Annotated in this window: 105 protein-coding genes, 1 tRNA gene, 1 pseudogene and 1 riboswitch (2 of these 108 cut by a window edge); of the genes and pseudogenes, 58 read left to right on the plus strand and 49 right to left on the minus strand. The window is 73.4% G+C overall.

Features of this window, described 5'->3' with window-relative positions; translation table 11 throughout:
* From OG309_RS30940 to OG309_RS30955, 4 genes are all read right to left on the minus strand, one after another.
* Positions 1-1,469, minus strand: the 5' portion of a protein-coding gene (locus OG309_RS30940; RefSeq protein WP_329425865.1) for an ABC transporter permease subunit. 1,210 nt of this gene lie to the left of the window's left edge; the window shows 1,469 of its 2,679 coding nt (coding positions 1-1,469); its start codon is at positions 1,467-1,469; its stop codon lies beyond the left edge, outside the window.
* 12 nt (positions 1,470-1,481) lie between these two features.
* Complete coding sequence (locus OG309_RS30945) at positions 1,482-2,750, minus strand: ABC transporter substrate-binding protein (protein ID WP_329425867.1); 1,269 nt, start codon at positions 2,748-2,750, stop codon at positions 1,482-1,484.
* Between the two features lie 147 nt (positions 2,751-2,897).
* Positions 2,898-4,727 (minus strand): AMP-dependent synthetase/ligase, encoded by a 1,830-nt coding sequence (locus tag OG309_RS30950; RefSeq protein WP_329425869.1) that lies wholly within the window; start codon positions 4,725-4,727, stop codon positions 2,898-2,900.
* Positions 4,728-5,202: 475 nt separating this feature from the next.
* Positions 5,203-6,069: a LysR substrate-binding domain-containing protein gene (locus tag OG309_RS30955; protein ID WP_329428635.1), complete on the minus strand. Its 867-nt coding sequence runs from the start codon at positions 6,067-6,069 to the stop codon at positions 5,203-5,205.
* A 114-nt stretch (positions 6,070-6,183) separates the two neighbouring features.
* Between OG309_RS30955 and OG309_RS30960 the strand changes: the two genes are divergently transcribed.
* Genes OG309_RS30960 through OG309_RS30975 form a run of 4 tightly spaced genes read left to right on the plus strand, consistent with a single transcriptional unit; the run spans position 6,184 to position 9,658 of the window.
* Positions 6,184-7,257 carry a bile acid:sodium symporter family protein gene (locus OG309_RS30960; RefSeq protein ID WP_329425871.1) on the plus strand — a complete coding sequence of 358 codons (1,074 nt, stop codon included), beginning with the start codon at positions 6,184-6,186 and terminating at the stop codon, positions 7,255-7,257.
* Positions 7,258-7,282: 25 nt separating this feature from the next.
* On the plus strand, positions 7,283-7,804 hold the full coding sequence (locus OG309_RS30965; protein WP_329425873.1) for an isochorismatase family protein: 522 nt from the start codon (positions 7,283-7,285) through the stop codon (positions 7,802-7,804).
* Positions 7,801-8,184: a (2Fe-2S) ferredoxin domain-containing protein gene (locus OG309_RS30970; RefSeq protein WP_329425876.1), complete on the plus strand. Its 384-nt coding sequence runs from the start codon at positions 7,801-7,803 to the stop codon at positions 8,182-8,184. Before OG309_RS30965 ends, OG309_RS30970 begins: the two co-directional genes overlap by 4 nt.
* Positions 8,185-8,233: 49 nt before the next feature.
* Positions 8,234-9,658 (plus strand): FAD-dependent oxidoreductase, encoded by a 1,425-nt coding sequence (locus tag OG309_RS30975; protein ID WP_329425878.1) that lies wholly within the window; start codon positions 8,234-8,236, stop codon positions 9,656-9,658.
* On the opposite strand, the gene OG309_RS30980 is transcribed toward OG309_RS30975, so the two are convergent.
* Both OG309_RS30980 and fdhD read right to left on the minus strand, forming a co-directional pair.
* A complete protein-coding gene (locus OG309_RS30980; protein WP_329428637.1) occupies positions 9,580-10,323 on the minus strand; it encodes a dienelactone hydrolase family protein in 744 nt (247 codons plus the stop codon). The two genes, OG309_RS30975 and OG309_RS30980, sit on opposite strands and share 79 nt — an antisense overlap.
* A gap of 156 nt (positions 10,324-10,479) precedes the next feature.
* Complete coding sequence (gene fdhD, locus OG309_RS30985) at positions 10,480-11,319, minus strand: formate dehydrogenase accessory sulfurtransferase FdhD (RefSeq protein WP_329425879.1); 840 nt, start codon at positions 11,317-11,319, stop codon at positions 10,480-10,482.
* A 182-nt stretch (positions 11,320-11,501) separates the two neighbouring features.
* Between fdhD and OG309_RS30990 the strand changes: the two genes are divergently transcribed.
* The 3 genes from OG309_RS30990 (at position 11,502) to OG309_RS31000 (ending at position 13,979) form a co-directional block, all read left to right on the plus strand.
* Positions 11,502-12,446 carry a beta-ketoacyl-ACP synthase III gene (locus OG309_RS30990; protein ID WP_329425881.1) on the plus strand — a complete coding sequence of 315 codons (945 nt, stop codon included), beginning with the start codon at positions 11,502-11,504 and terminating at the stop codon, positions 12,444-12,446.
* Positions 12,447-12,625: 179 nt separating this feature from the next.
* Entirely contained in the window at positions 12,626-13,219 is a 594-nt protein-coding gene (locus OG309_RS30995; RefSeq protein WP_329425883.1) for a hypothetical protein, read from the plus strand.
* 106 nt (positions 13,220-13,325) lie between these two features.
* Entirely contained in the window at positions 13,326-13,979 is a 654-nt protein-coding gene (locus tag OG309_RS31000) for a class F sortase (RefSeq protein ID WP_329425884.1), read from the plus strand.
* Between the two features lie 179 nt (positions 13,980-14,158).
* Here OG309_RS31000 and OG309_RS31005 read toward each other — a convergent pair whose 3' ends face one another.
* Positions 14,159-15,478 (minus strand): DUF2254 domain-containing protein, encoded by a 1,320-nt coding sequence (locus tag OG309_RS31005; protein ID WP_329425885.1) that lies wholly within the window; start codon positions 15,476-15,478, stop codon positions 14,159-14,161.
* Between the two features lie 491 nt (positions 15,479-15,969).
* Between OG309_RS31005 and OG309_RS31010 the strand changes: the two genes are divergently transcribed.
* Positions 15,970-16,057: transfer RNA gene (locus OG309_RS31010), tRNA-Leu, on the plus strand.
* Between the two features lie 71 nt (positions 16,058-16,128).
* Here the strand turns inward: OG309_RS31010 and OG309_RS31015 are convergent.
* The 3 genes from OG309_RS31015 to OG309_RS31025 are packed head-to-tail and all read right to left on the minus strand — an operon-like array spanning position 16,129 to position 17,747.
* The gene (locus OG309_RS31015) at positions 16,129-16,845 is read right to left on the minus strand and encodes a class I SAM-dependent DNA methyltransferase (protein ID WP_329425886.1); all 717 of its coding nucleotides are present in this window, start codon (positions 16,843-16,845) and stop codon (positions 16,129-16,131) included.
* A gap of 39 nt (positions 16,846-16,884) precedes the next feature.
* The gene (locus OG309_RS31020) at positions 16,885-17,325 is read right to left on the minus strand and encodes a hypothetical protein (protein ID WP_443067603.1); all 441 of its coding nucleotides are present in this window, start codon (positions 17,323-17,325) and stop codon (positions 16,885-16,887) included.
* Positions 17,319-17,747: an ATP-binding protein gene (locus tag OG309_RS31025; protein ID WP_329425887.1), complete on the minus strand. Its 429-nt coding sequence runs from the start codon at positions 17,745-17,747 to the stop codon at positions 17,319-17,321. Before OG309_RS31025 ends, OG309_RS31020 begins: the two co-directional genes overlap by 7 nt.
* A 254-nt stretch (positions 17,748-18,001) precedes the next feature.
* On the opposite strand from OG309_RS31025, the gene OG309_RS31030 reads away from it, so the two are divergent.
* From OG309_RS31030 to OG309_RS31040, 3 genes are all read left to right on the plus strand, one after another.
* Positions 18,002-18,865 carry a helix-turn-helix domain-containing protein gene (locus OG309_RS31030; RefSeq protein ID WP_329425889.1) on the plus strand — a complete coding sequence of 288 codons (864 nt, stop codon included), beginning with the start codon at positions 18,002-18,004 and terminating at the stop codon, positions 18,863-18,865.
* Positions 18,866-19,102: a DUF397 domain-containing protein gene (locus OG309_RS31035; RefSeq protein ID WP_015037566.1), complete on the plus strand. Its 237-nt coding sequence runs from the start codon at positions 18,866-18,868 to the stop codon at positions 19,100-19,102.
* 76 nt (positions 19,103-19,178) lie between these two features.
* Positions 19,179-19,997: an SAM-dependent methyltransferase gene (locus tag OG309_RS31040; protein ID WP_329425891.1), complete on the plus strand. Its 819-nt coding sequence runs from the start codon at positions 19,179-19,181 to the stop codon at positions 19,995-19,997.
* A gap of 126 nt (positions 19,998-20,123) precedes the next feature.
* Here the strand turns inward: OG309_RS31040 and OG309_RS31045 are convergent, their stop codons facing one another.
* From OG309_RS31045 to OG309_RS31055, 3 genes are all read right to left on the minus strand, one after another.
* Positions 20,124-22,034 carry a M64 family metallopeptidase gene (locus OG309_RS31045; protein WP_329425893.1) on the minus strand — a complete coding sequence of 637 codons (1,911 nt, stop codon included), beginning with the start codon at positions 22,032-22,034 and terminating at the stop codon, positions 20,124-20,126.
* 58 nt (positions 22,035-22,092) lie between these two features.
* Positions 22,093-23,436, minus strand: a complete 1,344-nt coding sequence (locus OG309_RS31050; protein ID WP_329425895.1) for a 6-phospho-beta-glucosidase — start codon at positions 23,434-23,436, stop codon at positions 22,093-22,095.
* A gap of 112 nt (positions 23,437-23,548) precedes the next feature.
* Complete coding sequence (locus OG309_RS31055) at positions 23,549-25,333, minus strand: hydroxysqualene dehydroxylase (protein WP_329425897.1); 1,785 nt, start codon at positions 25,331-25,333, stop codon at positions 23,549-23,551.
* A 138-nt stretch (positions 25,334-25,471) separates the two neighbouring features.
* Between OG309_RS31055 and OG309_RS31060 the strand changes: the two genes are divergently transcribed.
* A complete protein-coding gene (locus OG309_RS31060; RefSeq protein WP_329425899.1) occupies positions 25,472-25,921 on the plus strand; it encodes a YchJ family protein in 450 nt (149 codons plus the stop codon).
* A gap of 33 nt (positions 25,922-25,954) precedes the next feature.
* Here the strand turns inward: OG309_RS31060 and OG309_RS31065 are convergent, their stop codons facing one another.
* From OG309_RS31065 to OG309_RS31075, 3 genes are all read right to left on the minus strand, one after another.
* Positions 25,955-28,048: an MDR family MFS transporter gene (locus OG309_RS31065; protein WP_329425901.1), complete on the minus strand. Its 2,094-nt coding sequence runs from the start codon at positions 28,046-28,048 to the stop codon at positions 25,955-25,957.
* Positions 28,049-28,188: 140 nt separating this feature from the next.
* Positions 28,189-28,443, minus strand: coding sequence for a hypothetical protein (locus OG309_RS31070; RefSeq protein ID WP_329428641.1), 255 nt, complete (start codon positions 28,441-28,443; stop codon positions 28,189-28,191).
* A gap of 260 nt (positions 28,444-28,703) precedes the next feature.
* Positions 28,704-29,762 carry an ATP-dependent DNA ligase gene (locus tag OG309_RS31075; protein WP_329425903.1) on the minus strand — a complete coding sequence of 353 codons (1,059 nt, stop codon included), beginning with the start codon at positions 29,760-29,762 and terminating at the stop codon, positions 28,704-28,706.
* Between the two features lie 86 nt (positions 29,763-29,848).
* Between OG309_RS31075 and ligD the strand changes: the two genes are divergently transcribed.
* Both ligD and OG309_RS31085 read left to right on the plus strand, forming a co-directional pair.
* On the plus strand, positions 29,849-30,871 hold the full coding sequence (gene ligD, locus OG309_RS31080; RefSeq protein WP_329425904.1) for a non-homologous end-joining DNA ligase: 1,023 nt from the start codon (positions 29,849-29,851) through the stop codon (positions 30,869-30,871).
* A gap of 137 nt (positions 30,872-31,008) precedes the next feature.
* Positions 31,009-31,905: an alpha/beta fold hydrolase gene (locus OG309_RS31085; protein ID WP_329425906.1), complete on the plus strand. Its 897-nt coding sequence runs from the start codon at positions 31,009-31,011 to the stop codon at positions 31,903-31,905.
* Positions 31,906-31,917: 12 nt separating this feature from the next.
* Here the strand turns inward: OG309_RS31085 and OG309_RS31090 are convergent, their stop codons facing one another.
* A complete protein-coding gene (locus tag OG309_RS31090) occupies positions 31,918-32,574 on the minus strand; it encodes a TetR/AcrR family transcriptional regulator (protein WP_329425908.1) in 657 nt (218 codons plus the stop codon).
* Between the two features lie 63 nt (positions 32,575-32,637).
* Complete coding sequence (locus tag OG309_RS31095; protein ID WP_329425910.1) at positions 32,638-33,375, minus strand: IclR family transcriptional regulator; 738 nt, start codon at positions 33,373-33,375, stop codon at positions 32,638-32,640.
* A gap of 279 nt (positions 33,376-33,654) precedes the next feature.
* Here OG309_RS31095 and OG309_RS31100 point away from each other — a divergent pair, with 279 nt between their 5' ends.
* Entirely contained in the window at positions 33,655-33,921 is a 267-nt protein-coding gene (locus tag OG309_RS31100; RefSeq protein WP_329425912.1) for a WhiB family transcriptional regulator, read from the plus strand.
* A 28-nt stretch (positions 33,922-33,949) separates the two neighbouring features.
* On the opposite strand, the gene OG309_RS31105 is transcribed toward OG309_RS31100, so the two are convergent.
* From OG309_RS31105 to OG309_RS31115, 3 genes are all read right to left on the minus strand, one after another.
* Positions 33,950-34,924: an acyl-ACP desaturase gene (locus OG309_RS31105; RefSeq protein WP_329425913.1), complete on the minus strand. Its 975-nt coding sequence runs from the start codon at positions 34,922-34,924 to the stop codon at positions 33,950-33,952.
* 206 nt (positions 34,925-35,130) lie between these two features.
* Positions 35,131-35,349: a hypothetical protein gene (locus OG309_RS31110; protein ID WP_329425915.1), complete on the minus strand. Its 219-nt coding sequence runs from the start codon at positions 35,347-35,349 to the stop codon at positions 35,131-35,133.
* 13 nt (positions 35,350-35,362) lie between these two features.
* Entirely contained in the window at positions 35,363-36,214 is an 852-nt protein-coding gene (locus OG309_RS31115) for a helix-turn-helix domain-containing protein (protein WP_329425917.1), read from the minus strand.
* Between the two features lie 197 nt (positions 36,215-36,411).
* Between OG309_RS31115 and OG309_RS31120 the strand changes: the two genes are divergently transcribed.
* Entirely contained in the window at positions 36,412-36,873 is a 462-nt protein-coding gene (locus tag OG309_RS31120) for an ATP-binding protein (protein ID WP_329425919.1), read from the plus strand.
* Here the strand turns inward: OG309_RS31120 and OG309_RS31125 are convergent.
* The 3 genes from OG309_RS31125 to OG309_RS31135 form a co-directional block, all read right to left on the minus strand.
* Entirely contained in the window at positions 36,859-38,502 is a 1,644-nt protein-coding gene (locus OG309_RS31125; RefSeq protein WP_329425921.1) for an ABC-F family ATP-binding cassette domain-containing protein, read from the minus strand. The two genes, OG309_RS31120 and OG309_RS31125, sit on opposite strands and share 15 nt — an antisense overlap.
* Before the next feature lie 255 nt (positions 38,503-38,757).
* Positions 38,758-39,174 carry an SsgA family sporulation/cell division regulator gene (locus OG309_RS31130; RefSeq protein ID WP_329425923.1) on the minus strand — a complete coding sequence of 139 codons (417 nt, stop codon included), beginning with the start codon at positions 39,172-39,174 and terminating at the stop codon, positions 38,758-38,760.
* A gap of 138 nt (positions 39,175-39,312) precedes the next feature.
* Entirely contained in the window at positions 39,313-39,774 is a 462-nt protein-coding gene (locus tag OG309_RS31135) for a (4Fe-4S)-binding protein (RefSeq protein ID WP_329425924.1), read from the minus strand.
* A gap of 74 nt (positions 39,775-39,848) precedes the next feature.
* On the opposite strand from OG309_RS31135, the gene OG309_RS31140 reads away from it, so the two are divergent.
* Positions 39,849-40,925, plus strand: coding sequence for a WD40/YVTN/BNR-like repeat-containing protein (locus OG309_RS31140; RefSeq protein ID WP_329425926.1), 1,077 nt, complete (start codon positions 39,849-39,851; stop codon positions 40,923-40,925).
* On the opposite strand, the gene OG309_RS31145 is transcribed toward OG309_RS31140, so the two are convergent.
* Positions 40,922-41,221 carry a YciI family protein gene (locus OG309_RS31145; RefSeq protein WP_329425928.1) on the minus strand — a complete coding sequence of 100 codons (300 nt, stop codon included), beginning with the start codon at positions 41,219-41,221 and terminating at the stop codon, positions 40,922-40,924. The genes OG309_RS31140 and OG309_RS31145 overlap by 4 nt on opposite strands.
* 53 nt (positions 41,222-41,274) lie before the next feature.
* Between OG309_RS31145 and OG309_RS31150 the strand changes: the two genes are divergently transcribed.
* Together OG309_RS31150 and OG309_RS31155 are read left to right on the plus strand one after the other, a co-directional pair.
* Complete coding sequence (locus tag OG309_RS31150; RefSeq protein WP_329425929.1) at positions 41,275-41,970, plus strand: endonuclease V; 696 nt, start codon at positions 41,275-41,277, stop codon at positions 41,968-41,970.
* A gap of 82 nt (positions 41,971-42,052) precedes the next feature.
* On the plus strand, positions 42,053-42,442 hold the full coding sequence (locus OG309_RS31155; RefSeq protein WP_329425931.1) for a VOC family protein: 390 nt from the start codon (positions 42,053-42,055) through the stop codon (positions 42,440-42,442).
* Between the two features lie 12 nt (positions 42,443-42,454).
* On the opposite strand, the gene OG309_RS31160 is transcribed toward OG309_RS31155, so the two are convergent.
* Positions 42,455-43,642 (minus strand): saccharopine dehydrogenase family protein, encoded by a 1,188-nt coding sequence (locus tag OG309_RS31160; protein WP_329425933.1) that lies wholly within the window; start codon positions 43,640-43,642, stop codon positions 42,455-42,457.
* A 187-nt stretch (positions 43,643-43,829) separates the two neighbouring features.
* Between OG309_RS31160 and OG309_RS31165 the strand changes: the two genes are divergently transcribed.
* Genes OG309_RS31165 through OG309_RS31180 form a run of 4 tightly spaced genes read left to right on the plus strand, consistent with a single transcriptional unit; the run spans position 43,830 to position 49,607 of the window.
* The gene (locus tag OG309_RS31165) at positions 43,830-45,002 is read left to right on the plus strand and encodes a CaiB/BaiF CoA transferase family protein (protein ID WP_329425934.1); all 1,173 of its coding nucleotides are present in this window, start codon (positions 43,830-43,832) and stop codon (positions 45,000-45,002) included.
* Positions 44,999-46,150: an acyl-CoA dehydrogenase family protein gene (locus tag OG309_RS31170; protein WP_329425936.1), complete on the plus strand. Its 1,152-nt coding sequence runs from the start codon at positions 44,999-45,001 to the stop codon at positions 46,148-46,150. The genes OG309_RS31165 and OG309_RS31170 overlap by 4 nt, the downstream gene beginning before the upstream one ends.
* 22 nt (positions 46,151-46,172) lie before the next feature.
* Complete coding sequence (locus OG309_RS31175; RefSeq protein WP_329425939.1) at positions 46,173-47,387, plus strand: acetyl-CoA C-acetyltransferase; 1,215 nt, start codon at positions 46,173-46,175, stop codon at positions 47,385-47,387.
* Positions 47,388-47,426: 39 nt separating this feature from the next.
* Positions 47,427-49,607 carry a 3-hydroxyacyl-CoA dehydrogenase NAD-binding domain-containing protein gene (locus OG309_RS31180; protein ID WP_329425940.1) on the plus strand — a complete coding sequence of 727 codons (2,181 nt, stop codon included), beginning with the start codon at positions 47,427-47,429 and terminating at the stop codon, positions 49,605-49,607.
* Here the strand turns inward: OG309_RS31180 and OG309_RS31185 are convergent.
* Positions 49,588-50,337 (minus strand): MerR family transcriptional regulator, encoded by a 750-nt coding sequence (locus tag OG309_RS31185; RefSeq protein WP_329425942.1) that lies wholly within the window; start codon positions 50,335-50,337, stop codon positions 49,588-49,590. The genes OG309_RS31180 and OG309_RS31185 overlap by 20 nt on opposite strands.
* Positions 50,338-50,609: 272 nt before the next feature.
* Between OG309_RS31185 and OG309_RS31190 the strand changes: the two genes are divergently transcribed.
* Together OG309_RS31190 and OG309_RS31195 are read left to right on the plus strand one after the other, a co-directional pair.
* Positions 50,610-51,323 carry a DUF4232 domain-containing protein gene (locus OG309_RS31190; protein ID WP_329425944.1) on the plus strand — a complete coding sequence of 238 codons (714 nt, stop codon included), beginning with the start codon at positions 50,610-50,612 and terminating at the stop codon, positions 51,321-51,323.
* A 104-nt stretch (positions 51,324-51,427) separates the two neighbouring features.
* Positions 51,428-51,868, plus strand: coding sequence for a hypothetical protein (locus tag OG309_RS31195; protein WP_329425945.1), 441 nt, complete (start codon positions 51,428-51,430; stop codon positions 51,866-51,868).
* A 78-nt stretch (positions 51,869-51,946) separates the two neighbouring features.
* Here the strand turns inward: OG309_RS31195 and sph are convergent, their stop codons facing one another.
* A complete protein-coding gene (gene sph, locus OG309_RS31200) occupies positions 51,947-52,942 on the minus strand; it encodes a sphingomyelin phosphodiesterase (RefSeq protein WP_329425947.1) in 996 nt (331 codons plus the stop codon).
* A 173-nt stretch (positions 52,943-53,115) separates the two neighbouring features.
* Between sph and OG309_RS31205 the strand changes: the two genes are divergently transcribed.
* Both OG309_RS31205 and OG309_RS31210 read left to right on the plus strand, forming a co-directional pair.
* On the plus strand, positions 53,116-53,604 hold the full coding sequence (locus tag OG309_RS31205) for a F0F1 ATP synthase subunit B family protein (protein ID WP_329425949.1): 489 nt from the start codon (positions 53,116-53,118) through the stop codon (positions 53,602-53,604).
* Positions 53,605-53,746: 142 nt separating this feature from the next.
* Positions 53,747-54,652: an oxygenase MpaB family protein gene (locus tag OG309_RS31210; RefSeq protein ID WP_329425951.1), complete on the plus strand. Its 906-nt coding sequence runs from the start codon at positions 53,747-53,749 to the stop codon at positions 54,650-54,652.
* Here OG309_RS31210 and OG309_RS31215 read toward each other — a convergent pair.
* The 6 genes from OG309_RS31215 to OG309_RS31240 form a co-directional block, all read right to left on the minus strand.
* Entirely contained in the window at positions 54,621-55,991 is a 1,371-nt protein-coding gene (locus tag OG309_RS31215; RefSeq protein ID WP_329425953.1) for a GH1 family beta-glucosidase, read from the minus strand. The two genes, OG309_RS31210 and OG309_RS31215, sit on opposite strands and share 32 nt — an antisense overlap.
* A 53-nt stretch (positions 55,992-56,044) precedes the next feature.
* The gene (locus tag OG309_RS31220) at positions 56,045-56,968 is read right to left on the minus strand and encodes a carbohydrate ABC transporter permease (RefSeq protein WP_443067646.1); all 924 of its coding nucleotides are present in this window, start codon (positions 56,966-56,968) and stop codon (positions 56,045-56,047) included.
* Complete coding sequence (locus OG309_RS31225) at positions 56,869-57,783, minus strand: carbohydrate ABC transporter permease (protein WP_329425957.1); 915 nt, start codon at positions 57,781-57,783, stop codon at positions 56,869-56,871. The genes OG309_RS31220 and OG309_RS31225 overlap by 100 nt, the downstream gene beginning before the upstream one ends.
* A gap of 114 nt (positions 57,784-57,897) precedes the next feature.
* Complete coding sequence (locus tag OG309_RS31230; protein ID WP_329425958.1) at positions 57,898-59,190, minus strand: extracellular solute-binding protein; 1,293 nt, start codon at positions 59,188-59,190, stop codon at positions 57,898-57,900.
* A gap of 183 nt (positions 59,191-59,373) precedes the next feature.
* Positions 59,374-60,399, minus strand: a complete 1,026-nt coding sequence (locus OG309_RS31235) for a LacI family DNA-binding transcriptional regulator (RefSeq protein ID WP_329425959.1) — start codon at positions 60,397-60,399, stop codon at positions 59,374-59,376.
* A 192-nt stretch (positions 60,400-60,591) separates the two neighbouring features.
* Complete coding sequence (locus tag OG309_RS31240; protein ID WP_329425961.1) at positions 60,592-62,151, minus strand: M1 family metallopeptidase; 1,560 nt, start codon at positions 62,149-62,151, stop codon at positions 60,592-60,594.
* A 202-nt stretch (positions 62,152-62,353) separates the two neighbouring features.
* Here OG309_RS31240 and OG309_RS31245 point away from each other — a divergent pair, with 202 nt between their 5' ends.
* The 3 genes from OG309_RS31245 (at position 62,354) to OG309_RS31255 (ending at position 66,070) form a co-directional block, all read left to right on the plus strand.
* Positions 62,354-64,366, plus strand: coding sequence for a Xaa-Pro dipeptidyl-peptidase (locus OG309_RS31245; RefSeq protein WP_329425962.1), 2,013 nt, complete (start codon positions 62,354-62,356; stop codon positions 64,364-64,366).
* Positions 64,363-65,667, plus strand: a complete 1,305-nt coding sequence (locus OG309_RS31250; protein WP_329425964.1) for a M14 family metallopeptidase — start codon at positions 64,363-64,365, stop codon at positions 65,665-65,667. The genes OG309_RS31245 and OG309_RS31250 overlap by 4 nt, the downstream gene beginning before the upstream one ends.
* 94 nt (positions 65,668-65,761) lie before the next feature.
* Positions 65,762-66,070: a hypothetical protein gene (locus OG309_RS31255; protein WP_329425965.1), complete on the plus strand. Its 309-nt coding sequence runs from the start codon at positions 65,762-65,764 to the stop codon at positions 66,068-66,070.
* A gap of 92 nt (positions 66,071-66,162) precedes the next feature.
* On the opposite strand, the gene OG309_RS31260 is transcribed toward OG309_RS31255, so the two are convergent.
* A complete protein-coding gene (locus OG309_RS31260; protein ID WP_329425966.1) occupies positions 66,163-67,176 on the minus strand; it encodes an FAD-dependent oxidoreductase in 1,014 nt (337 codons plus the stop codon).
* Between the two features lie 109 nt (positions 67,177-67,285).
* Between OG309_RS31260 and OG309_RS31265 the strand changes: the two genes are divergently transcribed.
* The 3 genes from OG309_RS31265 to OG309_RS31275 are packed head-to-tail and all read left to right on the plus strand — an operon-like array spanning position 67,286 to position 69,866.
* Entirely contained in the window at positions 67,286-68,923 is a 1,638-nt protein-coding gene (locus tag OG309_RS31265) for an ABC-F family ATP-binding cassette domain-containing protein (protein ID WP_329425968.1), read from the plus strand.
* Positions 68,923-69,462: a 2-phosphosulfolactate phosphatase gene (locus OG309_RS31270; protein ID WP_329425970.1), complete on the plus strand. Its 540-nt coding sequence runs from the start codon at positions 68,923-68,925 to the stop codon at positions 69,460-69,462. Before OG309_RS31265 ends, OG309_RS31270 begins: the two co-directional genes overlap by 1 nt.
* On the plus strand, positions 69,459-69,866 hold the full coding sequence (locus OG309_RS31275) for a hypothetical protein (RefSeq protein ID WP_329425971.1): 408 nt from the start codon (positions 69,459-69,461) through the stop codon (positions 69,864-69,866). Before OG309_RS31270 ends, OG309_RS31275 begins: the two co-directional genes overlap by 4 nt.
* A 66-nt stretch (positions 69,867-69,932) precedes the next feature.
* Here OG309_RS31275 and OG309_RS31280 read toward each other — a convergent pair whose 3' ends face one another.
* Positions 69,933-72,338: a Tex family protein gene (locus OG309_RS31280; protein ID WP_329425972.1), complete on the minus strand. Its 2,406-nt coding sequence runs from the start codon at positions 72,336-72,338 to the stop codon at positions 69,933-69,935.
* A gap of 127 nt (positions 72,339-72,465) precedes the next feature.
* Complete coding sequence (locus OG309_RS31285) at positions 72,466-73,329, minus strand: SCO6745 family protein (RefSeq protein ID WP_329425973.1); 864 nt, start codon at positions 73,327-73,329, stop codon at positions 72,466-72,468.
* A gap of 231 nt (positions 73,330-73,560) precedes the next feature.
* On the opposite strand from OG309_RS31285, the gene OG309_RS31290 reads away from it, so the two are divergent.
* Together OG309_RS31290 and OG309_RS31295 are read left to right on the plus strand one after the other, a co-directional pair.
* Complete coding sequence (locus OG309_RS31290; protein WP_329425974.1) at positions 73,561-74,565, plus strand: GlxA family transcriptional regulator; 1,005 nt, start codon at positions 73,561-73,563, stop codon at positions 74,563-74,565.
* Positions 74,566-74,644: 79 nt separating this feature from the next.
* On the plus strand, positions 74,645-75,286 hold the full coding sequence (locus OG309_RS31295; protein ID WP_329425975.1) for a DJ-1/PfpI family protein: 642 nt from the start codon (positions 74,645-74,647) through the stop codon (positions 75,284-75,286).
* A gap of 12 nt (positions 75,287-75,298) precedes the next feature.
* Here the strand turns inward: OG309_RS31295 and OG309_RS31300 are convergent, their stop codons facing one another.
* On the minus strand, positions 75,299-76,042 hold the full coding sequence (locus tag OG309_RS31300; protein WP_329425977.1) for an enoyl-CoA hydratase/isomerase family protein: 744 nt from the start codon (positions 76,040-76,042) through the stop codon (positions 75,299-75,301).
* 221 nt (positions 76,043-76,263) lie between these two features.
* Here OG309_RS31300 and OG309_RS31305 point away from each other — a divergent pair.
* Positions 76,264-76,707, plus strand: a pseudogene (locus OG309_RS31305) (ATP-binding protein); the annotation flags it as partial.
* Positions 76,708-76,840: 133 nt separating this feature from the next.
* Here the strand turns inward: OG309_RS31305 and idi are convergent.
* The 3 genes from idi to OG309_RS31320 all read right to left on the minus strand — a co-directional run bounded on the left by idi (position 76,841) and on the right by OG309_RS31320 (position 79,991).
* Positions 76,841-77,449 carry an isopentenyl-diphosphate Delta-isomerase gene (gene idi, locus OG309_RS31310; protein ID WP_329425979.1) on the minus strand — a complete coding sequence of 203 codons (609 nt, stop codon included), beginning with the start codon at positions 77,447-77,449 and terminating at the stop codon, positions 76,841-76,843.
* 142 nt (positions 77,450-77,591) lie between these two features.
* Positions 77,592-78,878 (minus strand): bifunctional class I SAM-dependent methyltransferase/N-acetyltransferase, encoded by a 1,287-nt coding sequence (locus OG309_RS31315; RefSeq protein ID WP_329425980.1) that lies wholly within the window; start codon positions 78,876-78,878, stop codon positions 77,592-77,594.
* A 171-nt stretch (positions 78,879-79,049) separates the two neighbouring features.
* Positions 79,050-79,991, minus strand: coding sequence for a cation diffusion facilitator family transporter (locus OG309_RS31320; protein WP_329425983.1), 942 nt, complete (start codon positions 79,989-79,991; stop codon positions 79,050-79,052).
* Between the two features lie 439 nt (positions 79,992-80,430).
* Here OG309_RS31320 and OG309_RS31325 point away from each other — a divergent pair, with 439 nt between their 5' ends.
* The 18 genes from OG309_RS31325 (at position 80,431) to OG309_RS31410 (ending at position 99,208) form a co-directional block, all read left to right on the plus strand.
* Complete coding sequence (locus tag OG309_RS31325; protein ID WP_329428642.1) at positions 80,431-82,284, plus strand: DUF5941 domain-containing protein; 1,854 nt, start codon at positions 80,431-80,433, stop codon at positions 82,282-82,284.
* Positions 82,281-83,030: a phosphocholine cytidylyltransferase family protein gene (locus OG309_RS31330; protein ID WP_329425984.1), complete on the plus strand. Its 750-nt coding sequence runs from the start codon at positions 82,281-82,283 to the stop codon at positions 83,028-83,030. Before OG309_RS31325 ends, OG309_RS31330 begins: the two co-directional genes overlap by 4 nt.
* A complete protein-coding gene (locus OG309_RS31335; RefSeq protein ID WP_329425986.1) occupies positions 83,018-84,079 on the plus strand; it encodes an iron-containing alcohol dehydrogenase family protein in 1,062 nt (353 codons plus the stop codon). Before OG309_RS31330 ends, OG309_RS31335 begins: the two co-directional genes overlap by 13 nt.
* Positions 84,057-84,836, plus strand: a complete 780-nt coding sequence (locus OG309_RS31340; protein WP_329425987.1) for a CDP-alcohol phosphatidyltransferase family protein — start codon at positions 84,057-84,059, stop codon at positions 84,834-84,836. Before OG309_RS31335 ends, OG309_RS31340 begins: the two co-directional genes overlap by 23 nt.
* Before the next feature lie 11 nt (positions 84,837-84,847).
* Positions 84,848-85,732 (plus strand): glycosyltransferase family 2 protein, encoded by an 885-nt coding sequence (locus OG309_RS31345; RefSeq protein ID WP_329425990.1) that lies wholly within the window; start codon positions 84,848-84,850, stop codon positions 85,730-85,732.
* Positions 85,733-85,783: 51 nt separating this feature from the next.
* Positions 85,784-86,713, plus strand: a complete 930-nt coding sequence (locus OG309_RS31350; RefSeq protein ID WP_329425992.1) for an ABC transporter permease — start codon at positions 85,784-85,786, stop codon at positions 86,711-86,713.
* Positions 86,706-87,491: an ABC transporter ATP-binding protein gene (locus OG309_RS31355; RefSeq protein ID WP_329425994.1), complete on the plus strand. Its 786-nt coding sequence runs from the start codon at positions 86,706-86,708 to the stop codon at positions 87,489-87,491. The genes OG309_RS31350 and OG309_RS31355 overlap by 8 nt, the downstream gene beginning before the upstream one ends.
* 129 nt (positions 87,492-87,620) lie before the next feature.
* On the plus strand, positions 87,621-88,265 hold the full coding sequence (locus OG309_RS31360; protein WP_329425996.1) for a TetR/AcrR family transcriptional regulator: 645 nt from the start codon (positions 87,621-87,623) through the stop codon (positions 88,263-88,265).
* Positions 88,266-88,577: 312 nt separating this feature from the next.
* Positions 88,578-89,498, plus strand: a complete 921-nt coding sequence (hpnC, locus tag OG309_RS31365; RefSeq protein ID WP_329425998.1) for a squalene synthase HpnC — start codon at positions 88,578-88,580, stop codon at positions 89,496-89,498.
* Positions 89,495-90,445: a presqualene diphosphate synthase HpnD gene (gene hpnD / locus OG309_RS31370; protein WP_329425999.1), complete on the plus strand. Its 951-nt coding sequence runs from the start codon at positions 89,495-89,497 to the stop codon at positions 90,443-90,445. Before hpnC ends, hpnD begins: the two co-directional genes overlap by 4 nt.
* Positions 90,446-90,527: 82 nt before the next feature.
* Entirely contained in the window at positions 90,528-91,952 is a 1,425-nt protein-coding gene (hpnE, locus tag OG309_RS31375) for a hydroxysqualene dehydroxylase HpnE (protein ID WP_329426001.1), read from the plus strand.
* Between the two features lie 38 nt (positions 91,953-91,990).
* Complete coding sequence (locus tag OG309_RS31380; protein WP_402544757.1) at positions 91,991-93,049, plus strand: polyprenyl synthetase family protein; 1,059 nt, start codon at positions 91,991-91,993, stop codon at positions 93,047-93,049.
* 128 nt (positions 93,050-93,177) lie between these two features.
* Positions 93,178-95,172: a squalene--hopene cyclase gene (gene shc / locus OG309_RS31385; RefSeq protein ID WP_329426005.1), complete on the plus strand. Its 1,995-nt coding sequence runs from the start codon at positions 93,178-93,180 to the stop codon at positions 95,170-95,172.
* Positions 95,172-95,873 (plus strand): phosphorylase family protein, encoded by a 702-nt coding sequence (locus OG309_RS31390; protein WP_329426007.1) that lies wholly within the window; start codon positions 95,172-95,174, stop codon positions 95,871-95,873. Before shc ends, OG309_RS31390 begins: the two co-directional genes overlap by 1 nt.
* Before the next feature lie 7 nt (positions 95,874-95,880).
* Positions 95,881-96,903: an adenosyl-hopene transferase HpnH gene (gene hpnH / locus OG309_RS31395; protein WP_329426009.1), complete on the plus strand. Its 1,023-nt coding sequence runs from the start codon at positions 95,881-95,883 to the stop codon at positions 96,901-96,903.
* A gap of 7 nt (positions 96,904-96,910) precedes the next feature.
* Positions 96,911-98,296, plus strand: coding sequence for an aspartate aminotransferase family protein (locus tag OG309_RS31400; RefSeq protein ID WP_329426011.1), 1,386 nt, complete (start codon positions 96,911-96,913; stop codon positions 98,294-98,296).
* 86 nt (positions 98,297-98,382) lie between these two features.
* Positions 98,383-99,021 carry a helix-turn-helix domain-containing protein gene (locus OG309_RS31405; RefSeq protein WP_329426012.1) on the plus strand — a complete coding sequence of 213 codons (639 nt, stop codon included), beginning with the start codon at positions 98,383-98,385 and terminating at the stop codon, positions 99,019-99,021.
* 34 nt (positions 99,022-99,055) lie between these two features.
* Positions 99,056-99,208, plus strand: coding sequence for a DUF6126 family protein (locus OG309_RS31410; protein WP_329426014.1), 153 nt, complete (start codon positions 99,056-99,058; stop codon positions 99,206-99,208).
* 12 nt (positions 99,209-99,220) lie between these two features.
* Here the strand turns inward: OG309_RS31410 and OG309_RS31415 are convergent, their stop codons facing one another.
* The gene (locus OG309_RS31415) at positions 99,221-100,018 is read right to left on the minus strand and encodes a tyrosine-protein phosphatase (RefSeq protein ID WP_329426016.1); all 798 of its coding nucleotides are present in this window, start codon (positions 100,016-100,018) and stop codon (positions 99,221-99,223) included.
* Between the two features lie 373 nt (positions 100,019-100,391).
* Positions 100,392-100,546, plus strand: a riboswitch (cyclic di-AMP (ydaO/yuaA leader).
* 4 nt (positions 100,547-100,550) lie between these two features.
* Here OG309_RS31415 and OG309_RS31420 point away from each other — a divergent pair.
* Both OG309_RS31420 and OG309_RS31425 read left to right on the plus strand, forming a co-directional pair.
* The gene (locus tag OG309_RS31420; RefSeq protein WP_329426017.1) at positions 100,551-101,549 is read left to right on the plus strand and encodes a M23 family metallopeptidase; all 999 of its coding nucleotides are present in this window, start codon (positions 100,551-100,553) and stop codon (positions 101,547-101,549) included.
* 171 nt (positions 101,550-101,720) lie between these two features.
* Positions 101,721-102,515 carry an SGNH/GDSL hydrolase family protein gene (locus OG309_RS31425; protein ID WP_329426019.1) on the plus strand — a complete coding sequence of 265 codons (795 nt, stop codon included), beginning with the start codon at positions 101,721-101,723 and terminating at the stop codon, positions 102,513-102,515.
* Here the strand turns inward: OG309_RS31425 and OG309_RS31430 are convergent.
* From OG309_RS31430 to OG309_RS31450, 5 genes are read right to left on the minus strand one after another with little or no spacing between them, the layout of a single operon-like run.
* On the minus strand, positions 102,502-103,368 hold the full coding sequence (locus tag OG309_RS31430; protein WP_329426021.1) for an STM4011 family radical SAM protein: 867 nt from the start codon (positions 103,366-103,368) through the stop codon (positions 102,502-102,504). The two genes, OG309_RS31425 and OG309_RS31430, sit on opposite strands and share 14 nt — an antisense overlap.
* A gap of 11 nt (positions 103,369-103,379) precedes the next feature.
* A complete protein-coding gene (locus tag OG309_RS31435) occupies positions 103,380-104,723 on the minus strand; it encodes an STM4012 family radical SAM protein (protein WP_329426023.1) in 1,344 nt (447 codons plus the stop codon).
* Positions 104,720-105,547: an STM4013/SEN3800 family hydrolase gene (locus OG309_RS31440; protein ID WP_329428644.1), complete on the minus strand. Its 828-nt coding sequence runs from the start codon at positions 105,545-105,547 to the stop codon at positions 104,720-104,722. The genes OG309_RS31435 and OG309_RS31440 overlap by 4 nt, the downstream gene beginning before the upstream one ends.
* 17 nt (positions 105,548-105,564) lie before the next feature.
* A complete protein-coding gene (locus OG309_RS31445) occupies positions 105,565-106,692 on the minus strand; it encodes an STM4014 family protein (protein ID WP_329426025.1) in 1,128 nt (375 codons plus the stop codon).
* Positions 106,689-107,648 (minus strand): STM4015 family protein, encoded by a 960-nt coding sequence (locus OG309_RS31450; RefSeq protein WP_329426027.1) that lies wholly within the window; start codon positions 107,646-107,648, stop codon positions 106,689-106,691. The genes OG309_RS31445 and OG309_RS31450 overlap by 4 nt, the downstream gene beginning before the upstream one ends.
* 308 nt (positions 107,649-107,956) lie before the next feature.
* Between OG309_RS31450 and OG309_RS31455 the strand changes: the two genes are divergently transcribed.
* The gene (locus OG309_RS31455) at positions 107,957-108,745 is read left to right on the plus strand and encodes an SIMPL domain-containing protein (RefSeq protein ID WP_329426028.1); all 789 of its coding nucleotides are present in this window, start codon (positions 107,957-107,959) and stop codon (positions 108,743-108,745) included.
* Here OG309_RS31455 and OG309_RS31460 read toward each other — a convergent pair.
* Both OG309_RS31460 and OG309_RS31465 read right to left on the minus strand, forming a co-directional pair.
* Positions 108,730-109,434 (minus strand): TetR/AcrR family transcriptional regulator, encoded by a 705-nt coding sequence (locus tag OG309_RS31460; RefSeq protein WP_329426029.1) that lies wholly within the window; start codon positions 109,432-109,434, stop codon positions 108,730-108,732. The genes OG309_RS31455 and OG309_RS31460 overlap by 16 nt on opposite strands.
* Before the next feature lie 3 nt (positions 109,435-109,437).
* Positions 109,438-110,616 (minus strand): glutamate dehydrogenase, encoded by a 1,179-nt coding sequence (locus OG309_RS31465; protein ID WP_329426031.1) that lies wholly within the window; start codon positions 110,614-110,616, stop codon positions 109,438-109,440.
* A 119-nt stretch (positions 110,617-110,735) separates the two neighbouring features.
* Between OG309_RS31465 and OG309_RS31470 the strand changes: the two genes are divergently transcribed.
* Positions 110,736-111,768, plus strand: partial view of an MBL fold metallo-hydrolase gene (locus tag OG309_RS31470; RefSeq protein ID WP_329426032.1) — the 5' portion only. It continues 254 nt past the right edge of the window; the window shows 1,033 of its 1,287 coding nt (coding positions 1-1,033); the start codon lies at positions 110,736-110,738; the stop codon falls past the right edge of the window.

Here is a 111,768-nt window from a genome sequence, read left to right on the forward strand (position 1 = left end):
AGCAGGACGAGGACGACGCCCATCGCCCGGTCGTCGGAGAGGTCGAGCGGCCCGAGGACCGGGCGCGGGATCTCCCAGCCGGTGTCGCCGTTGCGCAGCCACCCGAACTGGAAGAGGACCTGGTCCGCGAGGAAGGCCAGGGCGAGCGTCGCCAGTGCCAGCGAACGCCCGCCGAGGCGCAGCGCGGGCAGCGCCACGACCGCGCCGAGCAGCGCGGCCACCGCCGTGCCCGCGAGCGCCGCCGCCGCGAACGGCCAGCCGCGGCTCATCAGCAGCCCGGCCACGAGCGCCGCGCTCGTCACGAACGTGGCCTGGGCCAGCGACACCATCGCGCCCAGCCCGGTCACCACCGCGAAGGAGAGGAGGACCAGTCCGATGGCGAGGCCCTGGGCGAGGACGCCGCTCCAGAACGGGGTGGTGACGGTGTAGAAGGCCCCGCACAGCAGCGCCCCGGCCAGCGCCCACGGGCCCCAGCGGCGCAGCGGCCCCAGGCCCGCGAGCCGGTCGTCGGGCGGCGGGTCCGCGGCGGCCGTGCCCGCGGCCCGCTCCCGCCGGGCCAGCAGCACCAGGCCGGCGAACAGGATCAGGAACGGCACCGCCGTGCGGAAGCCGGTCAGGCCCTCGGCGAAACTCGCGTACCCGGCGACGAGGTTCTGCACCACGCCCAGCGCGAGCCCGCCCGCGAACGCGAGCGGCACGGAGGCGAAGCGGCCGAGGACCGCGGCGGTCGCCGACACGAAGAGGAAGAGGGTGTAGTCGTGCGCGGAGAGCCCGAGCAGCGGCGTGGCGAGCACCCCGGCGAGCCCGGCGAGCGCGGACGACAGCATCCAGGCGACGGAGGACAGCCGGTCGGCGTCCACGCCGCGCAGCTCCGCGAGGGACCGGTTGTCGACGGCGGCCCGCAGCCGCAGCCCGAGCCGGGTGTGCCGCAGCAGCACCCACAGGCCGGCCGCCACGGCCGCCGTCACCACCCAGGTGATCAGCTGGTCGGAGTCGACGCCGACCCCGTCGATGCCGAGGGCTTCGAACGGCTGCCAGGAGACGGCCGGGCTCGGCCCGACGCCCGGCAGCCCGAACTGGTTCTCGGCGGGCCTGACGGGGGCCCCGGCCCGTTCCAGGAGCTCCACCGCCCACAGCCCGGCGGCCGGGAGCGCCACCAGCAGGCCGATCGTCGCCGTGATCTGCGCGGTCTCGCCGACGCGGGCCAGCTTCCGGAACATCAGCCGGTCCAGCGCCCAGCCGAGGCCGGGCGCCACGCCGAGGACGAGCAGCAGGGCGGTCGGCACGGCGGGCCAGCCCAAGCCGGAGTGGAGTTCGTAGAAGGCGAGGGCGCACAGGTACGCCGTCGCGCCGTGCGCGAAGTTGAACAGGCCGGAGGCGGTGGAGGAGAGCACGAGCCCGGTCGCGAGCAGCGCGTACAGCGCCCCGGAGACCAGACCGCTCAGCACGAAGCCCAGGAGGTCGCCCACGTGACCGCGCCCCTACCCGAAGGGGATCGGCGGGTAGCAGCGGAAGGGCACGGCCACCTCGTAGCGCCCGTTCGTCAGCCGGACGAGCGCGCCGCAGCCGAAGCTCTCCTTCTGGCCCTTGGGCTCGGCCCGGTCCCCGACGAGGGTGCCGGTGTCGGAGAAGCCGGCCGCCGCCTTCTGGAAGGACTCGACGCTGAGGTCCTTGCCGGCCTTGGCGGCGATGGAGAGGAAGAGGTCGGCGCTCATGTACCCGGTGAGCATGTGCATGCTGAGCGGCACGTTCTTGCCGCCCGCCGCCTTCCTGATGTCCGCCTTGAACCGGCTCATCGCCGGGCTGTCGGACTCGAAGGGCTGGAACTGCAGCAGCACCACGACCCCGTCGAGGGCCTGCCGGGTGGCGTCCTTGGCGAGCAGTCCGGGGTCGTAGTCGGTCGGGTCGGAGAGCACGCCCTTGTACCCGGCCCGCTTGAGCGCGGTGAACAGACCGATGTTGTACGGGGTCTGCATGACCGACACCACGGCGTCGGGGGCCCGGCCGCCGGGCCCGGAGCGCAGGATCTCCTTGGTGTACGCGGACCAGTCGCTCGGCAGGGAGGTGGCGGGTACGGAGGCCTTGGCGTAGGCGAGTCCGAAGCCGGCGGCCCGGAAGCCCTGGGTGAAGGTGCGGATGCCGAAGCGGCCGGCGTCGCTGTCGCCGGCGATCAGCGCGACCGAGCGGCCCTTCGCGCCGCCGAGGACGGTGGCGAGCCCTTCGGGCCAGGTCTGGTTGAGGGTGCCGCCGGGGGTGGGGACGAGGCAGCCGTTGAAGCCGTACATGTGCTTCGGGCCGCAGAAGGAGGGAAGGGTGCCCCAGCCGACGGTGGGCACGGCCCGGGAGTCGAGGAAGTCGGCGCCCGCGAAGGTCACCGAGCTCATCGGCGCGACCGCGAAGACCTGCTCCTGCTGGACCAGTCTGCGGGCCGCGGCGAGGTTGCGCGCGGGGTCCTGGCCGTCGTCCTCGGCGCCCAGGTACTCGATCCGGCGCCCGTTGACGCCGCCCTCGGCGTTGGCCCGGGCGTAGCGGGCCCGTGCGCCGAGGTCGGTGTCCTTCTTGGAGTAGCCGCTGGCGCTGGTCATGGAGACGATGCCGCCGACCTTGACCGAGTCGGCGGTCACTCCGCGTACCGTCCCCTTCGCGTCCGTGGGCTTCGTCGGATCGCCGTTGGTGGAGGCGGAGTTGCAGGCGGTGGCGAGGAGCAGGGCCGCCGCCGCGGTGGCGAGGGTGCGGATCGTTCTGGACACGGTCGGTCATCCCTCCGTCGGGTGACCGCATTCTGTGAGTGACCTGATGAACCGTCAATAACTGATGCAACGTCAATTGATGATGTGTCAGCGGGGTTTGGCGGAGGCTTCTCCGGTCCTTCGGACCCTTCTCCGGCCCCGCCCGGGTCAGCCGTAGAGCGCGTCGACCTCCACCGCGTACGCCTTCTCGATCGCCTTCCGCTTCAGCTTCAGGGACGGGGTCAGCAGCCCGTGCTCCTCGCTGAACGGGTGGGCCAGGATGCGGAAGGTGCGGATCGACTCCGCCTGCGACACCGCGATGTTCGCCGTCACCACCGCCCGCCGTATCTCCGCCTCCAGGACCGGGTCGCGCACCAGCTCGGCGGCCGGCAGCGGCGCCCGGTTCTGCATCGAGAGCCAGTGGTCCACGGCCTCCTGGTCCAGCGTCACCAGCGCGGCGACATAGGGCCGGTCGTTGCCGACGACGATGCACTGGGCCACCAGCGGATGGTTGCGCACCCGCTCCTCCAGGCCGGCCGGGGCGACGCTCTTGCCGCCCGAGGTCACCAGGATCTCCTTCTTCCGCCCGGTGATCGTCAGATAGCCGTCCTCGTCGAGCGCGCCCAGATCCCCGGTGGCCAGCCAGCCGTCGTTCAGCACGGCGGCCGTCGACCTGGGGTCGTTGAGGTAGCCGGAGAACACCTGCCCGCCGTGCAGCCACACCTCGCCGTCCTCCGCGATGTGCACCGTCGTCCCCGGCACCGGCTGCCCCACGGTCCCGTACTTGGTGCGCTCCGGCGGGTTCGCCGTCGCCGCCGCCGACGACTCCGTCAGGCCGTACCCCTCGAAGACCGTCACCCCGGCACCCTCGAAGAACAGACCCAGCTGCCGGTCCATGCCCGAGCCGCCCGACATCGCGTGCCGCACCCGGCCGCCGAGCGCGTCGCGGACCTTCCCGTACACCGTCTTCTCGAAGAACTGGTGCTGCATCCGCAGCGCCGCCGACGGACCGGGGCCGATGCCGAAGGCCTTGTGCTCCAGCGCCTCCGCGTAGCGGACCGCCACCTCCACGGCCTTGTCGAACGGGCCCCTCCTGCCCTCCTTCTCGGCCCGGCGCCGGGCCGCGTGGAAGATCTTCTCGAAGACGTACGGCACGGCCAGCACGAACGTGGGCCGGAACGCGGCCAGGTCCGGAAGCAGCTCGGCGGCCGCCATCACCGGCTGGTGGCCCACCTTCACCGCGCCCCGGATCGCCGCCACCTCCACCATCCGCCCGAAGACGTGCGCGAGCGGGAGGAAGAGCAGCGTGGACGCGGCGTCCCCCGGGCGGGAGCGGAACACCGGCTCCCAGCGCCCGATCAGCATGTCCGTCTCGAACATGAAGTTGGCGTGGGTGATCACGCACCCCTTGGGGCGGCCCGTCGTCCCCGAGGTGTAGATGACCGTCGCCACCGACTCGGGCGTCACCGCCCGACGGTGCCGGTGCACCACGTCCTCGTCGATCTCGACGCCCGCCTCGACCAGCTCGGCGACCGCGCCGCGGCCCGCGTCGAGCTGCCACAGGCGCTGCAGCCGGGGCAGCCGGTCGATCACCGAGCCGATCGTCATCGCGTGGTCCTCGTGCTCCACCACGCACGCGGTGACCTCGGCGTCGTGCAGCATCCAGAAGACCTGCTCGGCGGAGGACGTCGGATAGACCGGCACGGGCTGCGCGCCCAGCGTCCACAGCGCGAAGTCGAACAGCGTCCACTCGTACCGGGTCCGCGACATGATCGCGACGCGGTCGCCGAACCGCACCCCGTGCGCGATGAGCCCCTTCGCCAGGGCCAGCACCTCGTCGCGGAACGCGGCGGCGGTCACATCGCGCCACACGCCCTCGGCGTCCTTGCGGCCGAGGGCGACCCTGTCCGGATCCCGCTCGGCATGGTCGAACACGGCGTCCGCCAGACCGCCGACCTGAGGCGCCGCCTCGACGGGCGGCACGGTGAACTCGCGCACTGACCTGCTCCTCGCCCACTCGATGTCGCCATCCGTACGGCGCCGGTGACGGTACCCCACGGCGCTCACGGGCGGGAGGGCCTTCACCAAGCCGCGACATTGACCGTATCCACAGGTCAGGCCCGGGAAACCGGGCAAGTGGAAGGAGCGGGGGGCTCGTTGCGTGACCGCTGGTAAGCCGTGCGGTCGGGAATCTCCACGGAATCTGTACCGAGCGCTCACCGGGACAGGGGACCCGGAGGGCGCGCGGGAAGCGCAAGAAGGATGTCGGCCGTTCTGGGCGGGGGTGGATCGGGGTGGATCGGGGTGGATCGGCGGTGGACCGGGGTGGATCGGCGGTGGACCGGGGGCGCCTCGGGGGAGCGGGGGAGTCGGATGCCTCGGGCCGTCGGGCCGTCGGGCCGTCGGGGGAGTCGGATGGCTCGGGGGCCGGGTGGCTCGGGGGAGCCGCCGGGGCTTCGCCCCGCCCGGCGCCTCACCGCGGCCGGTGCAGCCGGTCCCCGCCCGCCAGGATCGCCGTGGCGAGCGCGTCCGCCGCGTCCTGGGTCGCCCCGCCCCGCCGCCCCTTGCGCAGCACGAAGTCGACCGCGCCGAGCTCCGGCAGCCCCGCCCGCGCCGGGACCTCCACCAGGCCCGGCGGGACCAGGCCGCGGGTGTGCGCCATCACCCCGAGGCCGGCGCGGGCCGCCGCCACGTTCGCGCTCAGGCTCGTACTGGTGCACGCGATCCGCCAGGGCCGCCCCTGCTCCCGCAGCGCCTCCAGGGCGCGGGCCCGGGTGATCCCGGGCGGCGGGAAGACGATCAGCGGCACCGGGCGCTCCGGATCGAGCCGCAGCCGCGGCGAACCGATCCACACGAGCACGTCCTGCCAGACCAGCTCGCCGCCGGTCTCGTCGCCCCGCCGCTTGGCGAGGATCAGGTCGAGCCGCCCGGCCTCCAGCCGGGACTGGAGCGTGCCGGAGAGCTCCACCGTGAGCTCCAGGTCGACCTCGGGGTGCTCGCGGCGGAAGGCCTCCAGGATCTCCGGCAGGCGGGTCGTCACGAAGTCCTCCGAGGCCCCGAAGCGCAGTCGCCCGCGCAGCCGGGTCCCGGTGAAGAAGGCCGCCGCCCGCTCGTGCGCCTCCAGGATCGCGCGCGCGAAACCGAGCATGGCCTCGCCGTCCTCGGTCAGCTCCACGCCGTGCGTGTCCCGGACGAAGAGGGGGCGGCCGGTCGCCTCCTCCAGGCGGCGCACGTGCTGGCTCACGGTCGACTGCCGCAGACCGAGCCGCCGGGCGGCCTGGGTGAAGCTCAGGGTCTGCGCGACCGCGAGGAAGGTGCGCAGCTGCGTCGGCTCGTACACGGTCGCGGTCACCGCCGACCGTACCGCGCGAGCGGTCGGCTATCACGTTTCGTGATGACAGTCAGTGTGCTGTACGGGATTCCCGATCGAGGGCGGGTCCCCCAGGATGGACGCATGAGTTCCCGCCCGCCCCGCAGGCCCCTGCTGCCGTCCTGGCTGCCGGTCGACCCGTACATACTGGCCCTGCTCGGCACGGTCGGCCTGGCCGCGCTGCTGCCCGCCTCCGGGACGGCCGCGACGGTGGCGGAAGGCGCCTCGAAGGCGGCCGTCGCGCTGCTGTTCTTCCTCTACGGGGCACGCCTCTCGACCCGCGAGGCGCTGGAGGGGCTGAAGCACTGGCGGCTCCACGTCACCGTCCTGGCCTGCACGTTCCTCCTCTTCCCGGTGCTCGGGCTCGCCGCGCGCGCTCTGGTGCCGACGGTGCTCACCCCCTCCCTGTACAGCGGCCTGCTCTTCCTGTGCCTGGTGCCGTCCACCATCCAGTCCTCGATCGCCTTCACGTCGATGGCGCGCGGCAACGTACCCGCCGCGATCTGCGCGGGCTCCTTCTCCTCGCTCGCCGGCATCGTCCTCACCCCGCTCCTCGCCGCGGCCCTGCTCGGCAACGGCGCGGGCGGCCTGTCCGCGGACTCGCTGGTGAAGATCGTGCTCCAGCTGCTGGTGCCCTTCGTGGCGGGACAGCTGCTGCGCCGCTGGGTCGGCGGCTTCCTCGTCCGGAACAAGAAGGTGCTCGGATACGTCGACCGGGGCTCGATCCTCCTCGTCGTCTACACCGCCTTCAGTGCGGGCATGACCCAGGGCGTCTGGCACCTGGTCACCCCCGCCCGGCTCGGGATGCTGGTGGCGGTGGAGGCGGTGCTGCTCGCCGTGATGCTCTCGCTGACCTGGTACGGGGCCGAGCGGCTCGGCTTCGGACGGGCGGACCGGATCGCGATCCAGTTCGCCGGCTCCAAGAAGAGCCTGGCGGCGGGACTCCCGATGGCGAGCGTGCTGTTCGGCGCCCAGGCCTCGCTCGCGGTGCTGCCGCTGATGCTCTTCCACCAGATGCAGCTGATGGTCTGCGCGGTGATCGCGAAGCGCCGCTCGCTGGACCCGGAGGACGCGGAGACGGGCCAGGGCCCGGCCGGCCCCGCCGCCCCGGACGCCGAGTCCGTTGGCGGGATCACATCCCCGGCCGCCCCGCGATGATCATCCGGGCCGCTACGGTGCTCCCATGCCCGCACTCGATCCCGGCCGCACCGCGCTCGTCCTCGTCGACCTGATGGAACGCATCGTCGCGCTGCCCCTCGCCCCCCGCACCGGAAACGACGTCCTGGCCGCGGCCGACCGCCTCGGCCACGCCTTCCGGGCCGCCGGCGCGCCCGTCGTCCACATCCGGGTCGAACGGCCGGGCGTCGACACCCAGCCGCCCGGCAGCGAGCTCGTCGCCGCACTCGTCCACCCGGACGACGAGGTGGTCGTCAAGCGCACCATCGGCGGCTTCCACGACACCGGTCTGCACGAGCTGCTCTCCGGACACGGCGTCTCCACCCTGGTGTTCGGCGGCATCGCCACCAACCTCGGCGTCGAGTCCACCGCCCGCGCCGCCGCCGACCTGGGCTACGACCTCGTCTTCGCCGAGGACGCCATGACCGCCCTCACCGCCGACGAACACCGCGCCTCCGTCCAGCTCGACTTCCCGCGCCTGGGCACCGTCGCCCCCACCGCCGCCATCACCCTGGACGGCTCCGCGTGACCCGGGCGCCGATACGTTACGGGGCCCGGCCCTGCTCGCTCGTCGTCTGCCGCGGCTGCTGCTGCGGCGACGCCCGCAAGAACCCCGGCATGGACCACGCCGGCCAGCTCGCCCGCCTCCGCGAGGCCGCCGCGGACTCCGGCGGGCGGCTCGTCGTCCGCACCAGCGACTGCCTCGGCCCCTGTGCCCAGGCCAACGTCCTGGTCGTCCAGCCCTCCACCGAGGGCCGTCGGCGCGGCGGACGGGCCGCGTGGATCGGCTGGAGCGCCGACCAGGACTGCCTCGACGAGGTCCTCGCCTGGACCGCGGCGGGCGGCCCCGGCGTCGTCCCGCCCCCGGAGACCCTCCGACTCCAGATGATCGACCCGCCCAAGAACTAGAACAGGCCGCTCGATAGGCTCCGTTCGCAACACGACGCGAAGGAGTACGGTGGCGCGGGTTGCGGTGATCGGCGGAGGAATCAGCGGACTGGGCACGGCCCTCATGCTCGGCAGACGGGGCCATGGGGTCACCCTGTTCGAGCAGGACGCGCGACAGGCCGGGGACGACCCGCACCAGGACTTCCACCACTGGGCCAGACCACGCGTCCCCCAGGCCGCCCAGCCCCACTCCTTCCTCGCGCCCGTGCGCACCGTGCTGCTCACCGAGGCCCCCGACGTCTACGCGGACCTGCTGGCCCGCGGCGCCCGGGAGTACCACGACTTCGACTGGTTCGACACGCGCCCGCCGCACCGGCCGGGCGACGAGGACCTCGTGACCGTGCGGACCCGCCGCATCGTGCTGGAGGCCGCCCTCGCGGCGGCCGTACGACGGGAACGCGGCGTCGACGTCCGGACCGGACAGCGGGTGCACGGCCTCACCGTCGAGGCGGGTGCCCCCGCCCGCGTCACCGGCGTGCGGACGGGCGAGGAGACCCACGAGGCGGACCTCGTCGTCGACGCCTCCGGACGCCGCTCGCCGGTCCCCTCCTGGCTGGTGGAGGCCGGCTGCCGGTCACCCGTCGTCGAGGCCCACCGCACCGGCATCGCCTACCTGTGCCGCTGGTACCGGCTGCGCGACGACGGCCCGCGCGACCCCGGGCGGGTGAAGACCGGCTCGTCCGCGCCGTTCGCCCTCGCCGGCGTCTTCCCCTCCGACAACGACACCTTCGCGCTGCACCTGGTGGTCTCCACGGGCGACCCCACCCGCGGCGCGCTCACCGACCCCGCAGTCTTCGAGGCCGCGGCACGCCGCTTCCCCGCCACCGCCGCCTGGCTCGACCTCGACCCCGAACCCCAGTCCGCCGTCCTGGCGATGGCCGGCCTCGACAACCGCTGGACCTCCCTCGCCGACGCCGAGGGACCCGTCGTCACCGGCCTGGTCAACGCCGGCGACAGCCTCCTCCACACCAACCCCACCCTCGGGCACGGCGTGGCCCTCGGCCTCCAGGCCGCCCAGCACCTCGCCGCCCACGCCGACGCCGTCGCCGCCGACCCCACCGGCTACCACGACTGGACGACACGGACCCTCCGCCCGTGGTTCGAGGCCCAGGTGGCGGCCGACCGCGGCCACGAACGCCGCCTCGCCGGGAACGAGCCCCCCGCCGACCGGCGGACCGCCGCCCGGGGTGCCTGCGCCTTCGACGACCCCGTCGTCATGCGGGCCCGCGCCCAGGTGCGCCACCTCCTGCTTCCGGCCGCCGACGCCTACGGCACCGAGGAGGTCGAACGGCACCTCACCGCCTGGCTGGACGCCCACCCGGACTTCACGCCGGACGACGACGGCCCGACCCGCGATCAGTGGGAGGCGGTGACCGGCGCCGCCACGGGCACGCACTCGTCGAGCAGGGCGACGACGTCCCGCCACGCCCGCTGAGCGTGCAGCGGGTGGTGGCCGACCCCCGGGAGGACCGGCCCGTCGACCGGCGGGTGATGGAAGGCGTGCAGGGCCCCGCCGTAGACCACCAGCCGCCAGTCGACGCCCGCGTCCTCCATCTCGGCGGCGAACGCCTCCCGTTGGGCCGGCGGCATGATCGGGTCCTGCGATCCGACCCCCGCCCACACCGGGCAGCGGATGCGCGCCGCCTCGCCCGGCCGGCCGGTGATCAGCCCGTTCACCGTGGCGATGGCCCGCAGCCCGACCCCGTCCCGCCCCAGCTCCACCGCGATCGCGCCCCCGGTGCCGTAGCCCACGGCCGCGATCCGGCCGGGGTCGGTCCGCGGCTGTGCGCACAGCACGTCGAGGGCCGCGCGGCCGATCTCCCGCATCCGGCCGGGATCCGCGAGCAGCGGCATGCAGCGGGCCAGCATCTCCTCGGGATCGTCGAGCACGCGCCCGCCGTGCAGGTCGAAGGCCAGCGCCACGTAGCCCAGCCGGGCCAGGGCCTCGGCCCGGCCCCGCTCGACCTCGCTGAGCCCGAGCCCCTCGGGTCCGATCAGGACCCCGGGCCGGCGACCGGTGCCGGCGGGCAGCGCGAGGTGCCCGGTCATCGTCAGGCCGTCGGCCTGGTACGCGACGGTGTGCGTCGTGATCGTGGTCATGGTCATACCCCCGGACGCTAGCCGCCGCCCGGCCCGCCCGGACCGCTCTTCACCCTGGGCGGAACGCGCCCTCGCAGCCGAACCCACCCCGGCACGGCGGCACTCGGCACCACGCCGGCCCGCCGCCCGGCGCGACTCAGCCGCAGAGGGCCGACGTCACAGCCCCCGCTCCCACACGATCCGGTGCTCGCCCGCGTACACGTTCATGTCCTCCCCGCGCAGGAAGCCCACCAGCGTCAGGCCCGTCTCCGCCGCCAGGTCCACGGCCAGCGAGGACGGTGCCGACACCGCAGCGAGCACCGGGAGGCCGGCCATCACCGCCTTCTGCGCCAGCTCGAACGAGGCGCGCCCCGAGACCAGCAGCACCGCGCGGGTCAGCGGCAGCAGTCCCTCGCGCAGCGCCCGGCCCACCAGCTTGTCCACCGCGTTGTGCCGGCCCACGTCCTCCCGTACGTCCAGCAGCTCGCCGTCCTCCGAGAACAGCGCCGCCGCGTGCAGGCCGCCGGTCCGGTCGAAGACGCGCTGCGCCGCGCGCAGCCGGTCGGGCAGCGCGGAGAGCAGGGCCGGGGCGAGCCGCAGTGGGGGAGCGTCGGCGATGGGGAAGCGCGCCGTGGTCCGCACCGCGTCCAGGCTGGCCTTGCCGCACAGGCCGCAGGAGGAGGTGGTGTAGACGTTCCGCTCCAACGTGATGTCCGGGACGGGCACGCCCGGCGCGAGCTGCACGTCCACCACGTTGTACGTGTTGGAGCCGTCGTCCTTGGCGCCGGCGCAGTACACGATGTTCCGCACGTCGGAGGCGGCGCCGAGCACCCCCTCGCTGACCAGGAAACCCGCCGCGAGCGCGAAGTCGTCGCCCGGCGTGCGCATGGTGATGGCGATCGGCCGGCCGTTCAGACGGATCTCCAGCGGCTCCTCCGCCACCAGGGTGTCCGGCCGCTCGTTCACCGCCCCGCCCCGTATGCGCACGACACGCCGTCGCTCGGTGACCCGTCCCATGCTCTGCACTCGATTCCGTCCGTGCGTAAGCCCCGAGAGGCCTGACCGCCCCATTCTCCTCTTGTCACGGTCGGACAGGCACTTCGGGTGAATCTTGGTGGTTTACGTCACCTGTTACCCATCAGTCGCTCACGAGACTGGGTGGTCCTGCCGACGAACGAACCACCGAGGGGGTCCCGGGCATGACGGGCACTCGAATCGCCGCGCTCGGGCACTACCAGCCCGCCAAGGTGCTCACCAACGAAGACCTGGCCGCGCTGGTCGACACCAGCGACGACTGGATCACCAGCCGGGTCGGCATCCGCACCCGGCACATCGCCGGCCCGGAGGAGCCGGTCGACGAGCTCGCCGCGCACGCCGGCGGCAAGGCGCTCGCCGCCGCCGGACTCGCCGCGGCCGACATCGACCTGGTCCTGGTCGCCACCTCCACGGCGATCGACCGCTCGCCGAACACGGCCGCCCGGGTGGCCGCCCGGCTCGGCATGGCGTCGCCCGCCACCATGGACCTCAACGTCGTCTGCGCCGGTTTCACCCACGCGCTGGCCACCGCCGACCACGCGGTACGGGCGGGTGCCGCCCGCCGCGCCCTGGTCATCGGCGCCGACAAGATGACCGACGTCACCGACTGGACCGACCGCACCACCTGCGTGCTCGTCGGCGACGGCGCCGGCGCGGCGGTCGTCGAGGCCACCGAGACCGACACCGGCGCCATCGGCCCGGTCCTGTGGGGCTCGGTCCCGGAGATGGGCCACGCCGTCCGCATCGAGGGCACCCCGCCGCGCTTCGCCCAGGAGGGCCAGTCGGTCTACCGCTGGGCCACCCAGCAGCTCCCCGCCCTGGCCCGCCAGGCCTGCGAGCGCTCCGGTGTCCGGCCCGAGGAGCTCGCCGGCGTGGTGCTCCACCAGGCCAACCTGCGGATCGTCGAGCCGCTCGCCGCGAAGATCGGCGCCGTCAACGCCGTCGTCGCCCGCGATGTCGTCGACTCCGGCAACACCTCCGCCGCCTCCGTACCGCTCGCCCTGTCCAAGCTGGTCGAGCGCGGCGAGCTGCCCTCCGGCGCGCCGGTCCTGCTCTTCGGCTTCGGCGGCAACCTCTCGTACGCGGGGCTGGTCGTCCGCATCCCCTGACGCCCGTCCGGCGGTGCCGGCGCCCCTGCCGAGGGGCGTCCCGCCCCGGTGCCCCGTTCGGCGGAGCCCGGTGGCGGGGCACCGGGGGCGCGCCTAGCTTCGATCGCGGCGAGGGTCTTTCCCCGGCCCGTCCGCGGAACCCTCCGCGTCCGCCCCTCGCGTGATCTGGAGGATCCGCCATGCGTGCGATACGCGTCGCTGCCGCAGCCCTGCTCGCCGCCCCCCTCGCCGCCACCGCACTCGCCCTCGCCGCGCCGGCGGCCCTGGCGGAGGACGGCGACGGTCCGAACGACGGCACGGGTCACCCCATCACCTCGTTCGGCTTCTCCGTCACCCCCCAGACCGTCGCGCCCGGCGGCACCGTCACCCTCAAGGCCGACGGCTGCGAGGTGCCCTCCGTGACCGTGGAGTCGGGGGTCTTCGACACCGTCACCCTGACCGAGGGCCGCCAGGGCACCGCGACCGTCGACCTCGACGCCAAGACGGGCGCCGAGTACGAGGTCGCCTTCGACTGCAAGGGCGAGCGCGGCACCGCCAAGCTCACCGTCTCCGGCGGCGGTCACGAGAACGCCGGTCACGAGAACGCCGGTCACGAGAACGGCGGCAGCACCGGCGCCCACAAGGGCGTCAAGGCCGGCTTCGGGACCGCTGCGGGAGCCGAGGGCCCGGCCGGCATCGGGGTCACCGAGGCCGTCACCGGCGCGGTGCTCATCGTGGGCGCGCTCGGCGCCGCCGTCGTGCTGATCCGCCGTCGCGACACCTCCGGCACCTGAGCCGGGCCCGAGGGGAACCCGAGACGGCCCCTTCGCCCCGGTGTGACGAGGACCGGGGCGAAGGGGCGCCATTCACCCCCGCGGGGGTACGAGGAGAGGGCGGACGGTGCACGGGTCGAACGGGCCGGGACGGCGCGGTGCCTGGGGCGTCGTCGCCGTCGTCCTCCTGATCGGGGTGCACCTCCTGCGGGGCGGCGCGGACGAACTGCGGGCCGACGGACCCCCGCAGCCCCTGGCGGCCGCAGCCCCGGACACCGCCGGCACCCTCCCCGAGGCCGCCCCCGATCCGCTGGCCGCCTCGCTGCCCGTACGGGTCAGGATCGCGTCCGTCCGCATCGACGCCCCGGTCGCCGAGGTGGGCCTGGACGCCGACGGCTGGATCGAGGCGCCGCCGCCGGACGAGCGGGCGTCGGCCGGCTGGTTCACCGGTGCCGTCACCCCCGGTGAACGCGGCACGGCCGTCGTCGTCGGGCACGTCGACACCCCGGAGGGCCGCGGGGTCTTCTACGACCTGGGCGCCCTCGCCAAGGGCCGGCGCGTCGAGATCGCGCGCGCGGACGGGCGCACCGCCGTCTTCACCGTGTACGGCATCGAGGTCGTCCCCAAGGACGGCTTCCCCGCCGACCGCGTCTACGGCTCCACGGGACGCCCGGAACTCCGCCTGATCACCTGCGGCGGGCCGTACGCGCAGGACGGGGGGTACGAGGGCAACGTGGTGGTCTCGGCCCGGCTGACGGAGATCCGCACCGGCACCCGCTGACCCCTCCGGGCACGCGCCGGAGCCCCGCTCCCGCCCGGCCGAGCCGCCCCGCCGACCTGACGGACTTCCGGGTTGGACTGGACCTGAGCCCGGGGGTCGTCGATGTTGGCTGCACGGAGCCGGCGTCGGGGGGCGTCGGGCTCCCACCTCCCCACAGGACTCCCTCGCCCGCGGGACGCTCAGCCGATGCCCTGACGGTCCGGCTCCAGGGCGAACGCCCGGTCCGCCGCCTCCGGCACGGTGCGCTCCACCAGCCGGACCAGCAGCGTGCGGTGCCGCAGCAGGGGCTCGGTCCGATCCGGGGGCACCCGGGAGAGCAGGTCGTCGAGGCCCGCGAGCATCCGCCGCGACACCTGCGGGCTGTCCGCCGCGCACCCCCGGATCTCGGCGAACCCCAGATCCACCAGGTCCGTCCACTCGGGGCCGTCCTGGACGAGCCGGACCACCCCGCTGCCGCCCCGCCCGTCCCGGAACTCCACCGGCCCCAGCGGCCGGTTGGCGAGTGCCGTCAGGAACTGGACGATCCGGTCCAGGGCCTGCACGGCCGTCGTCGGGTCGTTGACGGCGGGGGACAGGGCCCGCAGCGCGATGTCCGAGAGCTGCCGCAGCCCGAAGCCCAGGTCCTGGTGGAAGGTCCGCTCGATCCCCACCGACACGGCGCCCGCCACCCGGCGCGGCACCGTCCCGCCGTACACGGCCAGGATCGGGGTCCCCGGCACCACGAAGTCGCCGATGCGCGGCAGCAGCCGCAGCACCACCCCGTGCCGCCGGGCCGCCGCCACCAGGAGCACCACGTTCACGTCCCGGAGCACCCCCGCGCGGCCCCGGTGCACGAGTTCGCCGGTCGGCCGCCCCAGGTCCCGGGCCTCCGCCGCGTACACCGGGGTCTTCTCGATCACCCGGAACGCCTCTCCGGTGATCCGGTCGACCACGTGGCCCACCCGCATCAGGCGCAGCGTCTGGTTCACGTAGGCCACGAAGAGCAGCAGGCTCAGTCCCACCATCAGGAGCGTCAGCATCGACTGCACCAAGGGCACGGTCGTCATCAGCTTCGGGTCCGACTCGCTCTCGTACGAGGTCAGCACCAGCAGCGACAGCAGGAAGGTGGAGAGGAAGACGGAGAAGGTCGCCTTGGTGATGCGGCTCCTGATGAAGATCCGCACGATCCGGGGGCTGAACTGCCCGCTCGCCATCTGTACGGCGACCAGGGAGATCGAGAAGACGACACCGATGAAGGTCATCATCGCCGCGCTGATGGTCGTCACGATCGTCTTCGCGTCCTCCGCGACCCCGGCGAGGTCCGCGACCACCTCGTACTCGCCGGCGTCCTGCAGGGTCTCGACGATCGCCGTGTCGATCGCGGAGCAGCCCCACCACAGCAGGCTGACCAGGACCATCGACGCGACGGGCGCGAACCAGAAGGTGTCCCGCAGGTGCTCGCGCAGGGGCGAGAGCATCCGGGGCCGCCGGTACGTGACGGACGGTGTGAATTGGTTCATCCGGGGCAGATTAGGCGCCGGTGTCCCCTAGGGAGCGGCGACGCCCCGTGCGCCTCCGGTCGTACCCGGAACGGTCCTCCCGGCGTACCGGACGCGGCCCGGGCCGCCCGGCGAAGGAACACGCGCAGCGCACCACCCTCGCGTTCGCCCTCGGCGGCCCTCCCCGCCTACTGCACCTCCCTCCCGGCCGACGCCCCCGGCCGACGCCCCCGGCCGACGCCCCCCGGCCGACGCCCCCGGCCGACCCCCGCCCTCACCCCCGACTGGTTCCCGAAGGACGCCTCCGGCAAGGCCGCCGCCCGCTGCGGTCTCTACTACGCGTACGTGGACGGACACACCCTGTACGCCTGGCGGGACAACCAGGACTGGATCAAGGACAACAAGGCGGGTTCACCCCACTGACCACGGAAAACGCTGGTGAAAGGCACCGCGAACCCCTGGTAGAGTTATCCATGTCGCCGCGGGGAACGCCCCGGAGCGACAAACACCCGGTCCGGGTGGCGGAATGGCAGACGCGCTAGCTTGAGGTGCTAGTGCCCTTTATCGGGCGTGGGGGTTCAAGTCCCCCCTCGGACACCAGACGGAAGGACCCCAGCGAAAGCTGGGGTCCTTCCGCGTTTCCGAGGTTCCCTCCGCGCCCCGCGCATCCGCTAGGCGGCGTCCTTCCGGGCCACCACCAGCCGGCAGCGGGGGCTGCCGTCCTCCCGTACGCCCAGGGAGCGCATCGGCAGCAGTTCCACGCGGAAGCCGGCCGCGGTCAGGCGGCGGTGGACGTCCGTGAGGCGGAAGGTGCGGTAGTACATGACGAACGGGGGGCGCCACAGCGCGTTGCGGACGCGCATCGCCGCGTCGAACCCCCACAGCGCCCAGTAGGGGGCGGAGCCGACGCGGGGCGGGGCGGGCAGCGGGAAGGCCAGGGTGCCGCCGGGGCGCAGGGACGCGTGGACGCGGCGGAACAGGGTCTCCTGCTCGGCCGGGAGGAAGTGGCCGAAGGCGCCGAAGCTGACCGCGAGGTCGAAGACCGGGCCGAAGGGCAGGGCGAGTGCGTCGGCGCGGACCAGGGTCGCCTCCGGGTGGGCCGCGCGGGCCTCGGCCAGCATGCCGGCGCTGAAGTCGACGCCGGTGACCGGCCCGGCGCACACGGAGCGCAGCACCGAGAGCCCCGCGCCCGTGCCGCAGCAGACGTCGAGACCCGTGTCGAAGGGGCCGAGCGGCTTCAGGGCGTCGGCGACCGCGCGGAGAAGACGGTCCGGGGTGCGGAACGGGGTGGTGTCGAACTTCGTGGCGAGCCGGTCGTAGCCGTGCTCGACCGACGAGAGTGCCTGCACGGTCAGCTCACGGAGGGTGGGGCCCTCGGGGGAGAACATGCCCCGACCCTACGGGCCACCGCCCGTCGGGCACAGGGATCACAGGGTGCTGCGCACCTGTGGCGGGACGCTCCAGGCGGGGGCGATCCCGGTCAGCTGGCAGATCAGCAGGTAGAGCGGGATGGGCGGGGTGTACGGGGAGCCGCCGTCGGGGTGGTGGATCAGGCGCGGGCGGCGGTCGGGGACCACGGCGCCGGGGGCGTAACAGGCCGGGAGGGGCCAGGTCAGGTCGAGGTCGGAGCCGGCCGGGACCAGCCACCACCACCAGTTGCTGTCCGCGTACACGCAGCCCTTGGCGGGCAGCCGGGACAGGATGCGGAAGCCGTAGCGGGCGGGGACGCCGACGGCGTCGCAGCCGAGGGTGGCGGGGAGATCGGCGGGGACCGGGAGGCGGGTCACGCCGACCGGGGTGCGGGTGGGGGTGTTCTCGGGGCTCTTGCGGGCGCGCGGGACGAGCAGCGTCGCCACGGACCTCAGCACGGCTCCGCCATGCCGTGCGCGAGCTCCGCCCAGACCACCTGCGCGGTGCCGTGTCCGGTGCGGTCGGCGCCCCAGGCCGCGCAGAGGGCGTCGACGAGGATGAGGCCACGGCCCCGTTCGTCCTCGCCGCACTCGCGGATGCAGGGTCCGGCGGGGCCGCCCTCGTCGCGCACGGCTATCCGCAGCCGCTCCTCACCCTCGCGCAGTTCGCAGACGACGCGGGCGCTCGCGGTGTGGACGATGGCGTTGGTGACGAGTTCGGAGACGACGAGGGCGACGGTGTCGCGGATCTCCGGGTCGCAGCCCCACAGGACGAGCCGCTCCTCGGCGAGGCGCCGGGCGCGGGCGACGGAGGCGGTGCGCGCGGGCAGTTCGAAGGCGAACCTGCGGACGTCGGAGTGGGGGCGTGGGCGCTGGGTCATGACGCGAGGGCTCATGAGACCTGAGGAGTGCGCGTTACCAGAAGCCACGACCGGGTCCTCACAACTGTGGGCAGGGTGCCGTACACACTCCTCCGCGGCGGCGCACGGCGGCAGTGCGTACTGGTTCACCGGAATACTGTGCTCCTGACTCCGACACTTGGCAAGAGGCACTCTGAAAAATGCAGAGTGCTGTGTTCTCTCTGGCGGTGTTCGTGGCACACTCGTCGAAACAGCGCGTCGGGGAGGTCTTGAGAGTGAGCGAGCCGCGGTCCGCCCCCACGGTGGGACAGGTCGTACTCGGCAGGCGTCTGCAGGATCTGCGGGAGCGGGCCGGCCTCAAGCGGGAAGAGGCCGCGAAGATCCTCCGGGTGGCTCCGGCCACGATCCGCCGCATGGAGACGGCCGAAGTCGCGCTGAAGATCCCGTACGTCCAGCTCCTGCTGAAGGCGTACGGCATCACGGACTCCGAGGCCGAGGGCTTCATCGCCCTCGCTGAGGAGGCCAACCTCCCCGGCTGGTGGCAGCGGTTCCACGACGTGCTGCCCGGCTGGTTCTCGATGTACGTCAGCCTGGAGGGGGCCGCGAGCCTCATCCGGGCCTACGAGCCCCAGTTCGTCCCCGGTCTGCTGCAGACCGAGGACTACGCCCGCGCCATTCTGCGCAGCGGGGCGGTCGGCGGCAGCAATGCCGAGGAGATCGACCGCCATGTAGCCCTCCGCATGGAGCGCCAGTCCCTGCTCACCAGGGAGGACGCGCCCAAGTTCTGGGTGATCATGGACGAGACGGTCTTCCGCCGACCGGTCGGTGACGGGCCACAGGTGATGCGCGACCAGCTCGACCGGCTGCTCGAAGCGTCCGAGCTGCCGAACGTCACCCTGCAGATCGCGGAGTTCGGCTCCGGCCACCACCCCGGTACCTACGGGCCGTTCGTCCTCTTCCGCTTCGCCATGCCCGAACTCCCGGACATGGTCTACAGCGAGTACCTGACCGGCGCCGTCTATCTCGACGCGCGTCCCGAGGTGGCCTCCCACCTCGAGGTCATGGACCGCATGGCGGCTCAGGCCGCGACTGCACAACGCACGAAGGAGGTTCTGCGGAACCTCCGCAAGGAGCTGTGAATGGATCGCATATACAACGGCATGCCCGCCGCTGAGCTCGGTGCCGAGGGATGGCACAAGCCGTGGAGCGGCGGGAACGGGGGCAACTGCGTCGAGGCCATGAAGCTGGCCGACGGCAGGGTCGCCGTGCGACAGTCCGCAGACCCTGAAGGACCCGCGCTCATCTACACCCACGGGGAGATCGCCGCATTCATCCAGGGGGCCAAATCAGGTCAGGCTGACTTTCTGCTCACCTGACCCCTTCCGCCCCACCCCGCACGTCGCGTAACTCTTGCAGTGAGCACCACCGTTGGACCCGCCGAGGAGAGAGCCGATGACCCAGGACCCCGCAGCCGCACAAGGCGGCGTACGCATCGACACCAGCAAGCCGCACCCCGCGCGGATGTACGACTGGTTCCTGGGCGGCAAGGACAACTACCCCGTCGACGAGGAGATGGCCCGCCAGCTCCTCACCGTCGACGCCCGGGGCCGGGACATGGCCCGCGTCAACCGGGCCTTCATGCACCGCGCCATCCGCTGGCTCAGCGCCGACGGCGTGCGCCAGTACCTGGACGTCGGCACCGGGATCCCGACCGAGCCCAACCTGCACCAGATCGCGCAGGCGGCCGCGCCGGAGTCCCGGATCGTCTACTGCGACAACGACCCGATCGTGCTCGCGCACGCGGCCGCGCTGCTGCGCTCGACCCCCGAAGGGGCCACCGAGTACATCCAGGCGGACGCCCGCGACCCCGAACTGATCCTCGAAAGGGCCGGAAAGGTCCTTGACTTCGACCAGCCCATCGCCCTGTCGATGCTCGCGCTGCTGCACTTCGTGGGCGACGAGGACGGCGCCTACGACCTGGTCGGCAAGCTGGTCGAGAAGCTGGCCCCGGGCAGCTACCTCGTCCTGTCGCACGTCACCGGGGACTTCGACCCGGAGGGGGCGGCGAAGGCCGCCGCCATGTACAAGGCGCGCGGACTGACCCTGCGGCCGCGCTCCCGCGACGAGCTGGCCGCCTTCTTCGACGGCCTCGACCTGGTCGAGCCGGGCGTCTCGCTCACCGCCGAGTGGCACCCGGAGCTGGGCGAGCCGGTCCAGGTCCTGGGCGACGACCCCATCCCGGGCTGGGCCGCGGTCGGTCGCAAGCGCTGACCGGACCGCACGAGGCACCGCCGTACGAAGCACGCCGCACGCCGTACGAGGCGAGAAGCGCCACGCACGAAGGCCCGCCGGAATCCGGCGGGCCTTCGGCGTCCTCGGGCCTGTCGGCCCGCCGTCCTACTTCTCGACCAGCGTCACCAGGAAGCCGCGCGCCGGGCCGACGTTCCCCGCCGCGTCGACCGTGCGGTACTCCACCCTGTGCGTGCCGTAGTCCGGCGTCGCGTCGTCCCACGGCACCGCCCGGCTGCGGCCCAGCTTGCCGTAGACCAGGTCGTCGATCACCGTGCCCGAGGGGGAGAAGCGGAACGGTGCCGAGGCGTCGGTCGGCCAGCCGTAGTACGTGTACCAGCCGTCGCCGTCCACCCGGAACTGGCTCACCACGGCCCCGGCCCGGTCGTCCCGCGCCGTCAGCCGCATCGTGAACGCGGCGTCGTAGACGTACTCGACGGGCCGTCCCGGCCGCCGCACCGTACGCAGCGGCGGCGACAGCTCGTACCCGGCGGAGGCGGCGACCGCGTCCACCGACCAGCTCAGCTCCTCGTCCGTGCCGGGGATCCGGGCCGTCACGGTGTGCGTACCGGGGGAGAGGCGCAGCGCACCGAGGTCCAGATCGCGGTCGTTGCCCGGGTTCGGCACCGTCCGCCCGTCGACGGTCCACCGCACGGCCGGGATCCGGCGGGCCGGGTGGGTGGTGTCCGCGTGGACGACGGACCGCGCGCCCACCGGGTCGCCGGTCGCCGTGTGCCCGGTGAAGGCGGCCCGCGTGGTGTCCTTCGGCGTGCTCAGCGCCGGGTCCACGGTCCAGGAGACGGTGCGGGTCAGCGCCGCCGAGGCGCGCACCGCGGGGTCCCGGACGAACGGCGTCGGGTCGGTGACCGTCGCCGTCAGCGCGTGCGTACGGCCCGGCGCGAGGTCCAGACCGCGCAGGTCCAGGGAGCGGGCGCCGCCGGTCCGCAGCGGGCGCCCGTCGAGCCGCCATTCGACGGCCAGTTCACCGCCCACGGGGTGCAGCGTGTCCACCCACAGGGTGCGGTCGGCGCCGACCGGCGCCGCGTTCGGGGCGTGCTCCTGGACCAGGTCCACCTTCGCGGAGATCGCCCGCACCATCACCTCCCGCTCCACCTGGTCGAAGGCGTAGCCGAGGGTCTTCATCATCGAGTGCCGGCTGGGCCGCCACACGCCCTTGGTGCTGTAGAGACCGCCCTCGTGGCGGCCGATGACCCCGCCCGACTCGCTCTCCTCGCCGAGCCAGCGCCACCACTTGGCCCGCTGGTCCCGCATCTGCCGCTCCGTCAGGAGGGTGTGGTGCGCGGAGGACGGCTCGGCGTCGGTGTACGCGCCGCCGGGCACCCCGCGCCCGTAGTAGTCGTACTCGTCCTGGAGCCCGCCGAGCGAATGCCCGATCTCGTGCGGGGTGATGAGCGCGGACAGTGCGTTGCCGCCGGACGCGGTGGCGTAGCTCCCGCCCGCGCCGCCGTAGGTGGAGCTGTTCGCCAGCGCCACGATCTGCCGGTTGGCGCGGCTCGTCCCCGGGACGAGGTCGGCGAGCGAGGCGGCCTTCGCGCTGTCGACGGTGAGCAGCCGCTGCACGCTGCCGGGATTGCAGCCGCCCCAGAAGCCCATGTCGAGCGCCGTGTCACGGGCGGGCGCGTCGAGCCCCGGGTCGCAGTCCACGCCCGAGTCCTTTGACGGCACCTCCACCGCCCACACGTTGATGTACGAGCGGTACGAGGCGAACGGCTCGATGCTCCACAGCGTGCTCAGGTGCCGTTCCACGTCCGCCCGGAACTTCGGCAGCTCGGCGGCGGTGTACCCGTCGCCCATGACCACCAGGTTGAACCGCCGGTCGGCGGGCCCGGTGGACTGCACCGGCACGACCGTCGCCCCGCCCGCCGCCGCGCCCTGCGCGGCCGCCGGACTGCCGCCGCCGGCCACGGAGCCGGTGCCCACCAGGCCCGCGGCCAGCAGACAGCCCGCGGCGAGCCGGGCCACCCCTCTTCGAACGCCCCTGCGTCGCTGTGAAGTCATGGGGCGCGAGCCTAGGCCGCACCCCTGACCTCGTAAAGATGTTCGTCGGCCGTCCAGCTCAGTGACGCAGATACGCAAGGCCCGCGTGCTCGGCCGTGTAGCCCTCGACCAGCCGCCCGGCCACCGTCACCGAGTCGACCAGCGGATGCAGGGCGAAGGCCTTCACCGCCGTCGCCCGCGAACCGCTCTCCGCCGCCGCGAGCACCTCCCGCTCGACCGCCTTCACCGCCGTCACCAGGCCCACCGCGTGGTACGGCAGCGGGTCCACGGAGACCGGGTGGGCGCCGGCCGCGTCGACGAAGCAGGGCACCTCGATCACCGCGTCGGCGTCCAGGACCGACAGGGTGTGCCGGTTGCGGACGTTGAGGATCAGCGTGGCCCGCTCGTTGCGGGCGATGGCCCGCATCAGGGCGAGCGCCACCTTCTCGTAGCCGCCCGACTCCAGGTCCTCCTCGTCCCGCTCGCCGACCCCGGCCGCCTCCCGGTTGTGCGCCATGTACGTCGCCTCGCGCTCGGCGAGGGTGCGGTGCCAGGCGGGCAGGGCGGGCGCGTCCGGCCGGCCCATCTCGTCGTAGAAGCCGGACTGCTGGTCCAGCAGGTAGGCGCCCCGGGTCCGCTCGGCCTCCCGGTAGGCGCGCACCGCCTCCCGGTTGAAGTAGTAGTAGTGCAGGTACTCGTTGGGCACCGCGCCCAGCGACCGCAGCCACTCGGTGCCGAAGAGCTTGCCCTCCTCGAAGGAGCCGAGCAGCCGGTCGTCCTCGAAGAGGCGCGGCAGCAGGTCCTCCCCACCGACCCGCAACCCCCGCAGCCAGCCCAGGTGGTTGAGCCCCACGTAGTCGATCCACGCCTCGTCCGGGCGCGCGCCGAGCACCCGCGCCACCCGGCGGCCGAGGCCCACGGGGGAGTCGCAGATGCCGATCACCCGGTCGCCGAGGATCCGCGACATCGCCTCGGTGACCATGCCCGCCGGGTTGGTGAAGTTGATGACCCAGGCGTCCGGGGCGAGTTCGGCGACCCGGCGCGCGATGTGCGTCACCACCGGCAACGTCCGCAGCCCGTACGCGATGCCGCCGGCGCCCACCGTCTCCTGGCCGAGCACCCCCTCGGCCAGCGCGATCCGCTCGTCGGCGGCCCGGCCGGCGAGCCCGCCCACGCGGATCGCGGAGAAGACGAAGTCCGCTCCGCGCAGGGCCTCGTCGAGCTCCGTCGTCGCGGTCACCACCGGCGCGTCCGGTACGCCCTCGCCCTGTTCGGCGAGGACCCGGGCGATCGCCGACAGCCGCCCCGGGTCCAGGTCGTACAGGGTCACGTGGGTGACCCGGCCCTCGGCGTGGTCGCCGAGGAGGGCGCCGTACACGAGCGGCACCCGGAATCCGCCGCCTCCGAGAATCGTCAGTTTCATGCGCGTACGCTACTCGGACGGATGCGGCGGCCACGGGATTCGCCCCCGCCCGTCCGTTTCCGTGACCAGCCCTTGGACGCCCCCTCGGGTCCCCCGGGCGCCGCCGGGCGCCTCACCCCAGGTCGAGGGCGTTGCGCAGGCCCAGGCGGTAGCGCAGCCGGTCGTGCCGCTTGAGGCCCTCCAGCTCCGGCGGGCGGAACAGCGGCAGGACCGTGCAGCGGGCGGCGGTCGAGCCCGTGCGGTCGAGCAGCGCGTTGACGGCCTGGCGCGCGGAGGCGTTGGCGCCCTCCATGGTGGCCAGGTCGATGTCCACGGCCACGTAGTCGCCCGCGAGGTACAGGTTCGGGATCCTGGTCGCCGCCTTCGGCCGGTTGTGGAAGGTGCCGACCGGGTGGATCAGCAGCTGGTCCTCGTTGGTCGGGTTCGGGGTGCCGAGACCGTCCACGCCGGGGTCCAGGAACCAGGAGTGCAGGGCGCTGTCCTTCAGCACCGTGCGGCCCGTGTCGTTGAACGAGGCCTTCAGCTGGGCCCACACCTCCCGGGCGACCTCCGTGCGGGTGCACTGCTTGGCGGTCTTGCCGTAGAGGATGCCGGGCCGGTCCCACTCGGAGATGTCCACCGACAGGCAGTCGACGACCGTTCCGTCGCCGTAGTCGGCGGCGAAGGCCCGCGACGGCCAGTGCCGCGCCTGCTGGATGGCGGTCAGCGACCAGGGCGAGTCGATGCAGTTGGCGTGGCCGGCGAGCAGCGGGGCGCTCTCGGTCAGATAGAACTGGATGCCGGTCATCCAGTCCGTCTCCAGCGCGTCGCAGCGGGCCAGCTGCGGGTCGGCCGCGCGCAGGGCGGCGCTCCAGGTCCGCCGGGCGTGCTCGACCGGCATCGCGCTGACGTAGTGGTCCGCGGTCACCCGCCTGCGGACCCCCTGCGGGTCCTCGGTCACCACCGCCGCGATCCGCCCGGCCGCGGCGTCGTAGTCGAGTTCCCGCACGGTCCAGCCGACCCGGAACTCCACGCCGAGGCCGGTCAGGTGGGTCACCCACGGGTCGATCCAGGCCTCGTTGGTGGGCAGGTCGAGGATCCGGTCGAGGGGACCGTCGGCGCCGCGCCCCAGGGCGTTGAAGGCGAAGGCCTCCAGGAGCGTGGCGACCGTGCGGGTGCTGGCCTCCTCGGCCTTGGTCGCCACGATGTTGCGGGTCAGCCCGACGGCGAGGATGCGCTGGTAGTCGTAGCTCATCCGGTCGGCGCGCAGGAACTCCCACCAGGGCGTGTGCTCCCAGGTGTCGTCGCGGCGCTCGTCGCAGCTGGTGAGGAACACCAGGAAGCGGTCGACGAAGTACGCCGCCTCGTGGAGCGGGATGGAGCGGGCGGTGTCCAGGAGGGCGGTCAGCGCGCGGCGGATCTCGTCGAGGGTGAGCTCGGCCGGCCGGTGGCCGGGCCAGGGCAGCGGGATGCGCAGGTCCTCCCGGCCGGTCCGGGCGAAGGACATCTCCGCCGGGGCCACCAGGTTGTCCCAGACGCCGTTGGCGTTGCCGGGGAACGGGATGCGCCGCATCGTGTCGGGGAGGTTGTGGTAGATGCCCGGGATGAACCGGAAGCCGTGCTCGGCGGGGAGCGCCCGGCGCCCGCCGCGCGCGCTCTCCGGCACGTCCATGGAACGGGCCTTGCCGCCGAGCGCCCGGCGCTCGTAGACGGTGACGCGGTAGCCGCGTTCGGCGAGTTCATGGGCCGCGGTCAGGCCCGCGACCCCGCCGCCGAGGACGGCGACCGACGGCGCCGCCGCCGTCTCGGCCGCGACCGCCGGCCGGGCGTCGACGACGACGCCTCCGGCGACGGCCGCCCCGGTGACCGCGGCCGCGCCCGCGACGAATCCGCGCCGCGAGGTGCCCGTGCGTTCCATGCCCCACCCCTTTACCGCCGGTAACAGTCGGTCGGCGCAGGAGCATAGGGGCGCCCGCGGGACACCGGAAGCACCGTGCGCCACCCGCTCCGCACATGGCGCGATCCCGCCCCCGCACGCGCACGAGACAATGACCGCATGTCCCGACGCAACGCCCGCACCAAGCCCGCCCGCCCCGCGGCCCCCGCCCGCCCCGCCCTCACGCCGGACGCGCCCTGCCCCTGCGGCCTCGACGCCCCGTACGGCGCGTGCTGCGGGCGCTTCCACGCCGGACCGGCCGGCGCGCCCACCGCGGAGCTGCTCATGCGCTCCCGCTACAGCGCCTTCGTCGCCCGCGACGAGGCGTACCTGCTGCGCACCTGGGCCCCGCGGACCCGCCCCGCGGACGTCGACTTCGACCCGGCGCTGCGCTGGACCGGCCTGGACGTCGAGGAGACCGGCGACGGCACCGCCTTCCACCAGCACGGCACCGTCACCTTCCGGGCCCACTACCGTCAGGGCGGCACGGCGGGCGAACTCCACGAGCGGAGCCGGTTCGAGCGGCACGAGGGGGCGTGGGTGTACGTGGACGGGGAGTTCCTGGACTGATCGGGGCGGTCCGGCCGGGGCGCCCCGATCACGTCACCGTGCCGGGGCGCCCACCGGGGCCTGCTCCCGCTGCGGCAGCCCCTGCGCCAGATCCTCCGCGATCAGCTTCTTCGCGATGGCGTCCGTCGCGGCCCGCAGCTCCGGGCCGCTGGGGCGGCCGCGCTCCTGCTCCACCCGGTCGCTCAGCCAGTCGCCCCACGCCCGGGTGATGACGTCCGCCTCGCGCTTCCCGGCGGAGGTGTGGGAGAGCAGGTTGCCGTCCCGGGTGAGGAAGCCCTCGTCGACCATGCGGTCGAAGACCGGCAGCAGGACCTCCGGCGGCACGCGGCGGCCGGCCGAGACCAGGCCGAGGCTCGCGTGGCCGACCACCCGGGTGTAGAGCTCCACCTGCATGACCGCCCACGCGCCGGCGATGTCGAGCCGGGTGTCGGAGGTGTCGATGATCCGCCGGGCGGTGTCGAGGTCGGTCTTGCGGATGATCCGCCCCACGGACAGCTCCAGGTACGTGGCCGAGTCGCCGGAACCGGTGGGGGAGGCGAAACCCTCGCCCATGTCGGGGGCCGAGGCACGGGCCGTGTCGCGCAGCGCCACCTGCTTGAGGAAGAGCGCCACGACGAATCCGACGGCTGCCACCGGCACCGTCCACAGGAAGACGGTGTGCAGGGTGTCCGCGTACGCCTGGACGATCGGCTCCGCCACCCGGTCCGGCAGTCCGTGCACGCCCGCCGGGCTCTGCGCGGCCGTGGCCACGGCCGCCGGGTCCAGCCCGAGGCTCGCCGCGATCGCCGAGGCCTCGGCGGTGCCCTCGGTCAGGTTGGGCCTGAGGGAGTTGGCGTAGATGGTGCCGAAGACGGCGGTGCCGAAGGAGCTGCCCAGGGTGCGGAAGAAGGTGACGCCCGAGGTGGCCGTGCCCAGGTCCGCGTAGTCGACGGTGTTCTGCACGGCGATGGTGAGCACCTGCATGCACAGGCCGATGCCGACGCCGAGGACGAACATGTACAGCGACGCCAGCCAGGTGTCGGTGCCCGGCTCCATCAGGGACAGCAGGTACAGACCCAGGCCCATCACGAGGCAGCCCGCGATGGGGAAGGTCCGGTAGTGGCCGGTCTTGCTGACGACGTTGCCGCTGAAGATCGAGGCGATGAGCAGACCGATGACCATGGGGAGCGTGCGGATGCCGGAGATCGTCGCCGAGTCCCCGTCGACGTACTGCAGATAGGTCGGCAGGAAGGTCATCGCGCCGAGCATCGCGAAACCGACGACGAAGCTGAGCACCGAGCACACGGTGAAGACCGGATTGTGGAAGAGCCGCATGGGCAGCATGGGTTCGGCCGCGCGGGTCTCCACCCAGCAGAACAGCCCCAGGGCGAGCAGGCCGCCGGCGAACAGCCCGATGATGACGCCCGAGCTCCAGGCGTACTCGTTCCCGCCCCAACTGGTCGCCAGGATCAGCGCGCTGGATCCGGCGGCGACGAGCGCGATGCCCGCGTAGTCGATGACCGGGCGGCTCGCGGAGCGCACGGAGGGGATGGTGTGGGCGGCGGCGATGACGACCAGGATCGCGATCGGCACGTTGACGTAGAACGCCCAGCGCCAGGTGAGGTGGTCGGTGAACAGGCCGCCGAGGAGCGGCCCGATGACGGTCGACACGCCGAACACCGCGCCGATGGCGCCCTGGTACTTGCCGCGCTCGCGCAGCGGGATCACGTCGGCGATCAACGCCATCGAGGTGACCATGAGCCCGCCGGCGCCGATGCCCTGCAGACCGCGCCAGACGATCAGCAGCGTCATGTTGGTGGCGAGACCGCACAGGAACGAGCCGGTGATGAAGACGATCGCGGAGATCTGGAAGATCACCTTGCGGCCGAAGAGATCGCCGAACTTGCCGACCAGCACGGTCGCGACCGTCTCGGCCAGCAGGTACGCGGTGACCACCCAGGACATGTGGGCGGCACCGCCGAGATCCGAGACGATCGTCGGCAGCGCGGTGCCCACGATGGTCTGGTCCAGGGCGGCCAGGAGCACGCCGAGCATGATCGTGCCGAAGACGATGTTGCGGCGACGGCGGTCGAGCACGGGGGGCTCGGTGGTCCGGGGCGCGGGAGCGGCTTCGCTGGTGGTGGTCACTCTCGCAGCCTCACACCGGCGGCGGTGTCCCGCATGGGGAGTACACCCGAACCGGTGCGGCACCCGGGCCGTGCCCCGAACGGCCGAGCGGCGCGGAGGTGTCCGGGAGGGGCCGCGCCCCGGTGGTCAGTGCCCGGCGGTCAGTGCCCCGGCCGCACCGGCAGCTGCGGGTGGTGCTTGGCCAGCACCTTGTTGGCCCGGGCGAGCGCGGCCAGCGCGTGCTCGCGGTCGGCGCGGTCCTCCGCGCACAGCGGCCCCCGGAAGCGGTACACCTCGCGCGCCGCGCAGTCGGCGTCGACCTCGGCCTGCAGGACGTGCAGCGGCAGGCAGGACCCGATCAGCGCGGCGACGCTGTCGGGGATCGGGACGGGTACGAGCGGCGAGGGCGAGGCGATCACGGGCAGTCCTTGTGGGTCTGTCGGGCGAGAGAGGTTCTCCCCTCCATACGTACCGGATCGCGGTGGCGGTTCGACGACGGGTCCGTCACCGCGCGGCAACACGCCCGCGCCGGATTCGGCGCGCCGCACGGACCGGACGGCCGCGCGCTCCCGCGTTCCCGCAGGTGCGCGCGGGTCCGCCCCTCGGACCGCCCGCCGGTCCACCGAACGCCGATCCGGTGGAGGGGAGTTGCCGCACCTCCGGAGTGTGGGGCATCTCACCCCAGGATCGCGTTCAGGTCGTACGAGACCGGCTCCTCCAACTGCCCGTACCCGCAGGACTCCGGGGCGCGGTCCGGGCGCCAGCGCTTGAACTGCGCGGTGTGCCGGAAGCGGTCGCCCTCCATGTGGTCGTACCCCACTTCGCAGACCCGCTCCGGGCGCAGCGCCACCCAGGACAGGTCCTTCTTCCCGGACCAGCGGCTCGGCGCACCCGGCAGCCGCGCCCCCTCGTGCGCCGACTCGTCCGTCCACGCCGCCCAGGGATGCCCGTCGGGCGGGTCCATGCGCAGCGGCTCCAGCTCCTCGACCAGCTCCGCGCGCCGCTTCGCGGTGAACGCCGCGCAGACGCCGACGTGCTGGAGGCTGCCCCCGGTGTCGTACAGGCCGAGCAGCAGCGAGCCGACCACCGGGCCGTTCTTGTGGAGGCGGTACCCGGCCACGACCACGTCGGCCGTGCGCTCGTGCTTGATCTTGTACATCAGCCGGGCGTCGGGCCGGTACGGCAGATCGAGGGGTTTGGCGATCACGCCGTCCAGGCCGGCGCCCTCGTACTGCTCGAACCAGCGTGCGGCGAGCTCCGGGTCCCGGGTGGCGGGCGCGAGATGGACCGGGGCGTCGATGCCGGCGAGGGCGCGTTCGAGGGCGGCCCGGCGCTCGGCGAGCGGGGTGTCGAGGAAGGAGTCGTCGCCGAGGGCGAGCAGGTCGAAGGCGATGAACCGCGCCGGGGTCGTCTCCGCGAGCATCCGCACCCGCGACGCGGCCGGGTGGATCCGTTCGCTGAGCCGGTCGAAGTCGAGCCGTCCGTCGTGCTCGACGACGATCTCGCCGTCCACCACGCAGCGCTGGGGGAGCCGGGCGAGCAGGGCCTCGACGAGCTCGGGGAAGTAGCGGGTCAGCGGCTTGCCCGTACGGCTGCCGAGGAACAGCTCCGCCCCGTCCCGGTGCACCAGGGCGCGGAAGCCGTCCCACTTGGCCTCGTACTGCATCCCCGGCGGGATCTTCTTCACGGCCTTCGCCAGCATCGGCTTCAGGGGCGGCATCACCGGCAGGTCCATGCCGCGATTCTAGGGACGATCCAGGGCGATCGGTGTCATTGAATACCGATATGCGGCTTGTGGGCGTCCCGCCTAGGCTGGCCGCCATGGCAGGCAAGGCGGACGCGGTGGAGCTCGAGGTCGGCGACCGGACGGTGCGGGTGTCCCATCCGGACAAGGTGTACTTCCCCGAGCCCGGTTACACCAAGCTGGACATGGTCCGCTACTACCTCGCGGTCGGCGACGGCATCACGCGCGCGCTGCGGGACCGGCCCACCACGCTGGAGCGCTACCCGGACGGCGTGGCGGGGGAGTCCTTCTTCCAGAAGCGGGCGCCGAAGTACCTCCCGGAGTGGATCCCGACGGCCCACATCACCTTCCCCAGCGGGCGCTCGGCCGACGAGATGTGCCCGACCGAGCCGGCCGCCGTGCTGTGGGCGGCCAACCTGGGGGCCGTCACCTTCCATCCGTGGCCGGTCCGCAGGGAGGACACCGACCACCCCGACGAACTGCGCATCGACCTCGACCCCCAGCCCGGCACCGACTACGCCGACGCCGTCCGCGCGGCCCACGAGCTGCGGGCCGTCCTCGACGAGCACGGGTTGCGCGGCTGGCCGAAGACCTCCGGCGGGCGCGGGCTGCACGTCTTCGTGCCGATCCTGCCGAACTGGACGTTCACGCAGGTCAGGCGCGCCGCGATCGCCTGCGGCCGGGAGCTGGAGCGGCGGATGCCGGAGCAGGTCACGATCAAGTGGTGGAAGGAGGAGCGCGGGGAGCGCATCTTCGTGGACTACAACCAGACCGCCCGCGACCGCACCATCGCCTCCGCGTACTCCGTCCGTCCCCGCCCGCACGCCCCGGTCTCGGCGCCGCTCCGCTGGGACGAGATCGACGACGCCGTGCCGCGCGACTTCGACATCCGCACCATGCCGGAGCGGTACGCCGCACTCGGCGACGTGCACGCGGACATGGACGACGAGCGCTTCAGCCTGGAGCCGCTCCTGGAGCTGGCCCGCCGGGACGAGGCGGAGCACGGTCTGGGCGACCTGCCCTATCCACCGGAGTACCCGAAGATGCCGGGCGAGCCGAAGCGGGTCCAGCCGAGCCGGGCGAAGAAGGAGCCCGAGTGAGGGACTGAGGGACTGAGGGACCGAGGGGCCGAGGGGGCGGCGGGAGTGGTCCCTTGCCGCGCCACTGAAACAATACGAACGATCGTGCTAGCATTTTCCGTGTCGAGGGCGCACGAGAACGATCGAGGAGATCCGGCATGCATCCCAAGGCCCTGCTGGTCCGCACCGCACTGAACGCCTCCGCGCACGTCGCCCCGGGACCGACCGGGCGGGCCGTCTTCCATCTCTTCGTCCGCCCCCTCGGGCGGGCCCGCGTCAGACCGGCCGAGGAGCGCCTGATGGGCGCCGCCCGCGTCGACCGGATACGGGTCGGGCGCAAGGAGGCCGTCACGTACGCCTGGGGTGACGGTGAGCGGCCCGTCCTGCTCGTCCATGGCTGGTCCTCGCGCGCCTCGCGGCTGGCCGCCTTCGCCGAGGCGCTGCTCGCCCGCGGGTACAGCCCGATCGCCTTCGACGCTCCCGGGAACGGGGACGCGACCGGTCGGGCGAGCAACATCCTCGAATACCGCGAGATCATCCGCGAACTGCACGCCCGGCACGGGGACTTCGACGCGGTCGTCGCGCACTCGTTCGGTGTCGTCGCCTCGCTCTTCGCGCTCCGCGACGGCGTCCGGACGCGGCGGTTCGTCGGCATCGCGGGGGTCGGCTCCTTCGGCCTGCTCACCGCCGCCTTCCGGGCCGTGAGCGGCTTCGGGGAGCGTGCGCTCGCCGCGATGCGCCGGCACGTCGAGCGGCAGCTGGCCCCCGAAGAGCCGGGCGTCTGGGGCCACTTCGACGCCTCGTGGCGGCCCGAGGACCTCGGCGCGCCGCTCCTGCTGATCCATGACGAGACGGACGACCTGGTGCCGCTCGCCCACGCCCACGTCATCCGGAAGGCGCACGGCGCCCGCGCCCGGCTCGTGGTCACCCAAGGCCTCGGTCATCGGCGGATCCTGACGGATCCCCAGGTGGTCGCCGAGGCGGTGGAGTTCGTCGTCGACGGGCCCGGTCCCGCGGACGCGCCCGCCGTGCCGGCGGAGGCCGGCTCCCGCTGACCTTCCGCCGGGTCAGACCCCGGCGGTGTCGATCTCGTCCCGTGCCCCGTCCGTCGCCTCGGCCCGCAGGCGGCGGACGATGCCGCGTTCGGCCCGCTCGTACGCGGAGGCTTCGGCGAGCAGGACGGACTGGGCGTTGGCCGACTCCATCAGGGCGATGATCTCGAAGGCGAGCTGCGGGGCGTCGACGTCCGCGACGAGACCGCCGGCCTGCCGGGCCTCCTCGACCGTCCCCTCCACGTAGCCGATCCAGTCCTGCCGGGCCCGCGCGATCGCGTCGTGCACCGGGCCCGTGCGGGCGTCGAACTCGGCGGAGACCGCGTAGAAGAAGCAGCCGCCGGTGAAGACCCGCTCCGCGGAGTAGGCGAGCCAGTTGCGGCACAGGGCCCAGACCTTGCCGGGGCCGGGCGGGAGTTCGGCCAGCGGGGTCACGACCCGGCGGGCGAAGACGGCGGCCGCCGCCCGCACCGTCGCGAGCTGGAGCTCCTCCTTGGAGCCGAACAGGGCGAAGACACCGCTCTTGCTCAGCTTCAGCTCGGTGGCGATCCGCCCGAGCGACAGACCCTCCAGACCCTCGACCGAGGCGATGTCCATCGTGCGGCCCAGCACGAGCCGCCGGGTCTGGTTGCCGCGCTCGACGCGCCCGTCGGTACTGGTGCTGCCGCTCATGCCCCCATCGTACTGAACGCACGATCGTGCGGACACTGTGTGTGGGCCGCCCCCGCGCGGGTGCTACGCCTCCGCCGCGCGCCGCTCGCCCGGCGCCAGCAGCAGCACCTCCAGGGCCCGGGCGCAGGCCCGGGCCCGGGCCAGGAACCAGTCGAGCCGCTCGTCGGTGATCAGCGACGGCGCCGCCCGCAGCGAGAGCGCGAAGCGCGCGTGACCGGCCCGTTCCAGGACCGGCACCGCGAGGGTCCGCACCCCGAGCGCCGACTCGCCGTCGTCCAGGGCGTACCCCTGCTCCCGCACCCGGGCCAACTCGCCCGCGGGACCGCCGGATTCGCCGGGACTCCCCGGGCGCGGCCAGGCGAGCAGCACCTTGCCGAGCGCCGTCGAGTGGAGCGGCCGCCGCAGTCCCACCTTCGGCGTGACCGAACCGCCCGCCACGATCACCGCGTACGCGCCGCCGCGCAGGGCCAGGTCGGCGGTGGCGCCGGTCCGGGCGGCCAGGTCGCCCAGCTCGGGGGCGGCCAGGTGCAGCCCGCGCTGGTGGTACGAGAGCCGGCCCAGTTCGGTGACGGCCGGACCGAGCCGGTAGCGGGCCGTGCGGGCGTCCTGCTCCAGGAAACCGGCCCCCAGCAGCGTCCTCGCCAGCCGGTGCGCGGTCGACGTCGACAGGGCGAGCCGGCGCGCCAGGTCCGAGGCGCTGAGATCGGGCCCGTTGTCGTGGAAGCAGTGCAGGACGTCCAGGGCCCGGCGCACCGCCTGGGCCCCGGCCGGTGCGCGGACCGGTCCGGCCTCGGTGGTCATGTGGTTCGCTCCCCCTCGCCGCATGCTCTCAACGGCCTCCCACGCTCCCATATGGCGGGAGCCGAAGCAGCATCGCGACGAGGTCGGAAACATGCCGTTCACGTGGGATCCCACAGGGTGGGAGACGCGCCGAAGTTGGCTTGAACCCGGCGGAAGGGCGTGGCGGAGACAGACGCACCGGAGCATCCCGGGGGCCCGGAAACGGTCCCGCCGCTCCCCGGCGCGCCGCGTTGATCGGACGTTGATGGCCCGTTTAGGCGGCCGCGCGAGTCTCTTCCCATGCAGACCGACACCATGCACTTCGCCCCCCAGACCCTCGGGGCCCCGGACCTCTCCTGGCAGGAGGACGCGCTGTGCGCCCAGGCGGGACCGGAGTTCTTCTTCCCGGCGCCCGGCTCCTCGACCCGCGAGGCGAAGCAGCTGTGCGGGGCGTGCCCGGGCCGCGCGGCGTGCCTGGAGTACGCGCTGACGCACGACGAGCGCTTCGGCGTGTGGGGCGGGCTCTCGGAGAAGGAGCGGATCAACCTGAAGCGGCGCCGGGGCTGACCGCCTCCGGCGCCTCCCGGGTGAGGGCTCAGCCCGCCGCGCGGGCCGCCATGCGCGCCTTGCGCGCCGCGAGCCGCTCGTCGAACTTGGCCGCCTCGCTGTCCAGGCCGTTCATGTAGAGGCCGAGCTCCTCCTGGGCCTGCAGGCCCTCCGGGCCGAGGCCGTCGATCTGGAGGACCTTGAGGAAGCGGAGCACCGGCTGCAGCACGTCGTCGTGGTGGATGCGCAGGTTGTAGATCTCGCCGATCGCCATCTGGGCGGCGGCCCGCTCGAAGCCGGGCATGCCGTGACCGGGCATCCGGAAGCCGACGACGACGTCCCGCACGGCCTGCATGGTGAGGTCGGGGGCGAGCTCGAAGGCCGCGCCCAGCAGGTTGCGGTAGAAGACCATGTGCAGGTTCTCGTCGAGCGCGATGCGGGCCAGCATCCGGTCGCAGACGGGGTCGCCGGACTGGTGGCCGGTGTTGCGGTGCGAGATGCGGGTGGCGAGCTCCTGGAAGGCCACGTACGCGACCGAGTGCAGCATCGAGTGGCGGTTGTCCGACTCGAAGCCCTCGCTCATGTGCGCCATGCGGAAGCGCTCCAGCTCGTCCGGGTCGACCGCCCGCGAGGCCAGCAGGTAGTCGCGCATCACGATGCCGTGCCGGCCCTCCTCCGCGGTCCAGCGGTGCACCCAGGTGCCCCAGGCGCCGTCGCGGCCGAAGAGGCTGGCGATCTCGTGGTGGTAGCTCGGGAGGTTGTCCTCGGTGAGCAGGTTGACCACGAGGGCGATCCGGCCGATGTCGGTGACCTTGGACTGCGAGCGGTCCCAGGCCTCGCCGTCCTCGAAGAGGGCCGGGAAGTTCCGGGCGTCCGACCACGGCACGTAGTCGTGCGGCATCCAGTCCTTGGTGACCTTCAGGTGCCGGTTGAGCTCCTTCTCCACGACCTCTTCCAGGGCGTACAGGAGCCGTGCGTCGGTCCACCCTGCGGAGCTGCCGAGGTGGGGAGAGGTGAGCGTCACGGGAACTCCTGGGGACGGAGAGGGGGCAAACGGAACTACCTACGGACTCGTAGGTTACGAGACCGTAGGTTAAAGCCCCGATAAGGGGGTGGCCAAGCCCGTCCCGGAGGCGCCCGGTCACGTTCCGTCATGCCCGCAGCTCCCGCGGTCTGCGGGAGACCCAGGTCACGGGAGTCCGGGCCCGCAGCGGCCCCCCGCGCGGCTACTCAGAGCAGATGATCGGCGGCGCCGGCCTTCACGGCCGAGATCAGCGCCCTCAGCGCCTCGACCGAATCGCTGACGTACGCGTCGGGGGCGAGGGTGGAGCCGATGTAGGCGCGGCCGGAGTCGTCGAGGCCGAAGCGGAAGCAGTTGGCGCCCTCGCTGCAGAAGGCTTCGCTCCAGGCGATCTCCCGGGCGGCGGCGGGGTGGTCGGTGACGTTCATGGTGGAGGGTCCTTCAGAGGTCCTGGGCGAGGGCGCGGATGAAGTCGCGGGAGGCGGGCGGCGGCAGGGCCAGCCCGCTCAACCGCTCCAGCAGACCGCGATAGCGCCGCAGTTGCATGTCGGTGTCGAGAAGCATGGAGCCGTGGGAGGAGTCGAGCTGCACCGTGTCGAGCTGCGGCACCGGCGCGGACACACAGGTGAACGACTGACCCGCCCCGGGGAAACCCCCCGCCGCGAACGGGATGACCCGCACGGAGATCGTGTCCCGCTCCGAGCGCTCCAGGATGTACTCCAGCTGCGCCCTGGCGACCTTCGGGCCGCCGAACTGCATGCGCAGCGCGGCCTCGTGGATCACCGCCCCGTACAGCGTCGGCCGGTCCCGGTCGAGCACTTCCTGGCGGCGCAGCCGCAGGTTCACCCGGGCCTCCAGGTCGGGCCCGGGCAGCGGCGGGTCGGCGGTGTCGAAGACGGCCCGGGCGTGCTCCTCGGTCTGCAGCAGGCCGGGCAGGTGCGTCGTGACGGCGGTGTGCAACTCCGAGGCGTGGAACTCCAGTTCGGCGATGTCGATCAGCGCCGGTGGCAGCAGCCCCCGGTGCTGCTCCCACCAGCCGCGGTCGCGTTCCTGGGCCATGGCGGCGAGCAGGTCGATGAGGGGGGTGTCCGGGCAGCCGTAGTTGAAGGCGAGCGTGCGCACCCGCTCGGCGCTGATGCCGAAGCGCCCCGACTCGATGTTGGGGATGCGGGTGCGGTCGACGCCCAGCAGGGCGGCGGCCTGCTGGACCGACATGCCCGACTGCTCGCGAAGTTTGCGCAGCTCGTGTCCGAGTCGCTGCTGGCGCGCGGTCGGGGTGCTCCTGGGCGGCACGCTCGTTCTCCCCCTTCGGTTCCGGGCTCGCGGGTCCGGAGAATACGGCCCGTTCCGGCATAAGTACGAGTATCTACTGCCAAGTAGTAGCACCGTGCTCCGGATCTAGGCTACGGTCGGTAGCGCAAGTCTCACACGGGGCAATCGTGTTCGACGTGTGAGCACCCCCACACGCACAGGAAATGTGAGCAAAACCGATGAAGGGCGCACTGCGTTGCCTCCCGTCCGCCGTCGCGGCCGGCCCCATACCCCCCGCCACGGAGAACCTCAGCTACTCGATGCTCCTCCCCGGGGGCGCCTACTGCGCGGGACTGGCCCGCGACTCCATCCGCACCCTGGTCGACCGCCACGGCCTCGCCGAACTCACCGAGACCGCGGTCCTCGCCGCCTCCGAACTCGTCTCCGCCGCGTACCGCTTCACCCCGGACCGCGAGATGGTCCTGCGGGTGCGCTGGCAGTTCGACGCGCTGCGGATCGTCCTCTACGACCAGCACCCGGCCCACCCCGCACCGGACGAGGCCGACGCGTGCCGCGAGCGCCGCAGCCGCAGCATGTGGCTGCTGACCGCGGCGGTCGAGGCGCACGGCGGGGACTGGGGGCTCGCCCCCGTCCTGACACCGGGCGGCGGCACCAAGTCCTGGGCGTTACTCCACCGTTAGCAGCCCCGCCCGCACGGCCTCGGCCGTCGTGGGCCGCAGCGCGCCGTCGAGCTCCAGCCACCGGGTGATCCCCAGCGACTCCAGGAACGGCACGTCGTGACTCACCACGACCAGCGCCCCCTCGTACGCTTCGAGCGCGGCCGTCAGGCTCCGTACCGACGCCAGGTCCAGATTGTTGGTCGGCTCGTCGAGCAGCAGCAGCTGCGGTGCCGGCTCGGCCAGCAGCAGCGCCGCCAGCGTCGCGCGGAACCGCTCGCCCCCCGACAGCGTTCCCACCGGCCGATCGGCCCGGGCACCCCGGAAGAGGAACCGGGCCAGCCGCGCCCTGATCGCGTGGGGCGTCGCGCCGGGCGCCAGCCGGGCCACGTTCTCCACCACGCTCAGTTCGTCGTCCAGCACATCGAGCCGCTGCGGAAGGAAGCGCAGCGGGACCCGCGCCACCGCCTCGCCCGCGACCGGATCGAGCCCGCCCGCGAGCGTCCGCAGCAGTGTCGTCTTGCCGGCCCCGTTCCGGCCGACCAGCGCCACCCGCTCCGGACCCCGCAGCTCGAACTCCCCGGCGACCCGTGCCCCGTACCGCAGCTCCAGGTCGTGCAGCAGCAGCACCTCCCGGCCCGGCGGGACCTTCGTGTACGGCAGCTCGATCCGGATCTCGTCGTCGTCCCGCACCGCCTCCACCGCCGCGTCCAGCCGCGAACGCGCCTCGGCGAGCCGGTCCGCGTGCAGCCGGCGGTGCTTGCCCGCCGACACCTCGGCCTGCCCCTTGCGGGTGTTCGCCACGACCTTCGGCACCACCTTGTTCTCCGCACTCTTCTGCGCGTAACGCCTGCGCCGGGCCAACTTGGAACGGGCGTCCGTCAGTTCCCGCTTCTGGCGCTGGACGTCGGCCTCGGCGACCCGCACCATGCGCTCGGCCGCCTCCTGTTCGGCGGCGAGCGTCGCCTGGTAGTCGGACCAGGCGCCGCCGTACCAGGCGACCTCGCCGTCCCGCAGGTCGGCGATCTGGTCCACCCGCTCCAGGAGTTCGCGGTCGTGGCTGACCACGATCAGCACTCCGGGCCAGGCGTCCACCGCCTCGTGCAGCCTGCGGCGGGCGAACAGGTCCAGGTTGTTGGTCGGCTCGTCGAGCAGCAGCACGTCCGGCCCGGCGAGCAGCAGCGCGGCCAGCCGGAGCAGGACCGACTCGCCGCCCGAGACCTCGCCGATCGTGCGGTCGAGCCCGACGTGCCCGAGACCGAGCCGGTCGAGCACGGCCCGGGCCCGCTCCTCGACGTCCCAGTCCTCGCCCACGGCCGCGAAGTGCTCGGCGGCCGTGTCGCCCGCCTCGATGGCGTGCAGCGCGGCCCGGGCGCGGTCGATTCCGAGGGCCCGGTCGACCCGCAGCCCGGTGTCGAGCACCAGGTCCTGCGGGAGGTACCCGATCTCGCCCGCGACGTGGACGGTGCCGGAGGCCGGGGCGAGCTCGCCGGCGATCAGCTTGAGCAGGGTGGACTTCCCCGAACCGTTCAGCCCGACCAGGCCGGTCCGGCCGGCCCCCACGGCGAGCCGGAAGTCGTCGAGGACCCGGGTCCCGTCGGGCCAGGAGAAGGAGAGGGACGTGCAGGTGACGAAGGTGGGGCGGGGCGCCATGAGAGCCTCCCGGTGGCAGGGGCGTGGATGAGGACGACGCGGGAGACACCGGGGCGCGGGCGGGAAGAAGAGAGCGGAGCAGCGCTCGTACGCCGAGGTCGAGGACGGCACACGCGGCGGCGGGGCGGCACGCGCGGCACGGTGTCTCGCAACCTCAGACGAGCAACGGCCTTCTCCGATCGGGCGACAAACAGGGCCAGGTCAGGACGGTACGCAGCGGGCGGAGGGGACCGCAATCGAATTACGGGGCACGCCTCACGGGCGCTCCTCCAGGAGCTGGGCGAGGTTCCCGTCCCAGTCGAGGTACTGGTGCTCACGCCCCCGCGGCACCAGGACCTGTGAGGCCTTCAGGAAGCGGCGCAGCTCGGACGTGCGCAGGTGCACCATGGCGACGCCCTCGGGCGCGTGGAACTCCACCACCGTCCGGTCGTAGCCGTACGGGCGCAGCCGCACGTCCCCGAGGCCCGCGGGCTCGTCGACCCCCTGCGCGAGCAGCTCGCGCGCGAAGGCCCAGGACACCTCGACGCCCTCCAGGGTCGCGGGCGGCGGGAAGGCCATGCGGACCGCGAACGGGTCCTCGCGGTCGTAACGGAGCGTGGCGGACACGGTCTCCATCCGTGGGACGGACGCGACCAGCCGGGCCTGCACGGCCTGCTCGATGACGGTGGACAAGGCCAGCCTCCTGTTGCGCGGCTACGTTCTCCTGGTCTCCCTGACACAAGAAGAGACGAACCGGGCGGCCGGATCGTGCACTGTGGGGGTACGTGAGCTGTGTCACCGCAGCGCCCGGACCCTCTCCAAGGCCCGGGACTACGGCTTCTGCGCCTGCTCGAAGGGCTCGAACTCGCCGCCCGCGCACGGACCGGAGTGATCGCAGTACGGCTGGTTGCCGGAGGCGCCGCAGCCGCACAGCACCGCCCGGGTCTCGTGCCGCCCGCCCTGCTCGTCGCGGACGAGGAGGTCGCCGCGGACCACCAGCCGGCCGTCCGGCATGCGCCGCACGGTGGTGGGGACGTCCCCGGCCTCGGCGGAGGCGTCGGCCGGGCGGTACTGGAGCGCCCCGGACGGGCAGCGCCGGACGACCTCGGCGACCAGGTCGGCGGCGGCCTGCTCGGGCTGCACCCAGGGACGCTTGGCCAGGTCGAACACGCTCGGCAGGCCGCGGAGGCACTCGGCCGCGTGCAGGCAGCGGCGCGGTTCGTACGTGACGGTGATGCCCTCGCCGTTGTACTCCTTGATCCTCGGCTCTTCCTCGGCCGTGGGTTCGGTCATATGCCCAGCCTAGGAAGGGGCGGCGGGGTACGCACCCTGGACGGGATCTTCGGGGTGGGCTAGCTTCCGGCGCCATGACGTCCATGGGGAACACGAGACGAATGACGGCCGTGGGACTGGCGGGGGCGGCCCTGGCCATGGCCCTGGGGGCCCCGGCGCAGGCCGCGCCCGGCCACGAGCCCGCCGGGTGGCGGCTCACCCGGACCGACAGCGACGCCCGCTTCCGCGGCCTCGCGGCGGTGGACCGGGCCACCGCCTGGGCGGCCGGCTCCCAGGGCACGGTGCTGCGCACCACCGACGGGGGCAGGAGCTGGCGGAACGTCTCCCCGCCGGGGGCGGCGGAGCTGGAGTTCCGCGACGTGGAGGCCTTCGACGCCCGCCGGGCCGTGGTCCTCGCCATCGGCGAGGGGGAGGCGTCCCGGGTGCTGCGCACCGAGGACGGCGGGGCGACCTGGACCGAGTCCTTCCGCAACACCGACCCGCGGGCCTTCTACGACTGCATGACCTTCTTCGACCGGCGGCACGGCCTCGCGATGAGCGACCCGGTCGACGGCAGGTACCGCATCCTGTCCACCGGCGACGGCGGCCGGTCCTGGCAGGTCCTGCCGAGCGAGGGCATGCCCGCCGCGCTGCCGGGCGAGGCCGGGTTCGCCGCCAGCGGCCAGTGCCTGGTCTCCGCGGGGCCGAAGGACGTGTGGCTCGCGACCGGCGGCGGCGCCACCGGCAGGGTCCTGCACTCCGCGGACCGCGGGATGTCCTGGACCGCCACGGACACCGCCATCCCCGCCGGGGAGGGCGCCAAGGGCGTCTTCGGCCTCGCCTTCCGCGACCGCGCCCACGGCATCGCCGTCGGCGGCGACTACCGCAAGGACCAGCCCTCGCCCCATGCCGCCGCCGTGACCGGCGACGCGGGGCGCACATGGACGGCGTCCGCCACCCCGCCGCCCGCCTACCGCTCGGGCGTCGCCTGGCTCCCGCACCGCAAGGCCGCCGCCCTCGCGGTCGGCCCCACCGGCACGGACCTCACCACGGACGGCGGCCGCACCTGGCGCACGGTCGACACCGGCTCGTACGACACGGTCGCCTGCGCCGCCGACGGCGCCTGCTGGGCCTCGGGGGAGAAGGGCAGGATCGCCCGCCTCGCACGCTAGGCCGGCAACTCCTCGCGGTACGACGCCAGTCCGGCGACCGTCTTGGTCGCGTAGAACTCGGTGATCCGGTACGCGCAGACGCCCCCGATCGTGAACGGGTCGGCCGCCGCGATCTTCTCGATCTCCGCGCGGTCGACCCCGGCGGCCAGGATCACCCCGCCGTCACGGGGGTTCTTCCGGCCGGACGCGAGGAAGACCCCGGCGGCGTACTGCACGTCGAGCCACTCGATGTGCGCGTCGAGGAGCGCGTCGACCTGCTCGACGGGCGCGGTGTAGGAGAGTTCCAGTACGAACATGGGTGCCAGGCTACGCGCCCGCCCCCCACCGGCCGGCCGTAGGGTGCCGACTCATGACGATCATCGAGGTTCCCGAGGGATGGCCCGTCGACGAGGGCGCGGCACGGGCCGTGCAGGAGGAGCTGCGCGGGCGGCTCGTGACGGCCGACGAGGGCCCCGCCCCCGGGACGGGGAACGTCACCGGTCTCGACGTCGCCTACGACGACGAGCGGGACCTGGTCGCCGCGGCCGCCGTCGTGCTGGACGGGCGCACCCTGGAGGTGGTGGAGGAGACCACCGCCGTCGGGCGGGTGTCCTTCCCCTACGTGCCGGGGCTGCTCGCCTTCCGCGAGATCCCGACCGTGCTCGCCGCGCTCGGACGCCTCACCGCCGACCCGGGGCTGCTCGTCTGCGACGGCTACGGCCTCGCCCACCCCCGCCGCTTCGGCCTCGCCAGCCACCTCGGGGTGGTCACGGGCCGGCCCTCGATCGGCGTCGCCAAGAACCCGTTCACCTTCACGTACGAGCAACCCGGCACCGCCCGGGGCGCGTTCACCGACCTGGTCGCCGAGGGCGAGACCGTGGGCCGCGCGCTGCGCACCCGCGCCGGGGTGAAGCCGGTCTTCGTCTCGGTCGGCCACCGGGTCTCGCTGGCGAGCGCCTGTGCCCACACGCTGCACCTCACCCCGCGCTTCCGGCTGCCCGAGACCACCCGCCACGCGGACTCGCTGTGCCGCCGGGCCCTCGCGGAGGCCCTCGCGGCGGAATGAGCACGAGGACCCCGGGGCTCACGGGGCGCCTGAGTACGAGTACGGATACCGGGCCGGTGCCGCGGGCGGCACAGTGTGGGGCATGACAAGCCCCGGTGCGATCGGCACCCTGCAGTGCGTGGTCCTCGACTGTCCCGACGTCATGGAACTCGCCGAGTTCTACCAGGCGTTGGTCGGTGGCGAGATCAACCGCCCCGACCCCCAGTGGGCGGTCGGCGACGCCTGGGCCACGCTCCACGGTGCCTCCGGAGCACCCGTGCTCGCCTTCCAGGGCGTGGCCGACCACCGGCCGCCGGTCTGGGGAGCGCCCGAGCAGCAGTTCCACCTCGACGTACGGGTCGAGGACCTGGACGCCGCCCACGAGGCGGTGCTCGCGCTCGGCGCCTGGCGGCTCGACTCCGGCGAGGGCGACCGGGGATGGCGGATCTACGCCGACCCGGCCGGCCACCCGTTCTGCCTGGTGCGCCACTGACCCCCCGGCGGGTCAGCCCGAGTACGCCACCCGGAAGCGCAGCCCGGCCGCCCGCAGCCGGCCGAGCAGCGCGTCGCCCATCGCCACCGCCGTCGTGACCTGGCCGGCGGTCTTCGGCAGCGTGTCGTGGGCCAGGCAGAGCGCGGACTCGGCGAGCATCTTCGCCGTCTCGTCGTACCCCGGGTCGCCGCCCGACACCTCGGTGAACACGCGCCGGCCGCCGCCCTCGCCGACGAAGCGCACGGAGAACCAGCTGCGGGCCCGCCGCTCCGCGTCCGGACCCTGGCCCGGCTCGTAACGGTCCATCAGCCAGTTCCGCACGGCGGGCAGTTGGGCCGCGAGGACGCCGGTGCCGACGACCGCGGCGCCGCCGAGCGCCATCGGCAGGGTCTTCACCGAGGCGTAGTGGCGGTAGCGGAAGTCCGGCCCGTACCGCTCCAGGGCCGCCGCGGAGCGCTTCACCACCTGCGGGTCCAGGGTGGGCAGCGGCAGCGCCCAGGTGCCGGTCTCGCGGCTGAACCGCGGTCCGCCCAGCGGCGCGTGGGCCCGCCGGGTCACCAGCCGGGGCTCGTGCAGCCGCCGCTCGCGCGCGGCGCCCAGGATCTGCCGGCCGCGGCCGAAGGCGGTCAGGGCCGAGGCCAGGGTGCCGCCCGAGACGACCGCCCCGGCCCGCACGAACCCGTCGATCCGCAGCGGCACCCCCTCCGGCAGCTGCCCCACGGTGAAGTAGACGCCCAGGTCGTGCGGGACGGAGTCGAAGCCGCACGCGTGCACCAGCCGGGCCCCGGTCTCCCGGGCGCGGGCGTCGTACCGTACGTACATCCGGTCGACGAACTCCGCCTCGCCGGTCAGGTCCACGTAGTCCGTGCCGGCCTCCGCGCAGGCCGCCACCAGGTTCTCGCCGTACCAGACGTAGGGGCCGACGGTGCTCGCGACCACCCGCGCGGAACCGGCCAGTTCGCGCAGCGCGTGCGGGTCCTCGGAGTCCGCGACGAGCAGCGGCAGGTCGGCGCAGCGCGGCCACCGCTGCGCGAGCCGGTCGCGCAGGGCGGACAGCTTGGCCCGGCTGCGCCCGGCCAGCGCCCAGCGGCACCCGGCCGGGGCGTGCGTGGCCAGGTACTCCGCGGTGAGCTCGCCCGCGAACCCGGTCGCCCCGAAGAGAACCACGTCGTACGGCCGTCCGGCCGCCCCTGTCTCCATCCCAGCCCAGCCCCTCGGTCTGCCCCCGCGCCGTCCCCCGGCGCGGATGTCGTCGGCGGACTCTAGCGGAAGACGCGGCCGGGGCAATTTCCAAGCGCTTGCTCGGCTCGGGGGCTTGTGCCGAGTGGAACACGTTCCTAGCATCTCCGGTGTTACATCATCACTGTCACACACCTCTGGGGGCTCGATGACCACACCGCGCCACGCCCGCCCCGGCCCGCTCTCCGGAGTCCGGGTGGTGGAGCTCGCGGGCATCGGCCCCGGACCCTTCGCGGCCATGCACCTCGCCGACCTCGGTGCCGACGTCGTCCGCGTCGACCGGCCCGGCGGCGCCGGCCTCGGCATCGACCCCGCGTACGACCTCACCAACCGCAACAAGCGCTCCGTCCTCGTCGACCTCAAGGCCGAGGGCGGCGCGGAGACCGTGCTCGACCTGGTGGCCCGGGCCGACATCCTGATCGAGGGGTACCGCCCCGGCGTCGCCGAACGCCTCGGCATCGGACCCGAGCCCTGCCTCGCCCGCAACCCGCGGCTCGTCTACGGCCGGATGACCGGCTGGGGCCAGACCGGTCCGCTCGCCCCCACCGCCGGACACGACATCGCGTACATCGCCGTCACCGGCACCCTCGGCATGATCGGCCCCGACCCCCAAGGCCCGCCCACCGTCCCCGCCAACCTGGTCGGCGACTACGCGGGCGGCTCCCTCTACCTCGTCATCGGCGTCCTCGCCGCCCTCCAGCACGCCCGCGAGCACGGCGAGGGCCAGGTCGTCGACGCCGCCATCGTCGACGGCGCCGCCCACCTCGCGATGATGATCCACGGCATGCTCGCCGCCGGCGGCTGGCAGGACCGGCGCGGCGTCAACCTCCTCGACGGCGGCTGCCCCTTCTACGGCGTCTACGAGACCTCCGACGGCGGACACATGGCGGTCGGCGCCCTGGAGCAGCGCTTCTACGCCGAGTTCGCCCGCCTGCTCGGCCTCGGCGACACCGGCCGGGCCCGCGACGACCTCGCCCGCTGGCCCGAGCTGCGGGCCGCCGTCGCCGTGCGCTTCCGCACCCGCACCCGGGACGAGTGGACGGCCGTCTTCGAGGGCACCGACGCCTGTGTGGCCCCCGTGCTCTCGATGCGCGAGGCGCCCGGCCACCCGCACCTCGCCGCCCGCGGCACCTTCGTCGAGCACGAGGGCCTCGTCCAGCCCGCCCCCGCGCCCCGCTTCTCCGTCACCCCCGGCGCGGTCCGCACCGGACCCGCCCGGCCCGGCGCCGACACCGACGAGGTCGCCCGCGACTGGTCCGTACCGTCGCTCACCGGCGCCACCCCGCCCCCCGACCGAGCCGCCAAGGAGCCCTCCGCATGAAGCGCCAGCTCTACACCGCCGACCACGAGGCCTTCCGCGAGACCGTCCGCACCTTCCTCGCCAAGGAGGTGCTGCCGCACTACGCGCAGTGGGAGAAGGACGGCATCGTCTCCCGCGAGGTCTGGCGGGCCGCCGGCCGGCAGGGGCTGCTCGGCCTCGCCGTCGACGAGGAGTACGGGGGCGGCGGCAACCCGGACTTCCGCTACAGCGTCGTCCTCGCCGAGGAGTTCACCCGGGCCGGCACCCCCGGCCTCGCCATCGGCCTGCACAACGACATCATCGGCCCCTACCTCACCTCGCTCGCCACCGAGGAGCAGAAGCGGCGCTGGCTGCCCGGCTTCTGCAGCGGCGAGCTGGTCACCGCGATCGCCATGACCGAGCCCGGTGCCGGATCCGACCTCCAGGCCATCCGCACCAGCGCCGAGGACCACGGCGACCACTGGATCCTCAACGGCTCCAAGACCTTCATCTCCAACGGCATCCTCGCCGACCTGGTCGTCGTCGTCGCGAAGACCACCCCCGAGGGCGGCGCCCACGGCCTCTCCCTCCTCGTCGTCGAACGCGGCGCGGAGGGCTTCGAACGCGGCCGCAACCTCGACAAGATCGGCCAGAAGTCCCAGGACACCGCCGAGCTCTTCTTCACCGACGTCCGCGTCCCCAAGGAGAACCTGCTCGGCGAGCTCGACGGCGCCTTCGTCCACCTGATGACCAACCTCGCCCAGGAGCGGCTCGCCATCGCCGTCGCCGCCATCGCCGGCGCGGAACACCTCCTGGAGCTGACCACCGCGTACGTCAAGGAGCGCGAGGCGTTCGGACGGCCGCTGGCCAAGCTGCAGCACGTCCGCTTCGAGATCGCCGAGATGGCCACCGAGTGCGCCGTCACCCGCACCTTCGTCGACCGCTGCGTCGAGGAGCACACCGCGCCCGGCGGCCCCGGCCTCGACGCCGTGCACGCCTCCATGGCCAAGTGGTGGGCCACCGAACTGCAGAAGCGGGTCGCCGACCGGTGCCTGCAACTGCACGGGGGATACGGCTACATGAGCGAATTCCCGGTGGCCAGGGCCTTCACGGACGGCCGCATCCAGACCATCTACGGCGGGACGACCGAGATCATGAAGGAGATCATCGGCCGTTCCCTGCTCGCCTGACCCTCACGCGAAAGGCAACATCGTGACCACCGAAGCGTACGTCTACGACGCTATCCGCACCCCGCGCGGCCGCGGCAAGGCCAACGGGAGCCTCCACGGCACCAAGCCGATCGACCTCGTCGTCGGCCTCATCCACGAGATCCGCTCCCGCTTCCCCGGCCTCGACCCGGCCGCGATCGACGACGTCGTCCTCGGCGTCGTCGGCCCGGTCGGCGACCAGGGCTCCGACATCGCCCGCATCGCCGCCATCGCCGCCGGACTCCCCGACACCGTCGCCGGAGTCCAGGAGAACCGCTTCTGCGCCTCCGGCCTCGAAGCCGTCAACATGGCCGCGATGAAGGTCCGCTCCGGCTGGGAGGACCTCGTCCTGGCCGGCGGCGTGGAGTCCATGTCCCGGGTGCCGATGGCCTCCGACGGCGGCGCCTGGTTCGCCGACCCGATGACCAACATCGCCACCAACTTCGTCCCCCAGGGCATCGGCGCCGACCTCATCGCCACCATCGAGGGCTTCACCCGTCGCGACGTCGACGAGTACGCCGCCCTGTCCCAGGAGCGTGCCGCCGCGGCCGTCAAGGACGGGCGCTTCGACCGCTCCGTCGTCCCCGTCAAGGACCGGGCCGGGCTCACCGTCCTCGACCACGACGAGTTCCTGCGCCCCGGCACCACCGCCGACTCCCTCGCCCGGCTCAAGCCCTCCTTCGCCGACATCGGCGAGCTCGGCGGCTTCGACGCCGTCGCGCTGCAGAAGTACCACTGGGTCGAGGAGATCGACCACGTCCACCACGCGGGCAACTCCTCCGGCATCGTCGACGGCGCCTCGCTCGTCGCCATCGGCTCCCAGGAGGTCGGCGAGCGCTACGGGCTGACCCCGCGCGCCCGGATCGTCGCCGCCGCCGTCTCCGGCTCCGAGCCGACCATCATGCTCACCGGACCCGCCCCCGCCGCCCGCAAGGCGCTCGCCAAGGCCGGTCTCACCATCGACGACATCGACCTGATCGAGATCAACGAGGCCTTCGCCGCGGTCGTCCTGCGCTTCGTCAAGGACATGGGCGTCTCCCTCGACAAGGTCAACGTCAACGGCGGCGCCATCGCGCTGGGCCACCCGCTCGGCGCCACCGGCGCGATGATCCTCGGCACGCTCGTCGACGAGCTGGAGCGCCAGGACAAGCGCTACGGCCTCGCCACCCTCTGCGTCGGCGGCGGCATGGGCATCGCCACCATCGTCGAGCGCGTCTGACCGCCCGGTCCGAACCCCCCTTACGGAGAAGCAGCAGCCATGAGCGAGAGCACCACGATCCGCTGGGAGCAGGACGAGACCGGTGTCGTCACCCTCGTCCTCGACGACCCGAACCAGTCCGCGAACACCATGAACCAGGCCTTCCGGGCCTCCATCACCGCGATCGCCGAACGCGCGGTGGCCGAGAAGGACTCCATCCGGGGCATCGTCTACACCTCCGCGAAGAAGACCTTCTTCGCGGGCGGCGACCTCAAGGACATGATCAAGGCCGGCCCCGAGGACGCCGAGGCGATCTTCGACACCGCCATCGAGATCAAGAACGCGCTGCGCCGCATCGAGACCCTCGGCAAGCCGGTCGTCGCCGCGATCAACGGCGCCGCGCTCGGCGGCGGCTACGAGATCGCGCTCGCCTCCCACCACCGCGTCGCCCTCGACGCCCCGGGCTCCAAGATCGGCCTGCCCGAGGTCACCCTGGGCCTGCTGCCCGGCGGCGGCGGTGTCGCCCGCACCGTACGCCTCATGGGCATCACGGACGCGCTGCTCAAGGTGCTGCTCCAGGGCACCCAGTACAACCCGGCGCGCGCGCTCGACAACGGCCTGGTGCACGAGCTGGCCGCCACCCCGGAGGAGATGCTGGCCAAGGCCCGCGCCTTCATCGACGCCCACCCCGAGTCGCACCAGCCCTGGGACGTGCCCGGCTACAAGATCCCCGGCGGCACGCCGTCGAACCCGCGGTTCGCCGCCAACCTGCCGGCCTTCCCCGCCAACCTGCGCAAGCAGCTCAACGGAGCCCCGTACCCGGCGCCCCGCAACATCATGGCGGCGGCCGTCGAGGGCTCGCAGGTCGACTTCGAGACCGCGCTCACCATCGAGAGCCGCTACTTCACCGAGCTGGTCGTCGGCCAGACCGCGAAGAACATGATCCAGGCGTTCTTCTTCGACCTCCAGGCCGTCAACTCGGGCGCCAACCGGCCCCGGGGCGTCGAGCCGCGCAAGGTCCGCAAGGTCGCCGTCCTCGGCGCGGGCATGATGGGCGCCGGCATCGCCTACTCGTGCGCCCGCGCGGGGATCCAGGTCGTCCTCAAGGACGTCTCGACGGAATCCGCCGCCAAGGGCAAGGCCTACTCCGAGAAGCTCTGCGCCAAGGCCGTCGCCAAGGGGCGCACGACGCAGGAGAAGGCCGACGCCCTCCTCGCCCTGATCACCCCGACCGGCGACGTCGCGGACCTGGCCGGCTGCGACGCCGTCATCGAGGCGGTCTTCGAGGACACGGCGCTCAAGCACAAGGTGTTCCAGGAGATCCAGCACGTCGTCGAGGACGACGCCCTGCTCTGCTCCAACACCTCCACGCTGCCCATCACGGTCCTCGCGGAGGGCGTGGAGCGCCAGAGCGACTTCATCGGCCTGCACTTCTTCTCGCCCGTCGACAAGATGCCGCTGGTCGAGATCATCAAGGGCGAGCGCACCGGCGAGGAGGCCCTCGCGCGCGCCTTCGACCTGGTCCGCCAGATCAACAAGACGCCGATCGTCGTCAACGACTCGCGCGGCTTCTTCACCTCGCGGGTGATCGGCCACTTCATCAACGAGGGCGTCGCCATGATCGGCGAGGGCGCCGAGCCCGCCTCCGTCGAGCAGGCCGCAGCCCAGGCCGGTTACCCGGCGAAGGTCCTCTCCCTCATGGACGAGCTGACCCTCACCCTGCCGCGCAAGATCCGCAACGAGACGCGCAAGGCCGTCGAGGAGGCCGGCGGCACCTGGACGTCCCACCCCGGCGAGATCGTCATCGACCGCATGGTCGACGAGTTCGGGCGCACCGGCCGCAGCGGCGGCGCGGGCTTCTACGACTACGCCGAGGACGGCAGGCGCGGGAAGCTCTGGCCCGGCCTGCGCGAGCACTTCACCAAGCCCGGGACCGACATCCCCTTCCGGGACATGCAGGAGCGGATGCTCTTCGCGGAGGCACTGGACACCGTCCGCCTCGTCGAGGAGGGCGTCCTGACCTCGGTCGCCGACGCCAACATCGGCTCCATCCTGGGGATCGGCTTCCCCGCGTGGACCGGCGGCGTGCTCCAGTACGTCAACGGTTACGAGGGAGGCGTCGCCGGCTTCGTGGCGCGCGCCCGCGAGCTGGCGGCCACCTACGGCGAGCGCTTCACCCCGCCGGCCCTCCTGGTGGAGAAGGCCGAGCGGGGCGAGGTCTTCACGGACCAGGCGTCCTGAAGGCCGTCCTGAGCTCCTCGCTCAGCGACCGCTGAAAGGCCGTGACGAGGGCCTGGATCACCATCGGCTGCATGTGCGCCGAGAGCGACTTCATCGCGGTCAGGTGATCCGGGTCCTCGCCGCTCTCCCGGTACGGGTTCCACACCTGCTCCTGGAAGAGCCGGGCCAGCTCCTGCGCGGCCGCGCGCGCGTGCGCGAGGAGCACGGTCCGGGAGGCGAGGATCGTCTCGTGCTCGATGGGCACGTCCAGCAGCTCCACGCCCAGCCGCAGCAGAGACCCGTCCAACCGGAACACGTCCGGGTCCGGCCCCCTGTCCAGCACCCCCATGGCGGCCAGCCGGTCGACGTCCCGCTCCGCGAGCACCCGTCCGGCCCGCCGTTCCAGCTCCCGCCGGGTGATCTCCTCGGCCGACTCGGGCGCCCAGGCGGCGACGAGCGCCCGGTGCACGGCCAGGTCCCGCGCGCTGAGATCGGCCGGCAACTGCTCCAGGTACCGCTCGATCGCCGCGAGCGTCATCCCCTGCCGCTGCAGTTCCTCGATCAACGCGAGCCGCGACAGGTGCCCGGGCCCGTACCACCCGACCCGCCGCGCCCCGATCACGGGCGGCGGCAAGAGCCCCCGCGTCCCGTAGAACCGCACCGTCCGCACGGTCACCCCGGCCCGCGCGGCCAACTCGTCGACGGTGTAGACGGGCCCGTCACCCTGGTGCTCGTCGCTGGCCTGTCCCATGGTTCAACAGTATTGCTGTCTCACCGGATCTGTAAAAGAGCGCGGACCGGAGCGCACGCGGGAAGGGGGAGAAACGCGGAAGGCCGCCCGCCGGAGCGAACGCCCGTGTGCCCGCGCTCCGTTCTCCCTGTTACCGAATGCGGACAGACCGGAGTGAACGCCGCCCGCCCGCGCGCCGTCTCATGGGGTGCAGCGAAACAGCCGACGCGGTCGGTTCCCCCGCGGGGGCGGGGGAGGCGCCGCGTCCCACCGACCATGGGAGAGCCTTCATCATGACCACGCACCTTTCCCGCCGTACCGCCCGTTCCGCAGCCCTGGCCGCCGTCACCGCCACGCTGGCGCTGGGCCTCATCGCCTGCGGCGGCGCCGACGCGGGAGCGAAGGCGGCCGACGGTGACCGCACCGCAGGGACCACGCAGAGCCGGCCGGCCTCCGGCGGGAGCGGCAAGGGCGGCACGGAGCGGGCCGACAGCGGTGCCGGCCCCGAGCAGGGGTCGAGCGCGGTGACCCCCTCGCGCGCGAGGGGCAAGGGCGCGACGGGCGAGGGCGCGACGGCGGACACCCGGCAGTGCCGCGGGGACGAGCTGCTGGTCACCGCGGTGCACCGGTTCGCCGGTGAGCAGGGCGACCACCTGCTGGTCACCGCGTCGAACGAGGGCTCCAAGCCCTGCTGGGTCACCTCGTACCCGGCCGTGAAGCTGGGCGGAGACGTCGACGCCGCCGCGCTGCCGCACTCCAAGAAGGACAACCCGGGCGGCGACCGACGCCTCACGCTCCGGCCCGGAGGCAAGGTCTACAGCGCCGTGAACCTCTTCGACTACGGTTCGAAGCACCACACGGCGCAGTCCTTCGCGATCGCGCTGCGCGACGCGGACGGACACGACGGCCCCTTCTACTCCGTCGACGCCAAGGGCGAGAAGCCGCAGTTCAGCTGGAACGAGGCCGACGTGCTGAACTGGAACACCGAGAAGCCGTACGACTTCTGACAGCCGCGGTTCGTCCGGGGGCGGTACCCCGGCGGAGGAGGGGGTCGGGCTGCCGCTAGAGTCATCCGGCTGTTCGCATTCGGCTGGCTGGCAGGGGGAAGGGTATGCAGGCGCAACTCAGGGAGAAGGCCGCCGAGTTGGCCGCGGTGCTGTGGAAGGAGCACACCGTCTACCGCGAGCGCGGGGGCGGGGTGGTGATCCGGGGCGAGCACGTCCGGCGGTGGATCAGTCTGGCGCCGACCGGGGGCAAGGACCAGGCGCTGGTGCGGGCCGGGCGGATCCTGGACGGGGGGACGACCGCGCCCGCGCGGCTGGAGGCCGTCGTGGACCTGTCGGCGGGGACGTCCGAGCTGGCCGCGGTCTGCCGTCGGCTCCTCGCCGAGACCGCCGCCGACTCCGGAGTCCCCCACCGGCCGGTGCGCGCCGCCAGGGCGCCGCGCCCGCGCGGGGGCCGGCACACGGGCCTCGGGTCCTGGATCGCGCTGCTCTGCGTCGCGGGCGTCGTGGCCTTCTGGGCGTACAGCGTCTTCGGGTCGCTCTACTAGTCGCCCTGCCGGGGTCGGAGCGGTGGGGCGCCGTGGGCTCGGGGGAGCCCCTGCCCGCGGCGCCCCACCGGGCGTGGGCTAGTTCGCCGCGTACGCCGTGACCGGGTAGTGGTCGGACAGGTTGGAGTAGGTGTAGCTCTTGCCCCAGCTGGAGACGGTCCAGGGCGCGCTCTGCTCCAGGACCACGTTGTTCGTCCAGCCCGCCGGGCGCGCGTTCCCGGCGCGGTACAGGACGTAGTCCAGGTCCTCGCGGGGGTCGGTCGGGTAGCGGTAGTTGGCGATCGAGTTCAGCGCCGTGTCGAAGGAGTACGCGTGGCCGGTGCGGGCGTCCGCGCCGACCAGGCCGGCGTCGGAGAGCATGGTCGCGTACTCGGGCGTGTGCGAGTCCACGTTCATGTCGCCCGCGACGATCACCTCCTCGTCCGCCGGGATGTTCTTGCCGTCGAGGAAGGCGTCGATCGTCCTGAACTGGCGGCTGCGCATCTGCGCCGCCTCGCCCGCCGAGCAGCCCGGGTCGGTCGACTGCGCGTGCGTGCCGACGACGTGCACCTTCGTGCCGTTCACGTCGAGGACCGCGTAGACGAAGCCCTTGTTCGAGTACCAGTCCGCGCCGCACGCGTCCTTGTACACGTACTGCTCCTTGCGGACCACCGGCCACTTGCTGAGCAGCGTCACCCCGCCGTCCTCCGGGGTCGTCGCCGAGTAGGAGCCGCCGGTGGCGTCCCAGCCCGACTTGGAGCGGCCCACGACGGGGGTCTGGTACGGGTACTGCCCGGCGGCGTTCGCCTTGAGCGCGTCCGAGGCGGAGTTGTCGAAGGCCTCCTGGAGCACCACGACGTCGTTGCCCTGGAAGAAGGGCGCGGCGGGGATCGCGGCGGCGCGGTGGTCCTGGCCCCAGTTCGGGTAGAGGTTCTTGGACATCAGGAAGGTGTTGTACGTCAGCACCTTCAGCCGCGGAGTCGTCGCGGCGGTGTCGGCCGCCGAGGCGGCCGGCGCGACCGCGGTGAGGGTGGCGGCGGCGAGCGCGACGGACAGGGCCGCGCCGGGGATCCGGCGGAGCGAGGAGAACGGCACTGGGAACTCCCGTGAAAGTATGGGGGTTGGAGGACCGGCGCCGCACATCAAAGCAGCCGTAGTTACCTTCCGGTAGCCGTTGGATGCCGCGAATCTTGCGCGACTCGCACGAACGCGCCAACTCTCGTCCAGTAGCCCGAATTGCCCCTTTTGCGATTAGGTAGGATGCGCCCATGACCCTCGCGCAGAACTCGCAGATCTTCGACATGGACCTCGGTCCGCTCAACCCGGTGTGGGCCGAGCTCATCATCGGCTTCGTGATCTTCGGCATCACCTTCCTGATCCTCGCCAAGGGGATCCTCCCGAAGATCAACCGCACGCTCACCGAGCGTGACGACGCCATCGACGGCGGCACCGAGCGCGCCGACGACCTGCGCAGCGAGGCCACCGCGATCCGCGAGCAGTACGAGGCCGAGCTCTCCGAGGCCCGCCACGACGCCGCCCGCATCCGCTCGCAGGCCACCGAGGAGGGTGCCGCCGCCATCGCCGCCGCCCGCGCCGAGGGTCTGCGCGAGCGCGAGGCCATCCTGGCCGCCGGTTCCGAGCGCATCGCCACGGAGCGCGCCGCCGCCGAGCGCGAGCTCACCGCCGACGTCGACGCCTGGGCCCACGCCCTGGCCGGCCGCATCGTCGGCGAGCCGGTCGGCGCCGACCGCGCCTGACGCGCCACGCGCACGCCCGTACGGGGCCGCGCCCCGGGCCCACCCGCCCGGGACGCGGCCCCGCGTCATGTGCGCACCGCCTGCCCTTGCCCGCGCGAGCGGACCCGGGCAGCCTGAGAAGCGAGAGCGAGAGGACGTACACGTGCCCCAGCCAACCGGGACGAAGCAGGAGAGGGAGCGGCAGGCCGACCCCGCCCCGCCCCCCGTCGGGGGCGTCCTGTGGAGCGTCGCCGGAGACGTCCGCGCCCTGCTCATGCTGCCCGCGGCGCTCACCATGCAGGTGGCGCACCCCGCCATCGGCGCCGGCGTCGACGCCCACTCGGTCTTCCGCACCGACCCCTGGGGCCGCGGCGAACGCTCGCTGCGCTCGCTCCAGCTCTGGATCTACGGCGGGGAGGCCGCCGCCGAGGAGGGGCGCCGGCTGCGGGCGCTCCACAAGGAGATCCAGGGCACCGACGCCCACGGGCGCCGCTACCACGCGCTGACCCCCGCCTACTACTCCTGGGTGCACGCCACCGGCTACCCCGTCTACCGCCACGGCCTGCGCTACCTGGCCCGCCCCCTCACCGAGGCCCAGGACCGCGCGCTCTACGCCGAGTGGCTCCGGGTCGGCCGGGTGCTCGGCATCCACGACCGGGACATGCCCCAGACGATCGAGGAGTTCTGGCCGTACTACCGCCGGGTCCTCGCCGAGGAGCTGGAGGCCACCGTCGTCGTCCGCGAGCTCCTCGCCACCGACCTGCCCGTCCCGGCCCCCGACCGCGGCCCGCTGCCCGTACGGCTCGCCCTGAAGGCGCTGTGGCCGCTGCTCCGGGGGCCGTTCCTGCGGGCCCGGGCCTTCCTCACCGTCGGCCTCATGCCGCCGGACGCGCGCGAGGCGATCGGCCTCGAGTGGACGGACGCCCAGGAGCGGCGCCTGCGCCGCTTCGCCCGGGTCGTACGGGCCGTGGTGCCCGTACTCCCCGAGCGGCTGCGCTATCTGCCGATGGCCCGCGAGGCGCGCCGCGCGGCCCGGCTCACCGGGACGGCAGCCCGTTCCGGGCGATGACCTCCCCGTACCAGCGGAAGCTGTCCTTCGGCGTGCGGCGGCCGGTCGGGAAGTCCACGTGGACGATCCCGAACCGCCTGCCGTAGCCGTGGGCCCACTCGAAGTTGTCCAGCAGCGACCACAGGAAGTACCCGCGCAGGTCCACCCCGTCGGCCAGGGCCCGCCGCGCCGCCGCCAGATGCGCCGCCAGATAGGCGACGCGCTCGGGGTCGTGCACCCCGCCCTCGGGATCCGCGTAGTCGTCGTACGCGGCCCCGTTCTCCGTGATCAGCAGCGGTACGTGCGGCAGCTCGTCCCGCAGCCGGACCAGCAGCTCGTACAGCCCGTCCGCGTCCACCGGCCAGTCCATCGCGGTGCGCGGACCCGGCAGCGGCACGAAGCGCACGTGCCCGGCGGCGCCCGGCCACGGGGACGGCGTCGCGGAGGTGCCCGCCGCGACCACGGCCGGGGCGTAGTAGTTGACCCCGAGCGAGTCGACCGGCGCGGCGATCGCGTCGAGGTCGCCGTCGTGGACGAAGGACCAGTCGGTCAGGGAGGCCGTGTCGGCCACCAGGTCGGCGGGCAGGCGCCCGTGGAACACCGGGTCCAGGAAGATCCGGTTGCCGACGGCGTCGATCCGCCGGACCGCGTCCCGGTCCTCCGGGGAGTCCGTGGCGGGACGCAGCGCGTGCAGGTTGAGCGTCAGCGACACCTCGGCGGAGGCCGGCAGCGCCGACCTCAGCGCCCGCACGCCGAGACCGTGCGCCAGATTCAGGTGGTGGGCGGCGCGCAGCGCGGCCCGGTCGTCGGTGCGCCCCGGGGCGTGCTCCCCGGAGCCGTACCCGAGGAAGGCCGCGCACCACGGCTCGTTGAGCGTGGTCCAGGTGGAGACCCGGTCGCCGAGCGCCTCCGCCGTGCGCCCCGCGTACTCGGCGAACCGCTCGGCCGTCTCGCGCTCCGGCCAGCCGCCCGCGTCCTCCAGCTCCTGCGGCAGGTCCCAGTGGTAGAGCGTGGCGACCGGCCGGATCCCGGCGTCGAGGAGCTCGTCGGCCAGCTGCCGGTAGAAGTCGAGACCCTTCTGCGAGACGGGGCCCCGACCGCCCGGCAGGACCCGCGACCAGGAGATCGAGAAGCGGTAGTCGGTGAGGCCGAGACGCGTCATCAGGGCGATGTCCTCGCGCGACCGGTGGTAGTGGTCGGTGGCGGTGTCGCCGGTGTCGCCGTTGCGCACCTTGCCCGGGGTGCGGCTGAAGGTGTCCCAGATCGACGGGGTGCGGCCGTCCTCGGCGGCGGCCCCCTCGACCTGGTAGGCGGCGGTGGCCGAGCCCCAGCGGAAGCCGGCAGGGAAATGAGCGTTCATGAGAGGGAGACTCCCGGTATCGGAGGAAAGACGCGAAAGGCGGCCCGCGCGGCTCAGCCCTTGACGGCGCCCTGCATGATCCCGCCGACGATCTGCCGGCCGAGCAGCCCGAAGACCAGCAGGACGGGAAGGGTGCCGAGCAGGGTGCCCGCCATGACCACGGACTGGTCGTGGACGTAGCCGCCGCCGAGCTGGCGCAGTGCGACCTGCACGGTCGGGTTCTGCGAGGAGAGCGCGACGATCGGCCAGAAGAAGTCGTTCCAGGCGCTCATGAAGGTGAGCAGGCCCAGCACCGCCATCCCGGGGCGGGCCACCGGCACCACGATCGCCCAGAAGATCCGGGCGGTGGACGCCCCGTCGACCCGGGCCGCCTCGATCAGCTCGTCCGGCAGCGACTGCACCAGGAACTGGCGCATGAAGAAGACCCCGAAGGCGGACACGAGCCCCGGCAGGACCACCGACTGGAGCTGGTTCACCCAGCCCAGCTCGGCGATCAGCATGAACAGCGGGATCACCCCGAGCTGCGGCGGGATCATCATGGTGCCCACCGTGAGCGCGAGCAGCGCGCCCCGGCCGCGGAAGCGCAGTTTGGCGAAGGCGAACCCGGCGAGCGTGCAGCACAGCACCGTGCCGACGGTGATCGAGCCGGACACCAGAAGGGAGTTGAGCAGCGCCTTGCCGATGTCGGCCTCGTCGAGGACCGCCTCGAAGTTGGGGATGAGGTTCGGCCCCGGCAGCAGGCTCGGCGGCACCTTCGCCAGGTCGGCGTTGGAGCGGCTCGCGGCGACGACGGTCCAGTAGAAGGGGAAGGCGGAGACGAGGACGGCGAGCACGAGGACGGCGTACGTGACGGCTCCGCCGCGACCGGCCCGGGCCCTCACGCCGTCACCCCCGCGGCCTCGTCGGCGCGGGAACGGCGGCGCGCGATCAGGGCGTGGGCGCCGACGAGCAGCAGGATCAGCAGGAACATCAGCCAGGCGACGGCCGCCGCCCGCCCGAGGTGGAAGAAGCCCCAGCCCTGCTCGTACAGATAGAGCCCGAGCGTCTGGTACTGGTGCGAGATGCCGCCCGAGACCGACCCCTCGAAGAGCAGCGGCTCGCCGAAGAGCTGGGTCGCGCCGATCGTCGAGACGACCACCGTGAACACGATGGTCGGCCGCAGCCCCGGCAGCGTGACGTGCACGAACTGGCGCCAGCGCGAGGCACCGTCCATCTCGGCGGCCTCGTACAGCTCGGCGGGGATCGACTGCATCCCCGCCAGGTAGATGAGGGCGTTGTACCCGGTCCAGCGCCACACGACGATCGAGGAGACCGCCACCTGCGAGGCGAACGTGCCGTCCTGCCAGTCGACCGGTCCCAGGCCGGCCACCGACAGCAGGTAGTTGACCAGCCCGAAGTCCCGTCCGAAGAGCTGGGCGAAGACGAGCGTGGCGGCGGCGACGGAGGTCGCGTACGGCAGCAGCATCGCGGTACGGAAGAACGTCCGCCCGCGCAGCCGGTAGTTGAGCAGGTGCGCGAGGCCGAGTGCCATCAGGAGCTGCGGCACCGTGGACAGGGCGCCGATGACGACCGTGTTGCGCAGCGCCCGCCAGAAGAACTCGTCGGTGAGCAGGGCCGTGTAGTTCCCGAGCCCGCGCCACTCCATCGCGCCGGGCGTCTGGAGCTCGACGCGGTGGAGGGAGACGAAGGCCGTGTAGAGGAGCGGGAAGAGCCCGAAGGCGGCGAAGAGGGTGAAGAACGGCGCGAGGAAGGTGTACGGGGACACCCTGCGCCACAGCCGGGTGAGGGTCACGGTGCGGGCCCTTCGACGGGGTGGGGTGGCGGGACTCGGGAGGGGCGGGGAGGAGGGCGCCGGGGGAGCGGCGCCCTCCGTTGTCACGGCGGGTCGCGTCGTGGACGCCCCGGCTCACCCGATGGCGTTCTCCACCCCCTTCCGCGCGTGGGACCAGGCCTCCTGCGGTGCCGTGCCCTTCCGTTCCACCTCGCTCAGCGCGTTGGTGATCTGGTCGGCCACGTTCTTGTCGTGCACACCGAGCACCTGCACGGGAGCGGCCTTCGCTGCGTCGCCGAAGAGGCGGCCGATCGGGGCGCCGGAGAAGTACGGGTCGGTGGCGTCGGCGACCTGGGCGATGGCCCCGGTGGAGGAGGGGAAGTTGCCCTGCTTGCGGAAGAGCCGGGCCTGCTGGGCGGGGGCGGTGAGCCAGCGGACCAGCTCGTACGCCTCCTTCTTGTGCCGGGCCGCGCGCGGTACGGCGAGGAAGGAGCCGCCCCAGTTCCCGGCGCCGCCGGGCAGTTTCGCGATGTCCCACTTGCCCTTGCCGGCGTCGCCGGCCTGCCCCTTGATGTAGCCGAGCATCCAGGCGGGGCAGGGCAGGGTGGCGAAGGAGCCGGCGGAGAAGGCCTGGTTCCACTGCGGGGACCACTGGTCCAGCTTGGCGCTGAGCCCGTCCTTCGCGGCGTTCACGGAGGCGTCCCAGGCGTTCCGTACGGCGGGGTTGTCGGCGTAGACCAGCTTGCCGGAGGCGTCGTAGTAGCGCTCCTTCTCCTGGCCGACCATGACGGTGTACAGGCTGCCGACGCTGTCGAGCCAGGCGCTCTTGCCGGGTGCCTTCGCCTTGTACCGGCGGCCGAGCTCCAGGTACCCGTCCCAGGTGGACCACTTCGCGGCGAGCTCGGTGCGGTCGGTGGGCAGCCCGGCCTGCCGCAGCAGGTCCGTCCGGTAGCACATGGCCTCGGGCCCGACGTCGGTGCCGAGGCCGAGCACGGCCCCGTCCGGGGCGGTGGCGGCGGCCCAGGTGGCGCTCGCGAACTCGCCCTTCAGCGCCTCCGCCCCGTACTTCCGCAGGTCCTCGAAGCGGTCGCCCTGCTGCTGCGTGACGGACGCGATCCGCCCGACCTCGACGGCCTGCACGTCGGCGAGCCCGCCGCCGCCGGCGAGCCGGGTCTGGAGCGACTTCCAGTAGTCCTGCTCGTCCTCGGTGTCGGTCTGCTTGATGACGACCCCGGGGTGCGCCTTCTCGTACTCCGCGTAGAGCCCGGCCTCCTTGTAGCCGAAGGATCCGAAGAGGTCGACGCTGATCTCCACCTTCCCCCCGGCGGAGTCCGACCCGGCGCCGCCCCCGCCGGACGAACACCCGGCGACCAGCGCCCCGACGAGAACGGCCGCGGCGGCGGCTCGATGGACCCGGACAGTGCGCATAAGGGGGCCTCCCTGGGCTCCTGACTGCTTGAGAGCGCTCTCAAGACGCGTGAGGAGCGTGCCCGTCCGGCCGGGTTCCCGTCAAGAGTCGAACGCGTAACGGGTGGGTGGAGGGGATGAGTTGGCGCCCGCTCCGGATCCGTCCGTGGGTACGGGCGTCTCCGGAGCGGGCGTCGGACGGCGTCAGGCCGAAGCGCGCCGGACCAGGTCCGTCGGGGTGATCAGGGCCTCGACGCGTTCGCCGTCCAGCGTGCGCATCAGCTGGCGGACCATCAGGCGGCCCATGCCCTCGATGTCCTGACGGATCGTCGTCAGCGGAGGAGAGGTCGTCTCCGCCACCGCGGGCATGTCGTCGAAGCCGACGACGGCCACGTCCTCCGGGACCCGGGCGCCCCGCTCCCGCAGGACCTCCAGGGCGCCCGCCGCCATCAGGTCGTTGGCGGCGAAGACCGCGTCGAGGTCCGTCCGGCTGTCCAGGAGCGCGGCCATCGCCCGGGCGCCGCTCTCCCGGGTGAAGTCGCCGTCCGCGATCAAGTCCGGGTCGGTGTCCGGGAGTTCGTCCCGGTAGCCGTGGAGGCGGTCCAGGGCCGAGGTCTGGTCGAGCGGGCCCGCGATGTGGGCGATGCGGCTGCGGCCGAGGGAGCGCAGGTGGCGTACGGCGGCGCGGGCGCCGCCCCGGTTGTCGCAGTCGACGTACGGCACCTCGGGCCGGCCGTCCGGGCCGGTCCAGCCGGGACGGCCGCCGAAGACCGTCGGGAGGTGGGCCCGCCGGATGATCGCGGGCAGTTCGTCGTCGTCGTGGAGCGAGAAGGCGAGCGCGCCGTCCACGTGCCCGCCGCCCAGATAGCGCGCGATGCGCTCGTGGTCGCCCGAGTCCTCCACCCACAGCAGCACCAACTGGGTGTCGTGGGCGCTCAGTTCCCGGCTGATGCCCCGCACCTGGCGCTCGAAGAACGGATCCGAGAAGATCCGGAACTCCGGCTCGGCGATGATCACCGCGACGGCTCCGTTGCGCCGGGTCACCAGGGTGCGCGCGGCGTGGTTCGGGATGTAGCCGAGCTCGTCGACGGCCTTGCGGACCTTCTCCACCAGGACTTCGCGCACGCCCGCGCCGCCGTTCACGACCCGGGACACGGTCGCCCGGGACACGCCCGCCCGCGCGGCGACCTCTTCCAGGGTGGGGCGCCCACCGGGCACGGTTTCGCTCAAGGCCGGCTCCTCGGGGCGTCGCGGCGGTTCGGTACTGACGCCACGAGGGTAACCGGTCGGCCCCACGCGCCGGGCCCGCTCGGGAAAGCGCTCTCACCCCGGGTTCCCGTCCTCCCGCCGCCACGCGCGCTCGCCGTGTCCCTCCCGCCGGCGCGGGGAAGGACACGGCGAACCGTCAGCGGGGCACTCGGCTCAGTGCCGGTCGTTCTCGTGGACCGTGTTCGTCTCCGCGATCTTCTTCCACGACTTCGGCTGCACCGGCTTCGGGGCCGCGCCCTTCGCCGTGCCCGCGGTCGCGCCCTTCGCCGAACGCGCCGCCGGGGCCGCCGCGCGAGCCTTCGGGCCCGCCTCGGCCGCGGCGGCGGCCGCCGGCTTCACCGGCTGGTAGAGCCAGGTGTCGAAGAGGCCCGCCAGCGGCTTGCCCGAGACCTTCTCCGCGTACTTCACGAAGTCGGACACCTTGGCGTTGCCGTACGCGTGCTCCTGCGGCCAGCCCTTGAGGATCGCGAAGAAGTCCTCGTCGCCGACCTCGTTGCGCAGCGCCTGCAGCGCCAGCGCGCCCCGGTCGTACACGGCGGCGTGGAACTGGTCCTCCGCACCCGGGTCGCCCGGCTTCACCGTCCAGAACGGGTCGTCGGCCGCGCGCGTGTCGTACACGTAGTCCGCGAGCTCCTGCGCCGTGCCCTCGCCCTCCTTCTCCGACCACAGCCACTGGCTGTAGCGGGCGAAGCCCTCGTTGATCCAGATGTCCTTCCAGTCGGCGACCGAGACGCTGTCGCCGTACCACTGGTGGGCCAGCTCGTGGACGACGACCGAGACGTTCGCGCCGTTGGCGAACTGCCGCGGGCTGTAGAACGGGCGGGTCTGCGTCTCCAGGGCGAAGCCGCTGGTCACGTTCGGGACGTAGCCGCCGAGGGAGTTGAAGGGGTACGGGCCGAAGACCGACTCCAGCCACTCCGCGACCTCGGTGGTGCGCTCGATGGAGGCGCGGGCCGCACCGGCGTTGTCGCCCAGGTCCTTGCTGTACGCGTTGAGGACCGGCAGGCCGTTCGCCGTCTTGTCCGTCGTGATGTCGAACCTGCCGACCGCCAGCGTGGCGAGGTACGTGGCCTGCGGCTTGTTGGAGCGCCAGTTGAAGCGCGTCCAGCCCAGCTTCGAGGACTGCGACTGCAGCACGCCGTTGCTGATGGCCTGGTGGCCGTCCGGCACCAGGACGGAGACGTCGAAGGTCGCCTTGTCCAGCGGGTGGTCGTTGGACGGGAACCACCAGACGGCCGAATCCGGCTCCTGCGCGGCGACGCCGCCGTCCGGGGTGCGGGCCCAGGCGGACCAGCCGCCTATCTTCACCTCGGACGGCTTGCCCGCGTAACGGACCACGATCGAGACCGACTTGTTCTTCTCCAGCGGCGTGACCGGCGTGATCTCCAGCTCGTGGTCGCCGGAGGCGGCGAACTTCGCGACGCGCCCGTTCACCCGTACCTCGCTGACCTTCAGACCGAGGTCCAGGTTGAAGCGGGACAGGTTCTGCCTGGTGGTGGCCACCAGCGTCGCCGTGCCCTCCAACAGGTCCGTCGCGGGCTCGTACTTCAGCCGCAGGTCGTAGTGCGAGACGTCGTAGCCGCCGTTGCCGCTGGCGGGGTAGTAGGAGTCGCCGATGCCCGGGGCGCCCGGGGTGAAGTCGGCGGCCGATGCCGGGATCGCCAGCAGCAGGCCGGCCGCGAGGGCGCTCGGAACGATGATTCTGCGGTGCACGGGTGCTCCCCAAGTCGTAAGAATCGTAAGACGCGCGGGTGGTCGTCGGTCCTTAGCGACACTATTCAGCCCCCCGACGGGCCGTCACGTCCAGAGCACCCCCCGTCACATGATCGCCATTCGGCCGACATGAACCCCCCGCACCCCATGTCCCCTACGGCACTCTTTTGCTGGGTGGTCGGCGGACGGTACGTTCCGCCCCATGCCGATACGTGTGCGGAGAACCCGTCGAGCTCGTCTGTCGTGCAGAACGCTGGCCGTCGCCGCCACGGCGGCCCTGATGGCCGCCTTCGCCCCGGCCGCCGGGGCCCAGCCGGCCGACGCCCGCACGGGCGCCGGAGCACGGGAGTCCGCGCCCGTCTACTCCTACGCGGACGCCGTCCGCGAGTCCGTCTGGGTCGACACCGGCCTCGACGCGGACGCCGACGGACGCACCGACCGGGTGGCCGTCGACATCGTCCGCCCCCGCGAAGCGGCCGCGGCCGGCCGGAGGATCCCGGTCATCATGGACGCCAGCCCCTACTACGCCTGCTGCGGCCGGGGCAACGAGGGCCAGCGCAAGACCTATGACGCCGACGGCAACCCCGTCCAGTTCCCGCTGTTCTACGACAACTACTTCGTCCCGCGCGGGTACGCGTTCGTCGCCGTCGACCTCGCCGGCACCAGCCGCTCCGACGGCTGCGACGACGTCGGCGGACGCTCCGACGTCCAGTCCGCCAAGGCCGTCGTCGACTGGCTGAACGGCCGCGCCCGCGGCTACACCACCCGCACCGGAACCGACCGGGCCCGCGCCACCACCTGGTCCACCGGCAACGTCGGCATGATCGGCAAGAGCTGGGACGGCACCATCGCCAACGGCGTGGCCGCGACCGGCGTCGAGGGCCTGCGCACCATCGTCCCCATCGGCTCGATCTCGTCCTGGTACGACTACTTCCACTCCCAGGGCGCCCCGCTCTACGACGCCAACCCCACCTGGCTCGCCGACTACGTCAACAGCCCCGACGCCCAGGCCCGTTGCGGTGCCGTCCAGGAACGGATCGCGAAGGCCACGCCGTACAGCGGCGACTGGACCCCGGCCTGGAGCGAGCGGAACTACGTCGCCGACGCCCGGAAGGTGAAGGCCAGCGTCTTCGTCGTGCACGGACAGCAGGACCTCAACGTGCGCGCCAACCAGTTCGGCCAGTGGTGGGACGCCCTCGCCGCGAACGGGGTCGAGCGCAAGATCTGGCTCTCCCAGACCGGCCACGTCGACCCCTTCGACTTCCGGCGCGCCGACTGGGTCCGCACCCTGCACCGCTGGTTCGACCACTACCTCCTCGGCCACGACAACGGCATCGACCGCGAACCGATGGCCGACGTCGAGCGCGCCCCCGACCGCTGGACCACCGACCGCGTCTGGCCGGCCCGCGGCACCGCGTCGACCGTGCTGCGCCCCACCGCGGGCGGCGCCCCGGGAGTCGGCGGCCTCGGCCGCACCCCCGCCCCGCGCGGCGCCACCGAGACCTTCACGGACGACCCGGCCCTGAGCGAGCTCGACTGGGCCGCCGGCATCGACCGGTCCACCCCCGCCAAGGCCGGGTTCAGCACCGCCCCGCTCACCCGCGACCTGCGCGTCTCCGGATCCTCCACGGTCACCGTCACGGCCACCCCGACGACGTCCAGCGCCCACCTGAGCGCCGTCCTCGTCGACCTCGGCCCCGACACCATCCGGGCCTACACGGAGGCCGGTGAAGGCATCAGCACCCTCACCGAGCGCACCTGCTGGGGCGCGAGCACCCCCGGCGACAGCGCCTGCTTCAAGGAGACGAAGGCGCGCACGGCGGACGTCGGGTACACGGTGGTCAGCCGCGGCTGGGCCGACCTCGGCACCTGGGCCGACCCCCGCCAGGGCCGGCCGCTCACCCCGGGACGGGCGTACACGATGACCCTGAGGCTGGCGCCCACCGACCACGTCGTCCCGGCCGGACACCGCCTCGCCCTGATCGTCGCCGGCACCGACAAGGACCTCCTCGACCCGCCGGCGACGCGGCCGACCGTCACCCTCGACCTGACCCGCACCTGGGCCCGGGTGCCGCTGCTCGGCGGGGCCGCGGCCTTCGACCGGGCGACCGCCGGTGACCTCGGACGGGTCGGCCGCGTTCAGCCCGGTGACGCCCCGGCCGGCCGTGCCGCACCCGCGCGGACCGGCGCCCCGATCCCCGGTGAGGCCCGATGACCCGCACCTCCCGCGCCCGGCGGCGCGCGCTCACCCTCGCGGTGGGCGCCGCCGCCCTGGCCCTGCCCCTGCTCGCCACGCCGACCGAGGCCGCGGGCGGCCCGCCCCCGCCACCGCCCCCGCGGACCGGGTTCGAGACCAGCGACGGCGCCCGGTGGACCACCGAGGCGGACGAAGGGTCCTTCCTCGCCGCGGTGGACCGGGGCAGCCCGCGCCTGTCGGTCCGCACGATCGGCACCACGAAGCAGGGCCGCCCGCTGAACCTCGCCACCCTGGGCACCGGCGCCACGACCGTGCTGCTCGTCTGCTCCCAGCACGGCGACGAGCCCGCCGGCCGGGAGACCTGCCTGAGCACCCTGCGGGACCTCGCCTACGCCCGGGACGCGGGGACCCGCCGCTTCCTCGCCCGCACCACCCTCCTCGTCGTCCCCACCGCCAACCCCGACGGCCGGGAGGCCGACACGCGGGGCAACGCCGACGGGGTCGACATCAACCGCGACCACCTGGCCCTGCGCACCGCCGAGACACGGGCGCTGGCCGCGGTCATCCGGGACCGGCGCCCCGAGCTGGTCTACGACCTCCACGAGTACGGGGCCACCCCGCCGTATTACGACAAGGACCTGCTGGCCCTCTGGCCGCGCAACCTCAACACCGACCCGCGCGTCCACGCCGAGTCCCGCACCCTGTCCGAGACGTACGTGCGGCCCGCGGGCGTCCGCGCCGGATTCGGCACCGGCATCTACGGCATCTGGACCGACCCGCTCACCGGCGATCCGATCAAGCAGGTCGCGGGCGACGGCCAGGAGCGCATCCTGCGCAACACGGCGGGCCTCAAGCACGCCGTGGGGCTGCTCGTGGAGACCCGCGAGGACGCTCGCGACCAGGCCGAGCGGGACGACCCGGCGCTGAACCACCGCCGCCGGGTGACCACCCAGAAGGCCGCCCTCAAGGGCCTGTTCGGCTACCTGGACGGGCGCCGCGCCCCGCTCGCCACGGCCACCGCCCTGGCCCGCCACACCGGCTTCGCCGACCGCGGTCCCGTCCTCCTGGGCGGCGCCGACAACGACCCGGCCGAACCGTCCGAGATCCTCCGCGACCCGCCCTGCGCGTACCGTCTGACACCTGGTCAGTACGCGGAGTCCAAGGACGAGTTGGAACTGCACGGCCTCGTCGTGCGGGTGCGCGGGGACGGTGGTGCGGTCGTTCCGCTCCGCCAGTCGCAGCGCGCTCTGGTGTCCCTGCTGCTCGATCCCGGCGCCGCCTACGGGCTGACTCGGGGAGAGCCGGTGGAGAGCTGTTGAGGAAGCGGTGTGGGGTGGCGTCGCGGCCGGGTTTCCCGATCGTTCCGGGCTAGCGTTACCGGTCGGTAATGACCATGCCCGCTGGGAGCGACCCATGAACCACGCGACGCCACTGCGCCGCACCCTGTCCGCACTCGCCGCCACGACCCTGCTGGCCGGGGGCCTGCTGCTCGGTCAGACGGCCACGGCCCCGGCGGCCCAGGCCGCCGGCAAGCCCGTCGTCTGCAACGTGCCCAAGATGCGCCAGGAGTCCCACGCGCTGCGCGTGAAGGCGGCCAAGCTGCAGAACCTCGGGGCCAAGGCCGAGGCCCGCAAGGCCCGTGCCCAGGCGGACGCGCTCGACCGCAGGATCAAGAGCTGCGTCGACGCGGACGACCACGCCCAGAAGCCCTTCCCGGGCTGACCGACGCCGCACGCGGACACGCCCGCCCGTTCCCCCGGGAACGCGCGGGCGTGTCCGTCGTCCGTCCTGTGCCGTCCGGCCCGGGCCCCGCGTCACCCCCCGCAGACCAGCTCCGCCGCCCGCTCCGCGCACCCCCACGCGACGGTGACCCCCGCCCCGCCGTGCCCGTAGTTGTGCACGAGCAGCCCGCCGCCCGGCAGCTCCTCCGCCTCGATGCGCACCCCGCCCGCCCGTGCCGGCCGCAGCCCCACGCGGTGCCCCAGGATCCGGGCGCCCGCTATCTCGGGCCGGATCCGCGCGCACCGGGCCACGATGCGCGCCGCGGTCGCCGGATCGGGCTCCGGGCTCTCGGCGCCCTCCTGGGCGGTGCCGCCCAGGATCAGCCGCCCGGGCTGCGGGAAGAAGTAGGTCGTTTCGGTGGACGCCCCGTCGGCGGCCGTGAACCAGGTGTCCACGCCCGGGTTCTCCACCAGCACCAGCTGCCCCCGCACCGGCCGCAGTCGCGGGTCCGGGGCCAGCTCCCGCGCCGCGAGCCCCGTGCAGTCCACCACGACCCGCGCCTCGGCGGCGGCCTCGGCGAAGCCGGTCCCCGTCACCGCGCGCCGCTCGAAGGAGCCGCCCAGCTCCTCGAACCGCGCCCGGAGCCAGGCCAGGTGCACCGGCATGTCGACCAGCGGCAGGCGGGCGGCGAGCCCCACCGCGTACGGCCCCGGCACCTCGTCCGGCGAAAGCTGCCGCAGCCCCTCGACCTCCTTCGCCCAGTCGCCGAGCCCGTCGAGGACGGTGTCGGCGTGGACGCCGGGCACCAGCCGTACCCCGGTCGCCGAGGGGTCGGCGGCCAGCTCCTCGTACCGGCGCAGCGAGGTGAGCGACCAGGCGCCGACCTCCGCCTCCGGTTCGATCCGGTACGGCCACCACAGTGCGCCCGCCACCGCCGAGGTCGTCGCCGCCACCCCGTCCCGTGACCAGACCCGCACCCGCAGCCCCCGCTCGGCGAGCCGGATCGCCGTCGTCAGCCCGACGACCCCGCCGCCCACCACGAGCACTCCGCTGTCCCCGCCGACGTCCCTGCCCTTGGCCCTGCCCCTGCCCCTGTCTCTGTCCATGACGGGACCGTACCGACCGGAGGGGTCCGGCACGCACGCCATCGCGCAGGAATCCCGGCGGACGCTCGTGCCGCCCCCGCTCCCCGCCTCACCTAGGATTCATCCCCTGATGACTGCCACCCTCGTCGCCAAGAACCTCGCCGCCGGCCACGGCGACCGCTCCCTCTTCTCCGGGCTCGACCTCGTCGTCGCCCCCGGGGACGTCATCGGCCTCGTCGGGGTCAACGGGGCCGGGAAGTCCACGCTGCTGCGCCTGCTCGCGGGCCTCGACACCCCCGAGGACGGTGAGCTGCGCCTCTCGCCGCCCACTGCGTCCGTCGGGCACCTCCCGCAGGAGCCGGAGCGGCGCGAGGGCGAGACCGTGCGCGCGTTCCTGGCCCGCCGCACCGGGGTCGCGGCCGCGCAGGCCGCGATGGACGAGGCCACCCAGGGCCTCGTCGACGGCACGCCCGGCGCCGACGACGCGTACGCCGTGAGCCTGGAGCGCTGGCTCGACCTCGGCGGCGCCGACCTCGACGAGCGGGCCGAGGAGGTCGCCGGCTCCCTCGGCCTCACCGTCGGGCTCGACCAGCCGATGACCGGCCTCTCCGGAGGCCAGGCCGCCCGCGCGGGTCTCGCCTCCCTCCTGCTCTCCCGCTACGACGTCTTCCTCCTCGACGAGCCCACCAACGACCTCGACCTGGAGGGCCTGGAGCGCCTCGAAGCCTTCGTGCAGGGGCTGCGCGCGGGCACCGTCGTCATCAGCCACGACCGCGAGTTCCTCACCCGCACCGTCACCAAGGTCCTCGAACTCGACCTCGCCCAGCAGCAGATCACGCTCTACGGCGGCGGGTACGACGCCTACCTGGAGGAGCGGGACACCGCACGGCGGCACGCCCGCGAGGACTACGAGGAGTACGCCGACAAGAAGGCCGCCCTGGAGGGGCGCGCCCTCATGCAGCGCAACTGGATGGACAAGGGCGTCCGCAACGCGCGCCGCAAGTCCACCGACAACGACAAGATCGGGCGCAAGCTGCGCGGCGAGTCCAGCGAGAAGCAGGCCGCGAAGGCCCGCCAGACGCAGCGCATGATCGAGCGCCTGGACGTCGTCGACGAACCCCGCAAGGAGTGGGAGCTGCGCATGGAGATCGCGGCGGCCCCGCGTTCCGGCGCGGTCGTGGCCACCCTGCGCGAGGCCGCGGTGCGCCGCGGCGACTTCTCGTTCGGGCCCGCCACCCTCCAGGTCGACTGGGCCGACCGGGTCGCGATCACCGGCGCCAACGGGGCCGGCAAGTCGACCCTGCTCGCCGCGCTGCTCGGCCGGCTGCCGCTGGACTCCGGCGACGCGGCCCTCGGCCCGGGCGTCGTGGTCGGCGAGGTCGACCAGGCCCGCAAGCTGTTCCACGGTACGGAGACGCTGCTGGAGGCGTTCTGCGCCGCCGTCCCCGAGACGGAGCCGGCCGAGGTCCGCACGCTGCTCGCCAAGTTCGGCCTCAAGGCCGAGCACGTGCTGCGGCCCGCGACCACGCTGTCGCCCGGCGAGCGCACCCGGGCCGCGCTCGCGCTGCTCCAGGGCCGCGGGGTCAACCTGCTCGTCCTGGACGAGCCGACCAACCACCTGGACCTGCCCGCGATCGAGCAGCTGGAGTCCGCCCTCGACTCGTACGACGGCACCCTGCTCCTCGTCACCCACGACCGGCGGATGCTGGACGCGGTCCGCACCACCCGGCGCGTCGAGGTCGCCGACGGCAAGGTGACGGAGCTCTGATGACGGCCTCCTTCGGGTGGGGGCCGGCCGGTGCCGGGGCGCCGGCCCCGGCCGCACCGCGGGCCGCGCCCGCGCCCGCCCGGCTCGTGCTGCCGTCCCCGAACGGCTCCACGATCGCGGTGGAGGCCGCGGCCGGCCGAGCCAGCGTGGTCGCCGCCCCGCTGCGCCACCGCACGGCCGTCGCCCGCCGGCTCGCCGCGCGCGGCCACGGCTCCGCCGAGCGCCCCCTCGGGGCCGTGGCCTCCGGCGAACGCCGGCCGGACGGCTCGCTGCGCCCCGCCCCGGCGGACGTGCTGGGCGCGGGCGCGGTCCTCGCCGCGCTGCGTGCCGCCGGGCCGCACATACTGACGCCCGAGGCGACCGCGGCGGCCACGCCGTGGGACGCCACGGAGGACCCGGCCGCCGCCTTGCGGGGCTGCGACTCGGGCCGTGAACTGTACGCGTACGGCTGTCCGCAGGACGGGGAGGTGGCCGCCGCGATCGACTCCTCGGCCACCGTCCCCGTCCTGGTGGACGGCGCATTCCAGGAGGCACCATGACCGACGACGCCCGCGTGACCCGCCTGATCGGGATGCTCGACGACCTCGAAGCCGACGTCGACGAGACCATCGACCTCGCCGACGCCATCGCCGCCTCCGGCGACCTCGGCCTGCTCCCGCGCCTGGAGTCCGAGCTCGACCGCGCGCTCGCCGACCGCAACGCCTACGCCCGCGAGCTCCTCGGCGGCGTCATCGCGGCCCTCGGCGGCGCCGACCGCCTGCCGGTCCTGATCCGCGCCTCCGCCGTCGACCTGGGCGACGACCAGGACGGCCTGGCCGCCGAGATCGTCGACCTGGTCCAGGCCGACCCGAACACCGCCCGCAAGCTGCTCCAGCCGCTGACGGAGGACGACGACCTGACGGTCGCGAACCGGGCGGACTGGGCGCTGCGCTTCGTTCCGTAACCCTCCGCCATCCGGTGACACGCCGACGGGGCCCGGCCGCACGGCCGGGCCCCGTCGGCGTTCACGTCACCGCCCGCGCCGCTTCCCGCCGCCACCGCTCTCGCCGAGCAGCCCCGCCTTGCGCAGGGCGTCGGCCATCGCGCTGTTGGACGGCGCCGGAGCGGAGCCCTGGGGCTGGCCGCGCCGCTGCTGCGGGGGCCGCCCGCCGCGCTCGCCGCCGCGCTCGCCACCCCGCTCGCGGCGCTCGCCGCGGTCCCGCTTGGGGGCGGAGGCGGCGGGCTCCGCCGTCGCCTCGTCGTCCAGGCGCAGGGTCAGGGAGACGCGCTTGCGGGGGATGTCGACGTCCAGGACCTTCACGCGGACCACGTCGCCCGGCTTCACCACGTCCCGCGGGTCCTTGACGAAGGTCTTGGACATGGCGGAGACGTGGACGAGACCGTCCTGGTGCACGCCGACGTCGACGAAGGCGCCGAAGGCGGCCACGTTGGTGACGACGCCCTCCAGGACCATCCCGGCCGCCAAATCGCCGATCTTCTCGACGCCGTCCTTGAACGTGGCCGTGCGGAACGCGGGGCGCGGGTCGCGGCCCGGCTTCTCCAGCTCCCGCAGGATGTCGTTGACCGTGGGCAGACCGAAGGTCTCGTCCACGAACGAGTCGGCCCGCAGCGAGCGCAGCACGCCCGTGTTGCCGATCAGCGCACCGACCTCGCCGCCCGCCGTCTTCACCATCCGCCGCACCACCGGGTACGCCTCGGGGTGCACGGCCGACGCGTCCAGCGGGTCGTCGCCGCCGCGGATGCGCAGGAAGCCGGCGCACTGCTCGTACGCCTTCGGGCCGAGCCGCGACACGTCCTTCAGGGCGCGCCGGGAGCGGAAGGGTCCGTTGGCGTCGCGGTGGGCCACGATGTTCTCCGCGAGGCCCGCGCCGATGCCCGAGACCCGCGAAAGCAGCGGCGCGGACGCCGTGTTGACGTCGACGCCGACGCCGTTCACGCAGTCCTCGACCACCGCGTCCAGGGAGCGCGAGAGCTTCACCTCGGACAGGTCGTGCTGGTACTGGCCGACGCCGATCGACTTCGGGTCGATCTTCACGAGCTCGGCCAGCGGGTCCTGGAGCCGCCGCGCGATCGACACCGCGCCGCGCAACGACACGTCCAGCTCCGGGAGTTCCTGCGAGGCGAAGGCGGACGCCGAGTACACCGACGCGCCGGCCTCCGACACCATCACCTTGGTGAGGGTCAACTCCGGGTGTTTGGCGATGAGTTCGGCGGCCAGCCGGTCCGTCTCGCGGGACGCCGTGCCGTTGCCGATGGCGATCAGCTCGACCGCGTGCTCCTTGGCGAGCCGGGCCAGCTTCGCGAGCGACTCGTCCCACCTGTTCGCCGGGACGTGCGGATGGATCGTGTCGGTGGCCACGACCTTGCCGGTCCCGTCGACCACGGCCACCTTCACGCCGGTACGGAAACCGGGGTCGAGGCCGAGCGTCGCACGGGTCCCGGCCGGCGCGGCGAGCAGCAGGTCGCGCAGGTTCGCCGCGAACACCCGCACCGCCTCGTCCTCGGCGGCCGTGCGCAGCCGCAGCCGCAGGTCGATGCCGAGGTGGACCAGGATGCGGGTCCGCCAGGCCCAGCGGACCGTGTCCAGGAGCCACTTGTCGCCGGGGCGGCCCCGGTCGGCGACGCCGAAGCGGTGGGCGACGATCGGCTCGTAGGAGGAGGCGGTGGTCGCCGTGGCGGCCTGCGACGGCTCCTCCGGTTCGAGCTCCAGGCTGAGCACGTCCTCCTTCTCGCCGCGCAGCATCGCGAGGATCCGGTGCGAGGGCAGCGCCGTGAACGGCTCGGCGAAGTCGAAGTAGTCGGCGAACTTCGCGCCCGCCTCCTCGCTCCCCTCCCGCACCTTGGCGACGAGCCGGCCCCGGCCCCACATCCGCTCGCGCAGCTCGCCGATCAGGTCGGCGTCCTCGGAGAACCGCTCGGTGAGGATCGCCCGCGCGCCCTCCAGGGCCGCCGCCGGGTCGGCGACGCCCTTGTCCGCGTCGACGAACGCGGCGGCCGCCGCGAGCGGATCCACCGACGGGTCGCCGAGCAGCCCCTCGGCGAGCGGCACCAGACCGGCCTCGCGGGCGATCTGCGCCTTGGTCCGCCGCTTCGGCTTGAACGGCAGGTAGATGTCCTCCAGCCGCGCCTTGGTGTCGGCGGCCAGGAGCCGCGCTTCCAGCTCCGGGGTGAGCTTGCCCTGCTCCCGTACGGAGTCGAGGACGGCGGAGCGCCGGTCCTCCAGCTCGCGCAGGTACCGCAGCCGCTCCTCCAGGGTGCGCAGCTGCGCGTCGTCGAGCATCTCGGTCGCTTCCTTGCGGTAGCGCGCGATGAACGGCACGGTCGAACCGCCGTCCAGTAGTTCGACGGCCGCCTTCACCTGTCGCTCGCGTACGCCGAGCTCCTCGGCGATCCTTGCCTCGATGGACGTCGTCACGATGTCCGACCCGCCTTCTCGTGCCTCTGGGTTGCGCATGCATTCTGCCCCGTCGCTCACCCGTACGCGGCAACCGACCCGCCCCGGCCGGTGTCGGCCGGTGTCGGCCGGTGTCGACCGGGGCCGGTCAGGCCTTTCCGGTCAGGTCGGCAGGGAACGCGCCGGCGCCCGCCGCCACCACCAGGAAGCCCTTCGCCAGTTCGGTGAGCCGGGCCACCCCGTCCGCGCCCAGGCGCTCGTACGGGGCCGCGTCCAGGCGGTCCGTCTCGTCCTCCAGGGCCTCGCGCAGCGCCACGCCCGCGCCGGTGAGCCCGCCCTCGGCGTCGAGCAGCCCGCGCTCGCGCAGCCGCTCCACGGCCGCGTCCCAGTCGGCGCGGCGCCAGCCCCGGGTGCCGAGGATCCAGCGGGGGCTCATGCCCTTGCCGGTGGCGGTGTGGCTGACGAGCGCCTCCACCGGGTCGAGCCCGGCGGACAGCAGGGCCGTCAGGTGCCCGTCGCCGCGGTGCTCGCGCAGCAGCGTCGACGCGTGCCACAGGCGCAGGTGCGGGGCGTCCGGGACGGGCAGGTCGGCGTTGCCGGAGTACAGCGGGCGGGCGTGCCGGGTGCAGCCCTCGGCGGCACGCAGCGCGAGCTCGGCCGCCTCGGCCATCTCCGGGGAGGCGAGGGCCTCGGCGCCGAGCAGCCGGTTCAGGGTGGTGTCCATCGCCCGCAGCCGGGCGTCGAGCACGGCGGCGGGGGAGGCGGACTCCCAGACGCCCGGCAGATGCAGGGCGAGCAGCTCGTGGTGGTAGTTGTAGAAGGTCGCGGCGACGGTCCCGGCCCCCACGGCGCCGAGCGGGGCACTGCGCGCGGCCAGCCGCATCGCGGTCGCGTCCTCGATGCCGAGCTCCTTGAACTCCCTGTCCAGGTCGGGCGAGAAGAACAGCGTCGCGTGCAGCAGGTTCATCGGGTGGGCGCAGCGGCGGCCCGCGCGGGGCGGCAGGTTCGTCATGCCGCGCACCTTACCTACCGGTCGGTACGGAGGGAACGCCGGGACCGGCCATGGTGTGCGACCCCGGGGCGCGGGAGTCGGCGCATCCGCCGCCGGGGCGTCGGGCGTCGGGGCGCGCGAGGCCGAGGCGCGGGCCGCCGCGGCGCAGCCGAGGCCGCGGCCCGCCGCGACGGCAGGAAAGGTGGGGTATCCGTCATTGCGGCCGTCCCCGGCCGGGCGAAGGATGGGGCCATGCCGCAGCGACCCGTCCTCGTCGTCCTCTTCGACGACGTGCAGAGCCTCGACGTCACCGGCCCGGTGGAGGTCTTCGCCGGGGCCGGCCGCGCGGCGGGCGTCCCGGACGCCTATCCCGTCCGCACCGCTTCGCTCGACGGCGGCCCGGTCCGCACCCACAGCGGGCTGCGGCTGCTCCCCGACACCAGCCTCGCCGAGGCCGTCGCCGAGGGACCCCCGCACACCCTCCTCGTCCCGGGCGGCGAGGGCACCCGCCACCCGGACCCCGCCCTCGTCGACTGGCTGCGCGCGCACGGCCCGCGGGCCGAGCGGCTGGTCTCCGTGTGCACCGGCGCGCTGCTGCTCGCCGAGGCGGGGCTGCTCGACGGACACCGGGTCACCACCCACTGGCTCGCCTGCGCGCAGCTCGCCCGCCGCTTCCCCGCCGTCGAGGTGGACCCCGACCCGATCTTCGTACGGGACGGCCGGCTCGCCACCTCCGCCGGGGTCACCGCGGGCATCGACCTCGCGCTCGCCCTCGTCGAGGAGGACCTCGGCCGCGACGCCGCCCTGACCGTCGCCCGCCACCTGGTCGTCTTCCTGCGCAGGCCCGGCAACCAGGCCCAGTTCAGCGCCCAGCTGTCCGCCCAGACCGCCCGCCGGGAACCGCTGCGCGAGGTCCAGCACTGGATCACCGAGCACCCCGACGACGACCTGTCGGTCGAGGCGCTCGCCGCCCGTGCCCGGCTGTCGCCCCGTCACTTCGCGCGCGCCTTCCAGGCCGAGACCGGCACGACCCCCGGGCGCTATGTGGACCGCGTACGCCTCGAACACGCCCGCCGGCTCCTGGAGGACACCGGCCGGGGCGTCGAGGAGGTCTCCCGCGCGGCCGGGTACGGCACCCCCGAGGCCATGCGCCGCGCCTTCCTCAAGACCCTCGGCACCGCCCCGGCGGAGTACCGCCGCCGCTTCCACGCCCCGGTCGACCGACCCCGGTCCCGTGACGGGTCCCCGGTCCCGTGACGGACCCCGGTCCCGTAGCGAACCGGTCCCGTGACGAACTCCTGTCCAGTGAAGAACCCCGCCACCGAAAGGAACCGCCGTGCAGATCGCCGTAGTCCTCTACGACCGCTTCACGAGCCTCGACGCCATCGGTCCCTACGAGCTGCTCGCCCGTCTGCCCGGAGCCGAGACCGTCTTCGTCGCCAAGGAGGCCGGGCCGGTCAGGAACGACCAGGGCAGCCTCGCTCTCGTCGCGGACAAGGCGCTCGCCGAGGTGCCGCGCCCCGACATCGTCCTGGTGCCGGGCGGCCCCGGCTCCCGCGAGGCCATGCACGACCCGGAGCTCCTCGCCTGGCTGCGCGCCGCCGACGCGACCAGCACCTGGACGACCTCGGTGTGCACGGGCTCGCTGGTCCTCGCCGGGGCGGGGCTCCTGGAGGGTCGCCGGGCCACCAGCCACTGGCTCGCCCTCGACGACCTGAAGCCGCTCGGCGCCGAGCCCACCGGCGAGCGGGTGGTCTTCGACGGCAAGTACGTGACGGCCGCCGGGGTCTCCTCCGGCATCGACATGGCCCTGCACCTGCTCGGCCGGATCGCGGGCGACGCGACCGCCCAGACGATCCAGCTGCTCACCGAGTACGACCCGCAGCCGCCGTACGACGCGGGCTCCCCGGAGAAGGCCCCGGCCCCGATCGTCGCCCACTGGCGCGGCCAGGCCGAGAAGGTGCTGGTCCAGGAGTAGCGGGACGCGGCGTCAGAGTCCGTACGTGAAGCGGGGCGCGCGGCGCTCCAGGAAGGCGGCGACCCCCTCGGCGGTGTCGCCGGTGCCGCGCGCCTGCTCCGTCCAGTGGGCGTCCCGGTCGGTCCGCCCGTCGGCGAACTCCTTCGCCGCGGCCTGGGTGAGCAGCGAGCGGGAGACGAGGGTCCGGGTGAACTCGGCGACCCGCTTGTCGAGGGCGCCCACGGGGTGCGCCTCGTCCACGAGGCCGATCCGCAGGGCCCGCTCGGTGTCGATGAACTCGCCGGAGAACAGCAGGTGCTTGGCGGCCGACGGGCCGACCAGGGCGGCGAGCCGCCGGGTGGAGGAGGACGGGTAGACGATGCCCAGCTTCGCCGGCGTCACCCCGAAGCGGGTGCCCTCCTCGGCGAAGCGCAGGTCGCAGGCGGCGGCGAGCTGGCTGCCGCCGCCCACGCAGAAGCCGCGGACGGCCGCGAGGGTCGGCTTGGGGAAGGCGGCGAGCGCCTCCTCGGCCCGTACCGCGAGCGCCTGCTGCTCGTCGCCCGGCTCGCGCAGCGCGGAGATGTCGGCCCCGGCGCAGAAGGTCTCGCCCTCGCCGGTCAGGACCAGCGCGCGCACGGCGGGGTCGGCGGCGAGCGGGGCGAGCAGCTCCGGCAGCGCCCGCCACATCCCGGCGGTCATGGTGTTGCGCTTGGCCGGGTTCGCGATGACGACGGTGGCGACCTCGTCGGCGACGGTGACGGTCAGCTGGGGCTCCATGCGCCGGATGCTATCCGGGCGGCAGTATCGTCACACCGGCGCACCCTCCGAAGGTGTCAGCGGTCGGGTCAAGACCAGTCGCACAACTGACGTTGGCATACTCACCCGATCAGAACCCGGTCGATAGGTGTCGACTTCTGGTCAGTGGCCCGGTGCGTGCCGGTGGAGTATCAAGACTCGACCTCGTGGCGACAATCGAGCACGAGGGCGGGAGCCGGATGATGGAGAGCCGCGGGAGCGTCCCCGCCCGGCCACCGTCCTACGAAGGGGTCTGGCGCTTCACCGCTCCCGCGGTCGACGTGTCCGTGCCGCAGGCCCGGCACGCGGTGCGCGACCTCCTGGCCCGCCAGGCCGTACCGGTCCACGAGGACACCCTCCAGGGGCTGCTCCTCATCGTTTCCGAGCTGGTCACCAACGCGGTCAAGCACGCCGCGCTGCTCTCCCCGGAGATAGCGGTGGAGGTGGCGATCGGGGCGGAGTGGATCCGGGTGTCCGTCGAGGACAACCACCCCTACCGCCCCAAGGCGCTGGAGGCCGACTGGGGCCAGACCGGCGGCCGCGGGCTGCTGCTGGTGCGCGAGATCGCCCTGGAGTCGGGCGGTGCCTGCGACGTCGAGCACACCGCGACCGGCGGGAAGATCATCTGGGCCGCGCTGCCGCTCAACCCGTTCGTGCCCGGCCAGGCGCCGGCGGGGCCGGTGGTGCACGGGATGACGGCGCCGGGCGTGCTGCCCGGCGCCGTCCAGGGGATCCCGGGACCCGTTCAGGGAGTCCCGGGCGTCCTCCCGGGGCCCGGGATCACCAGCCCCCGGCCGGACCTGTCAGCTCCCTGATCGCGGGGCGCGCCGCGTCGAGCACCGTCATGAACCAGGCGGAGAACGGCGCGGACGCGTGGCGCTCGGCCAGCTCGGCCGCGGTCACGAAGGCGGTCTCGCCGACCTCCTCGGGATCCGGCCGCGGTCCGGCCTGCACCAGGCCGACGAAGAGGTGGTTGAACTCCTGCTCCACCAGGCCCGAGGCCGGGTCCGGGTGGTTGTAGCGGACCGTGCCCGCCTCGGCCATCAGCGAGGGCGAGACGCCCAGCTCCTCGAAGGTGCGCCGGGCGGCCGCCGCGAACGGCGCCTCGCCCGGGTAGGGGTGCCCGCAGCAGGTGTTCGACCAGACGCCGGGGGAGTGGTACTTGCCCAGCGCGCGGCGCTGGAGCAGCAGCCGGCCCGACTCGTCGAAGAGGAAGACGGAGAAGGCGCGGTGCAGCTGCCCCGGCGCCTGGTGCGCGGCCAGCTTCTCCGCCGTGCCGATCGTGACGCCGTCCTCGTCGACCAGTTCGAGCATGATCGACGCGTCGGCCGCGGTCGGCTGGACACCGTTCGACGCGCTGTGGTCCACGGTGGCTGGTGTGGTCGGCATACCCATCCTTCGCTTCGGTCCTCGCCCTCGCGGGGGCGCCCTCAGTCTGCCGTACAAAAGCGGCTTGTCCGTACTTCAGAGGCCTGACATGACCGCTCCCGCCGCACCGGAGCGGTCCGGTGCGGCGGGAGCGGCCGGTGTGTCAGACCCCGAAAGCCGACGGATAGGAGATCGTGCCCCTGGTCACGGCCCCGGAACCGTCGAGATCCAGCGCCATCATGGCCTCGTCGGGAACCTCGAAGGTCGGCCGGATTCCGTACTCGGACGCACGTACGAACCCGAATCGCGGGTAGTACTCCGGATGGCCCAGCACCAGCACGAGCCGCTCCCCGCGCAGCCGCGCCGCGTCGAGCACGGCCCGCACCACGGCCTGTCCGGCACCCGTGCGCTGGTACGCGGGGGCCACCGCGACCGGCGCCAGGGCCGCCGCCGGTACGCCGTCCACCCGGCAGCGGGTGATCAGCGCGTACGCGGCGACGGTGCCGTCCGGTGCCTCGGCCACGTAGCTCAGTCCGGGCAGCCAGGCCTCCCGGTCCGCGCGCAGGGCGTCGACCAGGCCGGCCTCGTCCGGCGTGGGGAAGGCCGCCGCGTTGATCTCCCGTACGCGGGGGACGTCGGCCGCGGTCTCCGTCCGGGTCCGCCACCTCGGGTCGACGGACCGCAGCACGAACCCGGCGTAGCCGTAGTCGCCGCCCTGCTCGCGGCGCAGCGCGATCTCGGCGCGGGCCCCGGCCACGGCCTCGGCCATGCCGGGCACCGAGAGGTCCGCCGCGTCGGCGTGCGCGGCGAGCGGACCGTAGTAGGCGTCCCAGTCGCCCTCCGGCTGGAGGTACGTGCCCAGGACGTGGAAGCCGGCCCCGACGGCCGCCGCGGCGTTCCCGGCGACGGTGCGGAGCCGGTAGTGCTCCTCCCAGAAGGCGCGGGCCGGGTCGCCCGGCTCCTCGGTGGTCCAGACGCACTCGGTGAGCACCAGGGTGCCTCCGGGGGCGAGGAGCCGGCGCCACTCGGCGAGCGCCCGGTCGAAGCCGATCACCCAGGCCGAGCTCTCGGCCCAGACGAGGTCGAAGGAGCCGTCGGGCAGCTCCTCCAGCGCGCCCATGTCGGCGCGCAGGGTGTGGATCCGCGCGTCGAGACCGCGGGCGGCTGCCGTGCGGCGCAGCTCGGCCAGGAACGGCTCGTGCAGGTCGACGGCGGTCACCTCGGCCCCCGCCTCCGCGGCGAGCAGCAGCGCGGAGCGGCCCGGGCCGCAGCCCAGGTCGAGCACGCGCGGGCGCTCGGGCAGCGGGCCGGCCAGGGAGAGCAGGTGACGGGTGGTGGTGTCGGAGCCCGGGCCCTGCCGCGGCAGACCGTGGTGCAGGGCGAAGAAGGCGTCGTGAAGGACGTCACCGGAGTCGGTGGTGCCGGTGGTGTCGCTGATGTTGTCGGACAACGTAGGGGAACCCTTGTGTGAGAGGGTCCCGGCCGACGAGGGGATCAGGTCAGCCGGAGACCCGGAGGCTGAGGGACGACCGGGCGCTGCCACTGCGGGCAGCCTCCATCGCGACGGTCATCAACCTCAGCTCCTCTCCACACTCACGTTCGGACCGCTCCAGGCTAACAGTCAGAGGCAGAGCTTGGCCTCGTGCTCGGCATGGCCGGCCGGCTCCAGCTGGAAGGTGCAGTGCTCCACGTCGAAGTGCGAGCCCAGGCAGCCCTGGAGGTCGTGCAGCACCTTCTCGTGGCCGATCGCGTCCAGGGTGTCCTGGCTCACGACCACGTGCGCCGACAGCACCGGCATGCCCGAGGTGATCGTCCAGGCATGCAGGTCGTGCACGTCCTCGACGCCCGGCAGGGCCAGGATGTGCGCCCGCACCTCCGCCATGTCCACGCCCTTCGGCGCCGCCTCCAGGAGCACGTCCAGGGTCTCCCGCAGCAGCTTGACCGTGCGCGGCACGATCATCAGGCCGATGACGATCGAGGCGATCGGGTCCGCGTAGGACCATCCGGTGGCCAGGATGATGCCCGCCGCGACCAGCACGGTCACCGAGCCGAGGGCGTCGGCCAGCACCTCCAGGTAGGCGCCCCGGACGTTCAGGCTCTCCTTCTGGCCGCGCATGAGCAGCGACAGGGAGATGACGTTGGCGACCAGACCGATCAGCGCGAAGACGATGGTCAGCCCGCCCTTGGTCGCGGCCGGCTCCATGAACCGCTGGATCGCCTCGTACAGCACGTAGCCGCCGACGCCGAGCAGCAGGAGACAGTTGGCGAGCGCGGCCAGGATCTCGGCCCGGGCGTAGCCGTAGGTGCGGTTGACCGACGGCGGCCGGTTGGCGAAGTGGATCGCGAGCAGCGCCATCCCGAGGCCGAGGGCGTCGGTGGCCATGTGGGCCGCGTCGGCGATCAGCGCGAGCGAGTCGGACAGCACGCCACCGATGATCTCCACGACCATCACGGAGAGCGTGATGCCGAGCGCGATCCGCAGTCGGCTCTTGTAGGCCGCCGCCGCGGTGCCCGTCGGCGGCGGGCCGCCGTGGCTGTGTCCGTGGTCGTGTCCAGCCCCCATGACAAGGCCTCCCGGTCGTGTCGTCCGTCAGCGTCTGATGAGCCCGGATGCGTGCGGCTCAGGTGCTCCGATTCGCAAGTGAACTACGGGTGGGGGGTATGTGCAACACGGTACTGAACACCGTTGTCATATGCTCTGACCTGCGGTTATGTATATCGGCCGCCAGGTGTCCCAAAACGTTCGCCCGGCCCCGTACGGACGCGGTTTGTGAGCCGGGCGGCCGATCGCCCATGATGATCTCCGCAGGACGCGGCGCACACGCGGGGACGCGAGTGGGCCCGGGGGAGTCCGTACCGCGAAACCTCGGTGAACTCGCGCTTCCGTTCATCCGATAGCCTCAGCCGACGTGCCGCGCCCGGTGCCGGGCCGCATCGCCGCGCCCGAGGCCGTGCCGTGGGCCCCGCCGGCCCGTCCGTCAGCTCCAAGGAGTGAGTTCGTCCTGTCGACCGCCATCCTCACCGGCCCGCCGGTACCCGGATCGTCGCTCGACGCCGATCTGAGGTCCCTCGGCTTCCACGTCGAGGTCGCCTCCGGTCCGCACGAGACGAGCGGCCTGCTCGCCGCCGTACCCGCCGGACAGCGCGTCGCCGTCGTGGACCCCCGATTCGTCGGGCACCTGCACGCCCTGCGGCTGGCGCTCACGGACCCCCGCTTCCCGGCCGCCGCCGCGCCCGGCGCCCTCACCGCGCAGCCCGAGGCCCGCCCGGCGCTTGCCCGCGCGCTGGCGGCCGCCGAGGCCGGGGCGCCCGCGGCCACGGCCCAGGCCGACGTCCTCGCGACGACCGCCCCGGCACCCGCCCCGCACGACGTCGTGGACAACCTCCCCGACGCCCTCGCCACCGCGCTCGACGCCGACGGCGTCGCCGTGCACCGGCCGGCGCTCGGCACCCTCGTCGCCGCCGTGCCCGAGGACGCCGAGGCCCGCCACCAGGCGCGGGCCGGCGTCGCGGCCGTCGACGACGAGGCCGTCCGGCTGCGCTCCGCCGTGAAGGCCCACGACGGCTTCTTCACCACCTTCTTCATCAGCCCGTACTCGCGCTACGTCGCCCGCTGGTGCGCGCGTCGCGGACTGACCCCCAACCAGGTCACCACCGCCTCGCTGCTCACCGCGCTGATCGCGGCCGGCTGCGCCGCCACCGGCGAGCGCACCGGGTACGTCGCGGCCGGCGTCCTGCTCCTGGTCTCCTTCGTCCTCGACTGCACCGACGGGCAGCTCGCCCGCTACGCGCTCAAGTACTCGACGATGGGCGCCTGGCTCGACGCCACCTTCGACCGCGCCAAGGAGTACGCCTTCTACGCGGGCCTGGCCCTCGGCGCGGCCCGGAACGGCGACGACGTGTGGGCCCTCGCGCTCGGCGCGATGGTCCTGATGACCTGCCGGCACGTCGTGGACTTCTCGTTCAACGAGGCCAACCACGACGCCACCGCCAACACCAGCCCCACCGCGGCCCTCTCCAGCAGGCTCGACAGCGTCGGCTGGACCGTCTGGGCCCGCCGCATGATCATCCTGCCGATCGGCGAGCGCTGGGCGATGATCGCCGTCCTCACCGCCGTCACCAGCCCCCGGATCGTCTTCTGGGCGCTGATCGTCGGCTGCGCCTTCGGTGCGAGCTACACCACGGCGGGCCGCGTGCTGCGCTCGCTGACCCGCAGGGCGACCCGCACCGACCGGGCCGCCCAGGCACTGGCCGACCTCGCGGACTCCGGCCCGCTCGCCGAGCTCCAGGCACGCCTGCTGCGCGGCCGGACCGGCAAGGTCGGACCCGTGTACGCGGCGGCCCTCGGCGCCGTCCTGATGATCGCGGGCGCGCTGTACCTGCCCTTCGGCGACGTCCGGCTGGTCGCGGTCGCGGTGCTCTACGTGATGGCGGCGGGCCTGACCGCCTCCCGCCCCCTCAAGGGGGCCCTGGACTGGCTGGTGCCGCCGCTCTTCCGGGCCGCGGAGTACGTCACGGTGCTGGTGCTGGCCGCCAAGGCCGACTCCGCCCAGGCGCTCCCCGCCGCATTCGGGCTGGTCGCGGCGGTCGCCTACCATCACTACGACACGGTGTACCGCATCCGCGGCGGCACCGGCGCGCCGCCCGCGTGGCTGGTGCGCACCGTCGGCGGCCACGAGGGACGCACGCTCGTGGTGGTCGTACTCGCCGCCCTGCTGGCGAACCGCGGCAACGACTTCACCTCGGCGCTCACCGCACTCGCGGTCGCCGTCGGCCTCGTGGTCCTCGTGGAGTCCATCCGCTTCTGGGTCTCCTCCGGAGCACCCGCCGTACACGACGAAGGAGAGACAGCATGATTGGCCTCGTACTGGCAGCCGGTGCCGGACGGCGTCTGCGCCCCTACACCGACACCCTTCCGAAGGCCCTCGTGCCCGTGGACCGCGAGGGCGACGGTTCGCTGACCGTCCTCGACCTCACGCTGAAGAACTTCGCCGAGGTCGGCCTCACCGAGGTCGCGATCGTCGTCGGCTACCGCAAGGAGGCCGTGTACGCGCGCAAGGAGGCCCTGGAGGCGAAGTACGGCGTCTCGATCACGCTGATCGACAACGACAAGGCCGAGGAGTGGAACAACGCCTACTCCCTGTGGTGCGCCCGTGACGTCCTGAAGAAGGGCGTCATCCTCGCCAACGGCGACACCGTCCACCCGGTCTCCGTCGAGAAGACCCTGCTCGCCGCCCGCGGCCAGGGCCAGAAGATCATCCTCGCCCTCGACACGGTGAAGAACCTCGCCGACGAGGAGATGAAGGTCGTCACCGCCGAGGGCAAGGGCGTCCAGAAGATCACGAAGCTGATGGACCCGGCCGACGCGACCGGCGAGTACATCGGTGTCACCCTCATCGAGGCCGAGGCCGCCGAGGAGCTGGCCGACGCCCTCAAGACCACCTTCGAGCGCGACCCCGACCTCTACTACGAGGACGGCTACCAGGAGCTGGTCAACCGCGGCTTCGCCGTCGACGTGGCGCCGATCGGCGACGTCAAGTGGGTCGAGATCGACAACCACGACGACCTGGCGAAGGGCCGTGACATCGCGTGCCAGTACTGACCCGGCTCATTCCGTCGCCGGTCGTCGTCGACATCCGCGGAGGAGCGCTGGACGACCTGTCCGCGCTCCTCGCGGACCAGCGGATCTCCAGCAACGGCCGGATCGCCGTCGCCATCAGCGGCGGCTCCGGCCTGAAGCTGCGTGACCGCTTCGCCCCCGAGCTCCCGGACGCCGACTGGTACCCGGTCGCGGGCGGCACCATCGACGAGGCGGTCAAGCTCGCCGACGCCATGCGCGGCAAGCGGTACGACGCGGTCGTGGCCCTCGGTGGCGGCAAGATCATCGACGTGACGAAGTACGCGGCGGCCCGGGTGGGCCTGCCGCTCGTCGCGATCGCCACCAACCTGTCGCACGACGGGATCTGCTCGCCCATCTCCACCCTGGACAACGACAACGGCCGGGGCTCCTACGGTGTGCCGACCCCGATCGCGCTGGTCATCGACCTCGACGTGATCCGCGACGCCCCGGCGCGCTTCGTGCGCTCCGGCATCGGCGACGCGATCTCCAACCTCTCCGCCATCGCCGACTGGGAGCTCTCCCACCGCGAGACCGGCGAGAAGGTCGACGGCCTGGCCGCCGCCATGGCCCGCAGCGCCGGCGAGGCCGTGCTCCGCCACCCCGGCGGCGTCGGCGACGACGACTTCCTGGTCACCCTCTCCGAGGGCCTGGTGATGTCCGGCATCGCGATGTCGATCAGCGGCGACAGCCGCCCCTCCTCGGGCGCCTGCCACGAGATCAGCCACGCCTTCGACCTGCTCTACCCGACCCGCGCGGCCAGCCACGGCGAGCAGTGCGGCCTCGGCGCCGCCTTCGCCATGCACCTGCGCGGCGCCGCCGAGGAGTCCGCGCAGATGGTCGCCACGCTGCGGCGGCACGGCCTGCCCGTGCTCCCGGAGGAGATGGGCTTCGGCGTGGACGAGTTCGTCCGGGCGGTGGAGTTCGCCCCGCAGACCCGGCCCGGCCGGTTCACCATCCTCGAGCACCTCGACCTGTCCACAGACCAGATCAGGGACGCGTACGCCGACTATGCAAAAGCCATCGGTAGCTGAGCTCCGCCCGGTCGTCCACCCCCCGGGTGTGAAGGACCGGCGGAGCGGCGAACACTGGGGCGGCCGCCTCTACATGCGGGAGATCTCGCTGCGGATCACCCGGCACCTGGTGAAGACCCGGGTCACGCCGAACCAGCTCACCTACGTGATGACGCTCGCCGGCGTCCTCGCCGCTCCCGCCCTGCTGATCCCCGGGATCCCCGGGGCGCTGCTCGGCGTGCTCATGGTCCAGCTCTACCTGCTGCTCGACTGCGTCGACGGCGAGGTGGCCCGCTGGAAGAAGCAGTTCTCGCTGGCCGGCGTGTACCTCGACCGGGTCGGCGCCTACCTGTGTGACGCGGCCGTCCTCGTCGGCTTCGGCCTGCGCGCCGCCGACCTGTGGGGCAGCGGCCGGATCGACTGGCTGTGGGCCTTCCTCGGCACGCTCGCCGCGCTCGGCGCCATCCTGATCAAGGCCGAGACCGACCTCGTCGGCCTCGCCCGGCACCAGGGCGGACTGCCGCCGGTCAAGGAGGCGGCGTCCGAGCCGCGCTCCTCCGGCATGGCGCTGGCCCGCAGGGCCGCCGGAGCGCTCAAGTTCCACCGGCTGATCCTCGGGATCGAGGCCTCCCTGCTGATCCTGGTGCTCGCGATCGCGGACCAGGTCCGGGGCGACCTGTTCTTCTCGCGGCTCGGCGTGGCCGTCCTGGCCGGCATCGCGCTGCTCCAGACCGTGCTGCACCTGGTGTCGATCCTGGCCTCCAGCAGGCTGAAGTGAGGGCCGCGGTCATGGCAGAGCCGATGAAGCTGGGCGCCGTCGTCATCACGATGGGCAACCGGCCGGACGACCTGCGCGCCCTGCTCGACTCGGTCGCCGGACAGGACGGCGAGCGGGTCGAGGTCGTGGTCGTCGGCCAGGGCGTCGAGATCACCGACGTGCCCGAGGGCGTCCGTACGGTCTCCCTGCCGGAGAACGTCGGCATCCCGGCCGGCCGCAACGTCGGCATCGAGGCCTTCGGCCCCGGCGGCACCGACGTCGACGCGCTGCTCTTCCTCGACGACGACGGGCTGCTCGCCAACAGCGACACCGCGGAGCTGGTCCGCCAGGCCTTCACGGCCGATCCGAAGCTGGGCATCATCAGCTTCCGGATCGCCGACCCGGAGACCGGGCTCACCCAGCGCCGGCACGTGCCGCGGCTGCGGGCCTCGGACCCGATGCGCTCCTCGCGGGTGACCACCTTCCTCGGCGGCGCCAACGCGGTGCGGACCAAGGTCTTCGCCGAGGTGGGCGGTCTTCCGGACGCCTTCTTCTACGCGCACGAGGAGACCGATCTGGCCTGGCGGGCGCTCGACGCCGACTGGATGATCGACTACCGTTCCGACATGGTGCTGCTGCACCCCACCACCCCGCCGTCCCGGCACGCGACGTACCACTTCAACGTGGCCCGCAACCGCGTGTGGCTGGCCCGTCGCAATCTGCCCGCGCCCCTGGTGCCGGTCTATCTCGGCGTCTGGCTGCTGCTCACCCTGGCACGGCGACCCTCCGTATCCGCCCTCAAGGCGTGGTTCGGCGGTTTCCGGGAGGGCTGGACGGCTCCCTGCGGGCCCCGGCACCCCATGAGGTGGCGTACGGTGTGGCGGCTGACCCGACTGGGTCGCCCGCCCGTGGTCTGACATCGTGGTACCCGACTTGCCGCGCATCTTGAACACGAAAGTTTTCGACTTGTGAGTGACACATCCCAGGACGGTGGGGTCGTGACGAGCACCCGGCCGTCCGCAGACGACGGCCTGAGTGCGGCCGAGCTGGCCGCCAAGCACGGCCTCTCGGTCAGCGGGGCCCGGCCGGGGCTCGCGGAGTACGTCCGCCAGCTGTGGGGCCGCCGCCACTTCATCCTGGCCTTCTCCCAGGCGAAGCTCACCGCGCAGTACAGCCAGGCGAAGCTGGGCCAGGTGTGGCAGGTGGTCACCCCCCTGCTCAACGCGATGGTCTACTTCCTGATCTTCGGCCTGATCCTGAACGCGGACCGGGGCATGTCACGCTCCGTGTACATCCCGTTCCTCGTGACGGGCGTGTTCGTGTTCACCTTCACCCAGAGCTCCGTGATGGCCGGCGTCCGCGCGATCTCCGGCAACCTCGGCCTGGTGCGGGCGCTGCACTTCCCGCGGGCCTCGCTGCCGATCTCCTTCTGCCTCCAGCAGCTCCAGCAGCTGCTGTTCTCGATGATCGTGCTGGTCCTCATCGCGGTCGCGTTCGGCAGCTACCCGTCGGCGTCCTGGCTGCTGCTCCTCCCGGCCCTGGCGCTCCAGTTCGTCTTCAACGCCGGTCTCGCCATGATCGTGGCGCGGATGGGCGCGAAGACCCCGGACCTGGCGCAGCTGATGCCGTTCATCATGCGCACCTGGATGTACGCCTCCGGCGTCATGTTCTCCATCCCGGTGATGCTGGAGGACAAGCCCGCCTGGCTGGCCGACCTGCTCCAGTACAACCCGGCCGCCCTGCACATGGACCTGGTCCGGTTCGCGCTGATCGACGGCTACGGTGGGTCCAACCTTCCGCCGCACGTCTGGTTCGTGACCCTCGCCTGGTCCGTCGTGATCGGCGTGGGGGGCTTCGTCTACTTCTGGAAGGCCGAGGAGAGGTACGGCCGTGGCTGACCACACCGAGGGCCGGGTGCCCACCGTCATCGCGGACAACGTCCACATCGTCTACCGCGTCAACGGCGCGGGCGGCGGCAAGGGCAGTGCCACCGCAGCGCTGAGCCGCATCATCAAGCGCAAGAAGGGCGACGCCGAGCGCGGTGTCCGGAAGGTGCACGCGGTGCGCGGCGTCTCCTTCACCGCGTACCGGGGCGAGGCCATCGGCCTCATCGGCACCAACGGCTCGGGCAAGTCGACCCTGCTGCGCGCCATCGCGGGCCTGCTCCCCACCGAGAGCGGCAAGGTCTACACCGACGGCCAGCCCTCGCTGCTCGGCGTCAACGCGGCGCTGATGAGCGACCTGACCGGCGAGCGCAACGTGATCCTCGGCGGCCTCGCCATGGGCATGAGCCGCGAAGAGGTCAAGAGCCGATATCAGGACATCGTCGACTTCTCCGGGATCAACGAGAAGGGCGACTTCATCTCGCTGCCGATGCGGACCTACTCGTCCGGCATGGGCGCCCGGCTCCGCTTCGCCATCGCGGCCGCCAAGCAGCACGACGTCCTCATGATCGACGAGGCGCTGGCGACCGGCGACCGCAAGTTCCAGATCCGCTCCGAGCAGCGCATCCGCGAGCTGCGCAAGGAGGCGGGCACGGTCTTCCTGGTCAGCCACAGCAACAAGTCGATCAGGGACACCTGCGACCGCGTGCTCTGGCTGGAGAAGGGCGAGCTGCTCATGGACGGCCCGACCGACGAGGTCATCGCCGCCTACGAGCGGGAGACCGGCAAGTAACCTCCCCCGACCAGGGGCGCGCCTCGGCCGCTCCCCACCGGTATGACCGGTGGGGGGCGGCTGACGCTTTTTGCGCGTGGCGGGACCGCCCGGAATGTTCATGCGGTCAACATCGGGCAGGATGAGCGCATGCCAGCGATCTCGGGAGGCAAGACCTACCACCACGGCGACCTGCGCAACGCTCTCATCTGCGCCGCCGTCGACCTCGCCACCGAAGGAGGCCCCGAGGCGGTCGTGCTGCGCGAGGCGGCCCGACGGGTCGGCGTCTCGCCCACCGCCGCCTACCGGCACTTCGAGGGCCGCGGGGAGCTTCTCGCGGCCGTCCGGGACCACGCCCGCCGGGCCCTCGCCGACTCCATGGAACGCACCGCCGTCCGCGCCCCCGGTGCCGACAGCCCGGCGCTCGCCGCCGAGGCCCGCCTCGCCTCCCTGTGCCGCGGCTACGTGGCCTTCGCCGTCGACCAGCCCGGCCTCTACCGGTCGGCCTTCAGCACCCCCCGTACCGCATCCGGCGACGCCGGCCCCGAGGCCGACACCGGCTGCGTCGAGGTGCGCGCCTTCACCCTGCTCGCCGACGCCCTCGACGCCCTCGGCGCGACCGCCCGCCCGCCCCGGCCGCCCCGCCCAGCCGCCGAGGCCGCCGCGTGGTCGGCCGTGCACGGACTGTCACTCCTGCTGCTCGACGGTCCGCTGCGACGGCTGCCGGCCCAGCGCCGCGCCGACGTCGTCGAGTCCACCCTCGCCATGGTGGTCTCCGGGACGCGCGCCCCGTGAGGGTCAAGTTTGCGTCAACTACCGCTGTGTACGGGAAGGTTGACGTGACGCCGCGCGTTGTCGCGGAGCGCGCCGCCCCCGGGCGCGGCCTGGAGTCCCTTACGACGTAAGCTGTACCGGTCTGTTTCGCGGCAAGTGGGGTGATACCCCTCGGCGCCCCGACCGCCGGGCGGTGAGCCACGGGCAGAGGTCGGCGGCGTGTCCGAAATAGGATGGATTGGATCCGCAGTGTAGAACGGGAGATGTGACGGCCATGACGCAGAATCTCCAGCTCCACGAGGGTGTCGCCGTCCTCGCGTCGGGCAGCGGCCGGTGACGGGAACCCGGCAGGTGCACCCCGACGCCTCCTCGCGCACCACTCTCGGCAAGGCCGCGGACGAGAACTTCCCCGTGGCCCCCTTCTTCCTGCCGCGCGCCTGGCGCGACGACCTGATGCGCGTCTACGGCTTCGCCCGTCTCGTCGACGACATCGGCGACGGCGACCTCGCGCCCGGCGGCGCCGACGCCCGCCACCTCGGCGTCGACCCCGGCCGGGCCGACGACCGGCTCGCGATGCTCGACGCCTTCGAGACCGACCTGCTGCGCGTCTTCGACCCCGCCGACGGCGAGCCCCGCCACCCGCTGCTGCGCGCGCTGCGCCCCGCCGTCGAGCGCCACGGGCTCACCCCCGAGCCGTTCCTCGGCCTGGTCGCCGCCAACCGGCAGGACCAGCTGGTCCGTCGCTACGAGACCTACGACGACCTCCTCGCCTACTGCGAGCTCTCCGCCAACCCCGTCGGCCGGCTCGTCCTGGCGATCACCGGCACCGCCACCCCCGAACGCCTGCGCCGCTCCGACGAGATCTGCACCGCGCTGCAGATCGTCGAGCACCTCCAGGACGTCACCGAGGACCTGGCGCGCGACCGGATCTATCTGCCCGCCGAGGACATGAAGCGTTTCCACGTCACCGAGGACGACCTGGCCCGGCCCACCGCCGGAGCCTCCGTGCGCGCCCTGATCGCCTTCGAGGCCGACCGGACCCGCGCCCTGCTCGACGCCGGCGCCCCGCTGGTCGGCAGCGTCCAGGGGCGGTTGCGGCTGCTGCTCGCCGGCTTCACCGCCGGGGGGTACGCGGCGCTCGACGCGATCGCGGACGCCGGGTTCGACGTCCTGCCCGGGCCGCCCAAGGCCGACAAACCGAGTCTGATGCGCCGGGCCGGCTCCGTCCTGCTCGCGGCGCGGAGAGAGGGGTGAGCCGGACCGTGGAGGAACAGCCGCAGCCGTCCGCACCGGTACAGGCCGCGTACAGCTACTGCGAGGCCGTGACCGGGCAGCAGGCCCGCAACTTCGCCTACGGGATCCGACTCCTGCCGGTCGAGAAGCGGCAGGCCATGTCGGCGCTCTACGCGTTCTCGCGCCGCGTCGACGACATCGGTGACGGGCCGCTCGCGCCCGACGACAAGGACCGGCGCCTGGAGGCGACCCGGGCCCTGCTCGCGCGGGTGCGCGCCGGCGAGATCGAGGAGGACGACACCGATCCGGTCGCCGTCGCCCTCGCGGACGCCGCCCGCCGCTTCCCGATCCCGCTCGGCGGGCTCGACGAACTCATCGACGGCGTCCTCATGGACGTGCGCGGCGAGACGTACGAGACCTGGGACGACCTCAAGGTCTACTGCCGCTGCGTCGCCGGGGCCATCGGCCGGCTCTCGCTCGGCGTCTTCGGCACCCAGCCCGGCGCCCCCGGCGTCGAACGCGCCGCCGAGTACGCCGACACCCTCGGGCTCGCCCTCCAGCTGACCAACATCCTCCGCGACGTGCGGGAGGACGCCGGCAACGGGCGCACCTATCTGCCCGCCGACGACCTGGCCAAGTTCGGCTGCTCCGACGGCTTCGGCAGCGAGACCCCGCCCGCCGGGGCCGACTTCGACGGCCTCGTCCACTTCGAAGTGCGGCGCGCCCGCGCGCTGTTCGCCGAGGGGTACCGGCTCCTGCCCATGCTGGACCGGCGCAGCGGCGCCTGCGTCGCCGCCATGGCCGGGATCTACCGCCGGCTGCTCGACCGGATCGAGCGCGATCCCGCGGCCGTGCTGCGCGGCCGGGTCTCGCTGCCCGGGCGCGAGAAGGCCTACGTCGCCGTGCGGGGGCTCTCCGGCCTCGACGCCCGGCACATCTCCCGGCGCACGCTCCGGAGGCCGGCGTGAAGCCCGCCAGGGGCCGCGCGGAGACAACCCGGGCCGCCCGTTCCGCGTCTGTGATCACGACGTTCCCAGGGGAGGCCGCCGCATGACCGCCGACGAGTGCTGTGCCACGCCCGGGGACGCCGCGCTCCACGGCGGCTCGCGGCCGCACGCCGTCGTCGTCGGCGGCGGCCTCGCCGGGGTCACCAGCGCGCTCCAGCTGGCCGACGCCGGAGTCCGGGTCACCCTGCTGGAAGGCCGCCCCCGGCTCGGCGGCCTCGCCTTCTCCTTCCGGCGCGGCGAGCTCAGCGTCGACAACGGGCAGCACGTCTACCTGCGCTGCTGCACCGCGTACCGCTGGTTCCTCGACCGCGTCGAGGGGGCGCACCTCGCGCCCGTGCAGGACCGCCTCGACGTGCCCGTGCTCGACGTCGGCCACCCGGCCGGGCCCCGGCTCGGGCGACTGCGGCGTTCGGCCCTGCCGGTGCCCCTGCACCTCGCCCGGAGCCTCGCCACCTACCCGCACCTCTCGCTCGCCGAGCGGGCGAGCGTCGGGCGGGCCGCGCTCGCCCTGAAGAAGCTGGACCCGGCCGACCCCGCCCTCGACGGCATCGACTTCGCCACCTGGCTCGGACGGCACGGCCAGTCCCCGCGCACCGTCGAGGCCCTGTGGGACCTGGTCGGCGTCGCCACCCTCAACGCCACCGCGCCGCACGCCTCCATGGGACTCGCCGCGATGGTCTTCAAGACCGGCCTGCTCTCCGAGCCCGGCGCCGCCGACATCGGCTGGGCGCACGTCCCGCTCGGCGACCTGCACGACACCCTCGCCCGCAAGGCCCTGGACTCGGCCGGCGTGCGCACCGAGGTGCGCACCAAGGCCGAGCGGATCCTGAGCCGGGAGGGCGGCGGCTGGAGCGTCCACACCGCCGGGGAGGTCCTGGAGGCCGACACCGTCGTCCTCGCCGTACCCCAGCGCGAGACGCGCGAGCTGCTGCCCGACGGGGCGCTCGACGACCCCGACAGGCTCCTCGACATCGGCACCGCGCCCATCCTCAACCTGCACGTCGTCTACGACCGCAAGGTCCTGCGGCAGCCCTTCTTCACCGCGCTCGGCTCCCCGGTCCAGTGGGTCTTCGACCGCACCGAGTCCTCCGGCCTCACCGGGGGCGGCCAGTACCTCGCGATCTCCCAGTCCGCCGCCCAGGACGACATCGACGAGCCCGTCGCCGTCCTGCGCGAGCGCTACCTGCCCGAGCTGGAGCGGCTGCTGCCCGCCGCCCGCGGCGCCGGGATCCGCGACTTCTTCGTCACCCGGGAGCGCACCGCCACCTTCGCCCCGACCCCCGGCGTAGGGCGACTGCGCCCCGGCGCCCGCACCCACGCCCCGGGCCTGTACCTGGCCGGCGCGTGGACCGCCACCGGCTGGCCCGCGACCATGGAGAGCGCCGTCCGCAGCGGCTTCAGCGCCGCGGGCGCCGCGCTCTCCGCCCTCGGCCGCCGCTACGACCATCCGCTGCAGGAGGCGGCATGAGTGTGAGTACCGGAACTAGAGGAGAAACCGTGCCGACTGTGCCCCCGGGGAATCCGGCGGTCGACACCGCGGACGTCGCCGCGCTGCTGGAACGCGGCCGCGCCCTGTCCACGCCCGTCATGCGGGCGGCCGTCGACCGCCTCGCGCCGCCCATGGACACCGTGGCCGCGTACCACTTCGGCTGGATCGACGCCCACGGCAAGCCCACCGAGGGCGACAGCGGCAAGGCCGTCCGCCCCGCGCTGGCCCTGATCTCCGCCGAGGCCGCGGGCGCCGGCCCGGAGGTCGGCATCCCCGGCGCCGTCGCCGTGGAGCTGGTGCACAACTTCTCGCTGCTCCACGACGACCTGATGGACGGGGACGAGCAGCGCAGGCACCGCGACACGGTGTGGAAGGTGCACGGCCCCGCCCAGGCCATCCTGGTCGGCGACGCCCTCTTCGCCCTCGCCAACGAGCTGCTCCTCGAACTCGGCACCGTCGAGGCCGGCCGGGCCACCCGCCGGCTGACCACGGCCACCCGCAAGCTGATCGACGGGCAGGCCCAGGACATCTCGTACGAGCACCGCGAGCGGGTCACCGTCGAGGAGTGCCTGGAGATGGAGGGCAACAAGACCGGCGCCCTGCTCGCCTGCGCCGTCTCCATCGGCGCCGTCCTCGGCGGCGCGGACGACCGCACCGCCGACAAGCTGGAGGAGTACGGCTACCACCTCGGCCTCGCCTTCCAGGCCGTCGACGACCTGCTCGGCATCTGGGGCGACCCGGAGGCCACCGGCAAGCAGACCTGGTCCGACCTGCGCCAGCGCAAGAAGTCCCTGCCGGTCGTCGCCGCCCTCGCCGCCGGCGGCCCCGCCTCCGAGCGGCTCGGCGAACTGCTCGCCGCCGACGCCAAGAGCAGCGACTTCGACAGCTTCTCCGAGGAGGAGTTCGCCACCCGCGCCGCCCTCATCGAGGAGGCCGGCGGGCGCGAGTGGACCTCCCAGGAGGCCCGCCGCCAGCACGCCGTCGCCATCGAGGCCCTGCACGACGTGGAGCTGCCGGCCCATGTCCGCGCCCAGCTCACCGCGCTGGCCGATTTCGTCGTCGTACGGAAGAGATGATCACCATCACTCTGATATGAGTGCGCAGTCGCCGGCCGGTGCCTCCCGGCACCGGCCGACGGCAGACCCGAAGAAGCAGATCAACGCGGAAGTACTCCGAAGTACACCGACTGCACGAAGGGGAAGCCATGACAGCGACGACCGACGGAAGCGCCGGGGCCGTGGGACCCCGAGCAGCCGCGGCCAGCGACACCACAGACCGCACCGACAGCGAGGAGGCGGCGCTCGAAGCATCCGCCGCCCGGGCCGCGGAGCTCTCCGTACGCCACCTCCTCGGCCGCCAGGACGCCGAAGGCTGGTGGAAGGGCGACCTGGAGACCAACGTCACCATGGACGCCGAGGACCTCCTGCTGCGCCAGTTCCTCGGCATCCTGGACCCGGAGACCACCCGCGCCGCCGCCCTGTTCATCCGGGGCGAGCAGCGCGAGGACGGCACCTGGGCCACGTTCTACGGAGGGCCCGGCGAGCTCTCCGTCACCATCGAGGCCTATGTCGCCCTGCGGCTGGCCGGAGACCTCCCCGACGCCCCGCACATGGCGCGCGCCGCCGCCTGGATCCGTGAGCGGGGCGGCATCGCCGCGGCCCGGGTCTTCACCCGGATCTGGCTCGCCCTGTTCGGCTGGTGGCGCTGGGAGGACCTGCCCGAACTGCCGCCCGAGCTGATCTACCTGCCCTCGTGGTTCCCGCTCAACATCTACGACTTCGGCTGCTGGGCCCGGCAGACGATCGTGCCGCTCACCGTCGTCTCGGCCAAGCGCCCGGTGCGGCCCGCGCCCTTCGCGCTGGACGAGCTGCACACCGACCCGGACCGGCCGAACCCGGCGAAACGTCTTCCCTCCGCGGCCAGTTGGGACGGCTTCTTCCAGCGGGTCGACAAGGGGCTGCACCTCTACCGCAAGCTGGCCCCGCGCCGGCTGCGGAAGAGCGCCATGGACGTCGCCGCCCGCTGGATCATCGAGCGGCAGGAGAACGACGGCTGCTGGGGCGGTATCCAGCCGCCCGCCGTCTACTCGGTGATCGCCCTCCACCTCCTCGGCTACGACCTGGACCACCCGGTCATGCGGGCCGGCCTGGAGTCCCTCGACCGGTTCGCTGTGTGGCGCGAGGACGGCGCCCGGATGATCGAGGCCTGCCAGTCGCCGGTCTGGGACACCTGTCTCGCCACCATCGCCCTCGCCGACGCCGGGGTGCGCCCCGACGACCCGGCGCTGGTCAAGGCGGCCGACTGGATGCTGGGCGAGGAGATCGTGCGCACCGGCGACTGGGCGGTGCGGCGGCCCGGACTCCCGCCCGGCGGCTGGGCGTTCGAGTTCCACAACGACAACTACCCGGACATCGACGACACCGCCGAGGTGATCCTCGCGCTGCGCCGGGTGAACCACCCCGACCAGGCGCGGGTCGACGCGGCCATCGCCCGGGCCGCCCGCTGGACCGTCGGCATGCAGTCGAAGAACGGCGCGTGGGCCGCCTTCGACGCCGACAACACCAGTGCCTTCCCCAACCGGCTGCCGTTCTGCGACTTCGGCGAGGTCATCGACCCGCCCTCCGCCGACGTCACCGCCCACGTGGTGGAGATGCTGGCGTACGAGGGCAAGGCCGGCCACCCGCGCGCCCGCCGGGGCATCGAGTGGCTGCTCGCCGAGCAGGAGCCGGGCGGGGCCTGGTTCGGCCGCTGGGGCGTCAACTACGTCTACGGCACGGGCTCGGTCGTGCCCGCCCTGACCGCCGCCGGACTGGCCGTCGGGCACCCCGCGATCCGGCGGGCCGTCGCCTGGCTGGAGTCGGTGCAGAACGAGGACGGCGGCTGGGGCGAGGACCTGCGCTCCTACTCGGAGCGCCAGTGGGTCGGCCACGGCACCTCCACCGCCTCGCAGACCGCCTGGGCGCTGATCGCGCTGCTCGCGGCGGGCGAGCGGGGGTCGGAGGCGGTCCGGCGGGGCGTCGCCTGGGTGGTCGCGACCCAGCGGGAGGACGGCTCCTGGGACGAGCCGTACTTCACCGGCACGGGCTTCCCCTGGGACTTCTCGATCAACTACCACCTGTACCGGCAGGTCTTCCCGCTCACGGCGCTCGGCCGCTACGTGAACGGGGAGCCGGTGCTCCGCGGACCCGGGAGGGCCTGATGGCCCGGGACCCCGGCGCCGCCGCCGCACCCGACGGGCCCGCCCTCCCGGCCGCCCCCGCCGTCGTGCCGCCGCTGCTGATCGCCTGCGCCCTCGGCATCGAGCAGCTGGCGCTGCGCAGCGGCGCGCGCGGCGCCGAGCGGGCGGCGGCGCCCGCGCCGATGACCGTGATGCGGACCGGCATGGGCCCGGCGCACGCGCGCCGGGCCGTCTCCCGGGCCCTGGAGGCCGAGGCCTGGCGGGACGCGGCCGTCATCGCCTCCGGCTTCTGCGCCGGGCTCGCCCCCGGGATGCACCCCGGCGACCTGATCGTCGCCGACGAGACCCGCGGCCCCGACGGGGTGACCCCCTGCACGGGCACGGAGCTGCTGGTCAAGGCGCTCGCCAGGGCCGTGCCCGGGCGGACCGTCCACACCGGCCCGCTGACCGGCTCCGACCACGTGGTGCGCGGCCCGGAGCGGGCCGCGCTGAGGGCCGGCGGGGCCGTCGCCGTCGACATGGAGTCCGCCGCCACCCTGCGTACGGCGGTGGCGGCCGGACCCCGCCCGGTTGCGGCCGTACGGGTGGTCGTGGACGCTCCAGAACATGAACTGGTCCGGATCGGCACGGTGCGCGGTGGAATATCGGCTTTCCGCGTTCTTCGTGCCGTCCTTCCCGCTTTCTTCGAATGGCACCGTTCTTTGCTGCTCCCCAGGAGGTGAGCGAGTTATGGCCATGCCGCTCCGTCAGTCCATCCGGGTCGGGACCTACCTCTTCGAACAGAAGCTCCGCAAGCGGGAGAAGTTCCCGCTGATCGTCGAGCTGGAGCCGCTGTTCGCCTGCAACCTCAAGTGCGAGGGCTGCGGCAAGATCCAGCATCCGGCGGGCGTGCTCAAGCAGCGCATGCCGGTCGCCCAGGCGGTCGGAGCCGTCCTGGAGTCCGGGGCGCCGATGGTCTCCATCGCCGGCGGCGAGCCGCTGATGCACCCTCAGATCGACGAGATCGTCCGCCAGTTGGTGGCCAAGCGCAAGTACGTCTTCCTCTGCACCAACGCGATGCTGCTGCGCAAGAAGCTGGAGGACTTCACCCCCTCCCCGTACTTCGCCTTCGCCGTCCACATCGACGGACTGCGCGAGCGGCACGACGAGTCCGTCGCCAAGGAGGGAGTGTTCGACGAGGCGGTGGCGGCGATCAAGGAGGCCAAGCGGCGCGGCTTCCGGGTCACCACCAATTCGACGTTCTTCAACACCGACACCCCCCAGACGATCATCGAGGTGCTGAACTTCCTCAACGACGACCTCCAGGTCGACGAAATGATGATCTCGCCCGCCTATGCCTACGAGAAGGCTCCCGACCAGGAGCACTTCCTGGGCGTCGAGCAGACCAGAGAACTCTTCAAGAAGGCCTTCGCAGGCGGAAACCGGCGCCGTTGGCGGCTCAACCACTCGCCGCTCTTCCTCGATTTCCTGGAAGGCAAGGCCGATTTCCCCTGCACCGCGTGGGCGATCCCGAACTACTCCCTCTTCGGGTGGCAGCGCCCCTGCTATCTGATGAGCGACGGCTACGTCCCCACGTACCGCGAGCTCATCGAAGAGACCGACTGGGATGCGTACGGCCGCGGCAAGGACCCCCGCTGCGCCAACTGCATGGCGCACTGCGGCTACGAGCCCACCGCCGTCCTCGCCACCATGGGCTCGCTCAAGGAGTCGCTGCGCGCGGTACGGGAGACCGTCCACGGGAACAACGGGTGAGCCGGTCATGACGGGCGAGTTCGACCTGCGGGCCCTGCTCGCCGAGCGCGGGGGCGAGCGGTACGAGCTGCACGCCCGGCACCTCAACCACCAGCTCCCGCGCATGCTCCACACCATCGGCTTCGACAAGGTGTACGAGCGGGCCGAGGGCGCCCACTTCTGGGACGCGGACGGGGCGGACTACCTGGACATGCTCGCCGGCTTCGGCGTCATGGGCCTGGGCCGGCACCACCCCGTCGTCCGCAAGGCGCTGCACGACGTCCTCGACGCCCAGCTCGCCGACCTCACCCGCTTCGACTGCCAGCCGCTGCCCGGACTGCTCGCCGAGCGGCTGCTCGCCCACAGCCCCCACCTCGACCGGGTCTTCTTCGGCAACAGCGGCACCGAGGCCGTGGAGACCGCCCTCAAGTTCGCCCGCTGCGCCACGGGGCGGCCGAGGGTCCTCTACTGCTCCCACGCCTTCCACGGGCTGACCACCGGCTCGCTCTCCGTCAACGGCGAGGACGGCTTCCGGGACGGCTTCGGCCCGCTGCTGCCGGACACGGCGATCGGCCTCGGCGACCTCGACGCCCTGGAGCGGGAGCTGCGCAAGGGGGACGTGGCCGCGTTCGTCGTGGAGCCGATCCAGGGCAAGGGCGTCCTGGAGTCCCCGCCGGGCTTCCTGCGCGCCGCCCAGGAGCTGCTGCACCGGCACGGGGCGCTGCTGATCGCCGACGAGGTGCAGACCGGCCTCGGCCGGACCGGCGACTTCTACGCGTACCAGCACGAGGAGGGAGTCGAGCCGGACCTGGTCTGCGTCGCCAAGGCGCTCTCCGGCGGCTACGTGCCGGTCGGCGCCACGCTCGGCAAGGACTGGATCTTCAAGAAGGTCTACTCGTCGATGGACCGGGTCCTGGTCCACTCGGCCAGCTTCGGGGCGAACGCGCAGGCCATGGCCGCCGGGCTCGCGGTGCTCTCGGTCATGGAGGCCGAGGGCACCGTCGCCCACGTCCGGCGGATCGGCGGCCTGCTCTCCGCCCGGCTGCGGGAGCTCGTGCCGCGCTACGAGCTGCTGAAGGAGGTCCGGGGCCGCGGGCTGATGATCGGCATCGAGTTCGGGCGCCCGTCCTCCCTGGGGCTGCGCAGCCGCTGGACGATGCTGCAGGCGGCCCGCAAGGGTCTCTTCGCGCAGATGGTCGTGGTGCCGCTGCTCCAGCGGCACCGGATCCTCACCCAGGTGTCGGGCGACCATCTGGAAGTGATCAAGTTGATCCCGCCGCTGGTCATCGACGAGGCGGACGTGGACCGCTTCGTGACCGCCTTCACGGCGGTGATGGACGACGCCCACGGCGGCGGCGGACTGATGTGGGACTTCGGGAAGACGCTGGTCAAGCAGGCGGTCGCGCAACGCTGACCGTGCCGGGTACGGCCGGGACTCCGGTCTTTTGCCTCTGGGGCAAGAAACTTGCCTCAGAGGCATGAACCTGGCGGAATGGACGCATGGACCACGTCCCCGGGGAATCCTCCCCGGACCCTGCCGCCCCCGCCGCGCCCGACGTCCTGCCGGACGTCGCTCCGCAGCTGCGGGCCCTGCGCCGCCGCCGGGGGCTCACCCTGGAGGCGGCCGCCCAGCGGGCCGGACTCTCGCCGGCCCACCTGTCCCGCCTGGAGACGGGTAACCGACAGCCCTCGCTGCCGATGCTGCTGGCCCTGTCCCGCATCTACGGTACGACGGTCTCCGAGCTCCTGGGCGAGACGCCGCCCGAGCACGACCCGGTCGTCCGGGCCGGGCGCTCCGAACCGGTCGAGGCCGACGGCTGGATCTACCGCCAGGCCGGCGGCGCCGGGCGCGCCCTGCAGTGCCTGCGCGTGCACGTGCCCTACGCCACCCGCGCCGACATCGTGCGGGTCCACCCCGGCGAGGAGTGGATCCACGTCCTGGAGGGCCGCGTGCGGCTCGCCCTCGGCGACACGGTGCACGTCCTCGATCCCGGGGACAGCGCGCACTTCGACTCGCTCACCCCGCACCGGATCGGCGCCGCCACCCGCGCCGGGGCCGAGCTGCTCTTCGTCCACACCCTGATGCAGAGTCCCGTCGCCGAGCTGTGCCTCGGCGACGGGACCCCGCACCGGCGCTGACCCTCCGAGTCCCCCGACCGTGGAAAGGACCGACATGTCCCAGAACTCCGTACCGGACACCGGCGAAGAGCGTGGCAACGGCAAGTTCCCGAAGGGGCTGGTGCTCCGCCTCTTCGCCTACCTGATCGCCGGGCACCTCTTCGCCGGCTTCCTCTACCTGCTGTTCGCGATGGGCGGCGGCCAGTAGGGAGCGCGGAGGCTACGCCTCGACGAGCAGCCGCTCGCGCAGCCGCTCCCGGGTCTGAGGGGCGAGCCGCAGCCCCTCCGCCAGGTAGGCGTCGACCGAACCCCAGGTCTCCTCGATGGTCGCGAAGGCGGCCCGCAGATACTCCACCCGCGCGTCGAAGAGCGGGCTCAGCAGCTCCATCACCTCGGGCGACATGGCGCCCTCGGCGGTGGAGCTGCGCTGCACCTTGTACCGGCGGTGCGGCTCGTTCGACTTCACGTAGTCCGCCTCGATCGCCTCGCGCTCGACGCCGACGGCGAGCAGCGTGATCGCGATGGACAGACCGGCGCGGTCCTTGCCGGCGGCGCAGTGCATCAGGGCCGGCACGCTCTCCTCGGCCATGGCGTGCAGGACGCGGCTGTGCTCGGCCGTCCGCTCCACAATCATCTTCTGGTACGAATCGGACATCCGGGCCGCGGCCTTGCCGTCGCCCAGGATCTCGCGCAGCTGCGCCAGGTCGCCCGAACGCACCAGCTTCCAGAACTCCTTGCCGTCGGCCGGGTCGTTGAGCGGTATGTTCACGTTCCGCACGCCGGGCAGCTCCACGTCCGCCCCCTCCATGCGCCGGTCGGCCTCGTTGCGGAAGTCGAAGACGGTGTGCAGGGCAAGGGTGGCGAGAAACGTCGCGTCCTCCGCCGTGGCGTGCGCCAGGTGACCGCTGCGGAAGAGGCGTCCGGCGCGCACGCTCCGTCCGTCCACCGTCGGCAGCCCGCCGAGGTCGCGGAAGTTGCGTACGCCGGTCAGCTCGGGCTCGGTCGTCGTCTGCGTCACGGATGCTCCTGGTCTCGAGATCGGTTCCTGGGGCAATCATCCAGGTGAGGGGCCCCGGCCGCACCCCCTCGGGCTGTAATGGGTGTTCTGTCCGAATTGAACCCTTAGGGGTAACGCGCCCTGATACCGGGGGAGATGGCATTCGGCGCGTGAGCAGCGTCATAGACGTGACGGACCGTGCCTGATCGTCTTTTCCAAATTCCCTTCCGGAAAGGGAAATCGAGGGACCGTCATCCACGGAGGGTGACCGTAATTCCGGCCGGAAATCGCGCCTGAGTCACTGTCGGGAAATCAGTGGCTTGTTCACGCCCACCCGCCTCGTCTAGCGTCGCGCTCAATCCGGACGGACCGCCTAATCCTGCCGCCGCCCGGAATCCGCACACCACCCGTACAAGGCAGGAGCGGGGGACCCAGGTAGTTCGCCGATCCCTCGAAGAAGGACGGCTCGGGGTGAAGCCGCGCGCAAGCGCTGCCGGACATCTCCAGTCCGAACCCGACAGCTCACCTCGCAGGCGACGGAGAGGAATTCGCCATGCCCGCGAAGGGTAAGCACCGCCGTCCCAAGGTCAACCCGATCACCCGCGGGTTCGTCGCCGCAGGCACCGGTGGCGCCGTCGTCGCCCTGCCGCTCATCGGCGCGACCGGCGCACACGCCGCCGAGCAGGCCGCCCCGACCGCGAAGGCCCCGCAGGCCGTCGCCGCCGCGGCCCCCGCCCAGGCGCCGGCCGCCAAGCCCGCCGCCGCCCCCAAGGCGTACACCGTCGTCCGCGGCGACTACCTGTCCAAGATCGCCGGCGAGCACCACCTGGCCGGCGGCTGGCAGAAGCTCTACCGCGACAACCGCCAGGTCGTCGGCGAGGACCCCTCGCTGATCCTCCCCGGCATGAAGCTCACCCTCGGCGCCAAGGGCACCGCCAAGGCCCACGCGCCGAAGGCCGAGCGCAGCGCGAAGAGCACCGGCGACGACACCCGCGCCTCCCGCGACAGCGAGCGCTCCTCGGCCGCCGCCACCTCGACGGCCTCGTCGTCCTCCGCGTCCTCGTCCTCCTCTTCTTCTTCGTCCTCCTCTTCCTCCTCCTCTTCCTCCTCCTCTTCCTCTTCCTCGGCGGGCCAGACCACCTCCTCCGGCTGGGTCACTCCCATCGCCGGCGGTGGCGTCTCCACCCCGTACCGGGCCTCCGGCTCGATGTGGTCCTCCGGCTACCACACCGGCGTCGACTTCATCGCCTCCACCGGGACCACCGTCCGGGCGGTCGGACCGGGCACCGTCTACTCGGCCGGCTGGGGCGGCGCGTACGGCAACCAGGTCGTCATCCAGCACGCCGACGGCACCTTCTCGCAGTACGGGCACCTCTCCTCGCTCTCCGTCTCCGCCGGCCAGACGGTCAGCGGCGGCCAGCAGATCGGCCTCTCCGGTTCGACCGGCAACGTCACCGGACCCCACCTGCACTTCGAGATGCGCACCGGGCCGGAGTACGGCTCCGACATCGACCCGCTGGCCGTCCTGCGCCAGCACGGCGTCAGCATCTGAGGCTGCTGACCCCGCGAACTCCACGGGTTCACCCCGCAGGCCCGGCACCCACGTGCCGGGCCTCCGGCGTATTCCGGCTTGGTGGAATCTTTATCGGTGGCATATGTCACCCGCCGTCAACCCCTCCTTACGGTCGCGTAGGTCACATCCGTAAGGGAAAGATGTGTTCCCGTGGCAGACGATTCGAGAACAAGAGACAAGAACGCATTCGGGTCGTACGCGGCGATCGGTGACAGCTTCACGGAGGGCGTCGGCGACCCCGGCCCCGACGGGACGTACGTCGGATGGGCGGACCGGTTCGCGGTCCTGCTCGCCGACCAGCTGCCGGAGAACGACGCCTTCCGCTACGCCAACCTGGCGGTGCGGGGGCGCCTTCTGGACCAGATCGTCGCGGAGCAGGTCCCCCGGGCGAAGGAACTCGCCCCCGACCTGGTGACCTTCTGCGCCGGCGGCAACGACATCATCCGCCCCGGGACCGACCCCGACGACGTGGCCGAGCGCTTCGAGCGCGCGGTCGCCGACCTGACCTCCGCCGTGGGCACCGTCATGGTGACGACCGGCTTCGACACGCGCGACGTGCCCGTCCTGAAGCACCTGCGCGGGAAGATCGCCACCTACACCGCCCACGTCCGGAGCATCGCCGACCGCTACGACTGCCCGGTGCTCGACCTGTGGTCGCTGAAGTCGGTCCAGGACCGGCGGGCCTGGGACGACGACCGGCTCCACCTGTCGGCCGAGGGACACACCCGGGTCGCGCTGCGCGCCGCCCAGGTCCTCGGTCTGCCGGTGCCGGCCGACCCGGACCAGCCGTGGCCGCCGCAGGCTCCGCGCGGCACCCTCGAGGTCCGCAAGGACGACATCCACTGGGCGAAGGAGTACCTGGTCCCGTGGATCGGACGCCGTCTGCGCGGCGAGAGCTCCGGGGACCACGTCGAGGCCAAGCGCCCCGACCTCATGCCCCTCTAGGGGACGCGGGGAGTCCGGCCGGTATCCGTTCCAGGACGCCGCCGGCGAACACGTCGTACAGCGGCAGCGTCTCCAGGTGGACGTAGCCGATGTGGCAGTCGCAGACGGCGAGCGGACAGGGCCGCGGGCGCAGTGCGGTCCGGTACGACCCGTCGTAGAGGTTGCCCAGCTCGGCCCTGACGAAGTGGCAGCGCCGCACCGTCCCGTCGCCGTCCACCGAGACGACCGACTCGCCGGTGCGGCACGGCAGCCCGGCCGAGCGGTGCGGATGCCGGCTGTACGGGAAGAGGGGGTCGAGGAGCGTCCACTCCTCGGCCTCCACGTCGGTGTACGTGCGGCCCTCGGCCGCGTTCACCCACAGGTAGACGCCGGCCGGCAGCTCGGCGCGCAGCCGCCGGGCGGCGGCCAGGTGCTCCGGCAGGCCGACGATCCCCACGCTGAAGCGGATGCCTCGCCCCGCGAGCGCGTGGCACTTGCCGAGGAACCGCTCGTACGGGGTCTGGCCCGGGTGGTACGTGCACCACAGGGCCACGCTGTCCGGGTCGGCCTCGTCCAGCCACTCCGTGCGGCAGCTCAGGTTGGTCTGGATCGCCACCCGCTCCACGTGGGGCAGCCGGGAGAGCTCCACCAGCGCGCGCCGGTACCAGGAGCGCACCAGGCCCTCGCCCCACGGGGTGAACAGGACGCGCAGCCGGTCGTCCCGCCGCTCCGCCGCCCAGCCGGCGAAGCGCTCCAGGGCGGCCCGGTCGGCCGTCAGCGCCGCGCGGCTGTCGCGGCGCTTGGCGAACGGGCAGTACGGGCAGTCGTAGTCGCAGGAGGCCAAGGGGCCCCGGTACAACAGGGTCAGATCCATGCCGGGCCCCGCTACTTCGCCTCGTACGCGGCCATCGCCGCCCGCACCGCCGGGGAGAACAGCTCGGGGCCGAGCCCGTCCGAGAACGCGAGGCCCTCGGGGGAGAGCCGGAGCAGCCCGCCGGGAGCATCCCCGTCCAGCCAGCCCAGCTCCTCGAAGCGGGCGAGCTCGGCCGGGAAGTCCGCGAAGGGCGAGGCGCCGAAGCGGGCCGTGTAGTCCGCGGTCTCCATGCCCTCGGCCTGGAGCAGCGACTGCAGCAGATGGCGGCGGCGGGCCTCGTCCGGACCGGTCGGCCGGCCCACCTCCGCCCGGGAGAAGTCCGCCGTCGCCGTGTACGTGTCGATGATCGAGCGGATCTCGCGCATCCCGACCGCGTAGTCGAAGGAGTAGTGCAGCCGCGAGGTGTAGGAGCGGGCGCCGCAGCCCAGGCCGATCATGCCGTCGGTCTGGCAGGCGTGGTCGTCGGGGCCGAGCGCGGGCGCGTCGGCGCGCCGGAACATGCGCATCGACACCTGTCGGTACCCGTGGGCGAGGAGGTGGTCCCGTCCGTGCCGGTAGAGCCGCAGCCGCTGCGCGTCCCACTCCCGGTCGGCGTCCTGCCCGCCGGTCTGCCGGCCGAGGCCGGTGAGCGGGCGGACGTACAGCGGGTAGAGGTAGAGCTCCTCGGGCCGCCACTGGAGCGCGGCGTCGAGCGAGCGGCGCCAGGACGCCTCGGTCTGGCCGTCGATGCCGTAGATGAGGTCGATGTTGAGGACCGGGACGCCGGTGTCCCGGATGCGTCCCAGGGCGGCCTCGACGTCGGCGCGGCGCTGCGGGCGCACGGCGGCCCGGGCCTCCTCCTCGACGAAGCTCTGCACGCCGATGCTCAGCCGGGTCGCGCCCCGCCCGGCGAGGACCGCGAGCCGGTCGGCGGTCGCCGTGGCCGGGGAGGTCTCCACGGACAGCGGCACCGTCCGCAGGTCGGCCCCCATCCGTCGCTCGGCGATGTCGCAGAGCCGCTCCAGCTCGGCGGCGGACAGATAGGTGGGCGTCCCGCCGCCGAACGCGGCCGTGGCGAACCGCACCGGCCCCGCGTCCCCCAGCGCCTCGCGCACCGCCGCGGCCTGCCGGTCCAGCGCGTCGAGGTAGCGGGTCGTCAGCTCGTCGGGGGCGCCGATCCGGGTGAAGAGGTTGCAGAAGCCGCAGCGGACCTCGCAGAAGGGTATGTGGGCGTAGAGGGAGAGCGCGTCCTTCGGCTCGTCCGCCCAGAGCGCGTCGAGCGGGGGCCGCTCGGGGAGCGGGCGGTACGCGGTCTTGTGCGGGTAGGCGTAGACGTAGCTGCGGTACGGGCGCGGCGTCCCGGTCGAGCGGGTCATGCGGCGTTCTCCATGCTGTCCGGGCCGGGCAGGACGAACTGTGCGTACGGCACGTTCCATACGCTCTCGTGGCCGAGCCGGTGCCCGGTGAAGCCGTCGTCCCCGTACGCGGTGCCGTGGTCCGAGCAGACGACGGCGAAGCAGTCGCGGCGGCTGCTCATGGCCGCGAACAGGCGCCCGATGTGCCGGTCGACGTACTCCAGGGCGGCGGCGTGGGTGGCCCGCGAGTCACCGGCCTCGCGGCTCGCGCCCGGCTGGTGGAACCAGTTGGGCTGGTGCAGGGCGGACACGTTCACGAAGAGGAAGAGGCGCCGGTCGCGCGGGAGGGCGGCGACGACCTCCTCGGCGCGCTCCACCTGCGACTCGAACGAGGTGGGTGAGGCGACCCCGAACGAGGGCTCCCAGTGGCTCTCCTGGAACAGGCCGGGCAGGACCGCGCCGAGCGGCGGCCGCCCGTTGAAGAAGCCGACCCCGCCGACGCACACGGTCCGGTAGCCCTCGTGCGCGAGCGCCGACACCAGGTCGGGCGTCTCGTGGAAGACGTAGGTGCCGTCGGCCGTGGTCTCGCTTCCCGCGAAGGAGGCGGCGAAGAGTCTCGGGTGCGGTCCCGGCGAGGCGGGGGTGGGCAGGAAGCCGGCGAAGATCGCCTGGTGGGAGGCGTAGGTGAAGCTGCCGGGCGCGTGCCGGAGCTCCCAGGCACCGCCGGGCAGGTGGCGGGCCAGGTTCGGGATGCGGCCCTCGGCGGCCAGCTCGGCGGCCACGTCGTACCGCAGGGTGTCCAGGGTGACGAGGAGCAGGTCGTGGCTGCCGACGATCCGGTTCATGTCCAGTGCGGGCGGGGTCACGGCGTGCTCGTTCCTGTCGGTCGGGGGGTGCGGAGGTAGCCGGCGAGCTGCGCCGCGTAGGTGTCCAGGCCCTCGGCACCGCTGCCCGGCAGACCGGTGAGGCCGGGCAGCAGATCGCCGAAGGCGTTGACCTCGCCCACCGCGAAGCGGCGCCAGCCGGTGGCGGGCAGCAGGTCGACGCCCACGCAGCGGGTACCGGGGAAGGCCGCGGCCGCCCGCTCGCAGACGTCCAGGGCGTCGGCGAACCGCCCGCCCGCGGCGCCGATCGCGGCCCGCGCCGCGTCCAGGTCGCCCCGGGCGCCGCCCAGATGCAGATTGGTCATGGGGGAGCGGCTGGTGCGCACGACGGCGTGGGTGGCCCGGCCGTCGACCACCACCACCCGCAGGTCGGCCGCGCGCCCGCCGAGCGAGGCCTTGGGCACCCAGCGCTCGACGTGCAGGCCGTCCGGGGCGAGCGCGTCCACGAGGGCCGCGACCTCGCGCTCGGTCGTGTAGCGGCGCACCCGCAGCGAGTTGTGCAGCCGCCCGTCCGCGTCCAGCTCGACCGAGGTGGTGGCCTGCGTCCGGCCGGAGGCGGCCCTCTCCAGGGCGAGCACCCCGGAGGCGGAGGAGCCGTGCGCCGGTTTCACGAAGACCCGGCGCATCCCCTGACCGGCCGTCAGTGCGCGCACGTCGTCCCAGCCCCGTACGGGCGGGGCGGCCGGGCCCGAGGTCGGCGCGTGCGGCACGGGCACCCCGGCCGCGAGGAGCCGGCCGTGCCCGAGCCGCTTGTCGAAGAGGACGGCGAGCTCGTCCGGGTCGCCGAGCAGGACCGCGCCGGCCGTCCGCACTCCGGCGGCGAGCCCGTGCACCGCCGCCGTGAAGCGCGCGTACCAGCGTCCCGTGCCCTCGACCCGGGTCGGCTCCGGCACGCCCCGCAGCAGCCGGTCGACCTCCGGCTCCTCGCCGGGGGAGTCGAGCCGCACGAGCTCCCCGGGGTGGAAGCGGGCCCCGCCCCGCAGCACGTCGAGCCACGGCACGACCCGCGGCCGGGGCAGCCCGGCGGCGCGCGCCGCGTCCTGGAAGAGCCGCACCCGGCGGCCCTCCGGGTTGCCGACGACGGCGAGGGGCGGGGCGCCGCTCACTCGGCGACCGCCACGTACCGGTACGGCTCGCCGTCGCCGTCGTCCTCCGGCGTCTGCGCGTCGTCGAGGTCGACCGTCACCCCGTGAGGAGCGAGGGTCGCGGTCACCCGCTCGGCGGTCCGGGCCGACAGGTAGTGGTGGGCGAGCCCGAGCCGGTGCAGGTGGGTCAGCGGCTGCCCGGCGAGCAGCGCCTCCGCGCCCGCGTCGGTGAGCACGCCCATGGACAGGTCGAGCTCCTCCAGCCGGGCGACGACCGGCGCGGTGGCCACGGCGGCGGCGATCTGGTCCTGGATGTGGCTGTTGCGCAGCCCGAGCCGCCGCAGAGCGGGCAGCCGGTCCCCGGTCAGCAGCGGCTCCAGGTCGGCGGGTGTCGCGTCCGCCCCGTACTCCTCGGTGCCCAGCCACAGCTCCAGTCGCTCCAGCGCGGGCAGCTCGCTCGCCGCGACGCCCCGCACGACCTCGGCGCCCAGGCCGCCGGTCTCCAGGACCAGGGTGCGCAGCGCGGTGTGCCGCACGGGCGGGAAGGCGAGCCCGCTGCCGCCGCGCACCCCCAGCTCGCGCAGCCGCGGGTAGGCCGCGAGCAGCGGGCCGACGTCGGACTGGACGATCCACGAGACCTCGCACTCCTCGGAGGTCATGTCGCCGAGGAACAGCGCCTCCAGCCCCGTGAGCCGGTTGTTCGCGCCCATGAGCGCCGTCACGATCCCGGCGGAGGAGGTGTCGTACGCCTCCTCCCAGCCGCCGACCACGACGGCCCGCACCCGGCCGGTCTCCACCGTCGCCAGGAAGCGCTCGAACAGCGGCCCCCACTCCTCGTCCTCCGGGTCCGCGTACGTCGGCGCGGAGAGCCGCCACGCCACCGAGGCCGGATCGGGCAGCCGGACCGCGGCGCCCGGCGCCGGGAACTCGAACACGGGCAGGCCGTGGAACTCCTGCAGGTGAACCCCGATGGTCATGAGCGCTCCCGTACTCCGGACGCCGAACGGCGTTGATCGGCTGATGGCAGAAGTTCTACCAAGGGGCAGTGACAGGCGAGGGGTCGGGATGGCATCCCCCCGACGGCGAGGGACGCGCGCCCCGCCGCCCGACTCGTCCCGCCGTCCTACGCCTCCACACCCGGGCGTCGCCCGCACGCGCCCGCCGAGGTCCGGGACAGGCGTCCGGAGAGGTGAAGGAAACGGGCGTCCAAGGAGTGGCGCTGCGCCGGTGGGGGCGGGGCCTGGTGGGATGGGCGCGCCGACAAACATCCCCGAAGGGACCGCCCATGACGCCCCGTCACCCCGACAGCAAGACCGCCCGCACTCCCGCCCGCACCGTGCGCGCGCTCGCCGTCGGTGCCGCCCTCGGCGGAATGCTGCTCGGCGCCGCGGCCCCCGCCGTCGCCGCCGCGCCCGGGGGGACGGCCCGCCACACCGCCGTACGGGCCGCGCCCGCCACCGTCTCGGTCAGCGGCAGCGGCCGGGCGTCCGCCGCGCCCGACGTCGCCGTGGTCTCGGTCGGCGTCGAGGCGACCCGCAAGACCGGCAAGGAGGCGATGGCCGCCCAGAGCACGGCGGCCAAGGCGCTCCTCGACGCCCTGGCGCAGCAGGGCATCGCCGACCGGGACATCCGCACCGAGAGCCTGTCCCTCTCGCCGGTCTACACCCAGACCGCCCAGGGCGAGAGCAAGGTGACGGGCTACCAGGCCGGGCAGAGCTTCTCCGTGAAGGTCCGTGACGTCGACAAGGCCGGGCAGGTCGTCGGCGCGGTCAGCGACGCCACCGGGGACGCGGGGCGCGTCAACGGTGTCTCCTTCGACGTCTCCGACCCGACCGCGCTGCGCGCCAAGGCCCGCGACGCCGCCTTCCGCGACGCGCACGACAAGGCCGCCCGGTACGCCGAGCTGAGCGGCCACCGCCTCGGTCGGCTGGTGTCCCTCACCGAGGGCGAGAGCGTCCGCCCGAGCCCCGGCGCCCTCCCGAGCGCCCCCGCGGACGGCGGCGAGAGCGTCCCGCTCGCCCCCGGCGAGATCGAGGAGCACGTGACGGTCGCGGCGGTCTACGAGCTGATCTGAGGCGCTGCCGACGGTGCCGGGCCCGCTTCCGGGCCCGCTTCCGGGCCCTCCGTCGGCCCCACCGCCGGTTCCCCGGCCGCCCCCGCCGTCGCGAACGACGTCACCCCCAGCTCCCGGGCGAGCGCCCCGTCCGCCCACTCCAGCAGGGTGGCGCGGGGGAGCGCGCCCGCGTACGAGGTCATCTGGACCGCCAGGCCGTCCAGGAAGGCGGTGAGCCGCCAGGCCGACGCGGCCGGGTCGGGGCAGGTGAACTCCCCGGCCGCCGCGCCCTCGGCGATCACCCGGGTCAGGGCGGCCTTCCACTCCCGGTCCAGCGCACCGGCGACCTCGCGCAGCGCCGGTTCGCGCAGCGCGGCCGCCCAGCCCTCGATCCACAGGCGCCAGCCCTTGGCCTGCCCGGTCGGCGCGTACCAGCGGACCGCCGCCCGCAGCCGGCGCACCGCCGTGGTGCGGCGGCCCAGCACCCGGCGCAGCCTGGCCAGGTCCTCCTCGGCCGCGTGCGCGAAGGCCGCCGCGACCAGCTGTTCCTTGGTCGCGAAGTGGTAGAGCACCAGCGCGTTGCTGACGCTGAGCTCCGCCGCCACGTCCGCGACCCGGAGCGCCGCGACGCCCTTGGCCTCGATCAGGCCGACGGCCGCCCGGAGCAGCGCCTCGCGCCGCTCCGCCGCACCCAGCCTCACTCTCGCCATGCGTCAGTACCAGCCGTACCGCTGCGCGATCTCCGGCAGCCGTTCCTCCACCAGCGCGTGCGCCGCCGCGCGCGGCGTGGTGCCGTCCGCCTCCGCCCGGTCGAGCATCCGGCCCACGAGCCCCCGCATCGCCCGCCGGACCTGCGCGAAGGCCGCTTCCGCGTCCGCCTCCACGTCGCCGAAGAGCGTCCACCACCACCAGGCGTTCGTGCCCGAATTGACGACGACGTCCGGCAGGACGACGATCCCGCGCGCCGCGAGCAGCCGCTCCGCCTCCGGGACCACCGGCATGTTGGCCGCCTCGACGACCAGCCGGGCCCGCACCCGCTCCTGGTTCCCCGTGTCCACGGCGTACGAGACGGCGGCCGGCACCAGCACCTCCGCGTCCGCCGCCAGCCACGCGTCCCCGGCCTCCTCGCGGTCCCCGGGCCGCAGCACGGCCCGGTCCACCGCCCCGTGCGCGTCACGCGCCGCGAGCAGCGCCTCCACGTCCAGGCCGGCCGGGTTCGCGATCGTGCCCTTCACGTCGGCCACGGCGACCACCCGCAGCCCCGCCCGGGCGAGGAAGCGCGCGGTGGCGCCGCCCATCGTCCCGAAGCCCTGCACCGAGACCCGCGCACCGGCGTACGGCCTTCCCGCCCGGTCGAGGGCCGCCAGGGCCGCCTCGGCCACGCCGCAGCCGCCGACCAGCTCGTCCAGGCCGATCCCGTCCACCTCCAGCGCGAACGCGTCGGCGAGCCGCGCGCGGGCCGCCGCCTCGTCGTCGAGCAGCGGGTACACCGCCTGGATCGAGGAGACGAGCCCCGCCTCCGCCGCCGCCCGGTCCACCAGGTCCTGGGTGAGGCCCAGGTCCTCGCCGGTGGTCCAGAAGCGCTCGATGTACGGACGCATCGCCCGCAGGTAGCGCACCAGCACCCCGTACGCCTCGGGGGAGCGCGGATCGCAGTCGATGCCGCCCTTGGCGCCGCCCAGCGGGACGTAGCGGGCCGACGGGTCGTAGTGCAGGGCCTCCTTCATGGTCATCCCGCGGGCCAGGCCCGCGACCTCCTCGACCGTGCACCCCTCGCGCATCCGCAGGCCTCCGCTGGCCACTCCGCGCACCAGCCGGTCCACGACCAGGTGGCCGCGGCGGCCCGTCACGTGGTCGGTCCATCCGACGCTCAACAGCGGGGCGGTGCTCATCGGCGTACTCCTCGGTACTCCCGGTCCTACTGAATGAGCGTTCAGTATCGCTGATCGTCCGGGCGCCGGACCCGGCGGGCCGCCCATAATGAAAAGATCCTCGACTTTCAGGAGGTCCTGTGACCGGCACTGGCCCCGACCACTCACTGCGGGCACGGTTGCGCGCGCTGCGCCCCGAGGCCTTCGGCGCCGACCCGACGGGCGAGCGCCTGGCGCGCATCCGCCGTTCCCCGAACTTCGCGGACGGCGTGTTCCGGAACCCGGAGGAGGCCCGGCACCGTCCGACCGGCTCGACGGTCGAGTTCGCGAAGATCTACTTCGAGAAGGAGGCGCGGGCGCGCCGAGCCCCCACCGGCACGATCCCCGTCCACCCGACCACCCTCGCCGACCTGGCCCGCCCGCCCGCCTCCGGGCTCCGGATCACCTGGATGGGGCACTCCAGCGTCCTCGCCGAGATCGACGGCCGCCGGGTCCTCTTCGACCCGGTCTGGGGCGACCGCTGCTCGCCCTTCGCCTTCGCCGGGCCCAAGCGCCTGCACCCCGTGCCCGTACCGCTGGCGGCGCTCGGTCCGGTCGACGTCGTGGTGATCTCCCACGACCACTACGACCACCTGGACCTGCCGACGATCAAGGCGCTGGCGGGCACCGACACCCTCTTCGCGGTGCCGCTGGGCGTCGGCGCCCACCTGGAGCGCTGGGGCGTGTCCGCCTCCCGGCTGCGCGAGCTGGACTGGAACGAGTCCACCGAGATCCGCGACCTGCGGCTGACCGCGACCCCCGCCCGCCACTTCTGCGGCCGCGGCCTGCGCAACCAGCAGCACACCCTGTGGGCATCCTGGGCCGTCGAGGGGCCCGGGCACCGGATCTACCACAGCGGCGACACCGGCTACTTCTCCGGCTTCAAGGACATCGGCGCCGCCCACGGCCCCTTCGACGTCACCATGATCCAGATCGGGGCGTACTCCGAGTACTGGCCCGACATCCACATGACCCCCGCCGAAGGCGTGCGCGCCCACCTCGACCTCCAGGGCGGCAGCCCGCACGGCGTCATGCTGCCCATCCACTGGGGCACCTTCAACCTCGCCCCGCACCCGTGGGCCGAGCCCGGAGAGGGCACCGTCACCGCCGGTGCCGAGGCCGGGCAGCCGCTCG

This window comes from Streptomyces sp. NBC_01268 (genome assembly GCF_036240795.1).
Lineage (GTDB): Bacteria > Actinomycetota > Actinomycetes > Streptomycetales > Streptomycetaceae > Streptomyces.

What these genes read in the sequence shown, in the direction of transcription:
- OG309_RS30960 (WP_329425871.1), top strand. Translation starts at nt 6,184, where the DNA reads ATGAGTTCCCGCCCGCCCCGCAGGCCCCTGCTGCCGTCCTGGCTGCCG.
- OG309_RS30965 (WP_329425873.1), top strand. Translation starts at nt 7,283, where the DNA reads ATGCCCGCACTCGATCCCGGCCGCACCGCGCTCGTCCTCGTCGACCTG.
- OG309_RS30980 (WP_329428637.1), bottom strand. Translation starts at nt 10,323, where the DNA reads ATGACCACGATCACGACGCACACCGTCGCGTACCAGGCCGACGGCCTG.
- fdhD (WP_329425879.1), bottom strand. Translation starts at nt 11,319, where the DNA reads ATGGGACGGGTCACCGAGCGACGGCGTGTCGTGCGCATACGGGGCGGG.
- OG309_RS30990 (WP_329425881.1), top strand. Translation starts at nt 11,502, where the DNA reads ATGACGGGCACTCGAATCGCCGCGCTCGGGCACTACCAGCCCGCCAAG.
- OG309_RS30995 (WP_329425883.1), top strand. Translation starts at nt 12,626, where the DNA reads ATGCGTGCGATACGCGTCGCTGCCGCAGCCCTGCTCGCCGCCCCCCTC.
- OG309_RS31005 (WP_329425885.1), bottom strand. Translation starts at nt 15,478, where the DNA reads ATGAACCAATTCACACCGTCCGTCACGTACCGGCGGCCCCGGATGCTC.
- OG309_RS31015 (WP_329425886.1), bottom strand. Translation starts at nt 16,845, where the DNA reads ATGTTCTCCCCCGAGGGCCCCACCCTCCGTGAGCTGACCGTGCAGGCA.
- OG309_RS31025 (WP_329425887.1), bottom strand. Translation starts at nt 17,747, where the DNA reads ATGACCCAGCGCCCACGCCCCCACTCCGACGTCCGCAGGTTCGCCTTC.
- OG309_RS31035 (WP_015037566.1), top strand. Translation starts at nt 18,866, where the DNA reads ATGGATCGCATATACAACGGCATGCCCGCCGCTGAGCTCGGTGCCGAG.
- OG309_RS31040 (WP_329425891.1), top strand. Translation starts at nt 19,179, where the DNA reads ATGACCCAGGACCCCGCAGCCGCACAAGGCGGCGTACGCATCGACACC.
- OG309_RS31045 (WP_329425893.1), bottom strand. Translation starts at nt 22,034, where the DNA reads ATGACTTCACAGCGACGCAGGGGCGTTCGAAGAGGGGTGGCCCGGCTC.
- OG309_RS31050 (WP_329425895.1), bottom strand. Translation starts at nt 23,436, where the DNA reads ATGAAACTGACGATTCTCGGAGGCGGCGGATTCCGGGTGCCGCTCGTG.
- OG309_RS31055 (WP_329425897.1), bottom strand. Translation starts at nt 25,333, where the DNA reads ATGGAACGCACGGGCACCTCGCGGCGCGGATTCGTCGCGGGCGCGGCC.
- OG309_RS31060 (WP_329425899.1), top strand. Translation starts at nt 25,472, where the DNA reads ATGTCCCGACGCAACGCCCGCACCAAGCCCGCCCGCCCCGCGGCCCCC.
- OG309_RS31075 (WP_329425903.1), bottom strand. Translation starts at nt 29,762, where the DNA reads ATGGACCTGCCGGTGATGCCGCCCCTGAAGCCGATGCTGGCGAAGGCC.
- ligD (WP_329425904.1), top strand. Translation starts at nt 29,849, where the DNA reads ATGGCAGGCAAGGCGGACGCGGTGGAGCTCGAGGTCGGCGACCGGACG.
- OG309_RS31085 (WP_329425906.1), top strand. Translation starts at nt 31,009, where the DNA reads ATGCATCCCAAGGCCCTGCTGGTCCGCACCGCACTGAACGCCTCCGCG.
- OG309_RS31090 (WP_329425908.1), bottom strand. Translation starts at nt 32,574, where the DNA reads ATGAGCGGCAGCACCAGTACCGACGGGCGCGTCGAGCGCGGCAACCAG.
- OG309_RS31095 (WP_329425910.1), bottom strand. Translation starts at nt 33,375, where the DNA reads ATGACCACCGAGGCCGGACCGGTCCGCGCACCGGCCGGGGCCCAGGCG.
- OG309_RS31100 (WP_329425912.1), top strand. Translation starts at nt 33,655, where the DNA reads ATGCAGACCGACACCATGCACTTCGCCCCCCAGACCCTCGGGGCCCCG.
- OG309_RS31110 (WP_329425915.1), bottom strand. Translation starts at nt 35,349, where the DNA reads ATGAACGTCACCGACCACCCCGCCGCCGCCCGGGAGATCGCCTGGAGC.
- OG309_RS31120 (WP_329425919.1), top strand. Translation starts at nt 36,412, where the DNA reads ATGAAGGGCGCACTGCGTTGCCTCCCGTCCGCCGTCGCGGCCGGCCCC.
- OG309_RS31125 (WP_329425921.1), bottom strand. Translation starts at nt 38,502, where the DNA reads ATGGCGCCCCGCCCCACCTTCGTCACCTGCACGTCCCTCTCCTTCTCC.
- OG309_RS31135 (WP_329425924.1), bottom strand. Translation starts at nt 39,774, where the DNA reads ATGACCGAACCCACGGCCGAGGAAGAGCCGAGGATCAAGGAGTACAAC.
- OG309_RS31140 (WP_329425926.1), top strand. Translation starts at nt 39,849, where the DNA reads ATGACGTCCATGGGGAACACGAGACGAATGACGGCCGTGGGACTGGCG.
- OG309_RS31145 (WP_329425928.1), bottom strand. Translation starts at nt 41,221, where the DNA reads ATGTTCGTACTGGAACTCTCCTACACCGCGCCCGTCGAGCAGGTCGAC.
- OG309_RS31150 (WP_329425929.1), top strand. Translation starts at nt 41,275, where the DNA reads ATGACGATCATCGAGGTTCCCGAGGGATGGCCCGTCGACGAGGGCGCG.
- OG309_RS31155 (WP_329425931.1), top strand. Translation starts at nt 42,053, where the DNA reads ATGACAAGCCCCGGTGCGATCGGCACCCTGCAGTGCGTGGTCCTCGAC.
- OG309_RS31160 (WP_329425933.1), bottom strand. Translation starts at nt 43,642, where the DNA reads ATGGAGACAGGGGCGGCCGGACGGCCGTACGACGTGGTTCTCTTCGGG.
- OG309_RS31165 (WP_329425934.1), top strand. Translation starts at nt 43,830, where the DNA reads ATGACCACACCGCGCCACGCCCGCCCCGGCCCGCTCTCCGGAGTCCGG.
- OG309_RS31170 (WP_329425936.1), top strand. Translation starts at nt 44,999, where the DNA reads ATGAAGCGCCAGCTCTACACCGCCGACCACGAGGCCTTCCGCGAGACC.
- OG309_RS31180 (WP_329425940.1), top strand. Translation starts at nt 47,427, where the DNA reads ATGAGCGAGAGCACCACGATCCGCTGGGAGCAGGACGAGACCGGTGTC.
- OG309_RS31185 (WP_329425942.1), bottom strand. Translation starts at nt 50,337, where the DNA reads ATGGGACAGGCCAGCGACGAGCACCAGGGTGACGGGCCCGTCTACACC.
- OG309_RS31190 (WP_329425944.1), top strand. Translation starts at nt 50,610, where the DNA reads ATGACCACGCACCTTTCCCGCCGTACCGCCCGTTCCGCAGCCCTGGCC.
- OG309_RS31195 (WP_329425945.1), top strand. Translation starts at nt 51,428, where the DNA reads ATGCAGGCGCAACTCAGGGAGAAGGCCGCCGAGTTGGCCGCGGTGCTG.
- OG309_RS31205 (WP_329425949.1), top strand. Translation starts at nt 53,116, where the DNA reads ATGACCCTCGCGCAGAACTCGCAGATCTTCGACATGGACCTCGGTCCG.
- OG309_RS31215 (WP_329425953.1), bottom strand. Translation starts at nt 55,991, where the DNA reads ATGAACGCTCATTTCCCTGCCGGCTTCCGCTGGGGCTCGGCCACCGCC.
- OG309_RS31230 (WP_329425958.1), bottom strand. Translation starts at nt 59,190, where the DNA reads ATGCGCACTGTCCGGGTCCATCGAGCCGCCGCCGCGGCCGTTCTCGTC.
- OG309_RS31245 (WP_329425962.1), top strand. Translation starts at nt 62,354, where the DNA reads ATGCCGATACGTGTGCGGAGAACCCGTCGAGCTCGTCTGTCGTGCAGA.
- OG309_RS31250 (WP_329425964.1), top strand. Translation starts at nt 64,363, where the DNA reads ATGACCCGCACCTCCCGCGCCCGGCGGCGCGCGCTCACCCTCGCGGTG.
- OG309_RS31255 (WP_329425965.1), top strand. Translation starts at nt 65,762, where the DNA reads ATGAACCACGCGACGCCACTGCGCCGCACCCTGTCCGCACTCGCCGCC.
- OG309_RS31260 (WP_329425966.1), bottom strand. Translation starts at nt 67,176, where the DNA reads ATGGACAGAGACAGGGGCAGGGGCAGGGCCAAGGGCAGGGACGTCGGC.
- OG309_RS31265 (WP_329425968.1), top strand. Translation starts at nt 67,286, where the DNA reads ATGACTGCCACCCTCGTCGCCAAGAACCTCGCCGCCGGCCACGGCGAC.
- OG309_RS31270 (WP_329425970.1), top strand. Translation starts at nt 68,923, where the DNA reads ATGACGGCCTCCTTCGGGTGGGGGCCGGCCGGTGCCGGGGCGCCGGCC.
- OG309_RS31275 (WP_329425971.1), top strand. Translation starts at nt 69,459, where the DNA reads ATGACCGACGACGCCCGCGTGACCCGCCTGATCGGGATGCTCGACGAC.
- OG309_RS31285 (WP_329425973.1), bottom strand. Translation starts at nt 73,329, where the DNA reads ATGACGAACCTGCCGCCCCGCGCGGGCCGCCGCTGCGCCCACCCGATG.
- OG309_RS31290 (WP_329425974.1), top strand. Translation starts at nt 73,561, where the DNA reads ATGCCGCAGCGACCCGTCCTCGTCGTCCTCTTCGACGACGTGCAGAGC.
- OG309_RS31300 (WP_329425977.1), bottom strand. Translation starts at nt 76,042, where the DNA reads ATGGAGCCCCAGCTGACCGTCACCGTCGCCGACGAGGTCGCCACCGTC.
- idi (WP_329425979.1), bottom strand. Translation starts at nt 77,449, where the DNA reads ATGCCGACCACACCAGCCACCGTGGACCACAGCGCGTCGAACGGTGTC.
- OG309_RS31320 (WP_329425983.1), bottom strand. Translation starts at nt 79,991, where the DNA reads ATGGGGGCTGGACACGACCACGGACACAGCCACGGCGGCCCGCCGCCG.
- OG309_RS31330 (WP_329425984.1), top strand. Translation starts at nt 82,281, where the DNA reads ATGATTGGCCTCGTACTGGCAGCCGGTGCCGGACGGCGTCTGCGCCCC.
- OG309_RS31340 (WP_329425987.1), top strand. Translation starts at nt 84,057, where the DNA reads ATGCAAAAGCCATCGGTAGCTGAGCTCCGCCCGGTCGTCCACCCCCCG.
- OG309_RS31345 (WP_329425990.1), top strand. Translation starts at nt 84,848, where the DNA reads ATGGCAGAGCCGATGAAGCTGGGCGCCGTCGTCATCACGATGGGCAAC.
- OG309_RS31360 (WP_329425996.1), top strand. Translation starts at nt 87,621, where the DNA reads ATGCCAGCGATCTCGGGAGGCAAGACCTACCACCACGGCGACCTGCGC.
- hpnE (WP_329426001.1), top strand. Translation starts at nt 90,528, where the DNA reads ATGACCGCCGACGAGTGCTGTGCCACGCCCGGGGACGCCGCGCTCCAC.
- shc (WP_329426005.1), top strand. Translation starts at nt 93,178, where the DNA reads ATGACAGCGACGACCGACGGAAGCGCCGGGGCCGTGGGACCCCGAGCA.
- OG309_RS31390 (WP_329426007.1), top strand. Translation starts at nt 95,172, where the DNA reads ATGGCCCGGGACCCCGGCGCCGCCGCCGCACCCGACGGGCCCGCCCTC.
- hpnH (WP_329426009.1), top strand. Translation starts at nt 95,881, where the DNA reads ATGGCCATGCCGCTCCGTCAGTCCATCCGGGTCGGGACCTACCTCTTC.
- OG309_RS31400 (WP_329426011.1), top strand. Translation starts at nt 96,911, where the DNA reads ATGACGGGCGAGTTCGACCTGCGGGCCCTGCTCGCCGAGCGCGGGGGC.
- OG309_RS31405 (WP_329426012.1), top strand. Translation starts at nt 98,383, where the DNA reads ATGGACCACGTCCCCGGGGAATCCTCCCCGGACCCTGCCGCCCCCGCC.
- OG309_RS31410 (WP_329426014.1), top strand. Translation starts at nt 99,056, where the DNA reads ATGTCCCAGAACTCCGTACCGGACACCGGCGAAGAGCGTGGCAACGGC.
- OG309_RS31420 (WP_329426017.1), top strand. Translation starts at nt 100,551, where the DNA reads ATGCCCGCGAAGGGTAAGCACCGCCGTCCCAAGGTCAACCCGATCACC.
- OG309_RS31430 (WP_329426021.1), bottom strand. Translation starts at nt 103,368, where the DNA reads ATGGATCTGACCCTGTTGTACCGGGGCCCCTTGGCCTCCTGCGACTAC.
- OG309_RS31435 (WP_329426023.1), bottom strand. Translation starts at nt 104,723, where the DNA reads ATGACCCGCTCGACCGGGACGCCGCGCCCGTACCGCAGCTACGTCTAC.
- OG309_RS31440 (WP_329428644.1), bottom strand. Translation starts at nt 105,547, where the DNA reads ATGAACCGGATCGTCGGCAGCCACGACCTGCTCCTCGTCACCCTGGAC.
- OG309_RS31450 (WP_329426027.1), bottom strand. Translation starts at nt 107,648, where the DNA reads ATGACCATCGGGGTTCACCTGCAGGAGTTCCACGGCCTGCCCGTGTTC.
- OG309_RS31455 (WP_329426028.1), top strand. Translation starts at nt 107,957, where the DNA reads ATGACGCCCCGTCACCCCGACAGCAAGACCGCCCGCACTCCCGCCCGC.
- OG309_RS31460 (WP_329426029.1), bottom strand. Translation starts at nt 109,434, where the DNA reads ATGGCGAGAGTGAGGCTGGGTGCGGCGGAGCGGCGCGAGGCGCTGCTC.
- OG309_RS31465 (WP_329426031.1), bottom strand. Translation starts at nt 110,616, where the DNA reads ATGAGCACCGCCCCGCTGTTGAGCGTCGGATGGACCGACCACGTGACG.